General features: G+C 70.0%; 94 protein-coding genes, 1 tRNA gene and 3 pseudogenes (1 of these 98 running past the window's edge). 49 read left to right on the top strand and 49 right to left on the bottom strand.

What is annotated here, in order from left to right; translation table 11 throughout:
• A protein-coding gene (locus ACF1BE_RS17800; protein WP_392199957.1) for a CaiB/BaiF CoA transferase family protein crosses the window boundary here: on the bottom strand, positions 1-996 show its 5' portion. Its footprint begins 174 nt before the window's first position; only the first 996 of its 1,170 coding nucleotides appear in the window; it begins with the start codon at positions 994-996; the stop codon falls past the left edge of the window.
• A gap of 200 nt (positions 997-1,196) precedes the next feature.
• Between ACF1BE_RS17800 and ACF1BE_RS17795 the strand changes: the two genes are divergently transcribed.
• A complete protein-coding gene (locus ACF1BE_RS17795) occupies positions 1,197-2,831 on the top strand; it encodes an AMP-binding protein (protein ID WP_392199956.1) in 1,635 nt (544 codons plus the stop codon).
• A gap of 38 nt (positions 2,832-2,869) precedes the next feature.
• Entirely contained in the window at positions 2,870-3,919 is a 1,050-nt protein-coding gene (locus tag ACF1BE_RS17790; protein WP_392199955.1) for an LLM class F420-dependent oxidoreductase, read from the top strand.
• A 49-nt stretch (positions 3,920-3,968) separates the two neighbouring features.
• Here the strand turns inward: ACF1BE_RS17790 and ACF1BE_RS17785 are convergent, their stop codons facing one another.
• From ACF1BE_RS17785 to ACF1BE_RS17775, 3 genes are all read right to left on the bottom strand, one after another.
• Positions 3,969-6,011: a BTAD domain-containing putative transcriptional regulator gene (locus ACF1BE_RS17785; RefSeq protein ID WP_392199954.1), complete on the bottom strand. Its 2,043-nt coding sequence runs from the start codon at positions 6,009-6,011 to the stop codon at positions 3,969-3,971.
• Positions 6,012-6,117: 106 nt separating this feature from the next.
• Positions 6,118-6,309 carry a hypothetical protein gene (locus tag ACF1BE_RS17780; RefSeq protein WP_392199953.1) on the bottom strand — a complete coding sequence of 64 codons (192 nt, stop codon included), beginning with the start codon at positions 6,307-6,309 and terminating at the stop codon, positions 6,118-6,120.
• Between the two features lie 77 nt (positions 6,310-6,386).
• Entirely contained in the window at positions 6,387-6,803 is a 417-nt protein-coding gene (locus ACF1BE_RS17775; RefSeq protein ID WP_392199952.1) for a hypothetical protein, read from the bottom strand.
• Positions 6,804-6,977: 174 nt separating this feature from the next.
• Between ACF1BE_RS17775 and ACF1BE_RS17770 the strand changes: the two genes are divergently transcribed.
• Positions 6,978-7,979 carry a LuxR C-terminal-related transcriptional regulator gene (locus tag ACF1BE_RS17770; protein ID WP_392199951.1) on the top strand — a complete coding sequence of 334 codons (1,002 nt, stop codon included), beginning with the start codon at positions 6,978-6,980 and terminating at the stop codon, positions 7,977-7,979.
• A gap of 140 nt (positions 7,980-8,119) precedes the next feature.
• Here ACF1BE_RS17770 and ACF1BE_RS17765 read toward each other — a convergent pair whose 3' ends face one another.
• The 15 genes and pseudogenes from ACF1BE_RS17765 to ACF1BE_RS17695 all read right to left on the bottom strand — a co-directional run.
• On the bottom strand, positions 8,120-9,412 hold the full coding sequence (locus ACF1BE_RS17765) for an MraY family glycosyltransferase (protein WP_392199950.1): 1,293 nt from the start codon (positions 9,410-9,412) through the stop codon (positions 8,120-8,122).
• A gap of 130 nt (positions 9,413-9,542) precedes the next feature.
• Positions 9,543-10,781 (bottom strand): serine hydroxymethyltransferase, encoded by a 1,239-nt coding sequence (gene glyA, locus ACF1BE_RS17760; RefSeq protein ID WP_392199949.1) that lies wholly within the window; start codon positions 10,779-10,781, stop codon positions 9,543-9,545.
• A gap of 183 nt (positions 10,782-10,964) precedes the next feature.
• Complete coding sequence (locus ACF1BE_RS17755) at positions 10,965-11,642, bottom strand: protein-tyrosine-phosphatase (protein ID WP_392199948.1); 678 nt, start codon at positions 11,640-11,642, stop codon at positions 10,965-10,967.
• On the bottom strand, positions 11,639-12,286 hold the full coding sequence (locus tag ACF1BE_RS17750; RefSeq protein ID WP_356820115.1) for an L-threonylcarbamoyladenylate synthase: 648 nt from the start codon (positions 12,284-12,286) through the stop codon (positions 11,639-11,641). The genes ACF1BE_RS17755 and ACF1BE_RS17750 overlap by 4 nt, the downstream gene beginning before the upstream one ends.
• Positions 12,287-12,338: 52 nt before the next feature.
• Positions 12,339-13,184 (bottom strand): peptide chain release factor N(5)-glutamine methyltransferase, encoded by an 846-nt coding sequence (gene prmC, locus ACF1BE_RS17745; RefSeq protein ID WP_392199947.1) that lies wholly within the window; start codon positions 13,182-13,184, stop codon positions 12,339-12,341.
• A 39-nt stretch (positions 13,185-13,223) separates the two neighbouring features.
• A complete protein-coding gene (gene prfA / locus ACF1BE_RS17740; protein WP_392199946.1) occupies positions 13,224-14,300 on the bottom strand; it encodes a peptide chain release factor 1 in 1,077 nt (358 codons plus the stop codon).
• Positions 14,301-14,406: 106 nt separating this feature from the next.
• Positions 14,407-14,631 (bottom strand): 50S ribosomal protein L31, encoded by a 225-nt coding sequence (gene rpmE, locus ACF1BE_RS17735; RefSeq protein WP_030339250.1) that lies wholly within the window; start codon positions 14,629-14,631, stop codon positions 14,407-14,409.
• Between the two features lie 220 nt (positions 14,632-14,851).
• Positions 14,852-15,985 carry an LCP family protein gene (locus tag ACF1BE_RS17730; protein ID WP_392199945.1) on the bottom strand — a complete coding sequence of 378 codons (1,134 nt, stop codon included), beginning with the start codon at positions 15,983-15,985 and terminating at the stop codon, positions 14,852-14,854.
• A gap of 351 nt (positions 15,986-16,336) precedes the next feature.
• The gene (gene rho, locus ACF1BE_RS17725; RefSeq protein ID WP_392199944.1) at positions 16,337-18,367 is read right to left on the bottom strand and encodes a transcription termination factor Rho; all 2,031 of its coding nucleotides are present in this window, start codon (positions 18,365-18,367) and stop codon (positions 16,337-16,339) included.
• A 421-nt stretch (positions 18,368-18,788) separates the two neighbouring features.
• Positions 18,789-19,706, bottom strand: coding sequence for a homoserine kinase (gene thrB, locus ACF1BE_RS17720; protein ID WP_392199943.1), 918 nt, complete (start codon positions 19,704-19,706; stop codon positions 18,789-18,791).
• Between the two features lie 366 nt (positions 19,707-20,072).
• Positions 20,073-21,131, bottom strand: a complete 1,059-nt coding sequence (gene thrC / locus ACF1BE_RS17715) for a threonine synthase (protein WP_392199942.1) — start codon at positions 21,129-21,131, stop codon at positions 20,073-20,075.
• A gap of 6 nt (positions 21,132-21,137) precedes the next feature.
• Positions 21,138-22,430 (bottom strand): homoserine dehydrogenase, encoded by a 1,293-nt coding sequence (locus ACF1BE_RS17710; RefSeq protein ID WP_392199941.1) that lies wholly within the window; start codon positions 22,428-22,430, stop codon positions 21,138-21,140.
• 153 nt (positions 22,431-22,583) lie between these two features.
• On the bottom strand, positions 22,584-23,975 hold the full coding sequence (lysA, locus tag ACF1BE_RS17705) for a diaminopimelate decarboxylase (RefSeq protein ID WP_392199940.1): 1,392 nt from the start codon (positions 23,973-23,975) through the stop codon (positions 22,584-22,586).
• A gap of 54 nt (positions 23,976-24,029) precedes the next feature.
• Positions 24,030-25,103, bottom strand: coding sequence for an ArgS-related anticodon-binding protein NrtL (gene nrtL, locus ACF1BE_RS17700; protein WP_392199939.1), 1,074 nt, complete (start codon positions 25,101-25,103; stop codon positions 24,030-24,032).
• A 407-nt stretch (positions 25,104-25,510) separates the two neighbouring features.
• A pseudogene (locus ACF1BE_RS17695) lies at positions 25,511-25,883 on the bottom strand (response regulator); the annotation flags it as partial.
• 166 nt (positions 25,884-26,049) lie between these two features.
• Here ACF1BE_RS17695 and ACF1BE_RS17690 point away from each other — a divergent pair.
• Positions 26,050-26,121 (top strand) — tRNA-Arg (locus ACF1BE_RS17690).
• Between the two features lie 711 nt (positions 26,122-26,832).
• Here the strand turns inward: ACF1BE_RS17690 and ACF1BE_RS17685 are convergent.
• From ACF1BE_RS17685 to ACF1BE_RS17675, 3 genes and pseudogenes are all read right to left on the bottom strand, one after another.
• On the bottom strand, positions 26,833-28,206 hold the full coding sequence (locus tag ACF1BE_RS17685) for a tyrosine-type recombinase/integrase (RefSeq protein WP_392199938.1): 1,374 nt from the start codon (positions 28,204-28,206) through the stop codon (positions 26,833-26,835).
• On the bottom strand, positions 28,203-28,397 hold the full coding sequence (locus ACF1BE_RS17680) for a helix-turn-helix transcriptional regulator (RefSeq protein WP_392199937.1): 195 nt from the start codon (positions 28,395-28,397) through the stop codon (positions 28,203-28,205). The genes ACF1BE_RS17685 and ACF1BE_RS17680 overlap by 4 nt, the downstream gene beginning before the upstream one ends.
• Positions 28,373-29,446: pseudogene (locus ACF1BE_RS17675) on the bottom strand (replication initiator); the annotation flags it as partial. The gene ACF1BE_RS17680 and the pseudogene ACF1BE_RS17675, both read right to left, overlap by 25 nt.
• 62 nt (positions 29,447-29,508) lie before the next feature.
• Here ACF1BE_RS17675 and ACF1BE_RS17670 point away from each other — a divergent pair.
• The 11 genes and pseudogenes from ACF1BE_RS17670 to dpdD all read left to right on the top strand — a co-directional run bounded on the left by ACF1BE_RS17670 (position 29,509) and on the right by dpdD (position 50,887).
• Complete coding sequence (locus tag ACF1BE_RS17670; protein WP_392200052.1) at positions 29,509-30,357, top strand: transposase family protein; 849 nt, start codon at positions 29,509-29,511, stop codon at positions 30,355-30,357.
• A 139-nt stretch (positions 30,358-30,496) separates the two neighbouring features.
• Positions 30,497-31,714: pseudogene (locus ACF1BE_RS17665) on the top strand (zinc-ribbon domain-containing protein); the annotation flags it as partial.
• Between the two features lie 15 nt (positions 31,715-31,729).
• Positions 31,730-32,485 (top strand): hypothetical protein, encoded by a 756-nt coding sequence (locus ACF1BE_RS17660; protein WP_392200057.1) that lies wholly within the window; start codon positions 31,730-31,732, stop codon positions 32,483-32,485.
• Positions 32,486-33,315: 830 nt separating this feature from the next.
• Positions 33,316-36,654, top strand: a complete 3,339-nt coding sequence (gene dpdE / locus ACF1BE_RS17655; protein WP_392199936.1) for a protein DpdE — start codon at positions 33,316-33,318, stop codon at positions 36,652-36,654.
• Positions 36,654-39,248 carry a protein DpdF gene (gene dpdF, locus ACF1BE_RS17650; RefSeq protein ID WP_392199935.1) on the top strand — a complete coding sequence of 865 codons (2,595 nt, stop codon included), beginning with the start codon at positions 36,654-36,656 and terminating at the stop codon, positions 39,246-39,248. Before dpdE ends, dpdF begins: the two co-directional genes overlap by 1 nt.
• Positions 39,248-40,114: a protein DpdG gene (gene dpdG / locus ACF1BE_RS17645; protein ID WP_392199934.1), complete on the top strand. Its 867-nt coding sequence runs from the start codon at positions 39,248-39,250 to the stop codon at positions 40,112-40,114. The genes dpdF and dpdG overlap by 1 nt, the downstream gene beginning before the upstream one ends.
• Positions 40,107-43,169, top strand: coding sequence for a protein DpdH (dpdH, locus tag ACF1BE_RS17640; RefSeq protein WP_392199933.1), 3,063 nt, complete (start codon positions 40,107-40,109; stop codon positions 43,167-43,169). Before dpdG ends, dpdH begins: the two co-directional genes overlap by 8 nt.
• Complete coding sequence (locus ACF1BE_RS17635; protein WP_392199932.1) at positions 43,166-43,849, top strand: hypothetical protein; 684 nt, start codon at positions 43,166-43,168, stop codon at positions 43,847-43,849. Before dpdH ends, ACF1BE_RS17635 begins: the two co-directional genes overlap by 4 nt.
• A 6-nt stretch (positions 43,850-43,855) precedes the next feature.
• Positions 43,856-48,337: a protein DpdJ gene (dpdJ, locus tag ACF1BE_RS17630; protein WP_392199931.1), complete on the top strand. Its 4,482-nt coding sequence runs from the start codon at positions 43,856-43,858 to the stop codon at positions 48,335-48,337.
• Positions 48,334-48,861, top strand: a complete 528-nt coding sequence (dpdK, locus tag ACF1BE_RS17625; protein WP_392199930.1) for a phospholipase D-like domain-containing protein DpdK — start codon at positions 48,334-48,336, stop codon at positions 48,859-48,861. The genes dpdJ and dpdK overlap by 4 nt, the downstream gene beginning before the upstream one ends.
• On the top strand, positions 48,851-50,887 hold the full coding sequence (dpdD, locus tag ACF1BE_RS17620; RefSeq protein ID WP_392199929.1) for a protein DpdD: 2,037 nt from the start codon (positions 48,851-48,853) through the stop codon (positions 50,885-50,887). The genes dpdK and dpdD overlap by 11 nt, the downstream gene beginning before the upstream one ends.
• A gap of 390 nt (positions 50,888-51,277) precedes the next feature.
• Here the strand turns inward: dpdD and dbpB (ACF1BE_RS17615) are convergent, their stop codons facing one another.
• Genes dbpB (ACF1BE_RS17615) through ACF1BE_RS17600 form a run of 4 tightly spaced genes read right to left on the bottom strand, consistent with a single transcriptional unit; the run spans position 51,278 to position 55,618 of the window.
• The gene (gene dbpB / locus ACF1BE_RS17615; protein WP_392199928.1) at positions 51,278-52,381 is read right to left on the bottom strand and encodes a DGQHR domain-containing protein DpdB; all 1,104 of its coding nucleotides are present in this window, start codon (positions 52,379-52,381) and stop codon (positions 51,278-51,280) included.
• A 47-nt stretch (positions 52,382-52,428) separates the two neighbouring features.
• A complete protein-coding gene (gene dpdA / locus ACF1BE_RS17610; protein ID WP_392199927.1) occupies positions 52,429-53,649 on the bottom strand; it encodes a tRNA-guanine transglycosylase DpdA in 1,221 nt (406 codons plus the stop codon).
• The gene (gene dbpB / locus ACF1BE_RS17605; protein ID WP_190013229.1) at positions 53,646-54,779 is read right to left on the bottom strand and encodes a DGQHR domain-containing protein DpdB; all 1,134 of its coding nucleotides are present in this window, start codon (positions 54,777-54,779) and stop codon (positions 53,646-53,648) included. Before dbpB (ACF1BE_RS17605) ends, dpdA begins: the two co-directional genes overlap by 4 nt.
• On the bottom strand, positions 54,776-55,618 hold the full coding sequence (locus ACF1BE_RS17600) for a hypothetical protein (RefSeq protein ID WP_392199926.1): 843 nt from the start codon (positions 55,616-55,618) through the stop codon (positions 54,776-54,778). Before ACF1BE_RS17600 ends, dbpB (ACF1BE_RS17605) begins: the two co-directional genes overlap by 4 nt.
• A gap of 177 nt (positions 55,619-55,795) precedes the next feature.
• Between ACF1BE_RS17600 and queC the strand changes: the two genes are divergently transcribed.
• From queC to ACF1BE_RS17575, 5 genes are all read left to right on the top strand, one after another.
• On the top strand, positions 55,796-56,491 hold the full coding sequence (queC, locus tag ACF1BE_RS17595) for a 7-cyano-7-deazaguanine synthase QueC (protein WP_392199925.1): 696 nt from the start codon (positions 55,796-55,798) through the stop codon (positions 56,489-56,491).
• A gap of 2 nt (positions 56,492-56,493) precedes the next feature.
• Positions 56,494-57,129: a 7-carboxy-7-deazaguanine synthase gene (gene queE / locus ACF1BE_RS17590; protein ID WP_392199924.1), complete on the top strand. Its 636-nt coding sequence runs from the start codon at positions 56,494-56,496 to the stop codon at positions 57,127-57,129.
• The gene (queD, locus tag ACF1BE_RS17585; RefSeq protein WP_190013225.1) at positions 57,129-57,485 is read left to right on the top strand and encodes a 6-carboxytetrahydropterin synthase QueD; all 357 of its coding nucleotides are present in this window, start codon (positions 57,129-57,131) and stop codon (positions 57,483-57,485) included. Before queE ends, queD begins: the two co-directional genes overlap by 1 nt.
• 4 nt (positions 57,486-57,489) lie before the next feature.
• Positions 57,490-58,263 carry a GTP cyclohydrolase I FolE2 gene (locus ACF1BE_RS17580; protein WP_392199923.1) on the top strand — a complete coding sequence of 258 codons (774 nt, stop codon included), beginning with the start codon at positions 57,490-57,492 and terminating at the stop codon, positions 58,261-58,263.
• Positions 58,264-58,664: 401 nt separating this feature from the next.
• Positions 58,665-59,180, top strand: coding sequence for a VUT family protein (locus tag ACF1BE_RS17575; RefSeq protein WP_392199922.1), 516 nt, complete (start codon positions 58,665-58,667; stop codon positions 59,178-59,180).
• Between the two features lie 658 nt (positions 59,181-59,838).
• Here ACF1BE_RS17575 and ACF1BE_RS17570 read toward each other — a convergent pair.
• Positions 59,839-60,891 (bottom strand): Ku protein, encoded by a 1,053-nt coding sequence (locus ACF1BE_RS17570; RefSeq protein WP_392199921.1) that lies wholly within the window; start codon positions 60,889-60,891, stop codon positions 59,839-59,841.
• A gap of 53 nt (positions 60,892-60,944) precedes the next feature.
• On the opposite strand from ACF1BE_RS17570, the gene ligD reads away from it, so the two are divergent.
• Entirely contained in the window at positions 60,945-61,832 is an 888-nt protein-coding gene (ligD, locus tag ACF1BE_RS17565) for a non-homologous end-joining DNA ligase (protein WP_392199920.1), read from the top strand.
• A 23-nt stretch (positions 61,833-61,855) separates the two neighbouring features.
• On the opposite strand, the gene ACF1BE_RS17560 is transcribed toward ligD, so the two are convergent.
• A complete protein-coding gene (locus ACF1BE_RS17560; protein WP_392199919.1) occupies positions 61,856-62,659 on the bottom strand; it encodes a nuclease-related domain-containing protein in 804 nt (267 codons plus the stop codon).
• Between the two features lie 99 nt (positions 62,660-62,758).
• Here ACF1BE_RS17560 and ACF1BE_RS17555 point away from each other — a divergent pair, with 99 nt between their 5' ends.
• The 7 genes from ACF1BE_RS17555 to ACF1BE_RS17525 all read left to right on the top strand — a co-directional run bounded on the left by ACF1BE_RS17555 (position 62,759) and on the right by ACF1BE_RS17525 (position 69,532).
• Positions 62,759-63,265 (top strand): protein phosphatase, encoded by a 507-nt coding sequence (locus tag ACF1BE_RS17555; RefSeq protein WP_392199918.1) that lies wholly within the window; start codon positions 62,759-62,761, stop codon positions 63,263-63,265.
• Positions 63,266-63,478: 213 nt separating this feature from the next.
• Positions 63,479-64,228 (top strand): hypothetical protein, encoded by a 750-nt coding sequence (locus ACF1BE_RS17550; protein WP_392199917.1) that lies wholly within the window; start codon positions 63,479-63,481, stop codon positions 64,226-64,228.
• Positions 64,225-65,469: an ATP-binding protein gene (locus tag ACF1BE_RS17545; RefSeq protein WP_392199916.1), complete on the top strand. Its 1,245-nt coding sequence runs from the start codon at positions 64,225-64,227 to the stop codon at positions 65,467-65,469. Before ACF1BE_RS17550 ends, ACF1BE_RS17545 begins: the two co-directional genes overlap by 4 nt.
• 188 nt (positions 65,470-65,657) lie before the next feature.
• A complete protein-coding gene (locus tag ACF1BE_RS17540; RefSeq protein ID WP_392199915.1) occupies positions 65,658-66,068 on the top strand; it encodes an SH3 domain-containing protein in 411 nt (136 codons plus the stop codon).
• A 52-nt stretch (positions 66,069-66,120) separates the two neighbouring features.
• Positions 66,121-67,482, top strand: a complete 1,362-nt coding sequence (locus ACF1BE_RS17535; protein ID WP_392199914.1) for an FtsW/RodA/SpoVE family cell cycle protein — start codon at positions 66,121-66,123, stop codon at positions 67,480-67,482.
• Between the two features lie 35 nt (positions 67,483-67,517).
• Positions 67,518-68,975, top strand: coding sequence for a penicillin-binding transpeptidase domain-containing protein (locus ACF1BE_RS17530; protein ID WP_392200051.1), 1,458 nt, complete (start codon positions 67,518-67,520; stop codon positions 68,973-68,975).
• Between the two features lie 44 nt (positions 68,976-69,019).
• The gene (locus ACF1BE_RS17525; protein WP_392199913.1) at positions 69,020-69,532 is read left to right on the top strand and encodes a DUF3291 domain-containing protein; all 513 of its coding nucleotides are present in this window, start codon (positions 69,020-69,022) and stop codon (positions 69,530-69,532) included.
• Here ACF1BE_RS17525 and ACF1BE_RS17520 read toward each other — a convergent pair.
• The gene (locus tag ACF1BE_RS17520; protein ID WP_392200050.1) at positions 69,516-70,319 is read right to left on the bottom strand and encodes a hypothetical protein; all 804 of its coding nucleotides are present in this window, start codon (positions 70,317-70,319) and stop codon (positions 69,516-69,518) included. The two genes, ACF1BE_RS17525 and ACF1BE_RS17520, sit on opposite strands and share 17 nt — an antisense overlap.
• 182 nt (positions 70,320-70,501) lie before the next feature.
• On the opposite strand from ACF1BE_RS17520, the gene ACF1BE_RS17515 reads away from it, so the two are divergent.
• From ACF1BE_RS17515 to ACF1BE_RS17500, 4 genes are all read left to right on the top strand, one after another.
• Positions 70,502-71,440 carry a diiron oxygenase gene (locus tag ACF1BE_RS17515; protein WP_392199912.1) on the top strand — a complete coding sequence of 313 codons (939 nt, stop codon included), beginning with the start codon at positions 70,502-70,504 and terminating at the stop codon, positions 71,438-71,440.
• 34 nt (positions 71,441-71,474) lie between these two features.
• Positions 71,475-72,131: a TetR/AcrR family transcriptional regulator gene (locus tag ACF1BE_RS17510; protein ID WP_392199911.1), complete on the top strand. Its 657-nt coding sequence runs from the start codon at positions 71,475-71,477 to the stop codon at positions 72,129-72,131.
• Between the two features lie 4 nt (positions 72,132-72,135).
• Complete coding sequence (locus ACF1BE_RS17505) at positions 72,136-72,438, top strand: hypothetical protein (protein WP_392199910.1); 303 nt, start codon at positions 72,136-72,138, stop codon at positions 72,436-72,438.
• 112 nt (positions 72,439-72,550) lie between these two features.
• Positions 72,551-73,591 (top strand): NlpC/P60 family protein, encoded by a 1,041-nt coding sequence (locus tag ACF1BE_RS17500; protein ID WP_392199909.1) that lies wholly within the window; start codon positions 72,551-72,553, stop codon positions 73,589-73,591.
• On the opposite strand, the gene ACF1BE_RS17495 is transcribed toward ACF1BE_RS17500, so the two are convergent.
• The 6 genes from ACF1BE_RS17495 to ACF1BE_RS17470 all read right to left on the bottom strand — a co-directional run bounded on the left by ACF1BE_RS17495 (position 73,588) and on the right by ACF1BE_RS17470 (position 79,949).
• Positions 73,588-74,094: a hypothetical protein gene (locus ACF1BE_RS17495; RefSeq protein WP_392199908.1), complete on the bottom strand. Its 507-nt coding sequence runs from the start codon at positions 74,092-74,094 to the stop codon at positions 73,588-73,590. The genes ACF1BE_RS17500 and ACF1BE_RS17495 overlap by 4 nt on opposite strands.
• A gap of 102 nt (positions 74,095-74,196) precedes the next feature.
• Complete coding sequence (locus ACF1BE_RS17490; RefSeq protein WP_392199907.1) at positions 74,197-75,450, bottom strand: styrene monooxygenase/indole monooxygenase family protein; 1,254 nt, start codon at positions 75,448-75,450, stop codon at positions 74,197-74,199.
• 24 nt (positions 75,451-75,474) lie between these two features.
• Positions 75,475-76,134 carry an ATP/GTP-binding protein gene (locus tag ACF1BE_RS17485; protein WP_392199906.1) on the bottom strand — a complete coding sequence of 220 codons (660 nt, stop codon included), beginning with the start codon at positions 76,132-76,134 and terminating at the stop codon, positions 75,475-75,477.
• Positions 76,115-76,522 (bottom strand): DUF742 domain-containing protein, encoded by a 408-nt coding sequence (locus ACF1BE_RS17480; RefSeq protein WP_392199905.1) that lies wholly within the window; start codon positions 76,520-76,522, stop codon positions 76,115-76,117. Before ACF1BE_RS17480 ends, ACF1BE_RS17485 begins: the two co-directional genes overlap by 20 nt.
• A complete protein-coding gene (locus ACF1BE_RS17475; RefSeq protein WP_392199904.1) occupies positions 76,519-77,016 on the bottom strand; it encodes a roadblock/LC7 domain-containing protein in 498 nt (165 codons plus the stop codon). The genes ACF1BE_RS17480 and ACF1BE_RS17475 overlap by 4 nt, the downstream gene beginning before the upstream one ends.
• Entirely contained in the window at positions 77,013-79,949 is a 2,937-nt protein-coding gene (locus ACF1BE_RS17470; RefSeq protein WP_392199903.1) for a nitrate- and nitrite sensing domain-containing protein, read from the bottom strand. The genes ACF1BE_RS17475 and ACF1BE_RS17470 overlap by 4 nt, the downstream gene beginning before the upstream one ends.
• Before the next feature lie 371 nt (positions 79,950-80,320).
• Here ACF1BE_RS17470 and ACF1BE_RS17465 point away from each other — a divergent pair, with 371 nt between their 5' ends.
• On the top strand, positions 80,321-81,109 hold the full coding sequence (locus tag ACF1BE_RS17465) for a protein phosphatase 2C domain-containing protein (protein WP_392199902.1): 789 nt from the start codon (positions 80,321-80,323) through the stop codon (positions 81,107-81,109).
• A gap of 184 nt (positions 81,110-81,293) precedes the next feature.
• Here ACF1BE_RS17465 and ACF1BE_RS17460 read toward each other — a convergent pair whose 3' ends face one another.
• Positions 81,294-81,785 carry a MarR family winged helix-turn-helix transcriptional regulator gene (locus ACF1BE_RS17460; protein WP_392199901.1) on the bottom strand — a complete coding sequence of 164 codons (492 nt, stop codon included), beginning with the start codon at positions 81,783-81,785 and terminating at the stop codon, positions 81,294-81,296.
• A gap of 227 nt (positions 81,786-82,012) precedes the next feature.
• Here ACF1BE_RS17460 and ACF1BE_RS17455 point away from each other — a divergent pair, with 227 nt between their 5' ends.
• Positions 82,013-82,846 carry a lysozyme gene (locus ACF1BE_RS17455; protein WP_392199900.1) on the top strand — a complete coding sequence of 278 codons (834 nt, stop codon included), beginning with the start codon at positions 82,013-82,015 and terminating at the stop codon, positions 82,844-82,846.
• A gap of 172 nt (positions 82,847-83,018) precedes the next feature.
• Positions 83,019-85,367 carry a SpoIIE family protein phosphatase gene (locus ACF1BE_RS17450; protein WP_392199899.1) on the top strand — a complete coding sequence of 783 codons (2,349 nt, stop codon included), beginning with the start codon at positions 83,019-83,021 and terminating at the stop codon, positions 85,365-85,367.
• An 82-nt stretch (positions 85,368-85,449) separates the two neighbouring features.
• On the opposite strand, the gene ACF1BE_RS17445 is transcribed toward ACF1BE_RS17450, so the two are convergent.
• From ACF1BE_RS17445 to ACF1BE_RS17430, 4 genes are all read right to left on the bottom strand, one after another.
• The gene (locus ACF1BE_RS17445) at positions 85,450-86,658 is read right to left on the bottom strand and encodes a hypothetical protein (protein WP_392199898.1); all 1,209 of its coding nucleotides are present in this window, start codon (positions 86,656-86,658) and stop codon (positions 85,450-85,452) included.
• Positions 86,659-86,846: 188 nt separating this feature from the next.
• The gene (locus ACF1BE_RS17440) at positions 86,847-87,950 is read right to left on the bottom strand and encodes a serine/threonine-protein kinase (protein WP_392200049.1); all 1,104 of its coding nucleotides are present in this window, start codon (positions 87,948-87,950) and stop codon (positions 86,847-86,849) included.
• 161 nt (positions 87,951-88,111) lie between these two features.
• The gene (gene lon / locus ACF1BE_RS17435) at positions 88,112-90,529 is read right to left on the bottom strand and encodes an endopeptidase La (RefSeq protein WP_392199897.1); all 2,418 of its coding nucleotides are present in this window, start codon (positions 90,527-90,529) and stop codon (positions 88,112-88,114) included.
• A gap of 89 nt (positions 90,530-90,618) precedes the next feature.
• Positions 90,619-91,443 carry a rhomboid-like protein gene (locus ACF1BE_RS17430; RefSeq protein ID WP_392199896.1) on the bottom strand — a complete coding sequence of 275 codons (825 nt, stop codon included), beginning with the start codon at positions 91,441-91,443 and terminating at the stop codon, positions 90,619-90,621.
• Positions 91,444-91,636: 193 nt separating this feature from the next.
• Between ACF1BE_RS17430 and ACF1BE_RS17425 the strand changes: the two genes are divergently transcribed.
• The 4 genes from ACF1BE_RS17425 to ACF1BE_RS17410 all read left to right on the top strand — a co-directional run bounded on the left by ACF1BE_RS17425 (position 91,637) and on the right by ACF1BE_RS17410 (position 98,415).
• Positions 91,637-92,314: a spermidine synthase gene (locus tag ACF1BE_RS17425; RefSeq protein WP_392199895.1), complete on the top strand. Its 678-nt coding sequence runs from the start codon at positions 91,637-91,639 to the stop codon at positions 92,312-92,314.
• Positions 92,315-92,426: 112 nt separating this feature from the next.
• On the top strand, positions 92,427-93,167 hold the full coding sequence (locus tag ACF1BE_RS17420; RefSeq protein WP_392199894.1) for a response regulator transcription factor: 741 nt from the start codon (positions 92,427-92,429) through the stop codon (positions 93,165-93,167).
• Entirely contained in the window at positions 93,164-94,288 is a 1,125-nt protein-coding gene (locus tag ACF1BE_RS17415) for an ATP-binding protein (RefSeq protein ID WP_392199893.1), read from the top strand. Before ACF1BE_RS17420 ends, ACF1BE_RS17415 begins: the two co-directional genes overlap by 4 nt.
• A 302-nt stretch (positions 94,289-94,590) precedes the next feature.
• The gene (locus ACF1BE_RS17410; protein ID WP_392199892.1) at positions 94,591-98,415 is read left to right on the top strand and encodes a multifunctional oxoglutarate decarboxylase/oxoglutarate dehydrogenase thiamine pyrophosphate-binding subunit/dihydrolipoyllysine-residue succinyltransferase subunit; all 3,825 of its coding nucleotides are present in this window, start codon (positions 94,591-94,593) and stop codon (positions 98,413-98,415) included.
• A gap of 261 nt (positions 98,416-98,676) precedes the next feature.
• Here the strand turns inward: ACF1BE_RS17410 and ACF1BE_RS17405 are convergent, their stop codons facing one another.
• Positions 98,677-98,856, bottom strand: coding sequence for a DUF6104 family protein (locus tag ACF1BE_RS17405; protein ID WP_003992906.1), 180 nt, complete (start codon positions 98,854-98,856; stop codon positions 98,677-98,679).
• Positions 98,857-99,036: 180 nt separating this feature from the next.
• Here ACF1BE_RS17405 and ACF1BE_RS17400 point away from each other — a divergent pair, with 180 nt between their 5' ends.
• Both ACF1BE_RS17400 and ACF1BE_RS17395 read left to right on the top strand, forming a co-directional pair.
• Positions 99,037-99,948, top strand: a complete 912-nt coding sequence (locus ACF1BE_RS17400; RefSeq protein ID WP_392199891.1) for a DUF4097 domain-containing protein — start codon at positions 99,037-99,039, stop codon at positions 99,946-99,948.
• 1 nt (position 99,949) lies between these two features.
• A complete protein-coding gene (locus ACF1BE_RS17395; protein ID WP_392199890.1) occupies positions 99,950-101,134 on the top strand; it encodes a PadR family transcriptional regulator in 1,185 nt (394 codons plus the stop codon).
• Between the two features lie 138 nt (positions 101,135-101,272).
• Here ACF1BE_RS17395 and ACF1BE_RS17390 read toward each other — a convergent pair whose 3' ends face one another.
• A complete protein-coding gene (locus ACF1BE_RS17390; protein ID WP_392199889.1) occupies positions 101,273-102,238 on the bottom strand; it encodes a zinc-binding dehydrogenase in 966 nt (321 codons plus the stop codon).
• A 230-nt stretch (positions 102,239-102,468) separates the two neighbouring features.
• Positions 102,469-103,692 carry an NADP-dependent malic enzyme gene (locus ACF1BE_RS17385; protein WP_392199888.1) on the bottom strand — a complete coding sequence of 408 codons (1,224 nt, stop codon included), beginning with the start codon at positions 103,690-103,692 and terminating at the stop codon, positions 102,469-102,471.
• A 581-nt stretch (positions 103,693-104,273) separates the two neighbouring features.
• On the opposite strand from ACF1BE_RS17385, the gene ACF1BE_RS17380 reads away from it, so the two are divergent.
• From ACF1BE_RS17380 to ACF1BE_RS17370, 3 genes are read left to right on the top strand one after another with little or no spacing between them, the layout of a single operon-like run.
• Entirely contained in the window at positions 104,274-105,233 is a 960-nt protein-coding gene (locus ACF1BE_RS17380; protein WP_392199887.1) for an ABC transporter substrate-binding protein, read from the top strand.
• Positions 105,234-105,271: 38 nt separating this feature from the next.
• Positions 105,272-106,207, top strand: a complete 936-nt coding sequence (locus ACF1BE_RS17375) for an amino acid ABC transporter permease (RefSeq protein ID WP_392199886.1) — start codon at positions 105,272-105,274, stop codon at positions 106,205-106,207.
• On the top strand, positions 106,204-107,010 hold the full coding sequence (locus ACF1BE_RS17370) for an amino acid ABC transporter ATP-binding protein (protein ID WP_392199885.1): 807 nt from the start codon (positions 106,204-106,206) through the stop codon (positions 107,008-107,010). Before ACF1BE_RS17375 ends, ACF1BE_RS17370 begins: the two co-directional genes overlap by 4 nt.
• A gap of 90 nt (positions 107,011-107,100) precedes the next feature.
• Here the strand turns inward: ACF1BE_RS17370 and ACF1BE_RS17365 are convergent, their stop codons facing one another.
• Positions 107,101-107,859: a class I SAM-dependent methyltransferase gene (locus ACF1BE_RS17365; RefSeq protein ID WP_392199884.1), complete on the bottom strand. Its 759-nt coding sequence runs from the start codon at positions 107,857-107,859 to the stop codon at positions 107,101-107,103.
• 100 nt (positions 107,860-107,959) lie between these two features.
• Between ACF1BE_RS17365 and ACF1BE_RS17360 the strand changes: the two genes are divergently transcribed.
• Positions 107,960-108,589 (top strand): CGNR zinc finger domain-containing protein, encoded by a 630-nt coding sequence (locus tag ACF1BE_RS17360; protein WP_392199883.1) that lies wholly within the window; start codon positions 107,960-107,962, stop codon positions 108,587-108,589.
• On the opposite strand, the gene sodX is transcribed toward ACF1BE_RS17360, so the two are convergent.
• Positions 108,493-108,927: a nickel-type superoxide dismutase maturation protease gene (gene sodX / locus ACF1BE_RS17355; RefSeq protein WP_392200048.1), complete on the bottom strand. Its 435-nt coding sequence runs from the start codon at positions 108,925-108,927 to the stop codon at positions 108,493-108,495. The genes ACF1BE_RS17360 and sodX overlap by 97 nt on opposite strands.
• Before the next feature lie 145 nt (positions 108,928-109,072).
• On the opposite strand from sodX, the gene sodN reads away from it, so the two are divergent.
• The 3 genes from sodN (at position 109,073) to ACF1BE_RS17340 (ending at position 110,481) form a co-directional block, all read left to right on the top strand.
• Positions 109,073-109,468 carry a superoxide dismutase, Ni gene (gene sodN, locus ACF1BE_RS17350; RefSeq protein WP_392199882.1) on the top strand — a complete coding sequence of 132 codons (396 nt, stop codon included), beginning with the start codon at positions 109,073-109,075 and terminating at the stop codon, positions 109,466-109,468.
• A 160-nt stretch (positions 109,469-109,628) separates the two neighbouring features.
• Positions 109,629-110,030 (top strand): helix-turn-helix transcriptional regulator, encoded by a 402-nt coding sequence (locus tag ACF1BE_RS17345; protein WP_121786983.1) that lies wholly within the window; start codon positions 109,629-109,631, stop codon positions 110,028-110,030.
• Between the two features lie 34 nt (positions 110,031-110,064).
• Positions 110,065-110,481 carry a VOC family protein gene (locus ACF1BE_RS17340; RefSeq protein WP_392199881.1) on the top strand — a complete coding sequence of 139 codons (417 nt, stop codon included), beginning with the start codon at positions 110,065-110,067 and terminating at the stop codon, positions 110,479-110,481.
• A gap of 181 nt (positions 110,482-110,662) precedes the next feature.
• Here ACF1BE_RS17340 and ACF1BE_RS17335 read toward each other — a convergent pair whose 3' ends face one another.
• From ACF1BE_RS17335 to ACF1BE_RS17320, 4 genes are all read right to left on the bottom strand, one after another.
• A complete protein-coding gene (locus tag ACF1BE_RS17335; protein WP_392199880.1) occupies positions 110,663-110,995 on the bottom strand; it encodes a DUF952 domain-containing protein in 333 nt (110 codons plus the stop codon).
• A gap of 36 nt (positions 110,996-111,031) precedes the next feature.
• Complete coding sequence (locus ACF1BE_RS17330; RefSeq protein WP_392199879.1) at positions 111,032-111,262, bottom strand: hypothetical protein; 231 nt, start codon at positions 111,260-111,262, stop codon at positions 111,032-111,034.
• Between the two features lie 354 nt (positions 111,263-111,616).
• Positions 111,617-112,762, bottom strand: a complete 1,146-nt coding sequence (locus ACF1BE_RS17325) for a family 2 encapsulin nanocompartment cargo protein polyprenyl transferase (RefSeq protein ID WP_392199878.1) — start codon at positions 112,760-112,762, stop codon at positions 111,617-111,619.
• A 112-nt stretch (positions 112,763-112,874) separates the two neighbouring features.
• On the bottom strand, positions 112,875-114,281 hold the full coding sequence (locus tag ACF1BE_RS17320) for a family 2B encapsulin nanocompartment shell protein (protein WP_392199877.1): 1,407 nt from the start codon (positions 114,279-114,281) through the stop codon (positions 112,875-112,877).
• Positions 114,282-114,586: 305 nt separating this feature from the next.
• On the opposite strand from ACF1BE_RS17320, the gene ACF1BE_RS17315 reads away from it, so the two are divergent.
• Positions 114,587-115,180: an N-acetylmuramoyl-L-alanine amidase gene (locus ACF1BE_RS17315; protein ID WP_392199876.1), complete on the top strand. Its 594-nt coding sequence runs from the start codon at positions 114,587-114,589 to the stop codon at positions 115,178-115,180.
• Positions 115,181-115,343 lie beyond the last annotated feature (163 nt).

Raw genomic sequence — 115,343 nt, 5'->3', positions numbered from 1 at the left:
TTCGTCCGCGTGCGGGTCCGCCAGCAGTTCCTCGGCGGACTCGTACACCGGCGCCCAGGGGATGTCCAGACCGGACAGGACCGAGGTCCACCAGGCGAAGTCGCGCTGGGCGAACACGTCGGCCAGCAGCTTCGCCACCTCGTGCTTGGCCCGGGTGCGGGCGGGGCGCCGGTCGTAGGAGTCGTCGTCCAGTGCGGGGAAGTGCGGTGCCAGGGACCGCCGGAAGGTCACCCAGAACTTGTCCTCGAAGGTGGCGAGGGCGATCCGACGCCCGTCCGCGACCGTGAAGACGTCGTTGTCCCCAGTGACCAGCGGGCTGTCCACCGGTTCCGCACGTTCCAGCAACGGCAACGCGAAGGGCCCGCACCAGGCTGCGGCCGCTTCGTGCAGGGAGACGTCGAGGTGTTGGCCCTCGCCCGTGTCCCGGGCCGCGAAAGCGGCGACGACGGTGGCGTATGCCGCGTACATGGCACCGGCCATGTCCGCCACCCGCACCCCCACCCGGTCCGCGCGGCCCTCCGTACGATGCGGTACGGCGAAGAAGCCCGACATCGCGAGGAAGTTGAGGTCGTGGCCGGGCCGCTGCGCGTACGGCCCGGTCTGGCCGTACCCGGTGATCGAGCAGAGCACGATCCGCGGGTTGGCGGCCCGCAGGCCGTCATACCCCAGCCCCGAGGCCGCCAGCACACCGGGCCGGTGGCTCTCCACGACGACGTCGCTGTCGCCGACCAGCCGCAGCAGGTCCGCACGGCCCTCCTCGGTGCGCAGGTCGAGCACGACCGACCGCTTGTTGCGGTTGAGCGCGGCGAAGGCGTCCGGGTCCACGAGCCGCCCGTAGTCCCCGGAATGCGGATCCTCGACCTTGACGACGTCGGCCCCCAGATCGGCCATCATCGACGTCGCGAATCCGCCGGGGAGCAGCCGTGACAGGTCCAGGACCCGCAGGCCCGACAATCCGGGCCAGCTCCCCGTCGGATTCCGCGTGTTCCACGTCATGCGAACCCCCAAGCGTGTTGCTGATGTCTATGGAAATCAATCGGCTGATGCACCGTAGACAGCGGGACAAATGTGGAACTGGAGAGAGCCTGGATGTTCTCCTGCCGCTTTCCGGTCGACGGCCCCCGGAACCGAATGTTTTCCGAGAACATGTGCCGTCACCGGCCGAATGCGCCGTCCTCGTCAGAAGGAGCCCGTTCATGTCCTTTGGACCCGCCGCGTCGTCCTGGCCCGCGGACCGCTCCGTCCCCCTCTTCGACCGGTCCGTCGGCGCACTGCTGCGCGAGGCGGCGGCATCCTGCCCGGACACCGTCGCCCTGGTGAGCGTGCCCGACGGCGGCAGGCCCCGGCAGCAGTGGACCTACCGGGAACTGCTCGCGGAGGCGGAGTCCGTCGCGGCCGGTCTGCTGCGGCGCGTGGACATCGGCGACAAGGTCGCCGTCTGGGCGCCGAACGTGGCCCGCTGGCCGGTGTTCGCCTACGCGGCGGCGCTGGCCGGCGTGACCCTGGTGACGCTGAACCCGGCGCTGCGCGCCGACGGTCTGGAGCATGCGCTGCGGGCCTCCGGCGCCTCGCTCCTGGTGCACGCCGAGCACGACCGGGACCACGACATGGCCGCGATCGTCCGCGAGGTCGCCCCGCGGCTGCCCGGCCTGCGCCACATCGTGCCCTTCGGGGCCTGGGACACGCTCCGGGCGAGCGGTCCGCTGCCGTCGGACGAGGAAGTCCGCGCGATCCCCGCCCAGTTGCAGTTCACCTCGGGCACCACGGGCACGCCCAAGGCGGTGTTGCTGTCCCATCGCGCGGTGGTCAACGTCGCCCGTCTCACCTTCGAGGGGCTCGGCGTCCCGCGCGGCGTCACCGTCGTGTGCCCGCTGCCCATGTTCCACACCGCGGGCTGCGTCATCTCCGCCCTCGGACCGCTGTGGAGCGGCGGCACGTTCGTCCTGCTGGAGCGCTTCCACCCGCTGGCCGTGCTGGATGTGCTGCGGGAGCGGCCCGGCGCCCTGCTCACCAGTGTGCCGACGGTGCTGACGTCCTTGTGCGAGGTGGCCGCCGGCCAGGACGCGCGGCCGGTCCTCTCCGCGGTGCTCACCGGCGCCGCCCCTGTGCGCGCCCAGCTCATCCGCGAGACGGAGGAGTTGTTCTCCACGACCGTCTTCAACCTGTACGGACAGACCGAGCTGGCCTCCGTGCTGACCCTGACCCGGCCGGAGGACTCCGCGGAGCTGAAGACCACCACGGTGGGCAGGCCGCTGCCGCACGCCGAGGTGCGGATCGCCGACCCCGCCACCGGGGTGGAGGTGCCGTTCGGCGTGCAGGGCGAGATCTGCGCCCGCGGGTACCAGCGGATGCTCGGTTACCACGGCGACGAGGAGGCCACCGCCCGCAAGGTCGACGCGGACGGCTGGCTGCACACCGGGGACCTCGGCTCGATGGACGCGGACGGCACCCTGCGCGTCACCGGACGCCTCGACGACCTGATCATCCGGGGCGGCGAGAACGTCTCGCCCGCAGCCATCGAGGAACTGCTGTGCACGGTGCCGGAGGTCCGGGACGCCGTCGTCGTCGGCGTCCCGGACGAGAAGTACGGCGAGACCGTGGCCGCCGTCCTGCAACCCGCCGCGGACGGGCCGGGCCCCGACGCCGGGCGGGTGCTCGCCGAATGCGCGCGACGTCTGCCGCCGCACATGGTGCCCGCCGCCCTGTATCTCGCCGAGGACCTTCCGCTCACCTCCTCGGGGAAGGTCCAGCGCTTCCGGGTCCGGGAACTGGTCGTGGCCGGCCTGCTGCCGCCCCTGGCAGCCCGCCCCGTCGCCGCGGCCCGCGGCTGACCACGGCCCCAGGACACCCGCGAGAACGTGAGGACAGCATGAAGATCTCGATGCAGCTGCGCTACGACGGCGACATCGTCCGGGCAGCCCGTGACGTCACCGAGCTGGAACGGGCCGGTCTCGACCTGATCTGGGTGCCCGAGGCCTACGGTTTCGACGCGCCCAGCTTCATGGGCGCAATCGCGGCCCGCACCAGCCGGGTGGAGATCGGTTCGGGGATCATGTCGGTCTACACCCGTACGCCCGCCCTGCTGGCGATGACGGCCGCCGGGGTCGACGCCCTTTCCGAGGGCCGCGCCCATCTCGGCCTGGGCGCCTCGGGTCCGCAGGTCGTGGAGGGGATGCACGGCGTGCCCTACCGGTCCCCGGTGGCCCGTACCCGGGAGACCATCGAGGTGGTGCGCGCCTTCTGGCGGCGCGCGGAACCGGTCGCGTTCGACGGCTCGACGGTCCGGCTCCCGCTGCCCGCCGGCGCCCCGGGCGCCACCGGGCTGGGTACGCCGATGCGGCTGCTCACGCCACCGGTGCGGCCGGAGGTGCCGGTGTGGGTGGCGGCCCTCGGCCCGCACAACGTGCGGATGACGGCCGAGACGGCCGACGGGTGGCTGCCCATGCTGTTCGTGCCGGAGTGGTGCGAGCGCGTCTGGGGCGCGGACCTCAGGGCCGGTGGCGCGGCCCGCGACCCCGGCCGGGCACCGCTGCTGGTCTCCGCGGGCGGGATCCTCGCCCTCGGCCGTGACGCGGCCCGGCACCGCGAGCGGGCACGGGACCGGCTGGCGCTGTTCATCGGCGGCATGGGGGCGCCCGGCCACAACTTCTACTACGACCTGGTGTGCCGCTACGGCTTCGCCCGCGAGGCCGCGGCGATCCAGTCGCTGTTCCTGCGCGGTGAGCGCAGGGCGGCCGCCGCGGCCGTGCCGGCGGCCCTGTTGGAGGCCACCACGCTCTGCGGTCCCGAGTCGTACGTGAAGGACCGCATCGCCGCCTACCGGGAGGCGGGGGTGACCCATCTGGAGGTCGCCCCGGTCGCCGACGAGGGGCGGACCGAGGCGGACCTGGTGGCCCGGGTGAAGGAGCTGTGCGGCTGAGCGGTGACGCCCCGCCTGGCGCGCGGGCGCCCGCCGCACTCCCCCGGTCTCACCCCCTGCGCCGGGCGGCCAGCCGGGTCAGGGGCAGGAAGGCGTACTCGCCGCCGGAGCGCGCCGGTCCCTCCAGGACCTGGCGGTCCACCAGGGCCTCCAGGAAGTCCTCCGCCTCCCGGGAGGAGCAGCCGAGCAGCGCGGCGGTGGCGGGGATGGTGAACGAGGCGGCGCTGCCCACCAGCCGGGACACCGCGTCCCCCAACGCGCTCCCGGTCTCCGGCAGGGCGCGGGTGATCCGCTCGGCCACGTCCAGGTCGCCCATGACCAGCTCCTCCAGCCGCTGCTCCGGGTCCTGCAGTCGCTCCGCCAGCCGGGAGAGCGGCCAGTGCGGACGCGCCGCCAGCCGCATGCCGGCGACCCGTACGGCCAGCGGCAGCCCACCGCACAGCTCATTGATGCGATCGGCCGCACCGCGCTCCGCGCGCACCCGGCTCTCCCCGGCGACGGACGTCAGCAGGGCGGCGGCCTGGTCGGCATCGAACGGGGTGATCCGGAAGTGCCGGGCACCCTCCAGGCCGGACAGCGGCTCCCGGCTGCACACGAGCAGCGCGCTGCTGACCCCGCCCGGCACGAACGGCCGGACGGCCCGCTCACCGGGCGCGTCGTCGAGGACGACGAGCAACTGCCGCTTGGCCAGCAGACTCCGGTAGAGCGCGGTGCGAGCGGGCAGCGACTCGGGGACGGACTCGGCCGGCACGCCGAGTGCGCTCAGGAAGCGTCCCAGCAGCAGCCGCACCTCCTCGGGCGACCCCGAGCCCGGTTCCCCGTGCAGCACGCCGTCGCGGAACGTGGGCCGCGACGAGGCCGCCACCCGGGCGGCCAGGATGGACTTGCCCACGCCGACCGGTCCGTACAGGGCGGCGATGGGCGCGGCGCCGAAGGCGACCTGCGGACCGCGTCCGGTCAGGTGGTGCAGGATCCGCTGCTGCTCCGGCCGGTCCACGTAGTCACGGATGCCGGGCGGCATCTGGAAGGGGCGCGCCGGCTCACCGGCCGGGCGGCGGGCCGCGGGGCGCGGCGCCGTCTCCTCGTCCGTGCGCAGGATGGCCGACTGGGCCCGGCGCAGTTCGTCTCCGGCGCCGATGCCGCTGTCGTTGCGCAGCCGCCGGTCGACCGCGGCGAACATCTCCAGCGCGGTGGCCCGCTGGCCCGAACCGGCCAGCGCGGTGACGAACCGTGCGTGCACCCCCTCGTGGAGGGGGTTGTCCCGGGCGATGGGTCCCAGATGGTCGATGACGTCCTCGTACCGCCCCCGCGGCAGCACGAGGTCGGCGAGCCGCAGCGCGGACGTGACGCGCTGGTGAAGGGCTTCCGCGGCGACCGGGTGGTCGGTGAGCCCGGCCCCCATGCCCTCCAGCACGGGTCCGCGCCACAGGGTGAGGGCCTCTTCGAGCAGAGCGGTCTCGCGTTCCGGCTGCCCCGACTCCCGGGCCTGTCCGGCGAGCCGGACACACCGCCGGAACCACGACAGGTCCAGGTGGTCCTCCTGCGGAACGATCAGTTCGTAGCCACTGGAACGGCGCTTGAGCAGCGCGGGTTCGGCCTCACCGCCCGCATGCGTCACCAGCAGCTGGCGTATCCGGTAGACGTACGTGTGGATCAGCTGCCCGAAGGAGTCGGGTATGTCGTCGCCCCACAGGACGTCGGTGATCTCGTCGCGGTCGACCGGTTGGTTGGCGCGCAGTGCCAGCAGACCCAGCAGGCTCTGCTGCTTCGGCGTACCCGTGGCCACCTCTGCCGGTCCCCGGTGCGCCGTGAGCCTGCCGAGGATCCGCAGCGCGAGCGGCTCGGGGCCGGCGTGCGCGGTCGGGCCGGACTCCGCGGGCCCGGGTCCGGGACACAGCACGGGCTCGTCGAGGACTTCGGCGAGCCGCTGCAGGGAACTGGCCCGGGGTGCGCGCACACGGCCTTGTTCGATCTCGCGGAGCGTGCGCAGGCTGAGCCCCGATCTCTCGGCGACCGCCCGCTGGCTGACTCCCCGCCGGACGCGCGCGGTACGAACGATGGTGGCTATATCTCGGTGAGCGATCGGCGCCATGCCCTTTCCGCGCCCCCTTTCTGTTTCGTTTCGTCGAGCAACTCGAGTGGGCCGGGTACCGCGTGGACCGACGTCCCGGACTGAGCGGAATGCATGATTCCCACCGTCAGTCCCACACCATGGAATCGCTCGGGTCGACCGGAAGGGTCGTTCCCGTGACCGCGGTGACCACGGCGGTCAGCGACACCTCCTCATCCGCGGAAGCGGTGGCGGCCCCGGCACCGAGAAGGCCGAAGAGCACGGCGAAAACGGTCACAACGCGGCGCATGGCGCGATTCATGAAATCCCCCTGATACAAGCTCCGGCTCTCTGCCGGATCACGTCTTGGCTGACGTGACTTCACTGTCGCGCGGCCCGCCGTGATACTTGAAGGCTTTACGGCTGGACGGAAGCGTCCCCGTCCGGTTCCGTCCAGCGGGTCACCGAATGCGTCTCTTCGCTCGCCGGGCGATCGACGGCGCTCTCGTACCGGGAGCGGTCCTCCCGGTACGGGTGGGCGTGGTCGCCGCCCCCGTCCAGGAACGCGTCGTGATACCGGGCGACGAGCACGCCACCGCAGGAGTGCACCCGGTAGCCGCGCAACGGCCCTGCCTGCACCATGTGCAGCGCGAGGCGCAGGGCGCTGCGCTCGGCGTCGCGCAGCCTGCCCACGGCGTGGAAGAAGCCCAGGGTGAGCCCCCCGCCGGGCAGGGCGTGGACGCTGACGTGCTCGAGGGCGTCGGCCGGCTGCGCGGCGGCCAGGAGCCAGTCGGTGAGACCGACGGGGATTCCCAGCGGACGAGAGGCGCGCATTTGAACGTGAATGAGATGCATGTCGCGACCATTTCGAGGGTCTGGCCACCTGAACAAGCCCATGGGCTCGCCTCTTCGGGCCATGGAACAAAGCGGCCATCAATTGGCTACCGCAACGCACCGCCATCGTGTCATGATCAGCGAACAGTCACGTCGCCCTGAGGAGATTCGTCAATGCTGGAGCTGCTGGGCCTGGACACCACGGCTGAAGCAGTGTATAGGTGCATGCTAGCCAATCCAGAGGCAGGAGTCGCCGCCCTCACCCGCCTGACCGGCCTGCCGGAGCGGGAAATCCGCGACAGCCTCGACTTGCTCAGCGAACTCGCGCTGATCCACCCGAAGAATGCGGAATCAGAAACTCCGCGCGTGGTGTCGCCTGACCTGGGACTGGAAATTCTCCTGGCGAGGCAGCAAGCGGAATTGGCGGTTCACCAGTCCAGGGTCGAGGCGTCCCGAGCGGCGGCGGCGGAACTCATGGCCCAGTACGCCGACATGCGTCTGCAGGCGACCGCCACCAACGGCAACATCCTGTCCGGCGTCGCGGCCGTGCGGGACCAGCTGGCGTCGATGACCCGGAAGGTCCGCGACGAGGTCCTGTGCTTCGCACCGAACGGCGCGCACTCGGAAGCGAGCCTGCGCGCGGCGCAGCCCCTGGACGAGCAACTGCTCGACCGCGGGGTGACGATGCGCACCGTGTACCTGGACAGTGTGCGCAACAGCCCCCACACCCAGGCGTACGCCGAGTGGCTGGCAGAACGCGGCGGAGAGGTGCGTACGGTCCCCTCCCTGCCGGTGCGGATGATCATCACCGACCGCGAGTGCGCCGTCATCTCGGCCAACGCCGAGAGTTCGGGCGACGGAGCCGTGGTCATCTCCGGCGAGGGGACACTGGCGGCGCTGTGCGCCCTCTTCGAGAGCATCTGGGCCACCGCGACGCCGCTGGGTGCCGTGCCGAGGCCCGACAAACGGGGGCTCACCCCTCAGGAGAGCCAGGCCCTGGAATTCCTCTACCAGGGTCACACCGACGAGACGATCGCGAAGCGGCTCGGCGTCTCGCCCCGCACCGCGCGACGGATCGCCAACACCCTGATGACCAGGCTGGGCGCCCGCAGCCGTTTCCAGGCCGGTGCGAAGGCCGTCCAGATCGGCTGGCTCCACGAGCAGCCGGACGCCTGAACGGGCGACGTCCCCCCGGACCCTCGCTGCTGTGGGCCCCGCGCCGTGCGGCCCGCACGCGGCAGGCCTCCCTCACCGGCCCTCTTCTCCGGTGCGCTGGTGTCCCTGCCCCGGCGAGCGGCCGGTCCGGAGCCGGCGGACTACTGCCGGTCCGCCGCCTGCCCACGGTCCGGCACCAGTTCCTGCGCGCGCAGCGCGGTGGCCCCGTGACACTCGCGCACCATGCCGCCCGCCACCACGCCGTCATCGGACACCTGGCGTACCGGCCGGCGGCGGTACCGCGGCGGCAGGAAGCCCTCGGCCCAGCGCGGGGCCCGCGGGGTGACGCGCGGGAGCAGCAGGAGCACCAGGCCCACCGCGCTGAGGAACACCACGCCCAGCACGATCCACATCGACGCCGAGTTCACCGAGTACGCCAGCGCGCCGAAGCCGATCAGAGCCGACCAGAAGTACATGATCAGCACGGCCCGGCTGTGCGAGTGGCCGATCTCCAGCAGCCGGTGGTGCAGATGGCCCCGGTCGGCGGCGAACGGGGACTGGCCCCGCCAGGTACGGCGGACGATCGCCAGCACCAGGTCGGCGGCCGGCACGGCGATGATCGTCAGCGGCAGCAGGAGCGGGATGTAGACCGGGACCGTCTGGTGGACCGCCGCCTTCTCCGACCCCGTGAAGAGCGCGAGCGCGTCCGGGTCCACCTGGCCGGTGATGGAGATCGCGCCCGCCGACAGCACCAGGCCGATCAGCATCGAGCCGGAGTCGCCCATGAAGATCCGCGCAGGGTGCATGTTGTGCGGCAGGAAGCCCAGGCACATGCCCATCAGGATCGCCGCGAAGAGGGTCGCCGGCGCCGCGGACTCGATGCCGTACGAGTACCAGATCCGGTAGGCGTACAGGAAGAACGCCGCCGCCGCGATGCACACCATGCCGGCCGCGAGACCGTCCAGGCCGTCCACGAAGTTCACCGCGTTGATCGTGATCACGACCAGCGCGACCGTCAGGAGCGTGCCCTGCCACTGGGTCAGGGCGACGTTGCCGACGCCCGGGATGGGCAGCCACAGGATCGTCAGACCCTGCATGACCATCACGCCCGCGGCGATCATCTGACCGCCCAGCTTGATCAGCGCGTCGATCTCGAACTTGTCGTCCAGGACGCCGATCAGCCAGATCAGGGCGGCACCGGAGAGCAGCGCCCGTGGCTCGTTCGACTTGGCGAAGACCTCGTTGAGGTTGGTCAGATGGTCCGCGACCAGCAGGCCCGCGCACAGGCCGAAGAACATGGCGATACCGCCGAGCCGCGGAGTGGGTTCCCGGTGCACGTCACGGGCCCGGATCTCCGGCATCGCCCCGGCCACGATCGCGAACTTCCGTACCGGCCCTGTCAGCAGGTACGTCACCGCGGCCGTGATGCAGAGCGTCAGCAGGTATTCACGCACAGGCTTCCCCACTTGTCTCACTGGCCATCTCAGCCTCACACCCTAGCGCCGCGGGCACATGGATGAGGACTGCCGGGTACCCGGCGATGGTTGCACGGGGGGCTGTGCGGACGGCTGCGTCTGCCCCTCCTCACCCGGGATACGGGGGGAACATCCCGGTGAGTTCACGCACGTCCGCGCGTGCCTGGGTCACATCGGTCCCGCCGCGCAGCACGGCCGCCAGCAGCGCCGCGATCCGCACCATCTCCGCCTCGCCCATGCCCTGCGTGGTCACGGCGGCCGTACCCAGGCGCAGTCCGCGGCCGTCGCCGTGCGGCAGCGCGCAGCAGTCCAGCACCAGCCCGGCCGCCTGCAGCCGGCCGCGTGCGGTGCGGCCGTCCACGCCGAGCGGGGCCGGGTCCGCGGTGATCAGGTGGGTGTCGGTGCCGCCGGTGATGACGGCCAGCCCCTCCGCGGCCAGGTGACCGGCGAGCACGCGCCCGTTGGCGACCACCTGGCGGGCGTACGCGGCGAACGCCGGTGTCGCCGCCTCACCGAACGCGACGGCCTTGGCGGCGATGGTGTGCATCTGGGCGCCGCCCTGGGTGAAGGGAAAGACGGCCCGGTCCACGCGCTGGGCCAGCTCGGCAGAGCACAGCAGCATCCCGCCGCGCGGGCCGCGCAGCACCTTGTGGGTGGTCGCGCACACGATGTCCGCGTACGGCACCGGGTTCGGCGCCGCACCACCGGCGACCAGCCCGATCGGATGCGCGGCGTCGGCGATCAGATAGGCCCCGACCTCGTCGGCCACCGCACGGAAGAAGGCGTAGTCGATGTGGCGGGGGTAGGCGATGGAGCCGCACACGATGGCCTTGGGGCGGTGGTTACGGGCCAGGTGGCGCACCTGGTCGTGGTCGATCAGGCCGGTCTCGGCGTCGACGCCGTAACCGACGAAGTCGAACCAGCGGCCGGAGAAGTTCGCCGGCGAGCCGTGGGTGAGGTGGCCGCCGTGGGGCAGGCCGAGGGCGAGAACCGTGTCGCCGGGGCGCAGCAGGGCCGCGTAGGCGGCCAGCACGGCCGAGGAGCCGGAGTGGGACTGCACGTTGGCGTGCTCGGCGCCGAACAGGGCCTTGGCCCGGTCCATGGCGGCACGCTCGGCGACGTCGACGATCTCGCAGCCGCCGTGGTGCCGGGCACCGGGATACCCCTCGGCGTACTTGTTGGCGAGCGCCGAGCCGAGGGCGGCCAGCACGGCCGGCGAGCAGTAGTTCTCGGCGGCGATCAGCTGGAGCGTCGTCGACTGCCGCTGGAGCTCCCCCAGCAGTATCTCGGCCATCGCCGGATCCTGCCGCCGCAGGGCATCGGTCTCATGGACGGTGGTGACCGACATGACGGGCTCCGGGCTGTCGACGGTGACGTATCCCCAATGTAGGCCCGCCCCCCGACGAACGCGCGACCGTCACGCCGCCGCTGTCCGCTTGCGTACGAGCGGGTACTCCCGTCGGCGCAGTCGGCGTGCGGCCGCGCGGCGCCGCCGCACGCACAACGCCCGCACCGCACCCTCCCGCACGCGTCAGGCGCGCGCCGGCACCCCCGTCAGGGCGGTGACGACCGGGTCCAGGGCGTCCCGTATCTCGTCGCCGATCGAGCGGAAGAACGTCAGGGGGGCGCCATAGGGGTCGTACACCTCGTCCGCCTCCGCCGTCGGAGCCAGCAACCAGCCCCGCAGCGCCGCCGCCGCCCGCACCAGCGCCCGCGCCCGCAACACCACGCCGTCCTCCAGCGGCGGCAGCGTGGCGGGATCTATGGCGCGGACCAGGCGGGTGAACTCCTTCAGGGTGAAGGTGCGCAGCCCGGCCGAATGGCCCATGGAGATGACCTGGGCGCGGTGGTCGCGGGTGGCGGTCAGGACCAGGTCGGCCCTGATCACGTGTTCGTCCAGCAGCTCCCGGCCGACGAAGCCGGAGGTGTCCGCACCGAACTCGGCCAGCACCGTCTCCGCGTGGGACTCCATGGAGGCGCCCTCGTGGCCCCAGGTGCCCGCGCTCTCCACGATCAGCCCGCCGCCCAGTACGCCGAGCCGCTCCGCGACGAAGTGGCGGGTCAGCCGCTCGGTGATGGGCGAGCGGCACACGTTGCCGGTGCTGACGTGGAGGATGCGGAAGGTGTCGCGCGGGAACCCGAACGTCGTCGTCTCCTCCGCGCTGTAGCCCCCGCCGCCTATGCCACGCCCCGCTTCAGGGGCCGTCAATTCGCCACCTCGAGGTCGGGTACCACCTTGCGCAGCTCGTCCGGGGAGATCGCGCCCTCGCGCAGCAGCAGCGGCACCTCACGGGAGACGTCCACGATGGACGACGGCACGATGCCCGGGGTGGGCCCGCCGTCGAGGTAGACGGAGACGGAGTCGCCGAGCATCTGCTGGGCGGCGTCGCAGTTCTCCGGCGCCGGGTGACCGGTGAGGTTGGCGGAGGACACGGCCATCGGACCGACCTCGGTGAGCAGCTCGATGGCGACCGGGTGCAGCGGCATGCGCACGGCGACCGTGCCGCGGGTGTCGCCGAGGTCCCACTGGAGGGACGGCTGGTGCCGGGCGACGAGCGTCAGGGCGCCCGGCCAGAACGCGTCGACCAGTTCCCAGGCCAGCTCGGAGAAGTCCGTGACGAGGCCGTGCAGGGTGTTCGGGGAGCCGATGAGGACGGGGGTGGGCATGTTGCGGCCCCGGCCCTTGGCGGCGAGCAGGTCGCTGACGGCCTCCGAGGAGAACGCGTCGGCGCCGATCCCGTACACCGTGTCGGTCGGCAGCACCACCAGCTCGCCCCGGCGGACGGCGGACGCTGCCTCGCGCAGACCCGTCACGCGGTCGGTCGCGTCGTTGGTGTCGTATCGCCGTGCCATGACTAACTGGCCTCCTCGTACACGTACTGCGGGGTGGGGGTCTGCGGGGTGCTCACGGCAGCGCCTTGCGGGCGGTGGCGAAGCGGGGGCGCTTGTTGAGGTCGGGGTGGTCGGCCGCGTCGGCCCAGCCCCGCTCCTCGGTGAAGATCCACGGCACCTGGCCGCCCTGGGTGTCGGCGTGCTCGATCACGACGACACCACCGGGGCGCAGCAGCCGGTGCGCGGTGCGTTCGATGCCCCGGATGAGGTCGAGCCCGTCCTCACCGGAGAACAGGGCCAGCTCCGGGTCGTAGTCGCGGGCCTCCGGGGCGACGTACTCCCACTCGGTGAGCGGGATGTACGGCGGGTTGGAGATGACCAGGTCGACCTGGCCGTCCAGGTCGGGGAAGGCCGTGAGGGCGTCACCCTGGCGCAGGTCGACCCGCGACCCGGACACGTTCTTGCGCGTCCACACCAGGGCGTCCTCGGACAGTTCCACGGCGTGGACGCGTGAGCGCGGCACCTCCTGGGCGAGGGCCAGCGCGATGGCGCCGGAGCCGGTGCACAGGTCGACGATGCACGGTTCCACGACGTCCATGGCGCGTACGGCGTCTATCGCCCAGCCGACCACGGACTCCGTCTCCGGCCGGGGCACGAACACCCCCGGCCCGATCTGGAGCTCCAGGTACCGGAAGTACGCCCGCCCGGTGATGTGCTGGAGCGGCTCGCGCTGCTCGCGCCGGGCGATGACCTCCCAGTACCGGGCGTCGAAGTCGGTGTCCTTCACGGAGTGGAGTTCGCCGCGCTTCACGCCGTGCACGAAGGCGGCCAGCTCCTCCGCGTCGTTGCGCGGCGAGGGCACGCCGGCGACGGCCAGCCGCTGGGTGGCCTGGGCCACCTCCGCGAGCAGCAGGTTCACGCGAGTCCTCCGTGTCGTACTCGTGCGGGCGTACGGGTCTTACGCGGCGGCGAGCTTCGCCGCCGAGTCCGCGTCGACGCAGGCCTGGATGACCGCGTCGAGGTCGCCGTCCAGGACCTGGTCCAGGTTGTACGCCTTGAAGCCGACGCGGTGGTCGGAGATGCGGTTCTCCGGGAAGTTGTAGGTGCGGATCTTCTCGGAGCGGTCGACGGTGCGGACCTGGCTGCGGCGGGCGTCGGCGGCCTCCCGCTCGGCCTCCTCCTGCGCCGCCGCGAGCAGCCTGGAACGCAGGATACGCAGCGCCTGCTCCTTGTTCTGGAGCTGGCTCTTCTCGTTCTGGCAGGAGGCGACGACTCCGGTCGGCAGGTGCGTGATCCGCACCGCGGAGTCGGTGGTGTTGACGGACTGGCCGCCCGGGCCGGAGGACCGGTAGACGTCGATGCGGAGGTCGTTGGGGTTGATCTCGACGTCGACCTCCTCGGCCTCCGGCGTGACCAGCACACCGGCGGCGGAGGTGTGGATACGGCCCTGCGACTCGGTGGCCGGCACCCGCTGCACGCGGTGCACCCCGCCCTCGTACTTCAGCCGGGCCCACACGCCCTGACCGGGCTCGGTCGCGCCCTGGCCGCCCTTGGTCTTCACGGCGACCTGGACGTCCTTGTAACCGCCCAGCTCGGACTCGGTGGCGTCGATGATCTCGGTCTTCCAGCCGACGCGCTCGGCGTAGCGCAGGTACATGCGCAGCAGGTCGCCGGCGAACAGGGCCGACTCGTCACCGCCGGCGCCCGCCTTGATCTCCAGAATGACGTCCTTGTCGTCACTCGGGTCGCGCGGGACGAGCAGCAGCCGCAGCTTCTCGGTCAGCGTCTCGCGCTGCTTCTCCAGCTCCTTGACCTCGACGGCGAACTCGGGCTCGGCGGCCGCGTACTCGCGCGCGGTCACCATGTCGTCGCCGGTCTGCTTCCAGGAACGGTACGTGGCGACGATCGGGGTCAGCTCGGCGTAGCGCTTGTTCAGCTTGCGCGCGTTCGCCTGATCGGCGTGGACCGACGGGTCGGCGAGCTTCTTCTCCAGGTCGGCGTGCTCGACGACGAGTTCCTCGACGGCCTCGAACATTCTGGGCTCCTGTACTGCGGTGAAGGAAAGGGCGGGCGACCAAAAACGCCGGTCCCGGGCACACCCCGCGAGCGGGCGTGACCGTGGACCGGCGAAATGGGGCTCGCTACTTCTTGGAGCCGGCGGCAGCCTTGCCGAAGCGGGCCTCGAAGCGGGCCACACGGCCACCGGTGTCGAGGATCTTCTGCTTGCCCGTGTAGAACGGGTGGCACTCGGAGCACACCTCAGCCCGGATGGCGCCGGACTCGATGGTGCTGCGGGTGGTGAACGACGCGCCACAGGTGCAGCTGACCTGCGTCTCGACGTACTCGGGGTGGATGTCGCGCTTCAAGGTGTCTCCTAGGTATCGGGAGGGCGCCGGGTCGCCGCCACGGGATGCGGGGGCGTGAACCGGAGCCGACGTACCAGTCTGCCAGGACTGGTGCCATCCACCCAAACCGGGGGTGCGGTTGTTCTATTCCTGCGGGCCCCGGGCGGGCCGGGGCCGGGCCGGCGGCCGGCGTTCGTGGCCGCGCGGTGGAGCCGGTGGGCGTCGCACAGCCGCGCGCGTCCTAGCCGGTCACGACGCCCGTGGCCTCGCCCGTGGCCGTGCCTGCCGTGGCCGCCGCGGGGATCGGCCGGTCGTTCTTCAGGGCGTTCCACACCAGCGAGGCCTTGTCCCGCTCCAGGAGGACCCGGTTGGGGTTGGCCGGGTCGTACCGCACGGGCAGCGTGACCATCTTCATGTGCGAGGAGCCGATGCCCTTGAGGCCGCCTGCGAAGTCCATCAGCGCGTTGACCGAGCCGAGGTCGGAGTCGGTGGTGACGGCCTTGGTGGCGGTGTCGGCGAGGTCGAACAGCTTCTTGGGGTTCGTGAGGACGCCGACGTGCTCGACCTGGTCGATCAATGCCTTGACGAAGGCCTGCTGGAGCTGGATGCGGCCGAGGTCGGAGCCGTCGCCCACGCCGTGCCGGGTGCGGACCAGGCCGAGGGCCCGCTCGCCGTCCAGGGTGTGCGCGCCGGCCTCGAGGTGCAGGTGGCTCTGCGGGTCGTCGATGGCCTTGGTGGTCTTCACCCGGACCCCGCCGAGGTCGTCGATGAGTCTCTGGAAGCCCTCGAAGTCGACCTCCAGGTAGTGGTCCATGCGGATGCCGCTGAGGGACTCGACGGTCTTCACCGCACAGGCCGCGCCCCCGGTGGAGTACGCCTCGTTGAACATCACGGCGGAGGCGGCGGGGTGCGCGGTGCCCTTGGTGTCGGTGCACCGGGGGCGGTCGACGAGGGTGTCCCGGGGGATGGAGACCACGCCGGCCCGCCGGTGGCCCTCGTACACGTGGACGATCATCGCCGTGTCGGAGCGGGCGCTGCCGTCGTCGGAGCCGCCGCCGAGCTTCCTGTTCTTGCCGGACCGGGTGTCCGAGCCGAGGACCAGGATGTTCTCGGATCCGTTGTCGATCTTCGTGGGCCGGTCGCTGCCGAGGGCCTGGTTGATGTCGACGCTGCGGATGTTGCCGTTGAGCTTGAAGTACACGAACCCGGCGCCGGCACCGCCCAGCACGACCACGCCCGCGGCCGTCCAGGCCGTCACGCGCAGGGCCTTGCGGCGCGAGCTGCGGGCCTTGCGGCGGTGGCCCTTGCCCCCGCGGCGGGGTCCGGTCGTGCCCGGCTCGGTTATGGCGGGATCGGGCGTGCTCTCGGCGGCCACAGCGCTCCTCGGTCTCGTCGGTCGGCTACCCCCTGCTGTCAGGGTCGGGCGCGGTTCTCACCGCTCCATCGTCGCTCCGCCGGGTCAGACGGAGAAACCGGGAAAAGGGTTGCACGACGCGGAGTGCCCACCGCGTCCGGAAAGGGCCGCATTGGGTGGTCGCCCTCTTCCGGCCGGCCCTGTTCACCTGCTGTTTCGCCGCCGGAGGCCGTACCTGAGGGCATCGGTGCCCGCCCGGATCCCTGTGGCAAAGATCTCGGGCCACGCGTCCTTTCCCCCCGGTGCGACGAGCCCGCCCCCCGTCCACAGGGACGGGGGGCGGGCTCGTGCGGCTCAGGGACGCGGAGACGTTCAGTCACCGTTTCCCGGCGTCGGCGTCGTCTTCTGGATCTGCATCAGGAACTCGCCGTTCGACTTGGTCTGCTTCATCTTGTCCAGCAGCAGCTCGATGGCCTGCTGCTGGTCCAGCGCGTGCAGCACACGGCGCAGCTTCCAGGTGACGGCCAGCTCGTCGCTGCCGAGCAGGATCTCTTCCTTACGGGTACCGGACGCGTCGACGTCCACCGCCGGGAAGATGCGCTTGTCGGCGAGCTTGCGGTCGAGCTTGAGCTCCGCGTTGCCGGTGCCCTTGAACTCCTCGAAGATCACCTCGTCCATACGGGACCCGGTGTCCACCAGCGCGGTGGCGAGGATGGTCAGCGAACCGCCGTCCTCGATGTTCCGCGCCGCACCGAAGAACCGCTTCGGCGGGTACAGCGCGGTCGAGTCGACACCACCGGACAGGATGCGGCCGGAGGCCGGGGCCGCCAGGTTGTAGGCACGGCCCAGACGCGTGATCGAGTCGAGCAGCACGACGACGTCGTGGCCCAGCTCCACCAGCCGCTTGGCACGCTCGATGGCCAGCTCGGCGACCGTGGTGTGGTCCTCGGCCGGGCGGTCGAAGGTCGAGGAGATGACCTCGCCCTTGACCGACCGCTGCATGTCGGTGACCTCTTCCGGACGCTCGTCGACGAGGACGACCATCAGGTGGCACTCGGGGTTGTTGTGCGTGATCGCGTTGGCGATCGCCTGCATGATCATGGTCTTGCCGGTCTTCGGCGGGGCCACGATCAGACCGCGCTGCCCCTTGCCGATCGGCGCGACGAGGTCGATGATCCGGGTCGTCAGCACGCCCGGGTCGGTCTCCAGGCGGAGGCGGTCCTGCGGGTAGAGCGGGGTCAGCTTGTTGAACTCCGGGCGGCCACGGCCGTGTTCGGGCGCCATGCCGTTGACGGAGTCGAGGCGGACCAGCGCGTTGAACTTCTCGCGGCGCTCACCCTCCTTGGGCTGGCGGACCGCGCCGGTGAGGTGGTCACCCTTGCGCAGGCCGTTCTTGCGGACCTGCGCGAGGGAGACGTACACGTCGTTCGGGCCGGGCAGGTAGCCGGACGTCCGGATGAACGCGTAGTTGTCCAGGATGTCCAGGATGCCCGCGACGGGGATCAGGACGTCGTCGTCGGTGACCTGCGGCTCGGCGATCTCGTCGCGGCCACGACGGCCACGGCGGTCGCGGTAGCGGCCCCGACGGCCACGGCGGCCGCCCTCGAAGTCGTCGTCGTCCTGCTGCTGGCGGTCGCGGTCGCGGTCCTGGCGGCCCCCGCCCTGCTGCTGGCCCTGCTGCTGACGGTCCTGACGGCCACCGCCCTGGCCCTGCTGCTCGTCGCCCTTGCCGCGGCGGTCACGGTCCCGGTCGCGGCCGCGCTCGCGGCGGTCACGGCGGCCACGGCCCTCGCCGTCACCGGCGTCGCCCTGCTGCTGAGACTGCTGCGCGGACGCCTCGGTCCTGGACTCGCTCTTGGCCTCGGCGACGACCGTGTCGGCGCCGCTGCCGGCCGGGCTGCCCGCATCCGCGGTGGCGCGGCGGCGACGGCGCTCGACGGGGGCGTCGTCCCCCCCACGCTCGGCCTCGCTCGCGCGGGCGGGGCCCCCGGCGGGCTGGCCGGGGATCTCGATCTGCTGCTGGGCCACGGCCTTGTCGGCGGGCGCCTCGGACCTGGCCTCGGTCTTCTTCTCCGCGCTCTCGGCGGAGTCGCCGGTGCGGGCCTTGGAGGTGGCCCGGCGCTTCGGCTTGGTCTCGGTGGCGGTCTCGGCCTTGGGGGCGGCGCCCCCGGAGGCCTGCGCCTCCTTGATGACCTCGATCAGCTGGCTCTTGCGCATCCGCGCGGTGCCCCTGATGCCGAGGCCCGAGGCGACCTGCTGGAGCTCGGCCAGCACCATGCCCTCGAGGCCGGTACCGCGGCGCCGCCGGGAGCCGGCACCGGTGGCAGGCGCGGAGGCGTCCGTGGAGGGCGCGGCAGCGGTCTCCTCGACACGTGCGCCCATCAGATCGGTGGTGTCGCTCACGAAGGGTCCTTCCCTGGAGCGGACGTCGGCCTGTCTGGCTCGGCGACCGGTTGTGCTGTCCGGCTACGGTCCTGTCTTCTGTGAACCGTGCCGGGGCGGTGGTCCGCCAAAACGGCGGAAGAAATGTGCGGTGATGGCGCTTCCACGAGCCGTGGCACCGAGTGTCACGTGGCGCGGTTGCACCTGTTCCGGAGCTCCCCCAGAGGGGATACCCCCACCGGCGGCCCGCTCAGCGCTCGCATACGACGTACTGCCCAGGTACGGCGCAAGGAACACGGAGTGGCGCGGGAGGCTCCCGGAAGAATGTCTGTCCCGGACGGGGACACGAGGCACCTCGCCATGGTGAGGTCGGGTGCAGACTTGAGATTAACACTACCGGATCCAACAAACATTCCCCCTCTCCAAATCCGGCAACCGCGTGTCAGGGCGCAAGCGGCAGCACGCTCGCTCCCTGTACGTCGAGGTCCAGCCGGTTGGCGGCCCACTCGGCGCCGGCCAGGGCTTCCACCTTGTCGGCGGTACCCGCGTCGGCGAGGGCCATGACGGTGGGTCCGGCGCCGGAGATGACGGCCGGGACGCCGTCGGCGCGCAGCCGCTCCACCAGCGCCGCGCTGTCCGGCATCGCCGGGGCGCGGTACTCCTGGTGGAGACGGTCCTCGGTGGCGGGCAGCAGCAGCTCGGGGCGCCTGGTCAGCGCCTCGACGAGCAGGGCGGCGCGGCCCGCGTTGGCGGCGGCGTCGACGTGCGGCACGGAGCGCGGGAGCAGGCCGCGCGCGGTCTCGGTGAGGACCGGCTTCCCGGGCACGAAAACCACCGGAACGATGGAACGGTGGGGCTCCATCCTGATGGCCCGGGCGGCGCCCGCCTCCATCCAGGACAGGGTGAAGCCGCCGAGCAGGCACGCGGCCACGTTGTCGGGGTGGCCCTCGATCTCGGTGGCCAGCTCCAGCAGTGCGACGTCGTCCAGGCGCGGCTCGCCGCCTATGGTCACCGCGCGTGCGGCGACGATGCCGGCGCAGATGGCGGCGGAGGAGGAGCCGAGACCCCGGCCGTGCGGGATGCGGTTGGCGCAGACGATCTCCAGGCCCCGGGGCTGGCCGCCCAGCAGGTCGAAGGCCGTGCGCAGGGAGCGGACGAGGAGGTGGCTCTCGTCGCGCGGGAGGGTCTGGCTGCCCTCGCCCGCGATGTCGACGTGCAGCCCGGAGTCGGCCACCCGGACGACCACGTCGTCGTAGAGCCCCAGCGCGAGACCCAGGGCGTCGAAGCCGGGGCCGAGGTTGGCGCTGGTGGCGGGGACGCGCACCCGGACGGCGGCGGCGCGGAACGCTGGACCGGCCATCGCTCGTTGACTCTCCTTGAGCTGCGTGACTGTCGAATGACGCTCGATGGATTCGATGGTCATTCGGTGGACTGCCGATGACTGACGTACGAAGACCCGTCGGGCCGCGGAGACGACGCGGCGCCGTGCCACACGCGGGGGCATATGCGGTGGGCGGGTTGGATACAGCCTATCGAAGGAAGGATGCCTGGCGACATAGGGCGCACAGGAGGCGCACGATGCGTGTCACAAGCCCCCTGTGCACCTGTCAGGGACGGCCCCGGATCAGGGGCGCCCGGACCGAGGCACGGGGCCCGAGCGCCCGGCCGGCGCCCGGCCCGGATGCCATGGCCCGGGCGCGCGGACGACGCACCCGGGCATTGACCGTCAGGCGAGGCCGAGGCGCTCGGCCGCGGTGGCCGCGTCGACCGGGACGGTGACCGGCTGCGGGGCACCGGCGACGGCCCAGTCGGGGTCCTTCAGGCCGTTGCCGGTGACGGTGCACACGATGCGCTGCCCCGGGTCGACCTTGCCCTGCTCGGCGGCCTTGAGCAGACCGGCCACGGAGGCGGCGGAGGCGGGCTCCACGAAGACGCCCTCCTGCGCGGCCAACAGCCGGTAGGCGCGCAGGATCTCACGGTCCGTCACCTCGTCGATGACACCGCCGGACTCGTCCCGCGCGGCCAGGGCGTACTGCCAGGAGGCGGGGTTGCCGATGCGGATGGCGGTGGCGATGGTCGACGGGTCCTTGACGACCTCGCCGCGCACGATCGGGGCGCTGCCGGAGGCCTGGAAACCCCACATCCGGGGAGTCCCGGCGGCGATGCCGTCGGCGGCGTACTCCCGGTAGCCCCGCCAGTAGGCGGTGATGTTGCCCGCGTTGCCGACCGGCAGGACATGGATGTCCGGCGCGTCGCCGAGCATGTCGACGATCTCGAAGGCGGCCGTCTTCTGCCCCTCGATGCGCACCGGGTTGACCGAATTCACCAGCGCCACGGGGTAGTTCTCGCTCAGTGCGCGCGCCAGGGTGAGGCAGTCGTCGAAGTTGCCGTCCACCTGGAGGATCTTCGCGCCGTGCACGAGGGCCTGGCCCATCTTGCCGAGCGCGATCTTGCCCTGCGGCACGAGGACCGCGGACACCATACCGGCGCGTACGGCGTACGCGGCGGCGGAGGCGGAGGTGTTGCCGGTGGAGGCGCAGATGACCGCCTTGGCCCCCTCCTCCTTCGCCTTGCTGATGGCCATGGTCATGCCGCGGTCCTTGAAGGACCCCGTGGGGTTCGCTCCCTCCACCTTCAGGTGGACCTCGCAGCCCGTGCGCTCGGAGAGCACCTGCGCGGGCACGAGGGGCGTGCCGCCCTCGCGGAGCGTCACGACCGGCGTGGTGTCGGAGACCGGAAGCCTGTCCCGGTACTCCTCGATGATTCCGCGCCACTGGTGGGTCATTGCTGGTTACTCTCCTTCAACCCGCATGATGCTGGCGACACCCCGCACGGTGTCGAGCTTGCGCAGTGCCTCGACGGTCCCGGTGAGGGAGGCGTCGGAGGCCCGGTGGGTGACGACGACGAGGGAGGCCTCGCCGTCCTTGCCCTGCTGCCGCACGGTGTCGATGGAGACGCCGTGTTCGGCGAAGACGGTGGCGACCTGGGCGAGCACGCCCGGTTTGTCGGCCACGTCGAGGCTGATGTGGTAGCGGGTGACGACCTCGCCCATCGACGAGACGGTCAGGTCGGCGTACGCCGACTCGCCGGGTCCGGTGGTGCCGTTGAGCCGGTTGCGGCAGACGGCGACCAGGTCGCCGAGGACCGCGGAGGCGGTCGGGGAACCGCCGGCGCCGGGGCCGTAGAACATCAGCTGCCCGGCCGCGTCGGACTCCACGAAGACGGCGTTGTACGCGCCGCGCACCGAGGCGAGCGGGTGGCTGAGCGGGATCATCGCCGGATGCACGCGCGCGGTGACCGACGCCCCGTCCTTGGCGCGCTCGCAGATGGCGAGCAGCTTGATGGTGCAGCCCATCTCCGCGGCCGAGCGGAAGTCGGCGGCGGTGACCTCGGACATGCCCTCGCGGTAGACGTCGTCCAGCCGCACGCGCGTGTGGAAGGCGATACCGGCCAGGATCGCGGCCTTGGCGGCGGCGTCGAAGCCCTCGACGTCGGCGGTCGGGTCGGCTTCCGCGTAGCCGAGGGCGGTGGCCTCGTCCAGGGCCTCCTGGTAGCCCGCCCCCGTGGAGTCCATCTTGTCGAGGATGAAGTTGGTGGTCCCGTTGACGATGCCGAGGACGCGGTTGACCTTGTCGCCGGCGAGGGACTCGCGCAGCGGCCGGATCAGCGGGATGGCACCGGCGACGGCGGCCTCGTAGTAGAGGTCCTTGCCGTGCTGCCCGGCGGCGGCGTGCAGCGCGGCCCCGTCCTGGGCGAGCAGCGCCTTGTTGGCCGAGACGACGGAGGCACCGTGCTCGAAGGCGGTCGTGATGAGGGTCCGCGCGGGCTCGATCCCGCCGATGACCTCGACGACCACGTCGATGTCGCCGCGTTTGACGAGGGCGGTGGCGTCGGTGGTGACGAGGGCCGGATCGATGCCCTCCCGGACCCTGGCGGGCCGCCGGACCGCGACACCCGCGAGTTCCACCGGGGCGCCGATCCGGGCGGCGAGGTCGTCGGCGTGCGTCGTCATGATGCGCGCCACCTCTGAGCCGACCACTCCGCAGCCCAGCAGCGCCACCTTCAGCGGACGCGTACGCATCATCCGACCTCGTTTCCTCATACCGTCTACGGTTGGACCAGTCTCACTCACCGGACGACAGTTTCTACCCTTCGTCCGGATCGTGAGACATCTATTTCATTTGTACGGGGGCACCGGACCGTAGATCTTTCGCCCCCGAAATCCCGTGGGCGCCGGTCACCCGACGTCGAGACGCAGGAGGTCCTCCTCCGTCTCGCGCCGGACGATCACCCGGGCCTCGCCGTCCCGCACCGCGACGACCGGCGGCCGGAGCACGTGGTTGTAGTTGCTGGCCATGGACCGGCAGTACGCGCCCGTCGCCGGTACGGCGATCAGGTCGCCCGGCGCCAGGTCGGCGGGCAGGAACGCGTCCTTGACCACGATGTCCCCGCTCTCGCAGTGCTTGCCGACGACGCGGGCGAGCACGGGCTCGGCGTCGGAGGCCCGCGACACCAGCGCGACGCTGTACTCGGCGTCGTACAGCGCGGTCCGGATGTTGTCGGACATGCCGCCGTCGACGGAGACGTACGTCCGCAGCCCCTCCAGCGGCTTCACCGTGCCGACCTCGTAGAGCGTGAAGGCCGTCGGCCCGACGATGGCCCGCCCCGGCTCGACGGAGATCCGCGGGGTCCGCAGCCCGGCGGCCTCGCACTCACGCGTGACGATCTCGGTGAGCGCCTTGGCGATCTCGTGCGGCTCACGGGGGTCGTCGTCGCTGGTGTAGGCGATACCGAGCCCGCCGCCCAGGTCGATCTCCGGCAGCTCGATCCCGTGCTCGTCCCGGACGTCCCGCAGCAGCCGGACGACGCGGTGGGCGGCGACCTCGAAGCCGGACATGTCGAAGATCTGCGACCCGATGTGGGAGTGGATCCCGATCAGCTCCAGCCCGTCCAGCTGCAGCGCCCGCCGTACGGCCTCCGCGGCCTGCCCCCCGGCGAGCGGGATCCCGAACTTCTGGTCCTCGTGGGCGGTGGCGATGAACTCGTGGGTGTGCGCCTCCACGCCCACGGTGATCCGGATCTGGACCGGCTGGCGCCTGCCGAGCGACTGCGCGATGTGCGCGACCCGCACGATCTCCTGGAAGGAGTCCAGGACGATGCGCCCGACCCCGGCCTCCACGGCCCGGGTGATCTCCGCGACGGACTTGTTGTTGCCGTGCAGGGCGATGCGCTCGGCGGGCATGCCGGCGCTCAGGGCCGTGGCCAGCTCCCCGCCCGAGCAGACGTCGAGATTCAGCCCCTCCTCGTGCAGCCACCGCACGACGGCCCGGGACAGGAAGGCCTTCCCGGCGTAGAACACGTCGGCGTCCGGACCGAACGCCGTACGCCAGGCACGGGCACGGGCCCGGAAGTCGGCCTCGTCGAGGATGTAGGCGGGGGTGCCGAACTCCTCGGCGAGCCGCGTGGCGGTGATCCCGCCGACGGTGAGGACACCGTCGACGTCACGGCCGACGGTCCGGGCCCACACCTTGGGGTCGAGGGTGTTGAGGTCGGCGGGCGGCGCGGAGTAGTGCCCCTCGGGCAGGACGTCGGCGTGGCGGGGCCCGGCGGGATGGGCGGAACGGCTCATGACGTGGCTCTCAGACTCTCTGTCTCTCTCCGGGACGCATGTGCTCTCGGCGCCTCAGAGATGTTCGGGTGCGTCGATGCCGAGCAGGGACAGGCCGCCGGCCAGCACCGTCCCGGCAGCTTCGGCGAGGGCCAGCCGGGCACGGTGGGCGGCCGAGGGTTTCTCCTCCCCGCGGGGAAGCACGCAGGGCAGAAAGGGCAGCACGGCATCGGCGACGGTCACGAGATGCCGGGCGACCCGGTCCGGGGCACGGTGGGTGGCGGCCGCGGCGAGAACACGGGGGTGGTCGGCGAGGGGGGTCAGCAGCGAACGGAGGGCGTTGCCGCCGTTCGGGAGAGGGGCGGGGCTCGCGGCGCCCGGGGTGCCGTGGCCGTGGTGGACGGCGGCGTCGGCCGTGAGGTCACCGTGGTGGGTGGCTCCGAGGGGCCCGGGTTCGGCGGTGAAGCCCAGGCGGGCGGCGTTACGGCTGAGGGACCGGATGCGGGCATGGGCGTACCGGACCCGGAAGAGGGGGTTGCTCTCCCGCTGCACCAAGTGGTCGGCGCTGATCCGGGGCCGGTCGTGCGCGGCCGGATGGAGCAGGGCCCACCGGGCGGCGTCGGGACCGAGCGGGGCGGGGTCCTCCGGCGCGGGCACGGGCCGCAGGTCCACGGGCTCACCGTGCCCGACGGTGGCCCGGCCGCCCTGCGCCCCCACGAGCCGTACGACCACGTCGGCGACGACCTCCGCCCGCACCTCGTACGGCACGCGCAGCGCGACGACCTGGCCGGCGAGGGAGTCACCATGCCCGTACCGGGCGCCCTTGTCCCGGATCTCTCGCACCAGCCCCATGACGGGATCGGCCTGCGCGGCAAGGGTGATGTTGAGGAATCCGGGCCCGGTGACGACGACGTCCCGGATGCCGGCGGCGGCGGCCAGACGGGGCCGCAGAATCTCGGCGACCCGCCGCGGGGGCTGCCCGGCCGGCCGGGCGAGCTGGAGCGCGATGGTGGTGGCGTAGTCCCCGCATCCGCCGGGCCCCGGCGCACCCACCACGGCCCGCTCGGGCACGGTCACGCTCAGCTCTCCCTCGTCGACAGCGCGACGCACCGCGCGCAGCACGGTGCGGGAGAGCTCGACGGGTGTCACGGGACAAGCGTAGGGGAGGAGGGGGCTGGGTATGCGAGGCGGTTGTCACCGCCGCCCTGTCGCCTACGGTTCGAGCGGCGGCCTGCGGTTCAACTCAACCGGCGGCCTGCGGTTCGAGTGGCCCTGCCCCACGCGGATCCCGCCGCCCTACCCTCCGCGGGCCATCCCGCCCGGGACACCGTCGGAGACGCCGTCGGCAGCCGGAGGGTCGTCACGGCCGGATCGGCCGCCACACCCGGAGCCACGACGCGGACCGGAAGCACCGCCTTCACCGGCCCCGGCACCACCGCCGCCCCCCAGCCCCCGGCCTCCCCCGCTGCCACCGCTCCCCCCGTCGCCGCCGCCTCCCCCGCCCCCGTCTCCGCCACCCCCGTGGGCCTCTCCCCCATGCCCCTCGTGCCCGGTGCGGCGCTCGATGAGGTCCTTGACGAGCTGCACCAGCTCGGCGGGCTCGAACGGCTTGGCGAGGAAGGCGTCCACGCCGACATCGAGACCGGTCTCGACCTCGTACTGCGTACACGCGCTGATGATGGCGAGGGGCAGGTGACGCGTACGGGGATCGGCACGGAGCCGGGCGGCGGTGCGCAGCCCGTCCAGCCGGGGCATGACAACGTCGAGCGTCACCACATCGGGCTGCACCTGATGCACCACGTCCAGACACTCGGCACCATCGGCCGCGGTCACGACCTCGAGCCCTTCCAGCTCGAGATTGACCCTGATCAGCTGCCGGATGACCTTGTTGTCGTCCACAACAAGCACCCGGCCGGGAGCGCCTGGCACACGTCGAGAGTAGGTCGGGACCAGCCACCGCGTCCGGGTTTTCCCCACTTCCACCCCCTACCGGGGACGCCCCCACCCCGCACCCCCGGAACGGGTTCCTGATCACCCCCGCGGACCTGCTAGTGTTCTACCCGTCGCCGCGAGCGAGAAGCTCAGCGCCCGACACGCCCCCGTAGCTCAGGGGATAGAGCAACGGCCTCCGGAGCCGTGTGCGCAGGTTCGAATCCTGCCGGGGGCACACTGTGTAAGTGTGCCCAAGACCCCGTCACCAGCGGAAACGCTGAGGCCGGGGTCTTCGCGTATGTGCAGGCGGGTGCAGCCCGAAGCGACCGTATGCCGGGGTCTGTGGACGAGGCGTGGACGGGATCTTGGGGCATCGTCGCAGGTGGACCCTGGAGACTGCGGGGACCTACCAGCGCATGCAGCCCTTTGCCCTGGCGGGTGCACAGGTCGCGGATGCCGTCGACGCGGGTAGTGCTGGAGGCCATAAGAAGGCCCCGGCGGTGACGAGGGAGAACCACAGGGGAGCGGGAGCGGGTGACGGACGAATGCGCGCGTAGCGACCAACTCACCTGTTTCGCATGGTAGTTCGAAACCCAGTGGCCACCTACCCGGAAAGGTGAAGGTCGGGAGCGTCAGCAGTCTGACAAAACGCCGAACTAGCAGATTCGCGGCGTTAGACTCCGTGCGAGGGCGGCGAGCCACAGAAAATGCGGAGGGGAAATGAGCACGAGCAGGACCCGCACTTGCTCTTGGTGTGGCACGGGAGGGCACGACAAGCGGTCATGCAGCGTCTCCCCTAACGCTGGGAAGTGCAGCGTGTGCAACTATCACGGACATGACAAACGTAACTGCCCGCGCAAGTGAGGAAGCATCACCGCAGGTAAGGCGCTCAACGAGGAAGGCCCCAGACGATACGCCTGGGGCCTCAGTGTTGGGGCGAAACGTCTCACTCGTACTCGCGAAGCAGGTCCTCGATGCGCCGGTTGGCGACGTCCTGCCGACCGTCGAGGCACTTCGCGTAGCGGGTCAGCAGGGCCTCGACACTGTTGCCGGCGCGCTCGGCCACCTCGGTCGGGTCGACACCGGCGTTGAGCCACATCGACAGCGCCGAGTGACGGAGGTCGTACGGACGGTTCGCGAGCGGTGAGGCCGCGACGGCCGGCGGAAGCGCCAGGAGCCGGGCCTCCTGCCACACGCGGTAGTAGGTCGAGGACGGGACGACCGAGCCCTTCTCGCTGAAGAAGAGCCGCCCGTCTTCCGCCGTGCCGAAGGTGGTCAGGTGACCGCGGAGCATGGCGACGAGGTGGGGCGGGATGGACACCCGCCTGACCTCCTCGACCGGCCGGTTCTTCAGGCCGCGGTCGTCGTGGGTCTCCCCTGAGTCGGTCCACTGCTTGCCGACCGACGGACGGGTCCGGTGGAGCAGCGCCGAGCCCCAGCCTTGCTCGGGAAGGTTCAGGTCCGTCTCGGCGAGGCCGACCGCTTCCGCCGGCCGGAGCCCGCCGAAGTACATGGCGGCGAACAGACCCACGAGGCGACGACCACGAGCACGCCGGTACCCGCCCACGTAGGAGACCGCCGCCAGGAGATTACGGGCCTGCTCCGGGTTGGCGACAACCCGCGGGTCGACCTGGTTGGACACCTTCGGCTTCTGCCAGCGGACCGCGGTGATGGGGTTCTCACGCAGCTCCCCCAGGTCGACGGCGTAATTCGCGGCGTTGACGAGCGTCCGACGCTTACGCCGCACGGTTTCCGCCGCTGCCGCCGTGCCGTCGAGCTTGAGCTTCAGCGAGTCAAGGACCGCGCGGGCCGTGGCGGCTTCAGCGAGATCGGCGAGCGGCCGGGACGCCTTGGACACCCAGTGGAGAACGTTCCGCACATCGTCCGGCACTTCCCGATCATCGGGCCCCGGCAGCACAAAGGCCCAGTTGCGCAGTGCTTTGCGGATCGCCTCATCGGACGGCCGTCCGGCGCGCTCGTCGAGGAGTTCTACCGTCACGCTGGTGAGAGATTCGTTGATGCCGTCCCGTGTGTTGGGGGCGGCATGGGGCCACTTCATGGCGAGGTACCTGAGAGCGAAGGCATACCACGACACGGCCGATTTCTTCACTTCCATCGAGGCCGGGAGGCCCGACTCCGTGTCGAACTCCTCGCCGTCGCGCATCGCCCGCATCAGCTTCGTGCGGTAGTGATCGGCGAGCGCTTTGGTGCGGAAGGACTCCGAGAAGACATTGCCCGCCACAGACCAGCGGACTCCGTATGAGGGTGTCTTGGTGTCACGCTTACGGACACCCCAAACCTTAACGTCGAGAGACTTCACGCCGCCGCCTCCAGCTGCCGCAGCCACGTGGCGAAGTCGCTTCGCCAAACTCGGAGCTCTCCATTGGGAAGCTTGAATGCGGCAGGTCCCTGACCGAGTTCACGCCAGCGATAGAAGGTGCGACGAGAGACTCCGCCCAATTCGGCGAGAATCTGCGGGACGGTCATCAGTTCGTCTCGTCGGGGGTCCATGCCGGGTCTCCTTCCGTGTCAGGGACAGGTCGTCGTGAGGTGGCGAGCCAGGATTCGGCGGCGGTCAACCCGGTGCCGGCAAACCGCCAGTGCGAGAGAACAAGGACGGTGTCCGGGTCGGGCAGCGGGTGGCCCGCCTCGGCCGCGCGTTCGCGGGCAAGGGCTTCGTTGTGGTCGGCGCGTTCCTGGCGGAGGGCGCCGAGGGTGACGGAGTAGGCGCGGGACTTGGTGGAGAAGTGGCCGCGGAAGCCGAGCATGTGGGCCCACTTGCGCAGGCGCAGGTCTTCGAGTTCGGGGAGTGCGCCGAGGTGCCAGCAGGTGAGGATCATCCGCCGGGCGTGGTCGGTGACGCCGGAGCCGATGAGGTCGGTGATCGGGTTGCGGATGGGGCGGTCCAGGGTGCCGGCGGTCTCGGCGCCCTTGGTGGCGTACTTGGCGATGTACGCGGCCACGGCGCGGCTGGACAACTCCGAGGTGCCCGTGAAGTCGGCGGAGCGGATGGGGCGGATGTCCATCTGCTCGCCGAAGCGGAAGGTGTACGGGCAGCCGTCGAGGACAGGTCCGGGCGTCTCGGCGAGGCGGGCCGCCGAGCGAATCGCGTCGGTGAGGAGTTCGGTCGTGGCCCAGGCCGGTGGGGTGTCCTCGGCGCCGTCCGGGCCGTCGAGGCGGATGACGGCATGGAAGTGGACGGCGCCTCGCCGCTGGTACTCGGCGACCTTGGCGTACGAGACCGCAAGGCAGTCGCGCAGCGCGGAGCGGCCGATGCCCGCGCGGGAGGCGAGCTGTTGGCGCAGGTAGGTGGTGAACCGACCCCAGAGGGCACCGGCATGCGCGTTCCACAGGACGGCCGCGCGGTAGTCGTACCGCTCCGGGTCGAGCGGTGTGCCCAGGGCAGAGTCGTTGTCCGGATGGGAGCGCCCGCAGCGGCACCGGCCGCCGGCGGGGCGGTTGTGCACGGGGCCGAAGGAAGGGGCGGTGAAGGTGGCAAAGACGCGCGGGTGTTGGGCCACGGCCGGACCGATGCCCTTGCCGCCGCTGAGACCCGCCGTAGTCGTTCGTCGCGATGTCCTCGATGCTGACGAGCGTGGTGAAGTGATCTTCCGGCTCACGTCTGGTCGAGGAGTTGGCGGTGCCGTGGCAAGCCGGGGTCGAGGGTCGTCGCCATGCTGCACGAGGTGGGGCCAGGAAGCGGGCCGCGGGAGCCGGCGCCCGCCACCAGCTGGTCTTCGTCGACCGGCTGGTGGCCACGCTGATCCATCTACGGCACGACCTGCCGCACTCGGTACTGGGGCTGCTGTTCGGTGTCGACCGCTCGACCGTCACCCGGGCGATCGCAGAGATACGTACGCTCCTGGCCGAGCGGGGGTGCGCGGTCCCCGACCGCCCCGGCCTGCGGTTACGGACTATGGCCGACGTGTTCGCCTATGCCCAGGCCGAAGGCATCGAGCTGCGGCTGGATGCCACCGAGATCCAGGTCCGCCGACCACCGGCCGGCCGCGGCGGACGGCGGGCGTTCGTTTCCGGGAAGAAGAAACAGAACACCATGAAGGCCACCGTCATCGCTGACTGGCAGGGCCGCACGTTATGGACCGACACCCTGCGGCCTGGTCGTATGCACGATGCCACGGCCGCCCGCAACGAGGGCATCGCCGTCTGCTTCCAGCACTTCCCCGACGTCGAGGTCCTCCTGGACGAAGGCTACCTCGGCCTGAGCCGCGACCACCGCGGGCAAGCGATCACACCACCCAGAAAACCCCGGCCCGGAGCACTGCCCGGCAGAGTCCAGCAGTGGGAACGCGACCGCCACGGGCACTCCTCCGACCGCATCACCGTCGAACACGCCCTCGCCGACCACAAACGCTGGAAACAACTGATGCGCTGGACCCACCGCCGCGGCCGCCTGCCCGACACCTACCGCGCCGTCGCCAGCCTCGTCTCCGACCGCACCATCAACGCCTGAGAGCACGTCACGACCAGGCCAAACACGCCTCACCCGCTATCACGCACCAACTCGTAAGGTCACCGGTACAACACTCCGCCCTTTTCACACCGTTGCCTGTCGCCTCCCTTCATCAGGCACAGGATCGACCACGGAGCTCATGGTCTCAAGCATCGTCGTTCAGTACACCGATCTCCTGCGGACCAGCGACTATGACCTGTGGAGCCGGTTGCGGGAGTTCCTGAGGTTAGGGACTCGATCCGGACCGAACGATCGTCGCCAGTGCACGAAACGAGATGGACCACAACGAGGAGGTGCGGTGCGGCGGCCCGCTGTGAGTGAGCACACAGAACTGATGAAGGAGTGGGTGTGGGAGTTGAACAACGCTCTCGGCCTCGATCCCGCGCGTGTGCGCCAAGGTAGTGACAAGAAGGCATTCTGGGACTTCCCGTGTGGGCATCGAGGTCAGGCGCGGATCAACCAACGCGTGGCTGGGCACGGCTGCAAGCTCTGCGGGCACATGAAGTCTGGCCGCGCTCGTCGTGTCCCCAAGCCGGGTGGCTCCCTTGCTGACATGGCTCCGGCGTTGGCGGCCGAGTGGGACACAAAGCGCAATGAGGTCGGCCCCCACGAGATCGCAGCCCAGTCCAACATTCCCCGCCACTGGATCTGCCCCAAGGGTCACTCCTACGACATGGCACCGAGCGCCCGTTATCAAGGCCGTAACTGCCCCTACTGCCGCGGGCTGCGTGTAGGCCAGGGCAACGACCTAGCCACCAACAGACCTGACCTTGCCCGCGAATGGGATGCTGAGCGCAACGGCGGACTGTCGGCTAACCAGGTCACGCCGGCCTCCCATAGGAAGTGCCACTGGGTGTGCGCCACGAACCCCTCTCACCGTTGGACAGCGACCCCCTCGAACCGACGGACACGCGGTTGCCCCTACTGCGCCAACAGGTTCATTGACTACACCAATAATCTGTCCGTGACCCATCCAAGCCTCGCTCTGGAATGGGACGTCGCGCGAAATCGCCCCAGGATCCCAGCCCAGTTCGTGCGGGGCAGCAGTGACCTCGCGTGGTGGACGTGTCGGTCCTGTGGCCATACCTGGCGTGCCTCCATCGCGAGCAGGGCTTGCGGTGGCCAGGGGTGCCCGCCCTGCGGAAGATTGCGGACCCGAGCGGCTCTGATCCGCCCGGCCCCGGATAAGTCCATCGCGACTGCGGCCCCCGACCTCGCGGCGGAGTGGCACCCATCGAGAAACGAACTGACACCACACGACCTGGGCCCAGGGAGCGGCATCGAAGTGTGGTGGCAGTGCTCTCGCGGCCACTCCTGGCGAACCGCTCCCGACATTCGGACACGCATGCGGAGTGGTTGCGAGAAGTGCCAGATGGGCAGCACTTCTACCCTGGAAATACGCAATTATGCCGAGCTGTCGTACGTCTTGAAAGACTGTGATTTTGTACCCGAACATGAGGTTCGCATCCCGCACCTTCCCCGCCGCACCGGGGCAGTGGACATGCTCTTCCGAGACCGGGACGGAAGTCAGCCGGGCATTGTCGTCGAGTTTGATGGGGCGTGGTGGCATGACAACGAGAAGAACAGGTCCGACATCCGAAAAACCTATGCCCTCATCGATGCCGGCTTCGGAGTTATCAGAATCCGGGAGTCTCCGCTCCTGCCCATTATCGCAGCTGACGTCTCAGTTTCGAAGAACCAGGATGCTCACCTGACTTCAGCCGCTGTTCTGGCCAGGATGCTGGAGCTCGACTGGATCCCGCGCGGCCGAAGGGACCGCATCATCCAGTACTGCGATCTCGGGACCGCGCAGGCCGTGGCCGAGGCATCAATCATGATCCACCGCAGGGGTGGCTACGACCTCGCCACATCCGCGGCAGAGATCCGGTCCCGCCAGGGATCGAGCTCCTGGAACGGTGTACGCCTCCGGAAGCGAGCCCCACTCCACGAGGGGACGCTGGGCCTAGAGCGCCAGCGGGTGGTTAGAGATCAGCCGCAAAGAACCGCAGCTTCCCAAGCTGATGCTCAGGGATTCGCTTCGGACCGGCAGTCGCAACTTCTCCGGTCGACGATACCGACAGCGTGGCTGAGGCCGGTGGGGGGTGCGGCAAGGCACACGCGTGCGTAGTCGGTCGGCGCTCCCGCCGTCGTGGCTGGTCGTCGGCTGAGGCTCGACGGTCAGGTAACCGTGAGCCTTCCTCTCCTTGCCTCGATGCCTGGCGTCCAACGGAGGTCGGCATAACGCGACGGGGAGGGAAGCCGGTTGGTGCTCGGGCTCCCCTCCCCGCGTGAGATGGAGGGACGACGTCAGTAGACGCTGCTTGCGGCCGCCGCTTCAGGAATGGTGCGGTTCGCTCACGGACAGGAGGTGACCGCGGCTGGTCGAGACGCGGAGCACGTCCCGCAGAGCTCTGGTCAGTTCCTAGGCCAACCGTCGCAGGTCCTGCGGGCTCGCGTCCTGGTCGTCGAGGGTGTCAGTAGCCTGCTCCAGCAACTCGGTCGCGGTGTCAGGTTCCCGGATGACTCGCTCGGCAGGTGCGGCAGGGCAATCTAGCGGCAACCGCTGGGCCGTCCGAGGTCATCCGACGACGACAGATGACGACAGTCGGCGACGCTTCTGCCCCTGTTCAGCGATGCCGAGGACGAACTACTTGGGCGCAGAGCGAGCGCAGTCAGGGATGACCGCCGGGAGTGCAGGCAGGCTGCCCCACCTGGCCAGTGGAGGGGAGTGCCCACTTTGGCATCCGACCTGCGGAAACGATGACGAGAGGCATCGCCGCCCCCTATCATCCGTTGCACGTTACATCTGTGGGGTGGTACAGCATCCCAGACGACACATCCTCAAGGGTTCAACAACCCGGAGAGCTTGTGATCAAATGGTGAAGGATATGCAGCTACGGCGTCGGGGGGCGCCACGCCCTGGGGAGGGCAACCTGCACAACAGGTGGGGGCAAGATCGTGAAACAGGGCCACGTGAGCAGCGCAAGACAACTCGGTACCTTTGTGCGTATACCGGGGGGTCCGGGGATCGGCAAAGTCGGGGAGGTAGACGCGGGGCGTATCCGCGTTGACTACTTCGAGTCGCCGGCCGCAACGATCGCACAGTCGCAATGGGTGGCGGACCACCTGGGCCAACGGGTCCTCCTGGAGCGCGAGGAGCGAATCTGGTGGCGGAGCCCGGACGGCCTATGGAACGCGGGTCGAGTGATACAGGCAGAGCCCGCACAACGCTCCTACATCGTGCGGTTCCCCAATGTGGACTACGACCTACCTGTTCGTGAGGAACATCTCTACGTGCGTTGGGATCGCCCTGTGTTGGACCCCGCAGCGGATCTGACAGTCCGCGGCGGCAGTACGACGCCGTACAGGGACGCAAGGCTCCCGATCCTTAAGAACCTCGTCCGGCAGCGTGGCGCCTGCGCTGACATGAGCACGTTTCTCTCGTCAACGGTGGAGATCTTTCCGCACCAGGTGAACGCCGCGCTCACGGTCCTCTCCGACCCGGTACAGCGGTACCTCCTGGCCGATGAGGTTGGCCTCGGGAAGACGATCGAGGCCGGGTACGTCGTGCGCCAGATTCTCATCGACAATCCCGGTGCCTGTGTGGTGGTCGTCTCGCCGGCCGCTCTTCACCGACAGTGGCTGTCCGAACTCAAGGACAAGTTCCACATCGGGGACTTCCCGGATGCGACGGTCGTCGTCACCAGCCACGAGACCCCCGAAGATTGGGCTGGATACAGGCTGGCCGACCTCGTCGTGGTGGACGAGGCCCACGCACTGGTGCAGGCAGGTCCGGATGAGACGCCTTACAAGGAGTTGTGCGAACTCGCGCACTCGGCCAAGCGGCTGCTGCTGCTGTCGGCCACCCCCGTGACGTCCGGATACCTGACGAACCTCGGTCTGCTTCACCTGCTCGACAAAGAGCTTTACTCGTGGGAGCGGCGCCAGGACTTCGAGGACCGCTACCGCATGCGCGAGGAACTGGCCAACTCGGTCTACTCCCTGGACCCGGAGTACACGTATGTCATCCGGGATTCCATCAGGGAGATCCGAGCACAGGTTCCCTCCAGTGATGTCCGTCTGGCTCAGCTCGCCGATGAGGTCCTCGGCATGCTTGACGAGGAGGACGAGCTGATCAACCCTGAAGCGCAGGGTGAGTTCGCCCGTCGGGTCATTGAGCTGCGAGCTCACATCAGTGAGACGTACCGGATCCACCGCCGAGTGATTCGCAACCGGCGTGAAGCGGTGCTGCAGGAGGGCAGCGGCCCGGACGCCGAGGCACTCCCCTATGAGGTGCGCGGCCGTCAGCGCCCCGGACTCATCCACTCGCCCTCGACGGTCGTAGAGGCCGGGGGTGCATTCGTGATGCGCTGGTGGAGCACGGTGCGCGAGCACCTGGAGAACGAGGGGATGAGTGATCAGCTTTCCCAGTTTGCCATGCCCTTGGCGATTCTCACCTCGCGGGCACTCGCGCTTCCGTACGACGCCATCGATGCGCTCCGGTGGCGGGTGATGGGCGACACCGGTGCTGGCGAACGTGCCGGGCTCTCACCGCGGGAGAGGGAACTGCTCACCAGCGTGCCGGTGGCTGCTTGTGAGAAGACCGTGCTGGCCGAGGCCGAGGAAGACTGGCCTGCGGGGGCCGAGCCGAGCGAGGAGAACTTGAAGCACGTCATCCGGGCGCTTCTTCCCGTGATACGCAAGGCAAAGCGCACCGTCGTCTTCTGTGGACCCGGCCGGCTGGCTGACGCACTCGCAGGCAGATTGCGCCGTGACTTTCCGAAGGTAGTGACCGCCCAGCACACGCGTACGCTGGGCGCGACCAAGGCGGCGACCGAGATCTCTCGGTGGGCCGATCGCCTGCCCCAGCATGCGGTGCTCCTGGCCGACGACACGGCCGAAGACGGTCTAAACCTGCAGGCAGCCGACTGCGTCGTGCATATGAGGCTTCCCTGGTCGCCCAACCAACTGGAACAGCGTCTGGGCCGCGCCGACCGCTACCCGGGCTCGACTTTGCCCGGAGCCACTGGTTCCGCGCCCCAGTTCCGACTGGCCGAGGACAATGGCCCCGACGGCTCCTTTACCGAGGCATGGGCCACCCTGCTCGGGGATGCTTACAAGGTCTTCGACGGTTCCGTCTCCACCCTCCAGGACGCCATAGCCCAGACAGTCAAGACTGTATGGACCGCGGCGGTTGAGGACGGACCGGAAGGGCTTGTGGCGCAGCAGCAGGACGTGCTTGCCCGGCTCGGCAAGGTGCGCGACGAGATCCGCAAAATGGACCTTTTGGAAAGCATCCACGTGTCGTCGCAGCGTCTGCGTAGCGTCCCGGCTGCACTGACTGAAGTCGAGCGTGACTGGTCCGACATGGAAGGGGCGCTCCTGGCTTACACGGACGCCGCTGGAGGAGGGATCAAGCTGTCTTCCCTCGATCGTTCCCTCGAGGGATCCCCGGCTCGGCGCTTCCTGATCAACAACGGTTCGAGCCGTCCGCTTCTTGCTCCCCGTCACTGGGAGCGAATCAAGAATCGTATCCCAGACGATGAGATCGCTCATGCGATGTTCAACCGGTCCCGTGCGCTGCGCAGTCGGGACGCACGGCTGTTCCGCGTCGGCAATCCCTTGGTAGACATGCTGTCCGATGCTGTCCTCAATGACAGTCTCGGGCAGAGTGCCGCCTTCCGGCGGATCGACCGGGGGATGCCACCGGGGCACGACCCGCAGCCGTACTTCGGTTTCGATTTTCTCATCGAGGCGGACACCTCTGTCGCGCTGGAGCACGTCCAAGAGAGCACGGACGCGGCAAGGGCTCTACGCCGCCAGGCCGATCGGATCTTGCCTCCTATCATCAGGCGCGTCTGGATCGAGTCGGGCACGAACCAGCCCGTGACCGTGGACGGCCAGTTGGCCTTTCTGAATCGTCGCTACGACAAGAGCAAGGGTGACCGCAACTACAACAGCCAGCGCGTCTCGGAGTTGTTTGAACTGTTCGGAGGCCAGGAGCACGCGGCTACGTACGTCCGTGATGCACAGCAGGCAGCGCTGAGGTTCCTGCACCAGCACACAGATCTCGCAACGGTTTGCCAGGACGCCCAGCAGAAGGCGCTCGAGGTTTCCGCGGTGTTGCACTCGCAGGCCCAGGCCCGGCAGGCCGCTGGCCGACTACTGCGCGACACCGAAAGCCTGGTCACCGACGCGAAGGTACTGACTTCGCTCGCCGAGGGGCTGTCGCAACCGGCTGTCCGCGTCGTGGCGGCTGCTTGCCTGGTGCGCCGAGGACTGGAACTGGCCTACTGATGTCTGAAGACGCATGGGTGAGCGCTCAACACCTTCTCAATGAGTGGCCGGAGGTGAAGCCGAACGTACTGGCCAAGGGTGTTCTGCGCCGTTTGGGAGATGCCCTGGCCGGGCTCCGGAACGGCGCTGCCGGCTGGCTGGACATCGTCTCGCTGACTCGGCAACTGCTGCTACACCACCAGGCGCTGGGCCGGACAGGCCGGTTGTCGGTGCCGTTGCGAGCGGGCCTGCCCACTGTTGATCAGTGGCGGCAGGGCGATTGTGACGTGGTGGTCGACGGGAGCCGTGTGCTTGTACGAGGCCAGGAATGGGCTCCGCAGGAGGGTGCCGGAGCGGCGCAAGAAGCAGGGCTTACTCAGGTCCGTGAGGCAGTCCTGGGCAAGGACTCCATCCTGCGCCGAGTCCTGGAAGCTGCGCCAGCCGACCCCTTTTGGAAGGACGTCCTCTCCTACGACCACTACCTTTCCCAGGGCCAGCGCCAAGCGGCTCGCTCGCTCGTTCTGATGCCGCCAGGTGAGACACTCCTGATCTGCCTGCCCACCGGCCATGGCAAAACGCCGGTGGCACTGGCAGGCGCCATGCTGGCCGGCCAGAGCAGTGGCGTGTCGTTGATGGTCGTGCCCACTGTCGTTCTAGCGATGGACATGGAGCGACGTGTCCGCGAGTTGCTGAGCAAGCGTGATCCTGACGCTCTGCACAAGCGGTACGCCTACTTCGGCGAGTTGGACCAGGCCGACAAGGAGCGGATGCGATCGGACATTGCAACCGGGCGGCAGGCACTGGTCATCGCTTCTCCGGAGGCTGTTGTCGCTGGGCTGAGCAAAGCCCTTCGCGATGCTGCTCAGGACGGGCACCTGAACTACGTCATCCTGGACGAGGCACACCTCGTCGAACAGTGGGGCAACGAGTTCCGCTCGGAGTTCCAAAGCCTTGCTGCCCCCCACCGGGCTTGGCGAGAGATCGCGCCCAAGGGGTGTGCGCCCAGGACAGTCGCGATGAGTGCCACGCTCACCGAGCAGCAGGTCACGACACTCAGGGACCTGTTCGGTTCCGGTGAACACACCAAAGTGCTCTGGGCCTCTGAACTGCGCAGCGAGCCTGCCTACTTCGTGGACGCCTTCGACTCGGAAGGGGAGCGGTCCCAGGCTGTTCTTCGGGCTGTTGCGCGCCTACCGAAACCGATGGTGCTGTATACGACCGAGAAGAAGCACGCCAACATGTGGGCCGAGACGCTGCACGCGGCAGGGATGCAACGGGTCGCCGTCGTCCACGGGGACGTCAATGACGTTGGGCGCCGTCGTGCGCTCGAGGGTTGGTCGGGCCGCACGAGTCATGGTGCTATCACGACCCAGTACGACCTCGTCGTCGGCACCTCTGCTTTCGGGCTGGGTGTCGACCTCGACGATGTACGCAGTGTCGTGCACGCTTGTGTGCCCGAAACCGTGGACCGTTATTACCAGGAGGTCGGCCGCGGCGGCCGCGACGGCAGTCCCTCGATTGCCTACCTGGCATCGGCACCTGGGGACCAACGCACAGCCCAGTCGCTGAACGAGCAGAAGATCCTCCTGGCTGACACCGCCTGGGGACGGTGGCGAGCGATGTTCACCAAGGGGCAGCACCTGCGCAAAAACCGGTACTTGCTCGACTTGACCGTGCGGCCGCCCCGGATGTCCGTGGGCTACGCCACGCACAGGGACTGGAATGTTCGCCTGCTCAACCTGATGGATCGCATCGGGATGATCAAGGCGTTCCCTCCCACGCCTCCAGTACGTCAGTCCGACGAAGACCTCTCGGACTGGGACGAGCGGATGACGGCGTTCTATGAAACTGTCCAGGACCGGATCGAGATCGAATTGGTGGAAGGGCAGACCAACGATGCGGAGTACTTCCGCGTCGCCTACGACCGCATCCGCTCGGGCATCAAGGTTGCCCAGCGCAACTCTCTGCACGCGATGTTGACCGTCCTGCGTCAGGAGCGGTGCGCTGCGGACACCTTGGCCGAGTACTACTCAATTACGGGAGCCAACGGTGGGCGTCACTACACGATGGCAGCCTGCCGCGGATGTCCTGTGTGCCGGCGGCAGGAGCTTCCGCTCGAGGGGGCAACGTCCCACTACCGCAAGCCGCTCTCACCGAATCCGGCCGCTGTTGAGTGGCCGCCGTCCGACAGCCCGCTGGCCCATCTGCACCCGCAGACCTCGCACTTCAGCATCTACTGGCAGGACCCTGCGGAACGTAAGGAGCACTTGCTCCCCGTGCTGGTGAAACTGGCGCGGTCGGGTGTATCCCACTTCGCCGGCCCTGGCGTTGGCGCGGAGATGGCCCAGCAGATACAGGAACAGGCGCCAGGTCACCCGGTGCTCGTCGATCACGACGGAAGCCTGGTGGACAGTGGCACCGCAGCCACGATCGCCTGGGTCGCTGAGGACACAGCATTGCCTCTCGACGAAGACCTCCGGTACCGGCTCGAGGACGGAGAGCCTCTGTATCTCCTGCTTCCGCGACAAGTTGAGGACCCGACCAGGCCTGGTGTGTCCTTCGTGACGACCCATCCGTCCTTGCACATCCAGCAAGTGAGAAGCGAGTTCAGGTAATGGCATTGCTCAATACGCCCGTGCCGCATCCCGGCGAGATCTGGGTCGTCGTACGCTTCCTCGCCTCGCAGTCCGGGCCTGTCGCGTACGACACCCTCCGTCGCTTCCTCGAGCCGCACAGCCGCGACCCGAAGAAACTCGCCACCGTCCATTACGCACTCGCGACGCTGCGGTCCCTGGGGCTCGCCGAAGAAAGCGGCGATGATCAAGAATGGATTCTGGCGGGTGCCCTTGCCGACCTACGATCGGACAACTATGCCGCCTTTCAAGGCGCGCTGCGTTCCGCCGTGCTGGGCCTTCGAGGGCACCAGCCGGCCGAGATCGCCGATGACCTGCGGCGGGCTCTCGTGTGGAGCCTGAACCGGGATCCGTTCTCGGAGTCCTTCACTTGGAGCATCGTTGAGGTTCATCACCAGACGGACGCTCCAGACGGAGAGTTGGTCTTTCTGAACCGCACACGATGGTCACCCTTCACAGCCTGGGCGACAACTCTCGGCTTGGGTGCCTCTGCTCCGCACATCGCCCAACGCTATATTCCCGACTGCACTCGCGCCGTTCAACAGGTTCTGCAAGAACACTTGCCCGCAGACGTTCCTGCGGACGCTCTGGATGTCCTGCGTCTGCTGCGTGAACACCTTCCCATCCTCCCTGGTGGGGACATCTCGGAGAGTTCAGGCTATGAATCGCCGGACGACCGGACCGCCGGCACGGCACTGTCCTTCGCTCTGATGAGAGGCGAGCACGAAAAGTGGCTCGTCATGAGCACCGATTCAGACGCGAAGCAACCGATCAAGTTGCAGGACCCCGAGCGCCTGTCCATGCGCCTTTGTTCCTCCATCATGCGGCAGGAGATCGCTAATGTCTGATTTCAAGCGATACGTCTGCTGGGACGTGGAAAACGTGATTTCCACGATCCAGACGGAGGCGGTCGTCGCCTCGCCCGCCGTCTTCCTCTCCACGCACACTCCGCTGAGCATCCAGCGTTCTCGAATCAATGGCCGGTCGTTCAGCCCCACCGGGGACAGCGTCACGGAGAAGGAAATCCTCGACGACTTCCTGAACCGGCGCACGAACACCAGAACACTGCTCCTGCCGGTGGTCGGTGAGTCGGGGTCCGGCAAGTCCCATCTGGTCCGCTGGATCCGGGAGAACATCCAGCCCTCCGACCAGCGGAAGATCATCTACCTCGAAAAGTCCAAGACGAGTTTGCGGCACGTCATCGACTCCCTCCTCGACGGTGTGGAGGACGAAGAGATCGAGCAGATCCGCAAGGACATCCGCCATACCACCGGGGCCTTCACCGCTGCCTCACTAGCGCGCCGTCTCATCACCCAGTTGAGCGTCGCCCTGGCAGACCTCGGCAGAGATTCAGTCTCGGGAAAGAAGCGTCAACTTGTCGGCCCGCGAGGCATCTCACTTCTTCTGCAAGATCCGCTTCTGCAGGATCAGATGCTTGCGACCGGCAAGTTCATTCCCCAGTTCGCCCAGCACTTCTTGAGCGATCGAGAGACTGGTGAGGAGCGCCCTCCCCGCTTCTCTCTGGAAGACCTCCCCTTGAGCCCGGATGCCATTGCCGGCGACATGGCAGCACCTACCCGGCAGATCTTCGGCTTCCTTATGTCCAGGCCTGAACTGCAGTCACTAGCCGTGGAGTTGCTCAACGAGCACTGGGACAGGGCCGTTCGGGAACTGTCGTCGCTCGGAGGCGGTCGCCTCCTGGGAGCGATGCAGAAGGTACGGGAGATCTACGCCCGCCAGGGCAAGGAGATCATCCTTCTGGTGGAGGACTTTGCACTGATCCAAGGTGTACAGAGTGACTTGCTCGACGCAATCACCGAGACGTCGCAGCGGGAAGGGCAGACGGTCCTCGCGCCCATGCGAACCCTCATGGCGATCACGAGCGGCTATTTCCACGATCTCCCGGAAACCGCAGCCACCCGGATCGGGGCTTCCACCGGAGGATTCGTCTACAACCTGGACATTGTCCTGGGAGATGGCAAGACCGGCACAGAGGACATCGCATCCTTCGTCGCGAGGTACCTCAACGCCGCCCGAGTGGGGCGTGGTGCACTCGAGAGCGCGGGCAGCGGTGCAGTCCCGAACAAGTGCGATGAGTGCCCCGTAAAGAGCCTTTGCCATGATTCTTTCGGTGCATCCGTCGAGGGGTTCGGTCTTTATCCGTTCAATCGTCCGGCTCTGACTCGTATCGTTCACGGTTTGGCCGAGAACCCGTACGCCTTCGTACCCCGCGATGTCCTCGGCAGCGGAGTCATCCCGATCCTGACCGACGCATACGGCGCGATCAGAAAGGGCGAGTTCCCGAGCGTCTTCTTCCAGGAAAACTACAAGACCGTCAGCAGCGTCGACCGGGCGTTGCCCAACAGCGTCAGCGACGATATCGAGACTCACGACCCTCTGAACGCCAAGCGTCGGCGGGCAGCGCTGGAGTTCTGGGCCGATGCTCCGCCTCAGTTGATGAATCTTCATCAGGGCATCGGTGAGGCATTCTCCCTGCCTGACATGACCCTTGACGACCTGGCCGACAAGCCGCTCCCCCCGGTGGACTCCGGTCAGGCCATCCCGCAGAAGGACCATAGCACTCCGCCGCCGCCACCCAAAGCGCTCCCCGCTCTGCAGCGCAAGATTCAGGTGGTGGAAAACTGGGCCGCCACAGGTTCTCGCCTCACCGCGGACGAGGCAAACATCGTTCGCACCATCATTTCAAGATCGGTTCTGTACAGGGAGGAATGGCTCACTCCTCCGGTAAAGCCGGTGGGCCTCACCGAAGCCGGCCAGTCTGGCTGGTATCTGAAGAACGTCAAATCGAACCAGGTCTCCATCGAGGATGCAAGCTCAGAGGGACTGAGTGCAGGAGCGCCCATCGTTCTCAAGCGCAACCCTGCGACTGGCGAGTTCTTTAAGAGCCTCATCCGACTTTCCGCGGATGCGGCAGACGGGGTACGCGGTAAGGACATCGTTCGCCTCGCCAGCATCGCTGACGAGGCCAGGCCTGCCATGCGAGAGCGCGTCGCACGGTACCTGGAACGCACCGACAAGGACTTGGTCGTCGGGTTGCGCGTTTCTTTGCTCGGCGCGGCACTGGCCGGACGTGTCGTTCCCGGGATGCCGATCGACGCCTTGTACGCCGCAGCATTCGACGCAGGACAAGAGTGGGCGCGGCCGGATGCGTCTTCGCGCACTGAGGCATGGATGAAGCGATTCGATGCGCACATGGAGCATCGCAGCAGGCTCGTGGACACGCTGCTGAATTCCCTTGGAATTGGCCAGGGTGCCACAGGAGCGGTCCACGTCATTGACGCTGCCCGCGCCCTTCCACTTATGAAGGAGGCGGCGACGAAGTGGGACTTGTCGGACACAGAACTTCCGGCATGGGTCAAGGGTGCCGCCGCCCCCGTGCGCGCAGGATGGGAAACCATAGTACGCGGTCAACTTCAGGAACTGCGCAGACTTCTCAGTGAGATCCGAGAGCGCTTCCCCAAGGGCAGCGGACCTGGCACCCGAGTCGTCCAACAGGTGTCCGCTGCCTTGCAGATGGCCAATGCCCAGGCTATTACAGGGCCTCAGGGGCCCGAACTGGAGATGAAGGCTGCGGCCGTCGCGGACGCCGACTGGAGCACTTTGCCCGAGACGGAGAAGGAACTGTCTCGCGTCGCCGACAACCTCCAGGACGAGTCGGTCGAAAGCCTCCTTGCTGTGGCAGCCCCGCTGCGATCACCACATCTGCGAGAGATGCGCGACTACCTCAAGGTGGCTGACTCCTCGCTGGACACGGCCCTGGCTGCGGCACGCATGCAGAGCCAGAACGCGGTCAGCGACGCCGCGGAGCAGTTGGAAGGCCTCCTCGCCGAATGGAAGCAGGCCGTAGATGGCGCCAGTATCCACGGGGAGGCAGACAAGTGAGCAGCGTGACGGTTCCGGAGAAGGCTCAGGAGTTGCAGAACATTGTTCGCAGCATCTCTGAGAGCGAGAAGGAGCGGGACGACCAGGAGCGGGTGCTCCGGCGTATCGATGAGGTGCGTACAGCGTTGCAGGCTGCGACGGTCCAGCGACAGACCGCAGTGTTGCTGCGCGAGCGCACCGGCCAGGCTCTGGATGTGTCCGGGTTCGAGGCTGCACGGGCCAAGCTCGGATCGAAGTCGCGGGGCGGTCTGCCCATCGACCAGGTTTTCCTCGACGCCAAGCGCGCCTTGGAGGGGTTCGCCAGCGAGCTGAGTGCATCTCTTAGGCAGATCTGGACGGCGTGGGCCACTGCACGGATCCAAGAGGTATCCCCTGCTCGGTTTGTCACTCTCGGCCCCGATGAGCGGCTGGAGGCGACGGAGCTCTATGAGTCGATGAAGGTCAAGGCCAACCGCCCCAAGGTCGACAGCGCCAGCATCCTGACGTTCTGCAGCGCTCGCGACACGCTCTCGGCGCTCCTTCAGCATGCGCCGGCCGATGCACCGCAGGGGCTCGTCGAACTCATCAACCGGCTGGATGCCGGTGGGGTCACTCTTGGCGAACTCACGGACGCTGACATCGCGCTGCTGCGAGAGTATGACCAGGACAGCTGGTACACCGTCACTCGGAAGGCGAACTGACAACCTGTGGCATCAACGACACTGCGCCGCGCCGTTTTGGGGAAAGCACTCACTGCCCTGGAGGAGCAGGAGTTGCCCCTTCTTGAATGGGGCGTCACCGACGGCGCCCTCTCCGGGGAAGAGGTGGAGGATGCTCTGTGGTCGGTACTCGACAAGGACGAGGACGCGGCGTCACTGTTCTCTGACGCCGACCAGTTGAAGTCGGCGCTGATCAATCAGCAGCTTCTCTTCTACGTCCCCTTCGGCGGAGCCGAGCGGTATCGGACACGGTTCGCCGAAGGGGTTCGGCTGACTGCCTCTCTGCGGCAGATCTTCGGCCCCTGGCCTGGTCGTCCGCTGCCGGATGACTGGTGGGAGAGAGGCAAGCCTCTGGTCGCCGACTACCGCCTGCACGTCTCCGAGCGCCACTATCCCAAGCGTGAGGTCTCGGCCGCACAGGCGATCATCGAGATGGAGGCGACGACAGGGTGGACTGCGATGCATTCCACGGTCGCCGGGGTTCTGATCGGCTCGTATGCCCTCTCACGTTTCCAGGTCGACGCCACCAAAGCCGTCACCAACTCCCTGGCGAGCGGGGATTCGCGTGGCGTCGTGGTCGGTGCCGGCACGGGTAGCGGCAAGACCCTCGCGTTCTACCTTCCGGCCTTCGCGGCGATGGCCAACCACAAGGGCACGGGGGTGCACACCCTCGCGCTGTATCCGCGCATCGAACTGCTGCGTGACCAGTTGCGTGAAGCAATCAGGAACACCCTTGAACTGCGGCAGCGAGACCTGCCCAGTCCCACCATCGGCGTGCTCTACGGGCGTACACCGCCCAACAGCGACGACGTGACGCATGGAACCTATGAGTGGGCCGAACAGGGAGGGGCGCGCGTCTGTCCCTATCTGACGTGTCCGACCGGGGACGGCGGCGCCATGCTCTGGTCCGACCAGGACAGAGTCCGCAATATTGAGGCGCTGCGGTGCTCCGAGTGCAAGGAGGGGGAGATACCTGACGGGGTCATGGCCCTCACCCGGGAGTCGATCAACAGGGTTCTGCCCAAGCTGCTCTTCACCACGACGGAGATGCTCAACCGCAACAGCGCTGGGTCGAAGTTGAGCAGGACTCTCGGCTGGACGGGGTACGGCCCCCGTGTCGTCCTGCTCGACGAAGTGCACACCTACTCCGATTCCACGGGTGCCCAAACAGCCCTGCTGCTGCGGCGCTGGCGTCACGCACGCCGCGGCGCCGTCACCTTCGTCGGGCTGAGCGCCACCCTGCGTCAGGCTGACCGCTTCATGGCAGAACTCGTCGGGCTCCCTGCGCAAAGCGTCACGCTCATCGAGCCGCACAGCAGGGACATGGAGTCGGAGGGCCGCGAGTATCACCTCGCGCTGCGCGGCGACCCTTTGTCGGGTACAAGCCTTTTGTCCACCACTATCCAGACGGCAATGCTCCACGGACGCCTGCTCGACAGGAATCGGCCGGCCGGCACGACGCTGCACGGGACCAAGGGATTCCTGTTCACCGACGACCTGGATGTCACCAACCGCCTCTATGACGACCTTCGGGACGCAGAGGGCGGGCAGTACGGAAGAAACCGGCGACGGTGGGACGCTCCAGTCCTGGCGGCTCTGCGCTCCATGGACCTGCCGGCCGAAGAGGAGCGTTACCTCGCGGGCCAGTCCTGGAACCTTCCGGAGTTGATCGGGCACAGCCTCAGTGCCGACCTGAGCCAGCGTCCGTTGAGGATCGGCCGGACATCCTCCCAGGATGCGGGCGTCGACACGGATGCCGATCTTGTCGTCGCGACAGCCTCGCTCGAAGTCGGTTTCAACGATCCCGACGTCGGACTAGTGGTCCAGCACAAGGCGCCTCGCGATCCGGCATCCTTCCTGCAGCGCCGGGGCCGGGCCGGACGTGAGAGGGGCACACGCCCACTCACGATCGTCGCCCTGTCCGACTTCGGCCGAGACCGGTTGGCCTACCAGGACTACGTGTCCCTGTTCGCTCCCGAGGTAACCCCTCGCACCCTGCCAGTGCACAACCGCCACATCATCAAAATCCAAGGCGCTCAGGCCTTCATCGACTGGCTCGGCAACCGACTGCGTCACCGCAGCCTGTGGGTCAGCGCCCGAACACTAGCGACAGGAAACACCTGCCCCGACTCCAAAAATAAGCAGTTGCCCGCCGCCCGGAGGGCGATCACCGAGGATTTGGAGAGACTCCTCGGCGGGGACGACACCCTCCTACGCTCCCTGGCCAACCATCTGCGAGGCGCGCTGCGCCTGAGCCCCGACGAAGTGCAGGCCCTGCTGTGGGAGCAGCCCCGGTCCTTGCTGCTGGCAGTCGCTCCGACTCTCCTGCGACGTCTTACGGTCGGCGCGTCGCCGATCCATCAGGATCCTGGCGCAGTCGACCGGAAGGCTTTTCTGCCCGAGTTCGTCACGGCCTCGCTGTTTGCTCCGCTGAATCTTCCGGAGGTGAGCTTTGATCTCCCCTTCGCCACATCCGAGGACGAAGACAGGTTGCCCGTAGGCCGCGCGCTGCGGGAAGCGGTGCCCGGCCGTGTCAGCCGCCGCTTCGGGTATCGCGACGACCGTCACCGCACGTGGCTGGAAGTTCCCACCGACGTCGATGATGCGGTGATCGATCTGGGGAGCATTCTCGACGCGTCGGAGCGGCAGGGCCGTTGGAACACGGGCCGCACGGATGTGCAGACGGTCGAGGTCACTCGCCCGCGGCGGATCAGACTTGCGCAGCCGGACAAGGAGATTGGGACCTCCTCGCAAGGCATCCCGTTGTGGGCCACCCAATTCGTGGACAACCCTGCGGGTCCGCCGGTTGCAGCGGACGTACCGAAAGTGCCCGAATGGCGGGATCAGGTGCTGTCCATCGGGTTCGCCACTCACGCCTCCAGCAACCCCACCGAGGTGCGCCGGATGACCTATGGCGCTGTGGCTGAAGTGATCAATGGCAAGCCGGGCAAGCGGCACAAGGTGCAGGTCAGCTACGTCCTCGAGGGGGCGAGGGCAGCCATGGGCTTCACCTCGTCCGTCGACGCCGTCCACATACGGATCAAGCCCCTGGATCTCTCCGTGCCGGGCGTGGTGGAGCATTTGAACTCTCCCCAGTGGCGTTCGAAGGCGTTTGTGAACACCGTCCTGGAGGACCAGCGGATCGCTGCGACCACCAACTCGTTCCAGCGTGGATGGTTGACCCTGGTCTACCTCTCCGCGTTCGCGCTCGAGGGGTTGGAGGGCGCCAAGCCCGAGGCGATTCACGCGGGACTGTCGCAGGGCGCCTGGCGGGACAGCATCACGAAGGTCATCCCGCTGTTGTACAGGCAGGATCCCTCTGCCTCGCCTGCGGACCTCGGCAGTCCTGCCGACCGTGTCATCAGCGATCTGCAGGAACTCAGCCAAAACCCCGATGTCGTGACCGTGCTGGACGACGCCGGCGCACTGCTGTTCGGCGAGATCCTCCATATCCGCACAGCTGACCTGGCCCGCCGCGCCTACCGAGACACCTTGGCCGCCGCGATCCTGGAGGCTGTGACCCGAGCCTGTCCCGACGCACGCGACCAGGACCTCACGCTCGACGTGGTGCCGGGTACCGGTGCGGCACCGGATCACATCTGGATCAGCGAGACGTCCGAGGGCGGACTCGGCGTGGTGGAAAAGTTGGCGGAGACCTACGGGCGTGATCCTGCCCGCTTCTGGAGCCTAGTGAGCTCGGCTCTGCGTCCCAACAACTTCGAGCAGACAGATGTACGGCTGACGAATCTGCTCCGTCATGTGGTGGAAGGGGAACCCCATGGCGAGTTGGCCCAGGCGATGAGCGAGATGCGCACCGCAGCGTCGGCTCAGGACAGCAAGAACGCACTGCAGCGCATCCGGTCCGCCTGGAGCGAACTGGATGGTGCGCCGCGGCACGGTGATGTCGCCTCGCTTGCGATGCGCTTGCTTCGCCGCGGCTCCGACAGCCTGACCGACGCGACGGCCCTTGCCCTGGTGCAGGCATGGGATCAGTTGGAAGAAGCAACCGGGATCGAGGTCGACTCCCGGGTCATCGCCTACGCCGTAGGCGCGTCCAAGATCCAGTTGCCTCACAAGATCAGCCCGGACCAGGCCTTCAGCATCCTGTGGCCCCGGGGTGACCAGGCACGGAACTACCATCTGGACTCCTACCAGCCCTACCGTGCGGTGGACAACCCGCAGATCCTGGACCGGCTTCTGGCAGCTGCCGTGCACGCGCAAGCATGGCCGCGCTTGGATGCCACATCGCCGGATTGGCCCACCCGGTATGCCCAGGTGCTCACATCGCATCCTGCCGCCGAAGTGGTCGTTCCCCTGGACCGGCCCGAACTGCTGCGCCGTGTACTGCTGAACATCCCTGCCCTGCGCGTGGACCGTGGAAGTCTCAAGCTGTACGGCGAGGTGACCCAGGTGTACCGGGACAGCCGCGAGGTCGTCGTGAAGGCCGTCATCAAGGAGTCCGAGCAGTGACAGTCCCTCCTCGTACACTGCGCACCAATGCGCGCAGCGCCCTACGCGCGGACTCACTGATCCGGACGGCGCTGCTGGCTCAACTGTCCGCGCCCGGCGGTGAGGTCTGGCTGGTGTCTGCCTGGGTCAGTGATGTGGACCTGGTCGACAACGCTGACGGCTCCTTCGACTACCTTCTGGGCGAAAATCCCCCACTGCAGTGCCGGCTGTCCGACCTGCTGCTAATGCTGGCGAACAGCGGTACCGCCGTGCGCGTAGTAACCCAGGACGCTCCTGCGAACGCACTTTTCCTCGAGCGCCTCGACTTGGGCTGTGACGAGAGTACGGATCTGGCGGTCTTCCGGGACGAGGTGATTCACGAGAAGAGCCTGGTGGGCCCGGGCTGGATGTTCGAAGGCTCCATGAACTTCACGCGCAACGGCCTTGCCCGAAACAAGGAAAAGATCACCTACTCGCTGGACGAACCGGCTGCGGCGCAGGCAATAGTGGACTACCAGCATGAATGGACGGCACGTGGCGTCTGAGGAAGAAGCAGCAGAACAGGCGACCGGTACACAGCAGTTCGTGGACCACTTCCTTCATCGGGACCGCAACGATGCTGGTAAGTACCCGCGCGGCATCACGCTGCTTCGGGATGCGGCCGTCAAGTACCGCAAGTCGCCGATGGTGCTGCCGTGGCTGAACGAGAAGACGCAGCGCATGGCCTACTACGTGATTCCTCGCCGGCGCGAGGAACTCACCGCTGTTCGCGACCTCCTGGTGGCGTTCGTCGGCCCCTCGTTTGCGAAGTACGGCTACGACGCCCCTGCCGCGCTCGACAAGCCGCATGAGGCTGCGCTCCTTCAGCGCTACGGGGCAGGGAGCACCTTCGTCGTCCAGGCGACCGCCGACACGGACGAGAGGAAGCGCCTGAGGACTGCGCTGGAACGCATGGTAGAGGTGGTGGAGCGGGCCCCCGCGCGGTCTTGGTCCGCACCCAAGCCGCTGGGGCGTCTGCTGGCAGATTTCGAAGCAGCCCTTCTCAGCGGTGCACCACAGACGGCCCAGGCTCTCCTCCAGCAGATCGACCGCCAGGGCGGCCTCTCGCCGGCCAACGTCAAACATCTGGAGATCAGGCTGTGGGCCGCGCAGGGAAGGGCGCGCGAGATCCTGGCACTGCGCGGACTGCGCGAAGTACTGCTTCAGGACCCGCCAGTCTTGGTCAAGGACATGGTGCTGTCGGCTCTGTTCACAGCGCACATCGAACCCGCGCTCGCTGAAGGGGACCTGGCCCGTGCCGTAGACGCATTGAAGGCGCCGGACAGCCATCTCTCGCTGCTCGCGGATACAGACCTGCTGGCCCTGAGCGAGCAGGCCGTCACGGTGCTGCTGGTTGGCATGCACGCGCGAAGTGAAGAGGAGGAACTCTCGCGCAGCATCGCTCTGCTCGATGCCGAAGGCCGTGGCGACGCCGTGCCCGAGGCACTCGCGTTCTACCGCCGTCAAGCCCCTGCATTCGGCACCAAGGAACCGGACTGGGCGCAGCCGGATGTGGCACCTGCGGCAGAGCCCGAGGGTGAAGAGATGCCGGCGCAGACGGTCCTGAGCACGTGGTCAGAGGTGGTCGCGGCTGTCGCCCAGAGCGACAAGGCTGCCTTCGACCTCTGTCGCAGGATGGACATCCAGCGAGGCGGCACCTCGGTGCCTCCTGATTCGGTATCCGACGGTGAGATGGCCGAGGTGTTCGGCAGTCTCACCGATGCCGAGTACGAGGTCGTATGGCAGTACGCGCTCGGGCCGTTGCTGCAAGAACTCACCCGCTCAGACCTCACGTTCCCGCACACGCTGACCACGATCATGCGGAGCATCGTCAACCAGCGCTGCGACCCGGCGAACCTCGCAGTCCTCGACCTGCTCCTGGAACTGTTCCTTCGCTCCGCCCCACAGGCAGCGGAGTACGAAGAGTTCCTGGAACAGCTGAGCCTGCGGTTCGACGAATGGGTCGCACCCGAGACGGCCGGGCAGGCCCTCGACTTTGTCGACCGCCTGGTGGCATGGGCCGCGCCGGCACCCGCAGCCCGCGTACAGACAGCCCAACTCCTGTTCGCCCCGTTGCATCTCCACATGCGCCGACTCGACGGGGCATACCTGTCAACGGCGCGGTCGCTCAGTGATGAGCTAGAGCTCGGGTTGGACTGGCCTGAGCAAACCCCCTCGCAGACCGAGGAGAGCGAGCCGGTTGTCGAAACCGCGCAGATCCTCGTCTACGGCCTGGACGAGGGCGTGCTCCAGCGTGTCCACGACCGCGTCACCCGCCAGTTCCCCCGTGTAAAGGTGGTGCTCTCGGCAGAAAAGGTCGCATCGAAGCATCTGAAGGAGACGGCCCGCAACTCGGATTTCAGTGTGGTCATCACGCAGTGCGCTGCGCATGCGGCGACCAACTGCATCGGTCAGTACGCCAAGGAAGTCATCTACCCCCGAGGAGCCGGCTCGGCCTCCGTCACACACGCAGCCATCACCGCCTTGTACGAGCATGCCGCCAGGCAGGACCCGTCTGCTCAACTGCGGTGATACGCCGTGTGCCGCGCCCATCGGGCGCGGCACGAAGCTGCCCGCCCTCCGGTGCGCACCGTACAGGTGAAGGGGGCTACCCGACTGGTCCCCCACAATCTGACGGGCGGTTGGGGCGCTGTATCCATACCCATGCATCCCCTTGCCCGCTTGAACGCCGCGTGGCGCCGGCATGTCGTCGCTGCCCTCGTGCCTACGGCCCGGCCGAGAAGACCCGCGCCCATTGACGGTGGATGGGGAGCACGACGGAAGACGCCCTCCCCGAGGGGACACCTCGCATGCTGTCACAAACATCGTGAACCAGCATGCGCACGCGGCAGTGCACCGAAGCGGCCCGCATCGGTGTCGGTGGTGCGTTACCTCGTAGATGTGGTGCACACAACCGTTGGGTCAGCCCCGTACGGTGCGGCTCAGTAGATCGGTGAGCAGGCGGATGTCGTTGGGGGTGTTCTGCAGGCCATTCCAGCGGCGCTGTTCGCCGTCGGGAAAGCGCCACATGCCCGAGGTCCAGGCGGTGACCGGCATAAGAGACAGGACCGCCTTGCGCACCGCGTCGCAGTCGACCTCTTCGGCAGACATGCCGTCGGTGAGGCTATCCATGACGAAACCCATGGCCTGGATGCCAGCACCGTGAGTGAGGCGGGACTGGCGTGGCGGGAGTTTCCAAGCGTCGCTGAACGTCTCCTTGACAATGGCCCAGAAGGAGCGCAGATGCAGCAGCATGCGGTCGACGTCACCGGAGCCGTCTTCGGGGTTGCGGTACTGGTAGAGGGCGCCCTCGAAGAGGCTGTGCTCCAGCATGCGGAGAACGGCAGTGTCTTTGATGTTGCCGTCGGGTGAGGTGGGGCTGGCGATGCGGCCGTAGAAGGGGCCCTGGCCGTCGGTGTTGAGGCGGGTCATCAACTGGGCCGGCAGGCGCTTGCGCGCGTAGGTAGGCGGGAGATGACCGCTGGTCTCGGGCAGGAGCTCGTGGATGAGGCCCTTGGGCAGCGGCTTAGTGGAATTGACCAGAATGAACTGCGAGCGCTGGTCTTGCTGGTCGTCGGCGATAAAGCCAACGGCGGCGACGGGGAATTCGGCAAGGTTGGCGTCGCGGATCGCAGCGCTGCGCTGCTGGCCGTCGACGATCAAGGCGGGCTTGTCCTCGTCGGGCAGGGACTCATCGACGGGGATGACCAACTCGCCGGGGACGGAGTAGTCGACGCTGTCCTTGCGTCGTGCTCCGCTCTCGAAACGGACGGAACCGTCGAAGGCCAGGACCAGGGCATTGGGGAGCATGGCCTTGTCGGACTCGAGGTAGCGGCGGATGCCGCGGATGTGACTGAGGACCTCGGGGCGCTGGTAGCCCTGGAGGGCGCTGTCGTCGTCGCGGCGGACGCGGGAGACGGCAGCAAAACTGTGGATCTTCTTACCGTCGACAGCGAAGCAGTAGATTTTTCGGTCTCCTTGGCGCACCTCGAGTGCAGGGAGCCTGAGTTCGTAGCGGTCAGCCATCGCATCTCCTGACTGGTTCAAAACGTTAAAAGGATTAGGGCCGCATGTTACCCGAAGGTGAGCGATCGCATTTTCGCCTCGAGTACGGTCAGATTATGGAATCCGCGACGCTTGTTGCGTTCACTCCCGCGGAATATAGCAATCTCAATGCCGTGTTTCTTGCACAGAGCGCAGAGGCAGGCGCGCCATGGAGCGTCGCTCAGCGTGCGCTCATAGAATTCGAGATAGCTTTTCTTTTTCGGTCCCAGCACCAGGGACTCGTACGTCTGAAGCGCGGTCAGCACGCCCTCAAGGGAGTTTTCCCCGCAGTCGAATTCCCGCAGCGCGCGCAGGCAGGCCCGTTCTGCGCTGATGGCCTGGGCCTGGGAGACGCTTCCGGAAAGGATGAGGCGTTTGAGTGCGGGATTGCCGTCGACTTGGGGGACCCTGATGGCCGTGTAAGCGCCGGTGGCGGTGTGGTAGTTGTTGCGGTCATCCATGAAGGCCTGGCGGAAGGCGGAGGTGCTGTCGAAGCTGGTCACGCCGTGGCGGGCGAACTGCTCCATGCTGTCGACACGGTTAATGCCGAGAAGGTGTAGTTCGGTGTCATGCTTGCGCACTTCGTCGATGGCTCGCAAGCAGGCCAGGATCTCGTGGGACTTGAGGGGGACCATGCCGCCGAGGGCGATACGCCGATATCCCATTTTCTGCAGTTGCGCGACGGAGTGGGCGTAACTGTCGGGTCCCCACCCCTGGGCGGCGCCGACGGGTTCGAAGCGGGCGCCGTGCTTTTTGGTCGCGGCGAGAAAGTTCTCAGCGAGTTCCAGGGAGATCTGCTGGCGTTCCACCCACGCCGCTTCTGGTTCCGTGTCGGATTCTTGAGGGATGTAGCCGAAGATGATGTGGTCGATGCTGATGCCGGCGTCGAATCCGCATCGACCGTAGAAGTCAAGGACTTCATCGACTTCGTAGGGTGGGCGCTCTTCGTCGATATAGTTGAAGGCGCCGCAGTCTCCGATGGTGGAGCATTCGTCGGGAAGACGGAAGAAGTTCCTCACGCCCAGGCGGTAGAAGCGCTCGCGCTGGGGTGCAGAGTATTTACCTGCACCCTTCATGGATCCGTCGACAACCGCCTTGCTGACAAGGATCCCGTCGTAGGGGATCGGTGTCACGGCCTGGTGGGCGTAGACGTCATCACGCTGACGGACTCGGTAGGGCGAGTACTCATCGTTGATGAAGTCGTACGTGGGGCTCACCAGGTCCTGGCTGTCAGGGAAATAGAATTTCACGCGGCCTTTGCCTTTTCCTGCACATAGATACGGAGGAGGTAGTTCGACAGGGTGCTGATGTGGCGGGGGTTGTTCTGGAGTTCGTTCCAGGGGGTGTTCAGGTCGGGCCAGCGTCCCTGGGTCCAGCGGCAGTGCGGCGCGATCAAGGCGAGTTCGTCCCGCGCCAACTCCACGGCATGGGGTGAGGCGGGGTCGATGGCCATCATGACGCGATCCATCAAGCGTCCCATGGAGCGGATGCCGACGCCGTGCATGAGCCGACTCTTGGTCGCCGGCAGCCCCCACGCGTCGGGGAAGGTGTCGCGCACCGCGGTCCAGTAGACGACGAGGATCTGGCGGATGGTGGCCGTGTCGACCGTGCCATTGGACAGATTTTTGTAGGGAAAGAAGGCGCCTGACGGGGAGTTGAGGGACTCCTGGATGGCCGTGGTGAGGCTGTTGTCCGTGACGACGGCGTCCGTCTTCTGCTCGGCCGTTGTGGACGGGCGGCGCACCAGGCCTCGAAAGGGTGAGTCCTTGTCGTGGTTGAGGGCCTCGACCAGCACGGCCGGGAGTTTGCGGGCGGAGAGTTTGGTCGGCAGCAGGGTGCCGACTTCCGGGAGGAGTTCGGTCACGAGATTGGTGGGCAGCGGGGACACCGTGTTCACGCGCAAGAACTGGTCGCGCTGGGTTTCCAGGTCTTCGGCAACGAAGCCGGCGATGGTCACAGCCAGGCGGGTGTTGCGGGTGCGAGCCAGGGCGAGGCTGCGCTGCTGACCGTCGACGATCCAGGCGGGCCGGGGAGCGTCGGGGGCATCGGGCAGGGTGATCTCCAGCGTGCCCGAGGTGCACAGGCCGTCGCTGCTGCCCGGGCCCGGGCTGGACTTGAACCGCACACTGGAGGGCAGCGCCATGATCAGCCCGTTGGGAAACAGGACCTCCTCGCCGTCGAGGTACTCGAGAATCTGCTTCACGTGCTGCTTTTTCTCGGGGCGTTGGTAGCCGATCAGTTTGCCCGCTTCGTCTCGGGAGATGCGGGCAACGTCGGCGACCTGGTGGACCTCTTCCGCCGCCAAGGTGAACACATACAGCGGGATCGTGGGGTGCTGATCGATCCGCAGAGCCCGACGCTTAAGCACAGTGGAGGTCATCGTTGGCCAATCGTTGACGAGTACAGGCCTGCGAAGCGCTTCTGTTCGCAGGCCATCCCCTTGTCTCTCAGTAGGCGTAGCAGGCGCGTACGGGACGCGTCTGGGTAGTGGCTTTTCATGTCCTTGATGAAGTCGATCACTGCAGCGTCCGACATCGGGGTGCGTGCATAGCGTTCCGGGCGGGCCGCCTGGTCGACCCAGGTCGTCCAACGTTCTGTGGCTGCAGGGGTAATGAGGCGGCCGGGAGTGCAGTGCTGCAGCCAGGCTGCCGCCATGCGGGCGTTGAGGCTGGTGAGGGTGCCGCCCAGGGCGTTACGCAGGGCGGCGTTGGCTGGAATGCGCAGCACGCCGTCCAGGTCGCAGGCGCCTCCGATGAGCACCGTGTCCGCTCCGCTGGCCGCCAGGGCGAGCAGCTCGCGGTGCATGGCTTGGGCGTACGTCTCGGACAGCACCACAAGAATTCGCCCGGAAGAAGCCGCAATCTTGGACAAGTTGTGACTTTCGTCCATGCGCTGCAGACGATCCCACCAGTCGGCCGCCTGGGACGTGGAGGAAGCCACGGAATCTGCGTGTCGAGACATGAAAGTGGCCGCGTAGGAGGGGGCGAGACTGGAGACTGATCGCAGACCCAGTCCGGCCGAGGCCACATACAAGCGGGGCGCGAACCCGGCATGGGCAGCAACGGCAGCCAGGGCTTGAGCACGCCGCCACTGGTCTCCTTGGTAGAGATGCGCCAACTCCACCCGCCCCTCGGAGGCGGTTCGAAGGCGGCGTTCCCACTCCGCGGCCCTCTCGGGCAGATCCGCAGCGGGCAGATCGCGGGCCCGCAGGGCGGTCACGGGTGGTGAAGCCTTCCGGTCCGTGCACGTGACCACGATGGGCAACTCGTTCACTGCGGATCGACCTCTGGCTTCTCTAACTCGTCTGTTGTCGTGATTACTGTAGCCGGTAGTTACCGGGGTAGGCTTCGCCTGCCTCAACTGAGGCAACTGGACATCAGACAAGGGAGTGACAGCATGGATCGTCCCGCGATCGTGTTGCTGAGTGGCGGCCTGGACTCGACCACGGTGCTGGCCATCGCCAAGGACCAGGGATTCACTCCCTACGCGCTCAGCTTCCGCTACGGTCAGCGCCACTCCATCGAACTGGAGGCAGCCCAGCGCGTCGCCCAGGCCCAGGGGGTGGCCCGGCACGTCATCGCCGACATCGATCTGCGGGTCTTCGGCGGCTCTGCCCTGACCGCCGACATTGAGGTGCCCAAGCACGAGTCGCTCCAGGACACGCCCCAGTCCGGGGTACCGATCACGTACGTGCCGGCCCGCAACACGATCTTCCTGTCGTTCGCACTGGCCTTCGCCGAGACCGTCGGCGCCAGCGACATCTTCACCGGGGTCACGGCCGTGGACTACAGCGGCTACCCCGACTGCCGCCCCGAGTACATGGAGGCCTTCGCCACGATGGCCAACCTGGCCACCCGAGCCGGCGTCGAGGGCACCTCCAAGATCACACTGCACTCCCCTCTGATCGCACTGTCCAAGGCCGACATCGTCCGCGAGGGCCTGCGCCTGGGCGTGGACTACTCCCTGACCTCCTCCTGCTACGACCCCGACGAACAGGGACAGGCCTGCGGCAAGTGCGAGACGTGCCTGCTGCGCCTGAAAGGCTTCGCCGAGGCCGGCGTGAAGGACCCGGTCCAGTACCAGAGCGCCTGAGCATGACGTACCTGATCAAGGAAATCTTCTACACCCTTCAAGGGGAAGGCAGTCACGCAGGACGCCCTGCAGTTTTCTGCCGCTTCTCTCGCTGCAACCTGTGGACCGGCCGGGAACGTGACCGCGCCCGCGCCATCTGCCAGTTCTGCGACACCGATTTTGTCGGCACTGACGGCGAAGGCGGCGGCCGCTTCACCACCGCCGACGACCTGGCCGCCGCCGTGGAGGCTGCCTGGCCCACTGCCGATCGCGCACACCGGTTCGTGGTGTGTACCGGAGGAGAACCCCTGCTGCAGTTGGACGAGAAGGCCATCAACGCCCTCCACGACCGCGGCTTCGAAGTCGCAGTAGAAACCAACGGCACCCGCCCGGCACCCCGGGGTATCGACTGGCTGTGCGTGAGCCCCAAGATCGGCTCCACACTGGTCCTCACTCACGGCGACGAACTCAAACTGGTCTATCCCCAGGCCGGCGGCGACCCCGCCCAGTTCGAAGACCTCAACTTCCGCCACTTCAGACTGCAACCCCTGGACGGCGCTCATCGCGAGACCCACACTCGCGCCGCCGTCGAGTACTGCATGAAGAACCCGCGCTGGACACTTTCCCTCCAGACGCACAAGTATCTGGGAATTCGGTAATGGAAATCTTTCGCGAGTTCACCTTCGAAGCAGCCCACCGCCTGCCACGTGTCCCCGAAGGACACAAGTGCGCCCGCCTCCATGGCCACTCCTACAAGATCACCGTGCACGTCGAAGCGCCAGTGGATGCGGAAGCAGGCTGGGTAATGGACTTCGGCGACGTCAAGCGCGCATTCCAGCCCATCGACGCACAGCTAGACCATTACTACCTGAACGACATCGAAGGCTTGGAAAACCCTACCAGCGAGAACCTGGCCCGCTGGATCTGGGACCGGATGATCGCCGAACTCCCCGCCCTGTCAGCGATCACCGTGCGCGAGACCTGCACCTCCGGTTGCACCTACCGAGGCGAGTAGCAGCATGCACGACATCCAAAACGAGGCCGACCACCGCGGCATCGCCATCGACGAAGTAGGAATCAGCGGCCTGCGCTACCCCGTCACGTTCGATGACGGCCACACGCGCCAGAACGGCATCGCCGACATCAGCGTCACCGTCGGCCTTCAGGCGGACCGGCGCGGCACCCACATGAGCCGCATGATCGCCCTGGTGCACGAGGAAGTGGCCACCCTCGCCCCGCAGGAGTTGCCCATCGCCCTCAAACGAGGGCTCGAGCTGCTCGAAGCCCCCACCCTGGCACTGACGCTGTCCCTGCCCATCGCCACGACCGTGACCGCACCCGCCAGTAAGCGACAGTCGTGGCAAACGCACGACGTCACCATTACCGGCCGCATCACCGCCGACACCTGCACCGTCGCCACCACGGTGACCACCGACGTCACCAGCCTGTGCCCGTGCTCCAAGGCCATCTCCGACTACGGCGCCCACAACCAGCGCAGCGAGATCACCCTCACGGTCACCGGGACCACCGACGCGCCCTACCCCCTGGCGATCCACGAAATCGTCGACCTGCTGCGCAACGTCGGCTCCGCCCCTGTCTTCCCCCTCATCAAGCGGCCCGACGAGCGCGTCGTCACCATGCAGGCCTACGACCATCCCGTCTTCGTGGAAGACATCATTCGCGGCATAAGCCTCGTATGTCGCGAAAAGGGTCTGAATCATGCGATCCGGGCGAAGAACCTGGAAAGTATTCACAGCCACGACGCCATCGCCAGCCTGACCTACACCGGCTGAACCCACGTCCTCGCCGGCGCCACAGGCCGGAAGGGGGGTGCCATCCCCTTCCTCACGCCGTGCCTGCCGCGGCGAGGCGCATGGTTCCGCCCGACTCCGCGGGAGGCGTCCGCTGGCGGCTATGCACGCGCCCCGCGCCCCGTAAAGTGGGCCGGCACCCGCGACGCTGTCTGGCGCGCCAGCCGTCGACAGACCCACCCGAGTCCCTCAGCGCGACATCGCCGCCTGATCCACGCGTTCCTTACGCACCTCGGAACCAGGCACTTACCCCAGCACTGCAGCACGGACCGACGCCTTAACGATGTCAGTGCCGTGCGCTGTACTGTCTGCACGTTCGCCCCACCGCCCGTCCGCCGCTGGAGCCGAGCGCAGCATCCCACCGCCTAGACAGAAAGTAGATCGTGAAGGCCCCCGCTCCTGCCGGTATCGCCACACTCATCGCCTACATCGCCACCATCCCGGCCGCCAACATGGCTGTCACCCACTTCGGCGCGGTACCCGTCGGCCTCGGTTACGTCGCACCTGCCGGCGTCTACCTCGTCGGCCTGGCGCTCGTCCTGCGCGACCTTGCACGCGAGGCGACCGGCCGTGGCGCCATCCTCGCCGCCATAGCCATCGGCACCGTCCTCTCCTACCTCCTCGCCGACCCCAGCCTCGCCACTGCCTCAGCGGTCGCCTTCGCCGTCGCTGAAACCATGGACTTCGTCGTCTACGAACCCCTGCGCAAGCGAGGACTACTCGTCGCGATACTCGCCTCGAACACCGTCGGACTTCTCGCCGACAGTCTCCTGTTCCTCCACCTTGCCTTCGGCTCCAGCAATTACCTGCCTGGACAAATCCTCGGCAAAACGTGGATGACTCTCGCGGCCGTCATAGTCCTGGGGCTACTGCGCCGCCGTGACCGCGTTATCGCCTGAAGGTCTCAGCCTGCCATCCACGTATGGCACGAAACCTCACCGCAATAGCCTTCGCTCAAGCCCTCCACACGACAGGCCCTGTCGCTCAAGCGGCCGCCCGCAGGTGAACGCCTCAGGGCTCCTGATCGGAGGCGAGCTACCGCACCCTGGCCACCCGCGGAATCCTCGCGCTGCTGGATCCCAGTCTGGTGGCCTCGCAAGCGTGCCTTCTGGCGTCTGCTTGCGCCGACGAACAACGGTGGGAAACCGCGGACGTCTGCGGACCCCCAGTCCCGGCGAAGAACACGTCGCCCCCAGGCGCCTCGCCCGCGTGTGCGGGTGTCTGCCCCCACTGTTCCTCGGACGGTGGTCCGCCCGGTGCCCGCGTCACAGTCCCTCGGGGCCAGTCGGCCAGTGCCCGCCTCGCCGCCGCGATGAGCTGTCTGCCGGCCCTGCCTTCCCGGCCTCGATCCGGGACGACCTGTCCGGGATTTCGGGGGTGGTCCCCACCCGGTCCCGCCGGTCGAGGCCGTCCGCCGGTTCGGCAGCGGGGCCGACCTGCCGCCGTCCGCGGGGGACGGAGCCGGCTCGTGGCGGTGGCCGACCCAGCGGTTCGCGCGGAGGGCCGCGGTCCGCTCCGGCGCCGGTGGCACACCCCGCAGGCGCCCGGAGGGCCCGGTCAGGCGGACCGCTTCCGGGACGGTGTCTTCTTCGGGGCGGGCTTCTTCGCCGTGTCCTTCGCCGTCGCCGTCGTCTTCTTCGAGGTCGCCGTCGTCTTCTTCGCCGTGCTCTTCGCGGGCGCCGCCGTCTTCTTGGTGCCCTCGTCCGCCCTGGACGTCGACTTCCGTGCCGTGGCCGTCTTGCCTGGGGTGGCCTTCGTCGTCTTCTTGCCCCCGGTCTCCTTGGGCGCGGCCCGTCCCCGCAGTGGTCTGACCTCGGCCTCGCCGGTGGGGGTCCCGCGGGACTCGCGTGCCGCCCGGACGCTGTTCTCCAGCGCGGCCATCAGGTCGAGCACCTTGCCGTCGGCGGCGGGGGCCGGGGTCTCGGGCGGGACCTCGCCGGCGGCCTTGGCCGCGATGACCTCCTCCAGCGCCTCGCGGTACTCGTCGTGCAGGTCCTTCAGGTCGACCTCGCCGAGGGTGTCCATGAGGGCGTCCGCGAGGTCGAGTTCCTTGTCGCGGATGGTCACGTCGGTGTCGGGGGCGATGCCCTCGGGGGTCCGTACCTCGTCGGGCCACAGCAGGCCGTGCATGACGATGGCGTCCCCTACGACCCGAAGCATGCCGAGGCGTTCCCGGCCGCGCAGCGCGTACTTGGCAATGGCGACCTTGTCGCTGCGTTTGAGGGCCTCGCGCAGGAGGGTGTACGGCTTGGCGGCGGGCGTTCCACCGGCGGCGAGGTAGTACGCCGCGCCCATCTGGAGGGGGTCGATCCGGTCGGCCGGCACGAAGGCCACGATCTCGATGGTGCGGGCGGTCGGGATGGGCAGGTGGGAGAGGTCCTCGTCGGTGATCGGGATGATCGAGCCGTCGGCGTCCTCGTAGGCCTTGCCGATCTCGTCCTGGCCGACCTCGCGGTCCTCCAGTTCGCAGACCTTGCGGTAGCGGATGCGGCCGCTGTCCTCGGTGTGGATCTGGCGGAAGGAGATGGCGTGGTTCTCCGTGGCGTTCACCAGTTTGATCGGGATGGTGACGAGACCGAAGGAGATGGCGCCGTTCCAGATCGATCGCACGTACCGCACCCTGCCTTTCCCGTTTTTCCCGGTTCGTCTGGGATTGTCATCTTATGACGCCTATCACAGAGGTGGAGGGGCGCCGGGTCGCGCTGAGCAACCTGGAGAAGGTGCTGTATCCGGAGACCGGCTTCACCAAAGGGGAGCTGCTGCACTACTACGCGACCACCGCCGGGGCCCTGCTGCCGCATCTGCGGGACCGGGCGGTGTCCTTCCTGCGCTATCCGGACGGCCCCGACGGACAGCTGTTCTTCGCCAAGAACGTGCCGCCGGGTACGCCCGAGTGGGTCACGACCGCGAAGGTGCCGCGCTCGTCGGCGGACAGTCCGGCCCGGATGGTGGTGGTGCAGGACCTGCCCAGCCTGGTCTGGGCGGCGAACCTGGTCACCGAGTTCCACACCCATCAGTGGCTGGTGCAGACGCCCGACGAGGCCGACCGGCTGGTCTTCGACCTGGATCCCGGTGCGCCCGCGCACGTCGTGCACTGCTGCGAGGTCGCTCTGTGGCTGCGTGAGCGGCTCGCCGCCGACGGGATCGAGGCGTACCCGAAGACGGCCGGGTCGAAGGGGCTGCACCTGCTGGCGGCGGTGCGCGGGAGTTCCTCCGAGCGGACGTCCGAGTACGCGAAGGCGCTGGCGGTGGAGGCGGAGCGGGTGATGCCCGGGCTGGTGGTGCACCGGATGAACAAGAGCCTGCGGCCGGGGAAGGTGTTCGTCGACTGGAGCCAGAACGCGGCCCGCAAGACCACGGCCACCCCGTACACCGTGCGCGCCCGCCGGGCCCCGCTGGTGTCCGCGCCGGTGACCTGGGAGGAGGTCGCCGGCTGCGACAGCCCCGGACAGCTGGAGTTCCGGGCCGGGGACATCGCCGCGCGGCTCCAGGACCTCGGTGACCTCATGGCCCCGCTGACGGACCCGGCGAGGGCCGCGCCCCTGCCCTGACCGGGCTGGAGCGGGCGGTCCGGCTACACCCTTCCCCAGGTGTTCCGGTCCCGGGCCGTCCCGTGCAGGGCCTCCACGTCCGCCGGTTTGAGGACTCCGCCCAGCCGGGCCAGGTCCGCCAGCTCGGTGTCGCGCAGGATGCGTACCCGGCGTGTCTCCGCGGTCACGGTCACGTCGGCCGGGGCGGTGAGGACCAGCACCGGGCGGACCTCGGCGGTCAGGGCGTACGAGGCGCGGTCGGCGTCGGCGCGCAGGCGGCGCAGCAGCGGCTCGGCCGTGTGGCGGCCGAGGGTGACCATGGGGTCGTCGACCAGGACGCGTGTCCTGCGGGCGTACAGGGCGTGGACGGCGAACAGGCCGCCGGGGCCGATCACCAGGTGGTGGATGCGGCCGCCGCCGGGCAGCGGGACGGAGTGCAGGGTGCGCCAGCCGGCGTCCTCCAGCCCGTCCAGTGCCTCGCCGGCGCTCTGCTCGGCGGCCAGGGCGCGCCGGCGGGGGTCGGGGCGCAGCCGGTGGGCGGGGCCGGGGTCGCGGTCGAGGGCGACGAGCAGGGCCTCTCCGGGGCGGTTGGGGGCCAGGTCGTCGTCCGGGTGCAGGGTCAGCCGGGCGAGTTCCGCGGGGGTCGGGACCGGGGGCGGGCCCACGGTGACCGGGCCGGTGAGGAAGGGGCGCAGGGCGTGCAGCACGGCGTCCCCGCTGTCCTCGCGGAGCAGGTTGACCCGGCCTGTCTCACGGTCGTACCAGGCGACGTTGCTTCCGTCCGCGCGGCAGACGTAAAGCCGTTCCCTGCCGTGCCGGCCGGCCGGCACCACGCGCAGTCCGCTCATGTGCCATCACCCCTCGACCATGGGAACAGGCGGGGTGCTCCCGGGGCAAGAGCGGTTACCGTGGAGGACGGCCCCGCGAGGGGAGTTGGGGAGGCGCCGGTGCGGTCCCGCGGAGAGCAGCCCGACGTACCGGCTCCGGAGAGCCCGTGGAACGAGATCGTGCCCGGCCTGTGGATGGGCGGGCACGAGTTCCGGGGCCGTTCCGGACGCCTGGAGTCCGCCGTCGTACGCGACGAGTTCGACGTGGTGCAGACCCTGCTGCGGCTGCCGGGGTACGGGCCCGATCCGGGCGTGGAGCACCATGTGTGGCCGATTCCGGACGGGCCGCTGGACGGGACGCAGCTCGCCGGGGTGATGCGGCTGGCGCGGGCGGCGGACGAGGCGCTGGACGCCGGCCGCCGGGTGCTGGTGCGCTGCTGTCACGGGTACAACCGGTCGGGGCTGGTCGTCGGGCACGCCCTGGTACGGCGGGGTGAGCGGGCCGACGAGGCGATCCGGCTGATCCGGGCCCGGCGCTCGGCGTGGGCGCTCCACAACGAGCTGTTCGTGGCGTACCTGCGGGTGGGCCTGGCGACCGTGCGGCTGCTGGAGGAGCTGGCCGAGTAGCGCCCCCGGCGGTACCGCCCCGAGCACCCCCGCACTGCACCCCCGGCGGTACCGCCCCGCCCATCCCCGCACCGCTCCGCCGACGCGCCGTGCGCCCCTCCCCCGGCGCCCCGTGCCGTGCGCGGAACGGGCGGTCGGCACAGGCTGGGCACATGTCCCCGCACACCCACGAATTAAGGTGGACGGGGATCGGACCCGACGCCCAGGAGCACCGTGCCAGCCCGCCGTCCCGCGCGCACCGCCCTCGCGGTGACCGCCGTCGCCCTGCTCACGGCGACGGCGGCGGCCTGCGGGGACACCGGCGGGCTGCGGGGCGCCGGGTCGACCCCGGCTGCCGTCGGACCCGTGAAGCTCTGGCCCGGGCTGCGTCCGGCGGCCAGCCCCGCCTTCCCGTACGACGTGGCGGTCAGGGAGAGGGTGAAGGGCGTGGCCGTGCCCGGGGACGACATCCGGAAGGTGGATCCGGTGGACGTCGTCGAGGCGGAGCTGGAAGCGCATCCGGACGACTACGGGCCGAAGGGCGCCTACCACGCCACCGTGGACCGGATGCAGGAGTGCCGTCCGGGGGGTGACCGCTCCCGCTGTCCGCTGCTGGAGCCGTACTACCGGGACCTCACCGGGGACGGCCGGCCGGACCTGACGCTGGGCTTCCGGTTGTATCCGACGAACCAGACGGGGGTGCGGGTCTACACCGTCGAGAAGCACGGGCTGGTGCAGGTGCTGGCCGACAACGACGCGATCACCGGGGTGGAGCTGGCCGGCCGGGCGCTGATCGAACGCTCGCCGGCCGACATCTCGGGCTACGAGTACCGCACCACCTGGGTGTGGGACCCGGGCCAGCGCTCGATGGTGTTCTCCCGCGACGAGTACCTGCACGTCGGTGACGGCCGGCACGGCAGGACGCCGTCCGCGTCCGCCTCCCCCTCGTCCCCGTCTGTGTCCCCTTCCACGAGCCGGCGATGAGGCTCGCGCTGCCCCACTGGGCCGGGACGCTCGCCGCCAAGGCCGCCGCGTTCATCACGGGGATGTGCTGTGCGCTGGCCGCGCTGCTCGGTGTGCTGGTCCACGTCTCGGTGACCGACCAGACCGTCGGGCAGGCCCGTGACCTGGCGCTGTCGCGGCTGACCGACGCCACCCGGGCGTACGAGGCGGGGGACACCCTGCTGCCGGGCGCCGCGGTGGATCCCGCGGGGCTGCCCGCGCCGCTGCGGACGCTGGCGGTGACCGGGGAGCGCGGCACGATGGTCTCGACGTACCGGGGGCGCCCGACCATGTGGGCGGCGGGGCCGGTGGCCGGGCGCCGGGCGTTGGCCGTGGAGGTCGACTACTCGCAGCAGTCCCGCACCATCGCCGCCCTCGACCAGTCGATCCTGTGGTCGTCGGGGCTCGCCATCGGGGCGACCGTGCTGGTCGGCGCGTTCGCGGTGACCCGGGTGACCAGGCGGCTGCACGACACCGCGCGGGTGGCCCGGCGGATCAGCGCGGGCGACCTGGACGCCCGGGTGGAGGACCCGCGGACGAAGGATCCGACCCGCCCGCAGGACGAGGTGGCCGCGGTGGCCGCGGCCCTGGACTCCATGGCCTCGTCGTTGCAGGGCAAGCTGCTGAGCGAGCAGCGGTTCACCGCGGACGTGGCGCACGAGTTGCGCACCCCGCTCACCGGGCTGCACGCGGCGGCGGAGCTGCTGCCGCCGGGCCGGCCGACGGAGCTGGTGCGGGACCGGGTGGCGGCGCTGCGCACGCTCACCGAGGACCTGCTGGAGATCTCCCGGCTGGACACCGGGCGGGAGCGGCTGGAGGCCGACACGGAGGAGCTGGGCGCTCTGGCCGGGCGGGTGGTGCGGGCGTCGGGTACGGAGACGGAGGTGCGGGTCCTGCGGGACGCGCGGGTGGAGACGGACCGGCGGCGGCTGGAGCGGGTGCTGGGGAACCTGGTGTCCAACGCGCACCGGCACGGCCGGCCTCCGGTGGTCCTGACGGTGGACGGGCCCGTGGTGGTGGTGCGGGATCACGGCGGCGGCTTCCCGGAGTACCTGGTGGCGCACGGCCCGCAGCGGTTCCGTACGGAGGGCGGGGCCAGGGGCCACGGGCTCGGGCTGACCATCGCCTCGGGGCAGGCGGAGGTGCTGGGGGCGCGGCTCTCGTTCGCCAACGCGGTGGACGGGGGCGCGGTCGCCACGCTGACGTTGCCCGGCGGCGGGTAGCGCTCGGGGCGCCGGTGCCTGGTGAGGCGCGGGGCGTGGGCGGGTCGCTCGCGCGGTATTGCCCCGCCGTGTCCGGGGCGTCGGCCCGTGCGCCGTCCCGTTGGGCCCAGCAAAAGAGGGCGGCCCTCCGGGAGGCCTTCTAATGTGGCGATTGGTCAGGTTCCGCCTTTTTCCCGGAGGTAACCCCCATGCGTCTGCGCCGCTCCCTCACCCGGTGTCTCGCCGTGGCCGTCGCCGGCGGGGCGCCGGCCGACGGCGCCGCGGTCGCGCCGGCGGTGGCCGATGACGGCCGGGGGCCTGCCGGTCCGGGGTCCGCACTGCGCGACGACGACCCCGGGCCCTGTCAGGGTGCCGTCACCGCCCGGGGCGGCCTGTGGCCGCGCGACTGGCCGGACCGGGGCAGCAGGCGGGTGCGGCTCGTGCGGGAGGGGGAGACCGTGTCGGTCTTCCGCAAGACGGGCGGCGAGCCCGTGCGCGGCAACCCGCTCTGGTACCTGCTCACGGACGGCACCTGCGCCTGGGGCCCGGCCGCAGGCACCTGGGCCTGGGGCCCGGCCGCCTGCATCCGGAACGTCGGCCCCGCGCGACGCTGGTGCTGACGCGGCCGCCGGACAGCACCCACAAGTCGTCCCGTTTCGGTAGGTTCCGGGCATGACGAAGGCCGGAACCACCGTGGCGGCGGCCCCCGCTCTCGTACGCGCCCCCCGACTCCCCCGGCGCCGGGGCATCGAACTCGCCCTGATCGTGCTGGCCGTCCTGCTGTCCGTGTACGGCTACTGCGCGGTGGGGCTGGCGCGCACCGGCTCCGTCCCCCCGGGTGCCGTCGGCTACGGCGCCGGGCTCGGCGTGCTCGCCCTGTTCGCGCATCTCGCGGTGCGGATCCGGGCGCCGTACGCCGATCCGCTGCCGCTGCCCATCGGGGTGCTGCTCAACGGGCTCGGGCTGGTGCTGATCTACCGGCTGGACCTGGAGACGCCCGGCGACCGGGCGGCCCCCACCCAGCTGGTGTGGTCCACGTTCGGGATCGGGCTGTTCATCGGTGTCGTCCTGGTGCTGCGCGACCACCGGATGCTCCAGCGGTACGCGTACGTGTGCGTGGTGGCCGCCCTGGTCCTGCTGGCGCTGCCGATCCTGTTCCCCGCGGTCAACGGCGCCCGGATCTGGATCCGGGTCGCCGGGTTCTCCATCCAGCCGGGCGAGTTCGCGAAGGTGCTGCTGGCGGTGTTCTTCGCCGCCTACCTGGCCGCCAACCGCAGCGCGCTCGCGTTCACCGGCCGCCGGCTGTGGCGGATGCAGTTCCCGACCGGCCGGGTGCTCGGGCCGATCGTGACGATCTGGGTGGTGAGCGTGGGGGTGCTGGTGCTGGAGCGGGACCTCGGGACCTCGCTGCTGTTCTTCGGGCTGTTCGTGGTCCTGCTGTACGTGGCCACCGGGCGGAGCGGCTGGATCGCGGTCGGGCTGCTGCTGGCGGTGGTCGGCGCCGTCGCCGTGGGGCGGCTGGAGCCGCATGTCAACGGGCGGATCGAGGACTGGCTGCACCCGTTCGCCACGATCGAGGCCGGGCAGGGGCCCAACCAGCTCGCCCAGTCCCTGTTCGCCTTCGCCGCCGGCGGGGTCCTCGGCACCGGGCTGGGGCTCGGGCACTCCGTCCTGATCGGCTTCGCCACCAAGTCGGACTTCATCCTGGCGACCGCCGGTGAGGAGCTGGGCCTCGCGGGTCTCGCGGCGATCGTGCTGCTGTACGCCCTGCTGGTGGAGCGCGGCTACCGGGCGGCCCTGGCGCTGCGCGAGCCCTTCGGCCGGCTCCTCGCGGTCGGGCTGGCCTCGATCGTGGCGCTGCAGGTGTTCGTGATCGCGGGCGGGGTCACCGGGCTGATCCCGCTGACCGGGATGGCGATGCCCTTCCTCGCCCAGGGCGGCTCCTCGGTGGTCACCAACTGGGCGATCGTGGCGCTGCTGATCCGGGTGAGCGACTCGGCGCGCAGTCAGTACGACGGCCGGGAGGCGCCGTGACCGAGTACGGGGGGCTGCCCGAGAACGGGCGCCCGATGGCGAAGTACATCCGGCACGCCTGCGCGTTCTGCGCCCTGCTGCTGGCCGCCCTGCTGGTCAACGCGACCCGCGTGCAGGTCGTGCAGTCCGGGCAGTACACGGGCAGTCCGGCCAACCGCCGCGCGACGATCGCCCGTTACCAGCAGCCGCGCGGCAACATCCTGGTGGGCGGCGAGCCGGTCACCGGCTCCGTGGACACCGGCGAGCAGCTGCGGTTCGAGCGCGGCTACGTGGACGGCCCGTTGTACGCGCCGGTCACCGGCTTCGCCTCGCAGACGTACGGCACCACGTTCCTGGAGCACGCCGAGGACGGGGTGCTCGCCGGCACCGATCCGATGCTGTCGCCGCTGCCGCTGTGGAACGACGTGACGCGCGCGCCGAAGCGTGGCGGGGACGTCGTGACGACCCTGGACCGCCGGGCCCAGGAGGCCGCGTACCGGGGACTGGCCGGCCGCAAGGGCGCGGTGGCCGCGCTGGACCCGGCCACCGGCCGCGTCCTGGCACTGGTGACCAGCCCGTCGTACGACCCCGCCGAGTTGTCCGGCAACAACGAGGCGGTGGCGTCGGCGTGGTCCCGGCTCAACAGTGACCCGGAGAAGCCGATGCTCAACCGGGCGGTACGGCAGACCTATCCGCCGGGGTCGACGTTCAAGGTGGTCACCGCGGCGGCGGCGCTGGACGCGGGCGTCGTCACGGACCTGGACGCGCCCACCGACTCCCCCGACCCCTACCGGCTGCCCGGCACCACGACCCGGCTGACCAACGAGGGCGAGGGCTGCCTGGACACCTCGGTGCGGGACGCCTTCGAGTGGTCCTGCAACACGGTGTTCGCCAAGCTGGGCGTGGACGTGGGCGTGCGGGACATGGCGGCCACGGCGCAGGCGTTCGGGTTCAACGACCCCGATCTGCGCATCCCGTTCTCCGTGGCGCCCAGCACCTTCGACAGCCGGGTGGACCGGGCGCAGCTGGCGCTGTCCTCGATCGGGCAGTACAACACGCGGGCCACGCCCCTCCAGATGGCGATGGTCGCGGCGGCGGTCGCCGACGGCGGCCGGCTGCGTCCGCCGTACCTGGTGGAGCGCACCACCCGGCACGGGGGCGAGACGGTCACCGGCAGCGCGGCCCGTCCGGGGCGGCAGGTGATGCGGCCGTCCACGGCGGCCCGGCTGAGGGAGCTGATGGCCGGCGTGGTCGAGGAGGGCACCGGCAGCCGGGCGGCCATTCCCGGCGCGATCGTCGGCGGCAAGACCGGCACCGCCCAGCACGGGGTGGGCAACACGGGGGTGCCGTACGCCTGGTTCGTCTCCTGGGCGCAGGCCGAGGACGCGCCGGAACCGCAGGTGGCGGTGGCGGTGGTGGTGGAGGACGCCTCGGCGGACCGGGGCGAGATCAGCGGGGGCGGGGACGCGGCGCCGATCGCGAAGGAGGTGATGCGGGCGGTTCTCGGAGGCTGAGACGGGGGGTACCGGTGGCGCGGGGGCCGACCTACCGTGCGCCCATGACGGAATCAGTGATCGCGTACGAACTCGCCCAGGTCAACATCGCCCGCCTCAAGTACCCGCTGGACTCTCCCGAGTTGAAGGACTTCGTGGACGCCCTCGACCCCGTGAACGCGGTGGCGGACACGGCGGACGGCTTCGTGTGGCGGCTCCAGGGCGAGGACGGGAACGCCACCGGCGTCCCCGTCCTCGGCGACGAGTGGCTGATCGTCAACATGTCGGTGTGGCGGGACACGGACGCGTTGACGGCGTTCATGTACCAGGGCCGGCACCGGGAGTTGCTCGCCCGGCGGCGGGAGTGGTTCGAGCGGCCCGAGGAGGCGATGACGACGCTGTGGTGGGTGCCGGCCGGCCACCGCCCGGCGGTCGCCGAGGCGGAGGACCGGCTGCTGCACCTGCGGGCGCACGGCCCGACGCCGTACGCCTTCTCGCTGCGGACGGCCTTCCCGCCGCAGGCGGCCGGGGAGGCGGTGGCGGCCGGGGAGGCGGTGGCCGTCAGCCGACCGGCTTGAGCATCTCGGCGCGGATTCTGAGGGCGTCGCGGGCGGCGGCGTCCAGGTCGATGTCGGCGGGGTCCTTCTTCTTCATGCCCACCGCTCCGACGATGGCCGCCGTGTTGCCGTCCGCCCAGGCGCAGACCGGGTAGGTGAGCGTCACGAGGGCGTTCTTCTGGATCAGCACCTCGCAGCTGACGGGCGTTTCCGCGCCGGACGGGGTGACGTCCCTCGCGGGCTCCCCGACCGTGACGCCGTCGGCCTCGGTGGCGCCCTTGAGCATCTTCCGCCGGACCGAGGCCTCGTTCTTGAACCGGCCGTACATCCCGGACACCAACAGCGAACCCTTGGTGTCGTCGCCGTCCGGGCTGTAGCGGGCGGTGACGGCGTGGATGTCCTTGGCGTCCCAGGCACCGTCGGCCTCCCGCTCGACCTTCTTGCCCTCGGTGCCGGAGTAGTCCTGGGCGAAGACGTACGTGCCGTCCAGCAGCGTGTGGGGCAGCGTGAGTTTGTTCTTCGCCTCGGGGAAGCCGCTCTCGGCCACCACCCCGAGCAGGACGAGCCCCACGACGCCCAGCGTGACGACACCGCCCACGATCCCGAGCACCAGACCCACCCGGCGCTTCTTCGGGGGCGGCCCCATGGGCGGCGCACCGCCCCAGCCGGGGTACGGCTGGGGCGGGTAGGGCTGCTGCGGGTAGGGCTGCTGCGCCGGGTACGGCTGCTGCTGCGGGTACGGCGAGCCGTACGGGCCCGGGGCCGGAGGGGGCTGCTGGCCGTACGGGTACTGCGACTGCGGAGGCATGGACACGCCAGCACGCTACTGCATCCGGGTGAGCGCACCGGCGCCGCGTCCGCGCCGCGGGATCAGGCGGTCACCGGCGCACCCCGGCCGGACAAGTCGTGCACGGGGGATTGACGAGCTTGCTGACACGCAGTCTCATAAGGGGCGAGACCACTACCCCCGGGTAACGAGGAGAGGGAGCCATGACGACCCTGACGGAAGAGGACGCACTGGACGGGCTGCGCGACGCGCTCGGCCTGCTGAAGGACCGGGAACAGGTGGCCGAACGCCTGCTCGTCTCTTCCGCCAAGCACTCCTTCGACCCGGACAAGGAACTGGACTGGGACGCGCCCCTCGAGGAGGGCAAGTGGTTCTGGCCCCCCGAGCTGGTGTCGTTGTACGGCACCCCGATGTGGCAGCGGATGGGCGAGGAGCAGCGGCTCCTGCTCTCCCGGCACGAGGCGGCGGCGCTGGCCTCGCTCGGCATCTGGTTCGAGCTGATCCTGATGCAGCTGCTGGTCCGGCACGTCTACGACAAGGCGGCGACGAGCGCGCACGTGCGCTACGCGCTCACCGAGATCGAGGACGAGTGCCGGCACTCGAAGATGTTCGCCCGGCTGATCACGCACGGCGGCACACCGTGGTACCCGGTGAGCCGGGCCCACCAGAACCTCGGCCGCCTGTTCAAGACGGTCTCCACGACTCCCGGCTCCTTCACCGCCACGCTGCTCGGCGAGGAGGTCCTGGACTGGATGCAGCGCCTGACGTTCCCCGACGAGCGGGTCCAGCCGCTGGTCCGGGGCGTCACGCGGATCCACGTGGTGGAGGAGGCACGGCACGTGCGGTACGCCCGTGAGGAGCTGCGGCGCCAGATGGTGACCGCGCCGAAGTGGTCGCAGGAGTTCACCCGGGTCACCTCCGGGGAGTTCGCCCGGGTGTTCTCGGTGGCGTTCGTGAACCCGGAGGTGTACACCAACGTCGGCCTCGACAAGCGGGAGGCCATGGCGCAGGTGAAGGCGAGCGGGCACCGGCGGGAGGTCATGCAGACGGGCGCGAAGCGGCTGACCGACTTCCTGGACGACATCGGGGTGCTGCGGGGCGTCGGCCGGCGGCTGTGGCGGTCGTCGGGGCTGCTGGCCTGACGCCCTCGTCCGCACGGCGATTAGGCTGCGGGGCATGACCCCGTCCGCCACTCCCGCCTACCGCCGGCTCAGCGTCGAGGAGCGGCGGCGGCAGCTCCTCGACGCCGCGCTCTCCCTCTTCGCGCACCGCGCCCCCGAGGACGTGTCCCTGGACGACGTGGCGGAGGCGGCCGGAGTCTCGCGTCCGCTGGTGTACCGGTACTTCCCGGGCGGCAAGCAGCAGCTGTACGAGGCGGCGCTGGGGTCGGCCGCGGAGGAACTGCGGCAGTGCTTCGACGAGCCGCGCGAGGGCCCGCTGCTGCCCCGCCTGTCCCGCGCCCTGGACCGCTATCTGGCGTTCGTGGACGAACACGACACCGGCTTCAGCGCGCTGCTCCAGGGCGGCAGCGTGGTGGAGACCTCCCGTACGACCGCCCTCGTGGACGGGGTGCGCCGGTCCGCCGCCCAGCACATCTGCCGGCACCTCGGCGTCCTCGACCCCGGCCCCCGGCTGCGGATGACCGTCCGCATGTGGATCACAGCCGTGGAGGCGGCGTCCCTGATCTGGCTCGACGAGGGCAAGCAGCCGCCGGCCGGGGAGCTGCGCGACTGGCTGGTGGAGCAGTTCGTGGCCGTGCTCACGGTCACCGCGGGCCGGGACCCGCAGACCGCCGCACTCATCGGCGCGCTCGCCGGGGATGGCCGAGACTGAACCCGTGAAGAGCCAGGACACCCCGTTCGAGGGCGGGCCCATGGACGGCCGCGTGCTGCCCGTGCTGCTCGGCCCCACCGGGCACCCCCCGAAGACGTACCGCATCCCCGTGCCGGACCCGGACGGCGGTCCGCCCACGGTGGTCGTCTACCACCGCGTGCCGCGCGGGCACAGCCGGAGGCTGGGACTGATCCAGGGATGGAAGTACCGGTACGCCCCCGAGGACCGGTCCGGGGGCCGGCCGAGGTGGCCCTGGTCCAGGCCGGACGTCACGCCGTCCGGCAAGCCGGACGACCCGAACGGGTGACAGGGCTGCGCCGAACCGCGCACGTGCGGGGCGCGCCCCGCACGCACACCCGCCCTGCTCGCGGTGCGATAAGCGGAAGTAATTTCTTCCGATGCGCACCCGAGGTGATGATGTGTCAGGAATGCTCCCGCGCCTGGCCTGCGCGGCCGCGGTGGCGGCCCAAGCTGTCCTCGTGCCCGTCCCCGCCGCCGCGACGCCGGTCCCACAGCCGTCCGTGGCACGTCTGCTGAGTGATCTCCAGCAGCTGTACCGGCAGACCGAACAGGCCACCGAGACCTACAACGCCACCACGGAACAGCTCGAACGGCAGCGCGCCGAGGTCGCCCGCCTGGACGGTGAACTGACCCGCGCCCGGCTCGCCCTGCAGGGCAGCCGGACCGATGCCGGGCTCCTGGCCCGGCAGCAGTACCAGAACAGCGGCGGCCTCGGTCCCTACGTCCGCGTCCTGTTCGCCCGCGACCCGCAGCACGCGCTGGACGAGGGCCACGTCATCGGCGAACTCGCCCGCGAACACGCCCGGACGGTGTCCCGGCTGGCCACCACGGAGAAACGGAAGGACACGCTGGCCCGCGAGGCCCGCAAGGCCCTCGACGCCCAGCAGACCCTCGCCGGCCGGCAGCGGAGCCAGCGCGACGACGTCCGGGCGCGACTGGCCGACGTGGAGCGCATGCTGGCCGGTCTCACCCCGGAGCAGCTCACCGCCGTGGCCCGGCTGGAGCAGCAGGGGGTCAGCGAGGCCCAGCGCAAGCTCACCACCGCGGGCGCCCTGCCCACCGGCCGCCCCGCCTCACCGGCGGGCCTCCGCGCGGTCGACTACGCCCTGAGCCAGCTCGGCAAGCCCTACCGGTGGGGCGCCCAGGGCCCGGACGCGTACGACTGCTCGGGCCTGACGTCCCGGGCGTGGTCCCTCGCGGGAACACCGCTCCCGCGTACCAGCCAGGAGCAGTGGGACCGGCTGCCGAAGGTCCCGCTGGACCAACTGCGCCCGGGCGACCTGGTGGTGTACTTCCCCGAGGCGACGCACGTGGCGATGTACGTGGGCGACGGCAAGGTCGTCGAGGCGCCGAGACCAGGCGAGAAGGTCACCGTCTCACCGATCGCCAGATACCCGATCGTGGGCGCCGTACGTCCTGATACGGGCGCGCGGGGCTAGTCGTTGCAGAACTGCTTCGCTGCGGCGGCCGCGCCCTTGTCGAACCCCGCTTCCCAGTTGGGATCCGGAGCGACATCCTGTTGCGGCATGTTCTTCTTGCAGTCCTTTCTCATGTCGGCAAAGCCCTGCCTGTAGCCCTGGCTGAACTGGTCCTGGGCGTTCTTCTTCTCCTGCTCCGCCACCGAGCCGCACTGCGCCTCGGTGCCGCCGACCTGCTGAGCGCTTACTGCACCCTCGGCACCGGTGATCGTCAGGGAGAAGTTTCCACTGGCGTCCGCTTTCGCGCTGCCGTCCGCGCCGTCGGATGAAGCGACGACTACGGTTCTGTTGGCTTTGAAATCCTTGCCGCTGACCTGGACGGTATTCGCAGCGGTCGCCCTCGCCACACTACAACTGGGCGTTGCCGCCACCGCTGTCGAGGCGGAGAACGTCATCGATCCCAGCGCCAGTGACGACACCGCCAGTGGTGCCAGCACAGCCAGACGCACACGTCGACCGTTCATGGGAACACTCCTACGTGGTTCGTCCCCCCTCCGGCCCCTGCCTTCCAGCGTCTCTCCGCGGGTGCGGGGTGTCAAAAGGGGGACGGACCCGCCGGAGCGCGGTCAGGCCCCGGCGACCGACGCCAGGTAGGCGGCCACCTTGTCCGGCTCGTAGAAGAAGTTCTCGAAGTCGGCCGGATCGTTGAACGCGTTGGCGAACCGGTCCGCCACCGGCTGGAGTTGGCCGGCCGCACCGATGAGGTCGAGCACGTGCTCGGGCGGCGGCGCCAGCATGGCGTTCGTCCACTTGGTGACGTGCTGGGCGGTGGCCCAGTACCGGTCGAAGGTGGCCCGCATCCACTCCTCGTCGAACGGTTCGTCACCCCGTTCCAGGATCGACGCGAGGTACGCGGCGGCGCACTTGGACGCCGAGTTGGAGCCCTGGCCGGTGATCGGGTCGTTCGCGACGACCACGTCGGCGACGCCGAGGACCAGGCCGCCGGAGGGCAGCCGGCCGATGGGGTTGCGGACGGTCGGGGCATACCGGCCGGCCAGCGTGCCGCCGGCGTCGGTCAGTTCGACCTTGGTGGCCCGCGCGTACTCCCACGGAGTGAACTTCTCCATGAGCTCCAGGGTCAGGGAGAGGTGCTCCGCCGGGTCCTTGACGCCCTTGAAGACGTCGAGCGGGCCGCCGGGTATGCCCTCCCAGAACAGGATGTCGGCACGGCCCGAGGTGGTCAGGGTGGGCATGACGAACAGCTCACCGACGCCGGGGACCAGGTTGCAGCGGACCGCGTCGAAGTCCGGGTGCTCGGGACGCGGGCCGAGCCCGTGGACGTACGCCACCGCCAGCGCGCGCTGCGGCTCGCTGTACGGGGAGCGCTCGGGGTCGCGGGCGAACATCGACACCAGTTCGCCCTTGCCGGCCGCGACGAGGACGAGGTCGTAGGCGCGGGAGAAGTAGTCGAGGTCGCCGACCGCCGCGCCGTGGATGACCAGCTGGCCGCCGCGCTGGGCGAAGGTCTCCATCCAGCCGGCCATCTTCACCCGCTGGTCCACCGACTGCGCGTACCCGTCGAGCCGGCCCACCCAGTCGATGGCCCGCTGCGTGGGGCCCGGGTCGTGCGAGCCGGGGGCCGCGACCGAGACGCCGAGGCCCTCGATCTTCGGGGCCTGGGACTCCCAGAAGTTCACCTGGAGATCGCGCTCGTGCCCCAGTGCCGTGTCGAACATGCACTGCGTCGACATGACCCGGCCGGAGCGGATCTCGTCCGCGGTCCGGTTCGACATCAGGGTGACCTCGTAGCCGTGCGACTGGAGGCCGAGGGCGAGCTGGAGTCCGGACTGCCCGGCTCCGACGACGAGTATCTTCCGCATGCGGGTGGTGGCTCCTTACAGGGACTACTCGGGTGTTTCGGCCAGCGCGTGGCCCACCAGGGCCAGGAGGGTCTCGATCACCGAGATCCGGCGCCGTGCGTCCATGATCATGACAGGGACGTGCGCGGGGATCGTCAGCGCCTCCCGCACGTCCTCCGGCTCGAACCGCTCACTGCCGTCGAAGTGGTTGACCGCGACGACGTACGGCAGTGCGCAGCTCTCGAAGTAGTCCAGCGCCGGGAAGCAGTCCTTCAGACGGCGGGTGTCCGCCAGGACCACGGCGCCTATCGCGCCGCGCACCAGGTCGTCCCACATGAACCAGAACCGCTGCTGGCCCGGCGTACCGAACAGGTAGAGCACCAGGTCGTCGTCGAGCGTGATGCGGCCGAAGTCCATGGCCACGGTGGTGGTCAGCTTGCCCGGGGTGGCGGACAGGTCGTCGGTGCCCTCGCTGGCCTCGGTCATCAGCGCCTCGGTCTGGAGGGGCGTGATCTCCGAGACGGAGGTGACCAGGGTGGTCTTGCCGACGCCGAAGCCCCCCGCCACCACGATCTTCGTGGCGACGGGGGCCCGGGTGCGGTCCGTCTGCCAGGACTTCAGGTCCTCGTCGGGCTCGGCGAAGCCGGCGACGAGGGGGATGCCTCCGACGGCGGAGGCGGCGGCGTCAGAGACGGCGGAGTCCACTCAGCACCCTTTCCAGCAGCGCGCGGTCCGGGCGGCCGGTGCCGTGCCCGGTCCCGGTGCCGTACACACGGATCTTTCCCTGGTCCGCGAGGTCGCTCAGGAGTACGCGGACCACGCCGAGCGGCATTCTCAGCAGCGCGGCGATCTCGGCCACCGTGCGCATACGGCGGCACAGTTCGACGATGGCCCGCATCTCCGGCATGACCCGGGTCGTGAGCGAGCCGTTCGTCAGTTCCCTGCGCTCCTCGGGGGCCTCCAGCGCGGCCACGAAGGTCTCCACGAGGAGGACGTGGCCGAAGCGGGTACGGCCGCCGGTCAGCGAGTAGGGGCGGACGCGGGCGGGTTTGCGGTCGCCGCCGCGGACGGGGAGTTTCGCAGTGCCGCTCATCGGGCGCTCCCGGTCGACTGGGACTCGAGTGACTGCCGTAGCTCCGAGCGGAGTTCCGGGGTGAGGACATGGCCGGCGCGGCCGACGAACAGTGCCATGTGGTAGGCCACCACGCTCATGTCGCACTCGGCGGAGCCGTGCACGCCGAGCAGCGAGCCGTCGCTGATCGACATCACGAACAGGCTGCCCTCCGCCATGGCGACCATCGTGTGTCTGACCCCGCCGAAGTCCATCAGCTTGGCGGCTCCGACGGTGAGGCTGCCGATGCCGGAGACGATGGTGGCGAGGTCGGCGGCGGACCCGCGGGGGCCCTTCGCCGGGCTCGCCCGGCGGGACTGCTCGGTGTGTCCGGGATCGGACGAGAGCAGCAGCAGGCCGTCCGAGGAGACCACGGCGACGGACTGGATGCCGGGTACTTCCTCGACCAGGTTGGTCAGCAGCCAGTGCAGGTTGCGGGCTTCGCTGCTCAGCCCGTAGGTAGTGGGCGCGGTCAACTGCTTGCCTCCTCGGCTGTGCCCCCCGTGGCTTCTGTGGTGTGCGCGGCGATCTCCGCCTCCACGTCGCGGTAGCCGGCCTCGGCTCCCCGGCGGAACCCGCCGAGCCTGCGGCGCAGGGCGTCGGCGTCGACGCTTTCGGTGCGCTGGCGGGGCGGTGCCGCGGGCGCGGTGATCCTGGGCGTGCGCTTGGGCAGGCCCTTGCTGGTGACCACCTCGGCTTCGTCCTCGGTGGGGTCGTTCGTGCCCGCGCCGGTGGTGCGGGTGTCGTCGCCGGGCCCGTGCGGCCCCTGCGGGCCGTCCCGGTCGTCCCGGCCACCGGCCCCCGAAGGCGCCCCTGGCTCGGCTTCCGGCCGCCCGGAGTCGTGCTGGGGGACTTCCGGCCGCGCGGGCCGCGGGCCTGCGGTTCCCGGTGCGGCGGTGCCGTGCTCGGTGGTGGCCGGCCCGGCGGTGCCGTGCTCGGCCTGCGACAGCTCCGGGAGCAGCAGCTCCATCGTGGTCTCGGCGGGGGTCTCCGCCGGCGCCTTCGGCCGCGTCGGCGCATCCGCCGCGCGCCGCTGCCCGGGGGTCTCCGCCCGGGTGTGCGTCTCGGTGTCCTCGCGCTCCGGCTCCGGCCCGGTCTCCCGCGCCTCCCCGGTCTTCTCCTCGGTCTTCTCCCCGGACTTCTCCGCCGTACCGCCGGAGGCCCGGGCCGCCTTCTCCGCCAGCGCGACCAGCGGGTCGGTGTCGGTGGCGCGGCCGTGCAGGACGTTGGAGTTGGCCTCGGCGTCGGCGCCCGGCAGGGAGTAGGTGCCGGTGCCGCTCATGGATGCGGACTGCGGCGGCAGCGCGGCCGACGGGGCCTCGGTGAGGAGGGAGGCCGGGAGCACCACGACCGCGGCGATGCCGCCCTGCTTCTGCTCGCGCAGCCGGACGCGGACGCCGTGGCGCTGGGCGAGGCGGGCGACGACGTAGAGGCCGAGCCCCAGGTTCTCGCCGGCCTCCTGGTCGTAGGGCGAGCCGGGGTCGAAGTCGGTGAGGCGGGCGTTGAGGCGGGCGAGGCGCTCCTCGGTCATGCCGATGCCCTCGTCCTGGACGGACAGCATGACCTCGCCGGATTCCAGGAGCCAGCCCGAGACCTCCACGGGCAGGTCCGGCGGCGAGAACGACGTGGCGTTCTCCATCAGCTCGGCGAGCAGGTGGGAGAGGTCGTCCGCGGCGAATCCCACGAGGTGCGTGTGCGGGGGCAGCGCCGCGATGCGGACGCGTTCGTAACGCTCGATCTCGCTGACCGCCGCCCGGACCACGTCGACCAGCGGGACCGGGCCGGGGTGCTGCTGGACGTGCTCGGTGCCGGCGAGGACCAGGAGGTTCTCGCTGTGCCGGCGCATGACCGTGGCGAAGTGGTCGAGTTTGAAGAGCGTGGCGAGGCGGTCGGGATCCTGTTCGCGGTCCTCCAGGCCCTCGATGACCGCCAGCTGGCGCTCGACCAGGCCCAGGGTGCGCAGGGCCAGGTTGACGAAGGTGGAGCCGATGCTGGTGCGCAGGCGTTCCAGCTGGGCGGTGGACTCGGTGAGTTCGGAGCGCAGTTCCTCGCGGGCGTCGGCCATCTTCTGCCGCTGGCCCACCAGGTGCTTGCGGTCCGTCTCCAGGGTCCCGACCCGCTCGTGCAGGGTCACGGCGTGCGCGTGCAGGGCGTTGACCGAGCGGACCACCTGGGCGAACTCGTCGTTGCGGCCGGTGAAGGCGATCGGCTCCTGGGCCGCCGGGTCCTCGGCCCCGGCGAGGCGGGCGGAGCCGCGGCGCAGGACCGAGAGCGGGCGGGTGAGGGTGCGGGCCATGGCCGCGGCCACACCGATCGCGACCAGCATCAGGGCGCCGAGGACCGCGACGCGGATCTCCAGGGCGGTGACGTCGTCGTCCCGGAGCCTGGCGAGGTCCTTGGTGCGGTGGTCGTAGAGCGCGGACTCGGCGCCGCGCATCAGGTCGACGCGGGCGGACAGGGCCGTGTCCAGCTTCTTGGTGCTGGTGGTCAGCTCGCTGTCGGCGAGGGTGGGCTGGTCGGTCAGCGTGGCCAGGTACTTCTCCGCGGAGTTGACCTCCGGGCCGGTGACCGTGGAGTCGTAGGAGTCCACGGCCGCCTTGGGCGCGGTCCCGCGGAAGCCGGCGAGGGCGGCGTCGGCGCGCAGCCGGGCCTGCTGGGCGGCGACGGTGAGCGCGTCCCGCTGCCTGCCCTCCGCGTCGGTGGTGGTGGCGGCCGTGGCCGGCAGGCCGGTGGCGGGGTCGATCGCCGTCCCGGAGTGGGACGGGACGTTCAGCGCGGCCAGCAGCAGGCCGCGGGCGGCGGCGGACTGCTGGACGGCGGAGTCCAGCTGGGCGAGGGCGTGGGCCCCCGAGCCGGCCCGCGGGGGCGTCCGCTCGGCCAGCTGTTCGGCGAGCCGGTGCAGCGCGGTGATCGTCTCCGAGTACGCCTGGTGCGCCTGGAGGGCGGTGGTCTTGCCGGTGAGGGCCGCGCGCCGGACGGCGTCGATGCCGCCGAGGCCGGTGCGCAGGTCCGCCGGGGTGTCGGTGTCGGCGCGCAGTTCCCCGACCTGCCGGTCCACGCGGGCGCTGCGGTCCTCGGCGGGCGCCTTGGACCGGGGCCGGCCGGCCGCGATGTAGGAGGTGACCTCGTCACGCTCGTCCGCGAGGGAGTGGGCGAGCGTGAGCGCGTCCTGGGTGCGGGCGGCGAGGGTCACCAGGTCCTGGGAGTCGCTGACGTCCTGGGAGGCGGTGAGCACGGCGGGCGCGCCCGCGCCGGCCACGGCGGCTGCCACCACCGCGACGGCGACGATCAGCCGGTTGCGCACATGAGTGGGGCGGCCGGTGCCCACGGGTGTCTGCGGGGCGGTCCCCGCGGGGGCCGTCTGACTGCCTGTGCGCCGAGGCCGTTTCATCTGCACCGGTGCTCGCATTCCTGAACTCGTCTACCCAGGGCCCGGGTGGCACCCCGTCATCTCGGTGCCAGGTGGTGCGTACACCCGGTTCGTACGGTTCCCGACCCTCCCAGCGCCGGTGGGCAGTGGTCGCGCATCACCTGACCCGCCACCCGAAGGAGTGAACATCGGAGGGGAGTTGACGGGCAAGTTCCTCTGGCCAGTGCGGGGGTCTTGTGCGGTGGGCCGGTTGGACGCGCGCGGCAGGCTTTGGCAGTATTCGCCACCACGCCTTCCCGGAGTGGATCATTCCCCCCCAAATCAGGCGTCTGACCTGCGGGGTCATCGGAAATCACCACCGCTTGCCAGCCTTTGGCGGAGCGTGTGAAGGGGTCGTGCAGACTGGCCGGATGCGCACTGATCTCGTTTCCGAACCCGGCGACGCGACCCGCCCCAACGAGGACTTCGCCGGTGTCGGGCTACCCGCCTGCGGACAGGGAGGTTGCGTCATCGTCCTGGACGGAGTGACTCCGCCCGGCGGCGGGACGGGCTGTCTGCATTCCGTCCCGTGGTTCACCGCGCGGCTGGGTGGCGCATTGACCGAACTGACCCTTTCCGGCCGAGATCTGACGCTGCCGGAGATACTCGCGGCGGCGATCCGGCGCACCGCGGGTGCCCACGCGGCCACCTGTGACCTTTCTCACCCACGCACGCCTCAGGCAACCGTCGCCCTGGCCCGCTGGTCCGCCGCCACGGTGGAGTACCTGGTGCTGTCCGACTCCGCCCTGCTGCTAGGGGGCCCCGACGGCACGGTCACGCCGGTCCTGGACGACCGGCTCGCCCGGCTGCCCCGTGCCGCGCTCGCCACGGAGGCCCTGGTCGACGCGCGCCTGCGCAACCGGGAGGGCGGCTTCTTCACTGCCGCAGCCGACCCTGCCGTGACCGCCCGGGCGGTCACCGGCACCCTGCCCCGAAGCGAGGTCCGGGCGCTGGCCGCGCTGACGGACGGCGCGACCCGCTGGACGGAGACGTTCCGCGAGGGCGACTGGGCGGCCCTGTTCGACGTGGTCGCGAAGGAGGGCGCGCGGTCGCTGGTCGACCGGGTGCGGGCGCTGGAGGACGCGGACCGGGTGGAGCGGGCGTTCCTGGGGCGCGGCAAGACGCACGACGACGCGACGGTGGTGTACGCGGAGCTGTGACGGGGCGTCGCGGTGGTGCGGTGCGGGGGCCCTGCCGGTGTCACGGCGGTGGGGCGCGCCGGCCGCGCCCGGCGTCGCGGCGGCGGCGTTGCGCGGACCGCGCCGGGGTCTGTGCGCGGGGCCCTGCGGGGACCGGTGGGCGCCACTCCGCCATGGCCGCTCGTCCATGGCCGCTCCCCCATGGCTACTTCTCCATGCCGCCGTTCAGCTCGTGGAGCAGCCGGGCCAGTTCGGCGACCTCGCGACGGTCCCAGTGGGCGAGCTGGCGGACGTAGCGGGCGCGGCGGGCCTCGCGGACCGTGCCGACGCGGCGGCGGCCCTCGTCGGTGAGGGTGACGAGCCAGGCGCGGCCGTCGGCGGGGTCGGGCTCGCGGGCGATCAGGCCGAGTTCCTCCAGGGCGCGCAGCTGGCGGGACATGGTGGCCTTGCCGACGCCGATGTAGGCGGCGAGTGCCGTGGCCCGCTGCCCGCCTAGTTCGTCCAGCCGGATGAGCAGGCCGTAGGCGGAGGACTCCAGGTCGGGGTGGACCGCGCGGGCCATCTCCCCCTGGCTGGCCCGGGCACGCCGGAGCAGCACGGTCAACTCGCGTTCCAGTGCCAGGAACTCCTGGTCCGCGCCACCGGGTGTCGCCTGGCCGACGGCGCGACGCGCGCCACCGTTTCCGTCGTCGTGCACGTCAGCACCCCTGATCGGTTTCGCTGTCCTGAAAGTTTCTGCCGTACGTCGTCATCACCGCAGCTCCGTCAGTATTTCGCAGGCGTAGACCAACGGCGTCCTCCGGACCCCCTTCCCACCCCTTATCTACGTGCGTAGCTTTTTTACGAGGCAACCAATGGCATGCCCACGCCATCGGACCGGTGGTCCGCGCCTCGTCCCCCACTTCACTCCCCCGGAGGCACGTCATGGCCGTGCTCAGACCCGGTTCCATCCGCTCCCCCCGCCCGCGCCCCCTCGCCGGCCTCCTCACGACCCTGCTCGCGGCACTCTCCCTCACGCTCCCGCTCACCCCCGCGCACGCCGCGACCACGCCCACCCGCGGCTCCGCCCACCTCGGCATCGGCGTCCTCGCCCACGACGGCCGGGACGGCACTCCCACCACCGGTGACGCCACGCAGACGGAGGGTGTGGACGTCTCCGCCCACCAGGGCAACGTCGCCTGGTCGACCCTGTGGAACAGCGGGGTGCGCTGGGCGTACACCAAGGGCACGGAGGGGACGTACTACACGAACCCGTACTTCGCCCAGCAGTACAACGGCGCGTACAACGTGGGCATGATCCGGGGCGCCTACCACTTCGCCACCCCGGACACCACCAGCGGCGCCACCCAGGCCAACTACTTCGTCGACCACGGCGGCGGCTGGTCCCGCGACGGCAGAACCCTGCCCGGCGTGCTCGACATCGAGTGGAACCCCTACGGGGCCGCCTGCTACGGCAGGACCGCGAGCCAGATGGTCAGCTGGATCGCCGACTTCGTCAACACCTACAAGGCGCGCACCAGCCGATACCCCGTCATCTACACGGCCGCCAGCTGGTGGACCCAGTGCACCGGCGACTACAGCGGCTTCGCCGCGAACGATCCGCTGTGGATCGCCCGCTACGCCGCGGACCCGGGGACGCTGCCCGCCGGATGGCCGTACTACACGATGTGGCAGTACACCTCCTCCGGGCCGACCGTCGGCGACCACGACAAGTTCAACGGGGCGCTGGACCGGGTCCAGGCCCTGGCCAACGGGTAGCGGTCACCCGACCGGCCGCGGGACGGCGCCACCGGGACGCCGGGTCCAGGTCGCCACCAGGACCCGGTTCTCCCCCGACCCGTTCCGTGTCCCGTCCCTGCGTTGGTGCTCCGCGCCGCCCGGGATCATGCTGGTCAGGAGAGCCTGCCGAGCAAGGGCGAGATGAGCGGCGATGGAGCGACAGTCGACGTACACGGCCACGGCCACCATCGATGACCGGGGCATCCTGACCGGCTGGAGCGAGGGCGCGCGGCGGCTGCTCGGCTACGACTCCCCGGCGGTCGTCGGCCGCCCCGCCACCGCGCTGCTCGCCGCCGACGCCGCGGCCGTCCGGCGGGCCCTGGCCGGCCGCACCCGCTGGAACGGCACCGTCCCGCTGCGCCACCAGGACGGCCGGCTCCTCGAACTGGGCGTCCTCGCCCATCGCCGTACCTCCGCCGAGGGCGTCACCGAGTGGCTCGCGGTGAGCGCCGTGACACCCCGGACCCAGCCGCCGCGCGGCGAACCCCTGGAGGAGTGGACGTTCCTCCAGTCCCCCTTTCCGCTGGCGGTCTTCGACACCGACCTGCGCCTGGTGCGCGCCAACCGCCGGATGGAGCACGCCCTCGCCCTGCCCGAGGCGGCGATGCGCGGGCTGGGTCTCACCCACATCGTGCCGGACACCGCCGGCGAGGAGGCCGACCGGTCGATGCGGCTGGCGCTGGAGTCCGGCCGGCCGCAGGAGGCGCGCGGCTGTCTCGCCCCGGACCTCGGCCGGACCACCGTCCTGACCCCGCTGAAGGACGCCGGCGGCCGGGTCCGGGCCGTCTGCCTGTCCGTGCAGCAGCCCGGCCAGGACTCCACCACCCGGCAGCGCGTCCCGGCGGACTCCGGCTCGCGCGTCGGAACGGCGGCGGACCAGGCCCGCGCCGCACAGGAACTCGGCGAGGTCACGGTCCCCCGGCTCGCCGACGTCATGGCGGTCGACCTGCTGGACACCCCGCGCACCGGTGAGGAGGCGGGCGGGCCCGCCGATCCGGTCGTGCTGCGCCGGGCCGCCCTGCGCGCGCTGCCGGACGGCACCGGCACTTCCGCCGGCATCGGCATCGGTGAGACCGTCGTCTGCCCGGCGGACTCACCGCCCGCCCAGTGCCTGGCGGCGGCCCGTCCGCTGCTGTACGACACCGCCGACCCGGCCGTGGCCGGGTGGGCCGCACTGGATCCGGGTGCCGCCTGGCTGCAGAAGTCCGGGGCGCGCGCCCTGCTGGCGGTGCCGCTCCTCGCCCAGGGCAGCACACTCGGCGTGGCCCTGTTCGCCCGCAACCCCCGGCGGGGCGCCTTCGGGCCCGAGGACCTGCGCCTCGCGGAGGAGTTCACCGCCAAGGCCGCCGCGGGCATCCAGCAGGCCCGGACCTACTCCAAGTCCCGTACGACCACGATGGCCCTCCAGCGCAGCCTTCTCCCGCACACGTTGCCCGACCAGGCCGCACTGGAGATCGCCACCCGCTATCTGCCGGCCGCCACCCGGGCCGGCGTGGGCGGGGACTGGTTCGACGTGATTCCGCTGTCCGGGGCGCGGGTGGCACTGGTCGTGGGTGACGTGGTGGGGCACGGCATGCGCGCCTCCGCCACCATGGGCCGGCTGCGCACGGCGGTACGCACCCTGGCCGACGTCGACCTGCCGGCCGACGAGCTGCTCACCCACCTCGACGACCTGGTGCTCAGACTGGCCGCCGACGAGGGCAGCGCGGATCCGTCCGGCGACACCGCGGGCGGCATCGGCACCACCTGTCTGTACGCCGTCTACGACCCGGTCTCGCGCCGGTGCTCCATGGCCCGGGCGGGCCATCCGCCGCCGGCCGTGGTCACCCCGGACGGCACCGTCCGCTTCCTCGACGTGCCCGCGGGCCCGCCGCTGGGGCTCGGCGGGCTGCCGTTCGAGGCGGTGGAGACCGAACTGCCCGAGGGCAGCATGCTCGCCCTCTACACCGACGGGCTGCTGGAGGCCCGCGACCACGACATCGACGAGGCGCTGGACAAGATGTTCCACGCGCTCGGCCGCCCGGCGAAGTCGCTGGAATCGGTGTGCGACCGGGTGCTCACCGAGCTGCTCAGCCACCGCCCCGACGACGACATCGCCCTGCTGGTGGCCCGCACCCGGGTGCTGCACGCCGACCGGGTCGCCTCCTGGGAACTCGACAACGAGCCCACCGTCGTCTCCGTGGCCCGCCGGTACGCCACCGAGCAGCTGACCGCCTGGGGCCTGGACGAGGCCGCGTTCCCGACGGAGCTGATGGTCAGCGAGCTGGTCACCAACGCGATCCGCTACGGCCGCCCGCCCATCCAGCTCCGGCTGATCCACCAGGACAGCAAGCTCATCTGCGAGGTGTACGACTCCAGCGGCACCACCCCGCACATGCGGCGCGCCCGGATCTTCGACGAGGGCGGCCGGGGCCTGCTGCTGGTCGCCCAGCTGGCCGAGCGCTGGGGCACCCGGCACGACCGGGTCGGCAAGACGGTGTGGGCGGAACAGTCGCTCTGACGCCCCCGGCAGCTGACACGGGTCCGCCCCGCCGCGGGAAGCGGCGGGGCGGAGACTTGCCGCTGTCGCGGCGGGGCGGACCTTACTCGCCCATCGTGTTGGACTGGTCGGTGCTGTTGTCGTTGGACTGGTCACCGGTACCGCTGTCGGCCTGGTCGTTCGACTGGTCGGTGGAGTTGTCGTTGGACTGGTCACCGGTACCGCTGTCGGCCTGGTCGTTCGACTGGTCGGTGGAGTTGTCGTTCGACTGGTCACCGGTACCGGTCTCGGAGGTGTTGGACTGGTCCGTCGTGTTCTCGTTGGACTGGGCGCCGGTACCGGTCTCGGAGGTGTTGGACTGGTCCGTCGTGTTCTCGTTGGACTGGGCGCCGGTGCCCTTCTCCGACGCGTTGGACTGATCCGTCGTGTTCTTGTTCGACTGGTCGCCGCCTTCCTTGCCTGTCGTGTCGTTCTTCTGCGTGGTGTCGTTCTTGTTCGACTGGTCGCCGGTACCGGAGCCCTTGTTGGACTGGTCGGTCTTGTTCTCGTTCGACTGAGTACCGGTGCCGGTCCCGGAGTTGGACTGGTCGGTCTTGTTCTCGTTCGACTGCTTGCCGGCGCCCCTGCCTGTCTTGTCGTTCTTCTGCGTGGTGTCGTTCTTGTTCGACTGGCCGCCGTCGCCCTTACCGGTCTTGTCGTTCTTCTGCGTGGTGTCGTTCTTGTTCGACTGACCGCCGCCTTCCTTGCCTGTCTTGTCGTTCTTCTGCGTGGTGTCGTTCTTGTTCGACTGGTCGCCGTCGCCCTTACCGGTCTTGTCGTTGGACTGCTTCGTGCTGTTCTTGTTCGACTGGTCGCTCCCGCCCTTGTTGGACTGGTCGGTCTTGTTCTCGTTCGACTGCTTGCCGTTGCCGGTGGACTGGTTCTGCTGAACGGTCACGTTGGTGTTGTTCTGCACGGTGGTGTTGGAGGCGTGGGTGCCGCCACCGTGGCCGGAGCCACCTCCGTGGCCGGAGCTGCTGCCGTGCCCGGAGCCGCTCCCGTGACCGCTGCCGTGCCCGGAAGAACCGTGCGTGTGCTTCTTGCACCACTTCTTGTGGTTGTGCTTGTTCTTCGACTTGCAGGTATGACCGCGATGGTCCTGGGAGTGCTCGGCGGCACCCACCGCCGCCGGTGTGTGCAGAGGAGCCGCGACCGCCGCGGTCGCCGGAAGAGCGAGTCCCCCGCCGATCACGGCCGAGGCGATCAGTGTCGCGAGGCGGACGCCCCGACGCTTGGGACGGTGGGCGTCGCGGGTCTCAACAGTACGGTTCATGGTTTTTCCTCATTCTGTGAAGGGCTTTTTGCCGGGGTCCGGCAATTGAGGGAAGGAATTCCTGGACCGGATTTCCGTTTCCTGCGGTTCGTTTTCCTGGCCGCACTTCAAGTAGGCCAAAACGGGCAGCCCGGGTCACGCTCCGACAACTCGGGACTTGTCAGTGCGAAATTCGTCTGGTAGTGGGGCTAGACCGCACCCACGCGTGATGCCGGGCCGCCGGGCGACCCCGGAAAGACGGGACCGGCCCACGCCGGAGGTCCGGGCACCGCCATCCGGTCCGCGCCGGGCTCCGTGCCGGGGCCGGGGCGGGGTTCCGTGCCGGGGTCGGGGCGGGGTTCCGTGCCGGGGTCGGGGCAGGCGGCGCCCACGCGCTTGTCCACCAGCGTCGGGGTGCGGCCGCGCGGGCCGACCTCGCCGACGGCCGTGCGCAGGGCCGCCACGAACTCCATACAGGTGTCGTGGCGGTCGTCCGGGACCTTGGCCAGGGCCCGGAGCAGTACCTCGTCGGCGTCGGCCGGGATGTCCGGCCGCTTCTCGCTGAGCGCGGGAGGCGTGTCGCACTGGTGGGCCCAGAGCAGCTCGATGTGGTCCTCCCGCTGGAAGGGCGGCGCGCCCGTCAGGGTCTCCTGGACGACACAGGCGAGGCTGTACAGGTCGGACCTGCCGTCGACCGGACGGCCGGTGAACCGCTCGGGCGCCACGTAGTCCAGCGTGCCGACGAACTCCCCCACGTTGGTGAACCCGGTCAGTGACAGGGATTTCTTGGCCAGTCCGAAGTCGGCGAGATAGACGTGCTCGGGGTGGTCGCTGTCGATGCCCTCGGCGACCAGGACGTTGCCGGGCTTGACATCCCGGTGGACCAGGTCGCGCGCGTGGGCCGCGTCGAGCGCGGAGGCGAGCTGGGCGGCGATGCGCAGCGCCATCGGCACCGGCAGCGGGCCCTCGCGGTCGATCAGGGCGCGCAGGTCGAGGCCGGCGACGAAGCACATGGCGATGTAGAGGATGCCGTCGGCCTCGCCGGCCTCGAAGACGGGCACGATGTTCGGGTGGTCGATGGCGGCGGCCACCCGGGACTCCTGGGCGAAGCGGCTGCGGAAGGCCTCGTTGCGGGTGTACTCCGGGGCGAGGAGTTTGAGGGCGACCGTACGGCCGAGGCGCAGGTCCTTGGCGCAGTAGACGACGGCCATGCCACCGCGGCCGAGTTCCCGCTCCACCCGGTAGCCCGCGATCTCGGCCCCGATCAGGCCGGAGGGGGTTCTGGGCGGCCAACTGGCCTGCCTGGGTGTCATGTTCATCGAGACACCACCCTCACCCCGGTCGGCTGCGGAGGGCTGGCTCCTGTCTGCATCCTACCGAGTGCTCCCGGTATGCGCCCAGCCGCGGACCGGGCAGGGCGAAGGCCCGGACCTCCCTCTCGGAGGTCCGGGCCCCGCCCCTGCCGGGGCGTCCGTCACGCCGCCACGGGCACCTCCGGCGTCGCCCCGTCCACGGCGGGCGCGAGCGCCAGCTCCAGGACCTGGCGGACGTCGGTCACAGGGTGGACGTCCAGCTTGTCCAGCACCTCGGCCGGGACGTCGTCCAGGTCGGGCTCGTTGCGCTTGGGGATGATCACGGTGGTCACCCCGGCGCGGTGGGCGGCCAGCAGCTTCTGCTTCACCCCGCCGATGGGCAGCACCCGGCCGGTCAGCGAGACCTCGCCGGTCATGGCGACGTCGGTGCGGACCAGGCGGCCGGAGAGCAGCGAGGCGAGTGCCGTGGTCATCGTGATGCCCGCGCTCGGGCCGTCCTTCGGGACCGCGCCCGCCGGGAAGTGGATGTGCACGCCCCGGTCCTTGAGGTCGGCCACCGGCAGTTCCAGTTCGGCGCCGTGGCTGCGCAGGAAGCTCAGTGCGATCTGCGCCGACTCCTTCATCACGTCACCGAGCTGTCCGGTGAGGGTCAGGCCCGCGCCGCCGGTCTCCGGGTCGGCGAGGGATGCCTCCACGAAGAGCACGTCGCCGCCGGCGCCGGTGACCGCGAGACCGGTCGCCACGCCGGGCACGGCCGTACGGCGCTCGGCCGGGTCCTGGGCGGACTCGGGCACGTGGTGCGGCCGGCCGATCAGGCCGCGCAGGTCGCCGTCCGTCACGGTGAACGGCAGTTCCCGCTCGCCCAGTTCGTGCTGGGCGGCGATCTTGCGCAGCAGCCGGGCGATGGACCGCTCCAGGGTCCGCACGCCCGCCTCGCGGGTGTACTCGCCGGCGAGCCTGCGCAGCGCGCCCTCGTCGAGCGTGACCTCGTCCCCGCGCAGGCCGGCCCGTTCCAGCTGGCGCGGGAGCAGGTGGTCGCGGGCGATGACGACCTTCTCGTCCTCGGTGTAGCCGTCCAGCCGGACGATCTCCATGCGGTCGGCGAGCGCCTCCGGGATGGCCTCCAGCACGTTGGCGGTGGCGAGGAAGACCACGTCCGAGAGGTCCAGTTCGACCTCCAGGTAGTGGTCCCGGAAGGTGTGGTTCTGCGCCGGGTCCAGCACCTCCAGCAGGGCCGCGGCCGGGTCGCCGCGGAAGTCCGAGCCCACCTTGTCGATCTCGTCGAGCAGGACGACCGGGTTCATGGATCCGGCCTCCTTGATGGCGCGCACGATCCGGCCGGGCAGCGCGCCGACGTACGTGCGGCGGTGGCCGCGGATCTCGGCCTCGTCGCGGACGCCGCCGAGGGCGACGCGGACGAACGTGCGTCCCATGGCGTGGGCGACCGACTGGCCGAGCGAGGTCTTGCCGACCCCGGGCGGCCCGACGAGCGCGAGCACGGCACCGCCGCGCCGCCCGCCGATCACGCCGAGTCCCCGGTCACCGCGCCGCTTGCGCACGGCCAGGTACTCGGTGATGCGCTCCTTCACGTCCTCCAGGCCGGCGTGCTCGGCGTCGAGCACGGCCTTGGCGCCCCGGATGTCGTAGGCGTCCTCGGTCCGCTCGTTCCACGGCATCTCCAGGACGGTGTCCAGCCAGGTGCGGATCCATGAGCCCTCGGGCGACTGGTCGGAGGCGCGCTCCAGCTTGTCGACCTCCTTCAGGGCGGCCTCGCGGACCTTCTCCGGCAGGTCGGCGGCCTCCACGCGGGCGCGGTAGTCGTCGGACTCCTCACCCTCCTTCTCGCCGTTCAGCTCGCGCAGCTCCTTGCGGACCGCCTCCAGCTGACGGCGCAGCAGGAACTCGCGCTGCTGCTTGTCGACGCCCTCCTGGACGTCCTTGGCGATGGTCTCGGCCACGTCCTGCTCGGCGAGGTGGTCGCGGAGCTGCTGGGTGGCGAGCCTGAGCCGGGCCACCGGGTCGGCGGTCTCCAGCAGGGCGACCTTCTGGTCGGTCGTCAGGAAGGGCGAGTAGCCGGAGTTGTCGGCCAGCGCGGACACGTCGTCGATGGCCTGGACGCGGTCCACGACCTGCCAGGCGCCGCGCTTCTTCAGCCACGTGGTGGCGAGCGCCTTGTACTCCTTGACCAGTTCGGTGACGTGGCCCGGCAGCGGCTCGGGCACACTCTCCTCGATCCGGGCGCCCTCGACCCACAGCGCCGCGCCCGGGCCGGTGGTGCCGGCGCCGATGCGCACCCGGCTCCGGCCGCGGATCAGGGCCCCGGGGTCACCGTCGGCCAGCCGGCCGACCTGCTCGACCGTGCCGAGGACACCGGTGCCGGCGTACGTGCCGTCGATGCGCGGGACCAGCAGCACCGTGGGCTTGGCGGGTTCCGACGCGGCGGCCTGGGCGGCCTCCACCGCGGCCCGTACCTCGGCGTCACTCAGGTCCAGCGGAACGACCATGCCGGGCAGCACGACCTCGTCGTCGAGCGGCAGCAGCGGCAGGTTGAGCGTGAACACCGGTGACTCAGCAGCCATGATCTCCCCTTCGGCAGTCAACTTGAGCTATGCCGACTCAATGTTCTGGCTGCCCCTGTTGTTCCCGACCACGTGTTCGCCGTGAGCGATCACGGGATCGGTGCAGGTGAGGTCGCTGCCGGCCGGTGCGGGCGCCGGAGCAGCGGCCAGGCGGCGACGCCGGTCGCCAGGGCGATGAGGTGCCCCCAGTTGGTCAGGGGGTCCGCGTAGGCATACAGGTCGCTCAGCAGCGCGCCGGCCACCGGCACCAGCAGGGGCCAGCGCAGCCAGGGGCCGAGCAGTCCGGCCAGCGCGCCGATGCTGGCGGCGACGCCGAAGCTGATGCCGTAGTCGAGGCGGTGCAGGGAGGTCGGCGGCAGGCGGCCGGCCAGGACGGCGAGACCGACCGGGCCCTCGGTGGCGAGGGTCGCCAGGACGTGGCCGGCCAGGAAGACACAGGCGGCCCGCACCCCGCCCGTCCGCCGTTCCAGCGCGGTGAGCACCAGCACGAACGCGGCGGCGTACGGCGAGACGATCCCGCCCGCGATCCACAGCGCGCTCGCCGTCAGCACCGGCACGGGCGTGCGTATCAGGTGGGCGACGTCCGTGCTGGAGCCCTGGTGGAGGGCGTGCACCAGGGCGGGGTCGGCCACGGCCGCGACCACGGAGGTGACGGCCAGGACGGTCGCGTAGGCGAAGGTGAACGGGGTGCCGGCCGGGGTGGGCAGCAGTCGCCAGGGCCGTACCGCCGGCCGTGGCGGACGCGCGGGGACCGGGGCCGCGGCGCACACCGCCGGGGCACCGCGCTGACGGGGCACGCCGTCCAGCAGGCCGGTGACCGGCGGGGGCGGGACGGCGGCGGGGCCACCGGGAAGGGGCGGGCCCGGCAGCGGCGGGGACGTGGCCGTCGCGGGACCTTTCGTGATCCGTTCCACGGTGCGGCGCTCCTTCCGTCACGCTCCACCCTTGGGGTCCGGCGTGCCGCTGTCTATGACCGACGCCACGCGGGAGCGGATTCACAGCAACCTCTCACCCCCCGGCGCCATCCGTACGCCGTCTTCCCGGAGCGGCCGTCGCGTCGTCCGCAATTCCCGTGAAGGTGGAGCCGTGTTCGGCCAGGATGGGGGCATGACTGTCCCGTACGACTCCCCCGTGGTCCTGGACCGGCGCGACGGCCCGTACGGAGAGGTGGTGCTGCGCAGACACGGCCCCCTGCTCCAGATCATCGCCAACGGCTGCTTCCTGATGGACACTTCCGACGGCCGCTCGGAGCGGTTGCTGGTCGACGCCGCCCGGGCCGCGCTGGACGGGCGGCCGGAGCCGGATGTGCTGATCGGGGGGCTGGGCGTGGGGTTCTCGCTCGCACACGCGGCGGCCGGTCCCGGGTGGGGGCGGATCACCGTGGTGGAGCGGGAGCCCGCCGTCATCGGCTGGCACCGGCGGGGGCCGCTGGCGGAGGTGTCCGGCGGCGCGCTCACCGACCCGCGGACGACGATCGTGGAAGCGGATCTGGTGGCGTACGTCAATGAGACATCGGACACGTTCGACGCGCTGTGTCTCGACATCGACAACGGGCCCGGCTGGACTGTCACGGAGGACAACGACAGCCTCTACTCGCCGGCCGGACTCGCCGCGTGCGCAAGGGTGTTGCGACCCGGCGGGGTGCTCGCCGTGTGGTCCGCGCAACCCTCTCCGGAATTTGAAGGAAGCTTGCGGAATGCCGGGTTCCGGCAGGTGCGTACCGAAGAGGTGCCCGTTGCCCGGGGCGTTCCGGACGCTGTGCATCTCGCCGTCCGACCTGGATAGCGACAGCCCGGCGGCTCCCCGTAATGTGCTGCCCTGACGCGGATCATTCAAGCGTCAAACGCAGACATGGGATCACCCCACGGATTCCGGAAAGCAACAACAGGGGCGGGCGATGGAGCAGACACACACCTCCCAGAGCGGCGCGGCGACGACCACCCAGGGCGCACAGCGCCGGGTGCTGGTCGTCGAGGACGACCTCACGATCGTCGACGCCATCGCGGCCCGGCTCCGTGCCGAGGGATTCCTGGTGCAGACGGCGGCCGACGGTCCCGCCGCCGTGGACACGGCCGAGGCATGGCAGCCCGACCTGCTGATCCTCGACATCATGCTGCCCGGCTTCGACGGGCTGGAGGTCTGCCGGCGCGTGCAGGCCCAGCGCCCGGTGCCGGTGCTGATGCTCACCGCGCGGGACGACGAGACCGACATGCTGGTCGGGCTCGGCGTCGGCGCCGACGACTACATGACCAAGCCGTTCTCGATGCGGGAACTGGCGGCACGCGTGCACGTGCTGCTGCGCCGGGTGGAGCGGGCGACGATCGCCGCCGCCACCCCGCGCTCCGGCATCCTGCGGCTCGGCGAACTGGAGATCGACCACGCGCAGCGCCGGGTGCGGGTGAAGGCGGAGGACGTCCATCTGACGCCGACCGAGTTCGACCTGCTGGTGTGCCTGGCGAACACCCCGCGCGCGGTGCTCTCCCGGGAACAGCTGCTGGCGGAGGTGTGGGACTGGGCGGACGCCTCCGGCACCCGCACGGTCGACAGCCACATCAAGGCGCTGCGCCGGAAGATCGGCGCCGAGCGGATCCGTACCGTGCACGGTGTGGGCTACGCGCTGGAGACGCCGGCCCCATGAGCGGTGACGGGCGCCAGGCCGCGCGGAGGAGCCGCCGGCTGCCCGGTGGGGAACCCTGGGGCGGCGTGCGCCCGTTCTCGATCAAGACCAAGCTGGGCGCGCTGGTCGTCATCGCGGTGCTGATCACCACCGGACTGTCGATCGTCGCCGTGCACACCAAGACGGAGCTGCGCTTCATCACGGTGTTCTCGATGATCGCCACCCTGCTCATCACCCAGTTCGTGGCGCACTCGCTCACCATGCCGCTGGACGAGATGAACACGGTGGCCCGCTCCATCTCGCACGGCGACTACACGCGCCGCGTGAAGGAGAACCGCCGGGACGAACTCGGCGACCTGGCCCAGACGATCAACGTCATGGCCGACGAGCTGGAGGCTCAGGACAGCCAGCGCAAGGAGCTCGTGGCGAACGTCTCGCACGAGCTGCGCACCCCGATCGCGGGCCTGCGCGCGGTGCTGGAGAACATCGTCGACGGGGTCACCGAGCCCGACCAGGAGACGATGCGGACGGCCCTGAAGCAGACCGAGCGGCTGGGGCGCCTGGTGGAGACCCTGCTGGACCTCTCCCGGCTCGACAACGGCGTCGTACCCCTGAAGCTGCGGCGGTTCGAGGTGTGGCCGTACCTCTCGGGCGTGCTCAAGGAGGCCAACATGGTCGCCTCCGCGCGCGCGGGCATCGCCTCCGGCTCCGGCAACCACACGCGCACGGACGTCCATCTGCACCTCGACGTCTCGCCGCCGGAGCTGACCGCGCACGCGGACCCCGAGCGCCTGCACCAGGTCGTCGCCAACCTCATCGACAACGCGGTCAAGCACAGCCCGGCGCACGGCCGGGTGACCGTGAAGGCGCGGCGCGGTCCGCAGCCGGAGTCGCTGGAGCTGGAGATCCTGGACGAGGGTCCCGGCATCCCCCGGTCGGAGTGGCACCGGGTGTTCGAACGATTCAACCGCGGGGCGGTGACCCGGCCGCACGGGCCGGGCAGCGACGGTGGTACCGGGCTGGGGCTGGCGATCGCCCGGTGGGCCGTGGATCTGCACGGCGGCCGGATCGGTGTGGCCGAATCCGAGCGGGGCTGCCGGATCATCGTCACTCTTCCGGGCCTGACTTCCGCCCCGAGTTGACGTAGGGTCCGAACCGGAAGCACAAGATCCACGACGGCCGTCGCCGCTCGGCGCGGCTGGAGCCGTGTGATCGGGTGCGAGCCTGCGCCACCCGTCGAACGAAGACGCGCAGGGCTCCGTCCGGCGCACCCTCCCACATGCGGAACCACGGTTGTTTCCCGCCATTTCAAGCCCCGAAACAAGATTTCCGATGTGACTTACGCGACGATGAACGGGCCCGACCTGACCTTCACGGTCAGGGAGGCGTAGCCTTTATTCCCGCTGTCCATCACCTTGTGAAGCGGAAGAGGGCGGTTGCCGCCGTGTCGCCACAGTCCCCCAGTAACTCGAGCATCTCAACCGATGACCAAGCCGGGAAGAACCCCGCAGCCGCGTTCGGTCCGAACGAGTGGCTCGTCGACGAGATCTATCAGCAGTACCTCCAGGACCCGAATTCGGTAGACCGCGCCTGGTGGGACTTCTTCGCCGACTACAAGCCGGGCGCTCCTGCCACCCCGGCTCCGGCGGGTGCTGCGGCCGCGGGGGCCGCAGAGACCCCCACCACGGCCCCGCAGGCCCAGCCCGCGGCCCCGGCCCCCCAGGCCGCCGCCCCGGCCGCCCCCGCGGCCCCGAAGCCCGCGGCCGCCCCGGCCCAGGCACCCGCCGCCGCTCCCGCGGCGAAGGCCGCCCCGGCCAAGCCGGCGCAGCCCGCACAGGCGCCCGCACAGCCGAAGGGCGGGTCCGGTGCGAGCACCGGCTCCACCGCAGCGGCCGGCGCCGAGGGCCCGGAGCTGATCACGCTGCGCGGTCCGGCCGCCGCCGTGGTGAAGAACATGAACGCCTCGCTGGAGCTGCCGACCGCCACCTCGGTCCGCGCGGTACCGGTGAAGCTGCTGTTCGACAACCGCATCGTCATCAACAACCACCTCAAGCGCGCCCGCGGCGGGAAGATCTCCTTCACGCACATCATCGGGTACGCGATGGTGCAGGCCATCAAGGCCATGCCGTCGATGAACTGGTCGTTCGGCGAGAAGGACGGCAAGCCGACCCTGGTCAAGCCGCCGCACGTCAACCTCGGCCTCGCCATCGACCTGGTGAAGCCGAACGGTGACCGCCAGCTGGTCGTCGCGGCGATCAAGAAGGCCGAGACGCTGAACTTCTTCGAGTTCTGGCAGGCCTACGAGGACATCGTCCGCCGCGCCCGCGACGGCAAGCTGACGATGGACGACTTCACCGGCGTGACGGTCTCCCTGACCAACCCCGGCGGCCTCGGCACCGTGCACTCCGTGCCGCGCCTGATGCCCGGCCAGTCCGTGATCATGGGCGTCGGCTCCATGGACTACCCGGCGGAGTTCCAGGGCACGAGCCAGGACACCCTGAACAAGCTCGGCATCTCCAAGGTCATGACGCTCACGTCGACCTACGACCACCGGGTCATCCAGGGCGCCGCCTCCGGCGAGTTCCTGCGCGTCGTCGCGAACCTGCTGCTCGGCGAGAACGGCTTCTACGACGACGTCTTCGAGGCGCTGCGGATCCCGTACGAGCCGGTCCGCTGGCTCAAGGACATCGACGCCTCCCACGACGACGACGTCACCAAGGCCGCCCGCGTCTTCGAGCTGATCCACTCCTACCGGGTCCGCGGCCACGTCATGGCCGACACCGACCCGCTGGAGTACCGCCAGCGCAAGCACCCCGACCTGGACATCGTCGAGCACGGCCTCACCCTGTGGGACCTGGAGCGCGAGTTCGCCGTCGGCGGTTTCGCCGGCAAGTCGATGATGAAGCTGCGCGACATCCTGGGCGTGCTCCGCGACTCGTACTGCCGCACCACCGGCATCGAGTTCATGCACATCCAGGACCCCAAGCAGCGCAAGTGGATCCAGGACCGCGTGGAGCGCGGCCACTCCAAGCCGGAGCGCGAGGAGCAGCTGCGCATCCTGCGCCGGCTGAACGCGGCGGAGGCCTTCGAGACCTTCCTCCAGACCAAGTACGTCGGCCAGAAGCGCTTCTCGCTGGAGGGCGGCGAGTCCGTCATCCCGCTGCTGGACGCGGTCATCGACTCGGCGGCCGAGTCCCGCCTGGACGAGGTCGTCATCGGCATGGCCCACCGTGGCCGGCTGAACGTCCTCGCCAACATCGTCGGCAAGTCGTACGCGCAGATCTTCCGCGAGTTCGAGGGCAACCTCGACCCGAAGTCGATGCACGGCTCCGGCGACGTGAAGTACCACCTGGGCGCCGAGGGCACCTTCACCGGCCTGGACGGCGAGCAGATCAAGGTCTCCCTGGTCGCCAACCCCTCCCACCTGGAGGCCGTCGACCCGGTCCTGGAGGGTGTCTCCCGCGCCAAGCAGGACATCATCAACAAGGGCGGCACGGACTTCACCGTCCTGCCGGTGGCGATCCACGGCGACGCGGCCTTCGCGGGCCAGGGCGTCGTGGCCGAGACCCTGAACATGTCGCAGCTGCGGGGCTACCGCACCGGCGGCACCGTCCACATCGTCATCAACAACCAGGTCGGCTTCACCGCGGCCCCCGAGTCCTCGCGTTCCTCCATGTACGCCACGGACGTCGCCCGCATGATCGAGGCCCCGATCTTCCACGTGAACGGCGACGACCCCGAGGCCGTCGTCCGTGTCGCCCGGCTGGCCTTCGAGTTCCGCCAGGCGTTCAACAAGGACGTGGTCATCGACCTGATCTGCTACCGCCGCCGCGGTCACAACGAGTCGGACAACCCGGCCTTCACCCAGCCGCTGATGTACGACCTGATCGACAAGAAGCGCTCGGTGCGCAAGCTGTACACCGAGTCCCTGATCGGTCGCGGCGACATCACCCTGGAAGAGGCCGAGCAGGCCCTCCAGGACTACCAGGGCCAGCTGGAGAAGGTCTTCACGGAGGTCCGCGAGGCCACCTCCCAGCCGGCCGCCGGCGACACCCAGGCGCCCCAGGACGGCTTCCCGGTCGCCGTGCCGACCGCCGTCTCCGCGGAGGTGGTCAAGCGGATCGCCGAATCCCAGGTCAACGTCCCCGACCACATCACGGTGCACCCGCGGCTCCAGCCGCAGCTCCAGCGCCGCGCGTCGATGGTCGAGGACGGCACCATCGACTGGGGCATGGGCGAGACCCTGGCCATCGGCTCCCTGCTGCTGGAGGGCACCCCGGTCCGCCTCGCGGGCCAGGACTCCCAGCGCGGCACCTTCGGCCAGCGCCACGCGGTGCTGATCGACCGGGAGACCGGCGAGGAGTACACCCCGCTCCAGTACCTCTCCGAGGACCAGGCCCGCCTGAACGTCTACAACTCGCTGCTCTCCGAGTACGCGGCGATGGGCTTCGAGTACGGCTACTCGCTGGCCCGTCCCGACGCGCTCGTCATGTGGGAGGCGCAGTTCGGCGACTTCGTCAACGGCGCGCAGACGGTCGTGGACGAGTTCATCTCCTCGGCCGAGCAGAAGTGGAACCAGACCTCCGGCGTCGTCCTGCTGCTGCCGCACGGCTACGAGGGCCAGGGCCCGGACCACTCCTCGGCCCGCCCGGAGCGCTTCCTCCAGCTGTGCGCGCAGAACAACATGACGGTCGCGATGCCCACGTCCCCGTCGAACTACTTCCACCTCCTGCGGTGGCAGGTGCACAACCCGCACCACAAGCCGCTGGTCGTCTTCACCCCGAAGTCGATGCTGCGCCTGAAGGCGGCGGCGTCGAAGGCGGAGGAGTTCACGAGCGGCGAGTTCCGCCCGGTCATCGGTGACGGCTCGGTCGACCCGGCCGCCGTGCGCAAGGTCGTCTTCTGCGCCGGCAAGGTCTACTACGACCTGGAGGCCGAGCGGCAGAAGCGCGGTGTCACGGACACGGCCATCATCCGCATCGAGCGGCTGTACCCGCTGCCGGGTGCCGAGCTCCAGGCGGAGATCAAGAAGTACCCGAACGCCGAGAAGTACCTGTGGGCGCAGGAGGAGCCGGCGAACCAGGGTGCCTGGCCGTTCATCGCGCTCAACCTGATCGACCACCTGGACCTGGCGGTCGGCGCGGACGTCCCGCACGGCGAGCGGCTGCGGCGCATCTCGCGCCCGCACGGCTCGTCCCCGGCGGTGGGTTCGGCCAAGCGTCACCAGTCCGAGCAGGAGCAGCTGGTGCGTGAGGTGTTCGAGGCGTAGGCCTCCGGCGGTACGCCGTCAGAAGGGCCCGGCGCCGAGTATCCACTCGGTGCCGGGCCCTTCGTCCGTGCGGGAGCCCACGCGGTTCCGCGGGTTCGTACGCGGTTCGCGGGTCGGGTACGCGGTTCGCGGGTCCGTACGCGCCCGCGGGTGCGTCATGGGCGGTCGTGCGGTTCCCCGTCCCCCTGGTGAACCGCGCGGTTCGTCGGCTGCGTGGTGCCGCCGCCGCGGCGCCCACGTCGGGCCGTGTGCGCGGGGGACCTACTCGTCGTCCTCGTCGTCGAGGCGCGCGAGCCAGGTGGCCAGCCGCTCCACGGGCACCTCGAAGTCCGGGTTCAGATCCACGAAGGTGCGCAGCTGTTCGGCGAGCCACTCGAAGGTGACCTCCTCCTCGCCACGCCGCTTCTCCAGCTCCTCGATACCGCGGTCGGTGAAATACATGGGGCCGTGTCTCCTGCGCATCCATCCAGGCCGTTACTGACTGGGGCCCAGCCTATGCGCCGGACCCGTCGGCCCCCTCACCGGAAAGGGTGTCTTGACTTCCCGAAGGCGCGATATATCGTGTTTCCGAGAGGACGCGATATGACGTGTCCCGTCCCGCCGCCCCGCCGAGGAGGCCCCATGCCCGAGTGGTCCGTCACCGAGCCCCGGAAGCTGACCTTCGACAGCCCCGTGCGCGACCTCCACGTCCGGCTCGTCAACGGCACGGTCAACGTCGTGAGCACGGACGAGCCCTCCGCCCGCCTGGAGGTCTCGGAGGTCGAGGGCCCACCCCTGGTGGTCACCCAGCAGGACGGCATCCTCACCGTGGCCTACGAGGACCTGCACTGGAAGGGCTTCCTCAAGTGGCTCGACCAGGCGGGCCGGCGGCGCAGCGCCGTCGTCTCCCTCGCCGTTCCCGCCGGCACCCGGGTGGAGGTGGGCGTCGTCGGCGCGGGTGCCGTCGTCTCCGGCATCCGCGGCCCCGTGGGTGTCAAGGGAGTGACCGGCGACACCACCCTGGTCGGCGTCTCGGGCCCGGTCCGCGCGGACACCGTGTCGGGGAACCTGGAGGCCCAGGCGGTCACGGGCGACCTGCGGTTCCACTCGGTCTCCGGCGACCTGACCGTGGTCGACGGCTCCGGCCCCTCCGTCCGCGCGGAGACCGTCACCGGCTCCATGATCGTCGACCTGGACCCGGACGGCCCCACGGAGGTCGGCCTGAGCAGCGTCTCCGGCGAGATCGCCATCCGCCTGCCGCACCCGGCGGACGCCACGGTCGAGGCGAACACCGCGAGCGGCACGATCTCCAACGCCTTCGACGGACTGCGGGTGCACGGCCAGTGGGGCGCGCACAAGGTCTCCGGGCGTCTCGGCGCGGGCACCGGACGACTGCGCGCCACCACGGTCTCCGGCTCGATCGCCCTGCTGCGCCGCCCGCCCCGGGACGAGGAGGAACCCGCCTCCTGGGAGACGGAGCCGGATTCCCCACGGCCCGCCGGCACGCCCGACGCCCCGGCCGACGGTACGACGACCGACAAGAAGGTGCTCTGACATGCCCCCCGTCTTCGCCCACGGCCGCCTCCGGCTGTACCTGCTCAAGCTGCTCGACGAGGCCCCGCGCCACGGATACGAGGTGATCAGGCTCCTCGAGGAACGCTTCCAGGGCCTGTACGCCCCCTCGGCGGGCACGGTCTACCCCCGCCTGGCCAAGCTGGAGGCGGAGGGTCTGGTCCGGCACACCACCGAGGGCGGCCGGAAGGTGTACGCGATCACCGACGCGGGCCGGGCCGAACTGGCCGACCGCAGCGGCGAGCTGGCCGACCTGGAGCTGGAGATCCGAGAATCGGTGGCGGAACTGGCCGCCGAGATAAGGGCCGACGTGCGCGGCGCGGCCGGTGACCTGCGCCGCGAGATGCGCGCGGCGGCCTCGGAGGCCCGCCGGGGAACCCGGGCGGGCGGCACCGGGGCGGGCCCCTTCGGAGACCTGGGGTACCACGACAGTCAGGGGGAACAGGGGGATGCCGGGGAGCACGACGGCCTGAGCGACAAGGAGGCATGGAAGGCCGCCAAGGAGGAGATGCGCCGGGTCAAGCAGGAATGGAAGGAACAGGCTCGGCGGGCCAAGGACGAGAGCCGACGGGCCCGTGAGGAGGCCCAGCGCGCCCGCCACAAGGCCCAGGAGGCGCAGGCGCGGGCGCGGGCCCAGGCGCAGGAGGAGGTACAGCGCATGGCCCGACGGGTCCAGGACCGGGTACTGGACCACTTCGCCCGGGGGGACTGGCCGACCGGCGTCCGCGACGGCCTGACCGAACTGGCCAAGGAGTTCGGCGAGTTCGGGAAGGACTTCGGGAAGGAGTTCGGGAAGGACTTCGGCCGGGACCGGACTGTCGGCCGCACCGCCGGAGAGACCTCCGCCCCCGCCCCGTCCCCCGCTCAGGGGCCGCACTACACCTCCGCCCCGGAGGACTTCCCCGCGGCGTACGAACCGTCCTGGTCGCACGAGGACTTCACCGGTGACCCGGCCCGTGACCTGGACCGTCTCCTGGACCGCTTCCGCGACGACATCCGTGACGCGGCCCGCGACCACGGCGTCACCGCGGAGCAGCTCGGCGAGGCACGCCACCACCTCTCGACGGCGGCAGCCCGCATCGCGGCGCTCATGCACACCCGCGATCCCCGCACCCCCTCCCGGCCCACCGGGACGGGCGGGCCGACGGAGAACCCGGGCCCGGGGTGAGCCCGGCAGGCCACGCTCCGGCCGGCGGACGAGACAGGCCCCGCCGCCCGGCCCTCACAGGAGGCGGGCCTGCTCCGGCCGACGGAAGAGGCGAGCCCGGTGACCGGACCCGCCTCTCGGCCGGGCAGCCCCGCCGGCTCAGGAGTTGGTCAGCACGATCTTCCCGAACTGCTCCCCGGACGCGAGCCGCTCGAAGCCCTCGCGGGCCCGGTCCAGCGGCAGCTCCTCGTCGATGACGGGCCGTACACCGGTCGCGGCGCAGAAGGAGAGCAGATCCTCCAGCTCGTCCTTGGTGCCCATGGTCGAGCCGACGACCTTCAGCTCCAGGAAGAAGATGCGGGTCAGTTCGGCATGCGAGGGCCGGTCCCCGCTGGTGGCACCGGAGATGACGAGCGTGCCGCCGGGCCGCAGGGACTTCACCGAGTGGGACCAGGTGGCGGCGCCGACGGTCTCGATGACGGCGTCCACCCGCTGCGGCAGCCGGGCCCCGGGCTCGACGGCCTCCACGGCCCCGAGTTCCAGAGCACGCTTCCGCTTCGCCTCGTCCCGGCTGGTCGCGAAGACCCGCAGCCCGGCCGCCTTGCCGAGGATGATCGCGGCCGTGGCCACACCGCCGCCCGCGCCCTGCACGAGGACCGAGTCACCGGGCCGTACCCCGGCGTTGGTGAACAGCATCCGGTACGCGGTCAGCCAGGCGGTCGGCAGACAGGCGGCCTCGGCGAAGGACAGCTCCCTGGGCTTCGGCAAGACGTTCCAGGCCGGCACGGCGACCTGCTCGGCGAAGGTGCCCTGGTAGCGCTCGGTGAGGATGGAACGCGGCTCGTCCGGGCCGACGCCGTGGCCGGTCTGGCCGATGACGGAGTGCAGGACGACCTCGTTGCCGTCCTCGTCGATCCCGGCGGCGTCACAGCCGAGGATCATCGGCAGCCGGCCCTCCGGCAGGCCGACGCCCCGCAGGGACCAGAGGTCATGGTGGTTGAGGGAAGCGGCCCGTACGGTGATGGTGCTCCAGCCGGGACGGGCCTCGGGAGCCGGACGCTCCCCCAACTCGAGGCCGGTGAGCGGCTGGTCGCGGTCGATTCGGGCGGCGTAGACAGCGAACATGCTGCCGACGATAGGTGCCCGGTGCAGCCGGCGGAACCAGGGCCGCCTGTGACACATGCCCTCTTGCGCGACGGCACCCGTGCGGCGCAGGGCGCGGCACGGGCCCGACAGCGCCGCGCCGTCACCCGTCCGGGCGCGCAGTCGGGCGCGCAGTCGGGCGGAGGAACGGGCAGGAGAACGGGGCAGAGAGAACGGCCCCGCCCGGACAGGCGGGGCCGTTCAGCGCGACGTCACCCGCGGGCGACACCCTCGGCGCGCGCGGCAGCCGCGACCGCCGCGGTCACGGCCGGAGCGACCCGCTCGTCGAACGGGGACGGGATCACGTAGTCGGGGGCGAGGTCGTCCCCCACCACGGCGGCCAGCGCCTCGGCGGCGGCGATCTTCATCCCCTCGGTGATCCGCGTGGCCCGCACCTGGAGCGCGCCCGCGAAGATCCCGGGGAAGGCCAGCACGTTGTTGATCTGGTTCGGGAAGTCCGAGCGTCCGGTGGCGACGACCGCCGCGTACTTGTGCGCCACGTCCGGGTGCACCTCGGGGTTGGGGTTGGCCATCGCGAAGACGAAGGCGCCCTGCGCCATGGAGGCGACGGCTTCCTCCGCGACCGTGCCGCCGGAGACGCCGACGAAGACGTCCGCGCCCGCGAGGGCGTCCTCGAGCGAGCCGGTGAGGCCGGCCTTGTTCGTGAAGGAGGCCAGCTCGCGCTTGACCGGGGTCAGGTCCGCCCGGTCGGCCGACACGACGCCCTTGCGGTCCGCCACGGCCACGTCCCCGATGCCGGCCTCGACCAGCATCCGGGCGATGGCGACACCGGCCGCGCCGGCGCCCGAGATGACGACCCGCAGCTGTCCGATCTCGCGTCGGCTGAGCCGGGCCGCGTTGCGCAGCGCGGCGAGCGTCACGACGGCCGTACCGTGCTGGTCGTCGTGGAAGACCGGGATGTCCAGTCGCTCCTGGAGCCGGCGCTCGATCTCGAAGCACCGGGGCGCCGAGATGTCCTCCAGGTTCACTCCGCCGAAGGACGGGGCGAGCCGGACGACGGTCTCGACGATGTCGTCCACGTCGGTGCAGTCGAGCGCGATCGGCACCGCGTCGACGCCGCCGAACTGCTTGAACAGGATCGCCTTGCCCTCCATCACGGGGAGGGAGGCCTGGGGACCGATGTCCCCGAGCCCGAGCACGGCGGTGCCGTCGGTGACGACGGCGACCACGCTGGACTTCCATGTGTAGTCGTTGACCAGCTCCGGCTGTTCCGCGATCGCGGTGCACACGCGAGCGACTCCGGGCGTGTACGCGAGGGAAAGGTCGTCCTTGTCGCGGATCGGCACGGTGGCCTGCACGGCCATCTTGCCACCGCGGTGCAGGGCGAACACCGGATCGAACGAATCGAGGGGCTCCGCCCCTGAGTCCTGGCCCGTACCGCTGTCGCTGCGAGGATTGACGATCTCCGCTGCCACTTTGTTTTACCCCTTAGCTATGCATGGTTTGAGGGTCGACCACTCCTGGTGAGGGGTGGGCGGGCACCGCGCACGGCTCGATTGCGGATACGTACGAGCACATACGCGACGGGCGCGCCGCACACGCGCCCTGAGCCCCGGATGAGGGGTGTAAAGAACCTTCTTACCGGACGGACGGCGCCCCCGACGAGTCCATTAGGTGCAAGGTCACATCCCGGAACCGCAAAGCGGCGGGAAGGTGACGGGCGGCCGACCGCACGGGGACGGCGCGGGAGCGCCACCGGCGCGACGGGCCGGGCCGGGCGGAGAGGCGGCCGCAGGGGTGATCACATGGTGAGACACGCCGAAGATTTTCCGGCCGGAACGCCGGATTCCCGCAGATGATCCGGCGGTGATGGACCGGGGTTGTACCGACCTGATGTGGTTCGGGGGTCACCCGTTATCCGATTTTGACATAGCGACGCCCCTGAATGGCGTAGTCCGAATGGCAAGATGCCGTAAACCCACGAGGTCGCGACACCCGAAGGTGTGTGTTTCCGTCGACCCATCGGCAACTCTTCCCATCCGCCGGAGGAACCACGATGACCGCAAGCTCCACCCGTCGTACAAGCGCCGCGCGCTCACGTCTGGCCGCGGCCGGTGCGATCGCGGTCGCAGGCGCCCTGCTGCTCACCGGCTGCGGTGACCAGACCAAGGACAAGAACAAGGACTCCGGCGGTGCGTCCACCAGCACGGCTCCGCTCGCCGACAAGCTCCCGCAGTCCATCCGCAGCGCCGGCAAGATCAGGGTCGGTTCGGACATCGCCTACGCCCCGGTGGAGTTCAAGGACTCCTCCGGCAAGGTCGTCGGCCTGGACCCGGACCTGGCGGCGGCCATGGGCAAGCAGCTCGGCGTGACGTTCGAGTTCGAGAACGGTACCTTCGACGCCCTGCTCACCGGTCTGCGCTCGGGCCGCAACGACATCGCGATGTCGGCGATGACGGACAACAAGAACCGTCAGGAGGGCGTCGACCCGGACACGGGCAAGAAGGTCGGCGAGGGCGTCGACTTCGTCGACTACCTGTCCGCCGGCGTCTCGATCTACACCCGCAAGGGCGACACCAACGGCATCACCAAGTGGTCGGACCTGTGCGGCAAGAAGCTGGCCGTCGAGCGGGGCACCATCTCGGAGGACCTGGCCAAGCAGGAGGCCAAGAAGTGTCCCGCCGGCAAAAAGCTCGACGTCGAGGCCTTCGACGACGACCAGCAGTCCCAGACCCGGCTGCGCTCGGGCGGTGTGGACGCGGCCTCCTCCGACTTCCCGGTCGCCGCGTGGGCGGTCAAGAACTCGGGCGGCGGCAAGGACTTCCAGCTCGTCGGCGACCAGGTCGAGGCGGCCCCGTACGGCATCGCGGTCTCCAAGAAGGAGACCCAGCTGCGCGACGCCCTCAAGGCCGCGATGGACGCGATCATCAAGAACGGCGAGTACAAGACGATTCTCGAGAAGTGGGGCGCCGAGGACGGCGCCGTCAAGGAGTCCGCGATCAACGGCGGCAAGTGACCCGCGTCAGCGCAAGCGGCCACTGAGAGGCAATACCCGTGACTGACATCGACAAGACGGCGGACCCGAAGGGCACGCCCCCGGCCGGGGCGGAGGCCATCAAGGCCATTCCGGTCCGGCACTACGGGCGGTACGTCTCCGCCGTCATCGCGATCGCGATCCTCGTCGCGATCATCTACGCCTTCGGCCAGGGCAGGATCAACTGGCACGCGGTACCGGACTACTTCTTCGACGACCGGATCATGACCGGCGTCGGCAAGACCCTCCTGCTGACGGTCCTGTCCATGGTGATCGGCATCGTCGGCGGCATCGTCCTGGCGGTGATGCGGCTGTCCAAGAACCCGGTGACCTCGTCGATCGCCTGGTTCTACATCTGGTTCTTCCGCGGCACCCCGGTCCTGGTCCAGCTCTTCCTCTGGTTCAACCTGGGCCTGGTCTTCGAGTACATCAACCTGATGCCGTTCTACAAGGACTACTGGTCGAACTTCATGACGCCGTTGCTGACGGCGCTGCTCGGCCTGGGTCTGAACGAGGCGGCGTACATGGCCGAGATCTGCCGGGCCGGTCTGCTCGCGGTGGACGAGGGCCAGACCGAGGCGGCCCACGCCCTCGGCATGAGCCACAGCAAGACGCTGCGCCGGGTGGTCATCCCGCAGGCGATGCGCGTGATCGTGCCGCCGACGGGCAACGAAGTGATCAACATGCTGAAGACGACCTCGCTCGTGGCGGCCGTCCAGTATCCCGAACTGTTCCGTTACGCCCAGGACATCGGCCAGAACTCCGGCGCCCCGGTCGAGATGTACTTCCTCGCCGCGGCCTGGTACCTGATCATGACCTCGGTCCTGAGCGTCGGCCAGTACTACGTCGAGCGTTACTACGCCCGCGGCTCCAGCCGCCAGCTGCCGCCGACGCCGTGGCAGAAGATCAGGACGAACATGCTCTCCCTGGGCCGGCCGAAGGGTGGCATGGCATGACCGACAAGCTGAGCAAGACGCAGGACACCCCCGCCGAGGGCACCGTCCCGATGGTCAGGGCGGAGGGCGTCCACAAGTCCTTCGGCCACGTGGAGGTGCTCAAGGGCATCGACCTGGAGGTGAAGCCGGGTGAGGTGTTCTGCCTCATCGGCCCCTCCGGCTCCGGCAAGTCGACCTTCCTGCGGTGCATCAACCACCTGGAGAAGATCAACGCCGGGCGGCTGTACGTCGACGGCGAGCTGGTCGGCTACCGCCAGCAGGGCGAGAAGCTCTACGAGCTGCGCGACCGCGAGGTCGCCATGAAGCGCCGGGACATCGGCATGGTCTTCCAGCGCTTCAACCTGTTCCCGCACATGACGGCGCTTGACAACGTCATGGAGGCGCCGGTGCAGGTGCGGGGCGCCGGCAGGACGCAGGCCCGGGAGCGGGCCGTGCAGCTGCTGGAGCGCGTGGGCCTGGCCGACCGGGCCGGGCACTACCCCTCACAGCTCTCCGGCGGCCAGCAGCAGCGCGTGGCGATCGCCCGGGCGCTGGCGATGGACCCGAAGCTGATGCTGTTCGACGAGCCGACCTCGGCCCTGGACCCGGAGCTGGTCGGTGACGTCCTGGACGTCATGCGGGACCTCGCCGAGTCCGGCATGACGATGGTGGTCGTCACCCACGAGATGGGCTTCGCCCGCGAGGTGGGCGACAGCCTGGTGTTCATGGACGACGGTGTGGTGGTGGAGTCCGGCCATCCGCGGGAGGTCCTGACGAACCCGCAGCACGAGCGGACGCAGTCCTTCCTGTCCAAGGTGCTGTAGACACAGGGGAGAGGGGCGGTACGGCCATGGCCGTACCGCCCCTCTCCCCTGTACGGCCACGGCAGCGCCCGTGCCGTCACCGGCCGGCTGTCACTTCAGGGCCAGCAGCAGGGTGTCCGACGGTGAGCACCACACCGCGCGGGCCTCCGCGAACCCCTTCTCGCGCAGCACGCGCGCGTGCCAGGCGGCCGACGGCGTGTCCCCGTCCGCGTGCTCGCCGTAGATCTCGAAGCGGCGGGCGGTCGGCTCGGCGAGAACCGGGTCCGCGGCCGCCAGCCGCCACCACTCGGCCCAGTCCGGGGCCCCGCTCCGCCTGGCCTGATCCATGCGGGCGTGGCGCTGGGCGCGCTCGGCCGCGTTGATCCGGGGCGTACTGTCGTCGATCATGTGGTCGGCGTTCATGAGGACGCCGCCGTCGCGGACCAGCTCCGCGACCTGACCGTAGAGGGCCGCGAGAGGTTCGCTGTGCAGCCAGTGCAGGGCCGTCGCGGTCAGAACGGCGTCGTAGGAGTCGTACGGCAGCCGCGCCGGCCAGTCGGGATCCTTCAGGTCGGCGGTGACGAGGGAGACGCGCTCGTCGCCCGCGAACGTGCCGTGCGCGATCGCGAGCAGCGCCGGGTCGAGGTCGACGCCGGTGCTGGTGGCCCGTGGGAACCGCTGGAGCAGCCGGGCGGTGATGCTGCCGGTGCCGCACGCGAGGTCCAGCACGCGCGGGGCCGTGCCGACCAGTGCCTCGACCATGTCGAGCATGATCCGGAAGCGTTCCTCCCGGTCGGGCATGTAGCTCTCCTGCTGCCGGTCCCAGCTCTCCTGCCAGGCGGCCCAGTCCGTGCCGGTACCCGTGGTCATGGAAACCCGACTCCCCTCGGTTCGCGTAATACCCTGGAAGCACGATCGGCTGTTACCCGACCGCAGACCCGACGATAAAGCGCGCCCGTAAGGACTACAAGTGGAACTGGCCTATTACTCGGATTACGCCGTACGCCTGGTCAACACCGAGGAGCCGGCCCGGGGCAGGGACTGCCTGACCTCGGTCGAGGCCGTCCGCGACCTCTTCGGCGCCAACGCGTCGGCGGCCCGTCGCGCCACCGACGCCGACGTCACCCGCTTCCGCTCGGTCCGGGGCCGCCTGCGCTCGGTCTTCGAGGCCGCCGACACCGGCGACGAGACGCTGGCCGTGGACCTGCTGAACTCACTGCTGCTGGAGTTCCCGGTCAGCCCCCAGATCTCCGGACACGACCACCGCGACGAGGACGACCGCCCCCTGTGGCACATGCACCTGGCCGACCACCCCTCCAACGCCACCGCCGGGTACGCGGCGATCGCGGCGATGGGCCTGGCCTTCCACCTCACCGAGTACGGCGTGGACCGCCTCGGCCTGTGCCAGGCGGCCCCGTGCCGCAACGCCTACCTCGACACCTCCACCAACCGCTCCCGGCGCTACTGCTCCGACCGCTGCGCGACCCGCGCCAACGTGGCCGCCTACCGGGCCCGCAAGCGCCTGGAGGCCGACCGGTCGGGCAGCAGGGGCCGCGCCGCCGAGAGCGCCCAGCGCAGCAGCGTCAGCGGCGAGCGCTGACCGGTCCGCAGCGGCCGGAACCGCAGCAAGGCCCTCCCCAGCACCAGGTCCTCCGGTACGACCCCGTAGTCGGTGCTGTCCCCGCCCGCGTACGGGTTGTCCCCGAGCACCCACCAGCCGCCCTCGCGCCGTTCCACGGCCCGCTTGACGACCAGCAGGTCCTGCTGGAAGGGATGCCGCAGGATCACGACGTCACCCGGCCTGACCGCGGCCCCGTACCGCACCAGCAGCCGATCCCCGTGGCGCAGCGTGGGCACCATGGACGGGCCGGTCACCTCGGCCAGCCCGAAGGGCGCCACGGTCCTCCCCCGCTCGGTCTCCCCCGACAGCTCCGGCATCCCCGGCACCTCCCCGGTCCGTTCCTCCACCGGTCCCAGTCTCACCCTGGACTTTCGTCCTAAGCCCTAGGGGGCACTCACGAAAACCGGTTCCTCAGGGAGTAATGTCGCACCTGAGAAGACGATCACGAGGAAGGAATGCTCCATGCTTTCCCGCCTGTTTGCCCCCAAGGTCAAGGTCAGCGCCCACTGCGACCTGCCCTGCGGCGTGTACGACCCGGCCCAGGCCCGCATCGAGGCGGAGTCGGTGAAGGCCGTCCAGGAGAAGATGGCCGGTAACGACGACCCTCACTTCCAGGCGCGTGCCACCCTCATCAAGGAGCAGCGCGCAGAGCTGGCGAAGCACCACGTCTCCGTGCTCTGGAGCGACTACTTCAAGGCCCCGCACTTCGAGAAGTACCCGGAGCTGCACCAGCTGGTCAACGACACCCTGAAGGCCCTCTCGGCCGCCAAGGCGTCCACCGACCCGGCGACGGGTCAGAAGGCGCTCGACTACATCGCGCAGATCGACAAGATCTTCTGGGAGACCAAGAAGGCCTGATCCACGGTCACGCCGACCGGCCGGGGAGTTCTCCCGTCGCCCGGTCCTCCCGTCCGCACCCGGTCCGCAGCGCGCCGCACACGGCGTCCGCGACGGACCGGGTGCGGTCTTTTTCTCCGCCCCTCGGAGGGCGGCGGCGGTGCTGTGGGAGGCTGAGGGGATGACCGCCCTGGAGGACCTCAGACGGCTGCGCCGGGTGCGTGACCGGATGGACCGTGAGTACGCCGAGCCGCTCGACATGACCGGTCTGGCCCGCGACGCCCTGATGTCCCCGGGCCACTTCCAGCGCAGCTTCCGCAAGGCGTTCGGGGAGACGCCGTACAGCTATCTGATGACCCGACGCATCGAGCGGGCCAAGACACTGCTGCGCCGGGGCGATCTCACCGTGACCGAGGTGTGCCTCGCCGTCGGCTGCACCTCGCTCGGCTCCTTCAGTTCCCGGTTCACCGAGCTGGTCGGCGAGACGCCGAGCGCCTACCGGGCCCGCGACCACCAGGAGAGCGCGGTCATCCCGTCCTGTGTGGCCCGCCGGCTGACCCGGCCGCGACGCCGCCTGTACTGAGGCACGGCGCAGCCGGCGGTTCTAGGGTGAGCCCATGGACGTGAAACTCGCGCAGTGCTTCATCGCCGTGGACGACCACGACAAGGCCATCGCCTTCTACCGCGACGTGCTCGGCATGGAGATCCGCAACGACGTGGGCTTCGAGGGGATGCGCTGGGTGACCCTGGGCTCCCCGCTCCAGCCTGATGTGGAGATCGTCCTGGAGCCGCCGGACGCCAGCCCCGACGCCTCCCCCGCCGACAAGCAGGCGCTGAACGAACTCCTCGCCAAGGGCCTGCTGCGCGGGGTCATCTTCACCACCCCCGACTGCGACGCCCTGTACGAGCGGGTACGGGAGTCCGGCGCCGACGTTCTCCAGGAGCCCATGGACCAGCCGTACGGTGTCCGCGACTGCGCGTTCCGCGACCCGGCCGGCAACCAGCTCCGCTTCCTCGAGCGGCCGACGCGCTGAACTCCCGCGCGGGTCGGGTCCCGCCGGGGCGGGGAACCGTCCGCGTTCTCCCAGCCGTACGGGCCCTTCGGCCGGGCCTCCTCCCGGAGTCGGGCGTCAGCCGCCCCCGACGGCCACGGCCACCGCCCACGCCGTCACCTCCCACCGCCATGACCGGCGGCGGCGCACACGCCCTGCCGTCTCACCCCCAGGGCTCCACGTCCACCACGGCCGCGACCGGTACCGGCCCGTACACGTGCGGGAACTCCTCCCCGCCCGGTTCGACGGCCTCGTACCGCACGGGCGCCCCGACCCGGGCGGGGTCCACGACCAGGACGACCAGTTCGTCCGGGCCGTCGTAGTCGCCGTAGAGGAAGCCGGCGATGCGCGGGAGCTGGACCCGGGTGGAGAAGTGGATGAAGCCCTCCTCCTGGAGGGTGCGGCCGCGGGTCGACATCTCGTAGGTGCCGCTCTCGCGCGCCGCCTCCCACAGGGAGCGCTCGGTGACGTGCAGGATGTGCGGAAGTTTCGGCATGCGCCCACGCTACGGCGCCCCCGGGCCGCCTCGTGCTCAGACGGCGCTGTTCCCCGTTCCGGCCGCCGACGGGCCCTTGCGGCCGCTGCCCCTCGGCCGGGCCGTGGCGCCGGTTGGCCGGGCGGAGTCGGGGCGGGACGCGCAGTCAGGGTTGTGGCACGGGCCGGGGGACCATACCGGCACCCAGGCGCCCAGGGTCTTGTGCCGCCTGACGACCGTGTCGACGGGCTGTCCGCAGACGGGACAGACGGGTTGTTCGCTGTCCATGCCCTCAGGGTAGGCCGGTGGCGGCCCCAGCGCTTCCTGCCGTACGTCCGCACGAGCGCGCCGTTGCCGGAGCCGGTCTCGCCCAGCGGCGCTCCGGCCGGCTGCGAACCTCGCGCAGGTGGGCCCTAGGAGCTGGTGAGGCCCGCCCGGAAGGCCACCGCGTAGCCGGCCCGGCCCGGGATGACGGTGCCGAAACCGCTTGTTCGCCAGGTAGGCGTTTCGCGGCAAGGCGGCGGGCCCCGCGCACTGTGGGGTGTGCGGGGCCCGCCTGGCCGGAGGCCCGACGACCGTGCGGGGTCAGGAGCCGCACGGGTCCGGGGGCTCCGGATTCCGCGGAACTGCCGGACGGCAGCCTCAGTTGTTCCGCCGGGTCACGAACTCGGCGAGCGCCAGCAGACCGCCCGCCGCCTCGGGAACGGGGACCGCGCGGGCCAGTTCCTGCATCGCGCGAGCCATCCGGTCGGCCGCCTCGGCCTGCGCCCAGTCCCGGCCGCCGGCCCGTTCCACCGCCAGCGCCGTCCGCGCGATCTCCCCGGCCTCGGCCTCCGCGTCGAGGTACGGCTTCGCGTACAGCGCGGCGAGTTCGGCCGCCGCGGTGGTACCGGAGGTGAGCGCCGCCACCACCGGCAGGGACTTCTTGCGGGCCGCGAGATCGGCACCGGCCGGCTTGCCGGTGCGCCGCGGGTCTCCCCATATGCCGATGACGTCGTCGATGAGCTGGAACGCGAGCCCGGCCTGACGGCCGAAACCGTCCAGCGCGGCCACCTCGTCCTCGCCGCCACCCGCGTACAGCGCGCCGAGCGCGCAGGCGCAGCCCAGCAGGGCACCGGTCTTGGCCTCAGCCATGACGAGGACCTCGTCCAGGGTGACCGCGTCCGGGGCGCGGCGTTCCAGTTCGGTGTCGGTGTGCTGGCCGGCGCACAGTTCCACGACACAGCTCGCGAGCCGGGCCACGGCCGGGACGGCGGCCGGGTGCGGATCCTCGGCGAGCAGCCGCAGCGCCAGCGCCTGGATCGCGTCCCCGGCGAGGATGGCGTCGGCGTCGCCGAACACGGTCCAGGCGGTGGGCCGGTGCCGCCGGGAGGTGTCCCGGTCCATGACGTCGTCGTGCAACAGGGTGAAGTTGTGCACGAGTTCGACCGCCACCGCCGCGCGGACGGCCGCCGCCCGGGCCGCCGGTCCACCGAGCGCGGCTGCGGCCGCGAGGACGAGCGCGGGCCGCATCGCCTTGCCCGCGTTGCCCGCCGCCGGCGTGCCGTCCGCCTGCTGCCACCCGAAGTGGTAGAGCGCGATGCGGCGCATGGAGCCGGGGAGTGACTCGACGGCCGCGCGCAGCTCGGGGTCGACGAGCGCGCGGGTGCGCTCCAGCAGTGCCGTCGCCTCGTGCCCGTCGGGCGGACCGGCGGCGGCCTCCCCTGTCCTCACCGGCGACTCCCTCTGTGTGCCGGGACGCGGCACACCGGGGACACGCTGTCCGGTCTCCGTCATGAACTCGGCCATGGATCCCCCTCGCCAGGTCCGCGCGGGGCGGTGTCACCGGCCCGGCTGGACGCGTACCCCCGGGGCCTACCCGTCCGCGCCGACGGGGACACGGCCGCGACGTGCGCAGACGTCACCCCCACCGGCCGATCTCGACGTTCTCCAGCACACCGAGCGCGTCGGGCACCAGGACGGCGGCCGAGTAGTACGCCGTCACCAGGTACTTGATGACGGCCTGCTCGTTGATGCCCATGAACCGCACGGACATGCTCGGTTCGATCTCGTCCGGGATACCGGACTGCCGCAGGCCGATGACGCCCTGGTCGGCCTCGCCCGTACGCATCGCGAGGATGGAGGTCGTACGGGCCTCGCTGATCGGGATCTTGTTGCACGGGTAGATCGGCACCCCGCGCCAGGTGGGGATGCGGTTGCCGCCGATGTCGATGGTCTCCGGGACCAGACCGCGCCTGTTCAGCTCGCGCCCGAACGCGGCGATGGCGCGCGGATGGGCGAGAAACAGTTTGGTGCTGCGGCGGCGGCTGAGCAGCTCGTCCATGTCGTCCGGGGTCGGCCCGCCGTCGTGCGGCTGGATCCGCTGGTCGTACTCGCAGTTGCTGAGCAGACCGAACTCCGGGTTGTTGATCAGCTCGTGCTCCTGGCGCTCCTTGAGCGCCTCGACCGTGAGCCGCAGCTGCTGCTCGGTCTGGTTCATCGGCTGGTTGTACAGGTCGGCCACACGCGAGTGGATACGCAGCACGGTCTGGGCGATGCTCAGCTCGTACTCGCGGGGCCTGGGTTCGTAGTTGACGAAGGTGTGCGGGATGTCGGGCTCGCCGGAGTGGCCGGCCGCGAGTTCGACCTCCTTCTCGCCGTACTTGTTGGTCCGCTGCCGCGGGAGCGCACGCACCTGGTCGAGGTGTTCGCGCAGGGTGTCCGAGCGCTCGGCGACCTGCTCGAAATCCTGGCGGCTGAGGATCAGCACCGTGGTCGCGGTGTCGGCGCGGGCCGTGTACTCCCAGATGGAGTCCGGGTCGACCAGCGCCTGGTCGCCGAAGTAGGCGCCGTCGGCGAGGACACCGAGGACGGCCTCGTCGCCGTACGGACCCGTGCCGACCTTCGACACCCTGCCGTGGGCGAGCAGGTAGACCTCTTCCGTCCGGTTCCCGAAGTCGGTGATCACCTCGCCCGGCGCGAAGTCCCGCCGGCGGCAGCGCCTGGCCAGCTCGGTGAGCACCTCCTCGTCCTCGTACGACCGCAGGGCCGGCAGTTCCCCCAGCTCGGCCGGGATGACCTCCACCTGGTCACCGGTCTTCACGAAGGTGACGCGGCCGTCGCCGACGGCGTAGGTCAGCCGCCTGTTCACGCGGTACGTACCGCCCTGGACGTCCACCCAGGGAAGCGTGCGCAGCACCCAGCGGGAGCTGATCTCCTGCATCTGCGGAACGGACTTGGTGGTGGTGGCCAGGTTCCGCGCTGCCGCCGTCCCGAGGGACTGCTGCGGCCTGCCCTGATCCGTGCGGACCTCTTCGCCTACCGACATAGAGAAATGCCCTCCCATGTATGCCCGGCGCCCTGTCGCACGGAGCACCGGTCTCGGGTCCGAGCCTCTCATCACTTTCCGTGGTCACACCATTACCCGAAAGAGGGGGAATGGATCATCGGACTACTGGGCACAAAGAGGGATCCGCCTCGCCCCTCCCCGGTGGCCCTCGATGCACCGCCTGTCCGGATCGGCTCGCACAGCGTACGAACGATGTGTCCCTGGACGTCCGGTTTCGGTAGAAGCAGGCAGAACGGATCGGCCGCGACCGGCGGCCGGACGGGCACGGCAGGAAGGAGTCGGTCATGGCCCCACCCATGTCGGCGAGCGGATTCCTGGACGCGCTGCGGGCGGGGGGCGTCCTCGTCGCCGAGGTCGGCGACTGGCAGCACCACAACCGCAACCACAAGGGACCCTGGGGTCCCGTGCACGGCGTGATGATCCACCACACCGTCACCCAGGGCAGCGCGCGCACGGTGGAGCTGTGCCGCGACGGCTACCCGGCGCTGCCGGGCCCCCTGTGCCACGGCGTGATCACCAAGGACGGCACGGTCCACCTGGTCGGCTACGGCCGCACCAACCACGCCGGGCTCGGCGACGACGAGGTGCTGCGCGCGGTGATCGCCGAGCGGGGGCTACCGCCGGACAACGAGGCGAACACCGACGGCAACCGGCACTTCTACGGCTTCGAGTGCGAGAACCTCGGTGACGGCGAGGACCCCTGGCCACAGGCGCAGCTGGACGCGATCGAACGGGCCGCCGCGGCGGTGTGCCGGCACCACGGGTGGACGGAACGGTCGGTCATCGGGCACCGGGAGTGGCAGCCGGGCAAGGTGGATCCCCGGGGGTTCACGATGGCATGGCTGAGGGAGCGGGTGCGGGAACGGCTGAAGGGCTAGGGTCTTTCGTTCGGATCGGGCCGGATCAGGGAGCGGGTTCTGGTGCCGTGCATCGCAAGGCGGAGGAGGGTTGCCATGGCGGAGCCATGGCAACCGACGACAACGCGGCGAGGCGCGGTGCCAGGGCCCGCGAGCCCGGCATGATCCGAACGAGAGGGCCTAG

The organism is Streptomyces sp. NPDC014991 (genome assembly GCF_043080665.1).
In the GTDB taxonomy this organism is placed as follows: Bacteria; Actinomycetota; Actinomycetes; order Streptomycetales; family Streptomycetaceae; genus Streptomyces.
This window is presented reverse-complemented; position numbering and strand designations above follow the sequence as displayed.

Bases quoted from the DNA above. Each gene is read 5' to 3' on its own strand.
- ACF1BE_RS17795 (WP_392199956.1), top strand. From the start codon at position 1,197: ATGTCCTTTGGACCCGCCGCGTCGTCCTGGCCCGCGGACCGCTCCGTC.
- ACF1BE_RS17790 (WP_392199955.1), top strand. From the start codon at position 2,870: ATGAAGATCTCGATGCAGCTGCGCTACGACGGCGACATCGTCCGGGCA.
- ACF1BE_RS17785 (WP_392199954.1), bottom strand. From the start codon at position 6,011: ATGGCGCCGATCGCTCACCGAGATATAGCCACCATCGTTCGTACCGCG.
- ACF1BE_RS17775 (WP_392199952.1), bottom strand. From the start codon at position 6,803: ATGCGCGCCTCTCGTCCGCTGGGAATCCCCGTCGGTCTCACCGACTGG.
- ACF1BE_RS17770 (WP_392199951.1), top strand. From the start codon at position 6,978: ATGCTGGAGCTGCTGGGCCTGGACACCACGGCTGAAGCAGTGTATAGG.
- glyA (WP_392199949.1), bottom strand. From the start codon at position 10,781: ATGTCGGTCACCACCGTCCATGAGACCGATGCCCTGCGGCGGCAGGAT.
- ACF1BE_RS17750 (WP_356820115.1), bottom strand. From the start codon at position 12,286: ATGGCACGGCGATACGACACCAACGACGCGACCGACCGCGTGACGGGT.
- prfA (WP_392199946.1), bottom strand. From the start codon at position 14,300: ATGTTCGAGGCCGTCGAGGAACTCGTCGTCGAGCACGCCGACCTGGAG.
- thrB (WP_392199943.1), bottom strand. From the start codon at position 19,706: ATGGCCGGTCCAGCGTTCCGCGCCGCCGCCGTCCGGGTGCGCGTCCCC.
- thrC (WP_392199942.1), bottom strand. From the start codon at position 21,131: ATGACCCACCAGTGGCGCGGAATCATCGAGGAGTACCGGGACAGGCTT.
- ACF1BE_RS17710 (WP_392199941.1), bottom strand. From the start codon at position 22,430: ATGATGCGTACGCGTCCGCTGAAGGTGGCGCTGCTGGGCTGCGGAGTG.
- lysA (WP_392199940.1), bottom strand. From the start codon at position 23,975: ATGAGCCGTTCCGCCCATCCCGCCGGGCCCCGCCACGCCGACGTCCTG.
- ACF1BE_RS17680 (WP_392199937.1), bottom strand. From the start codon at position 28,397: ATGGACCCCCGACGAGACGAACTGATGACCGTCCCGCAGATTCTCGCC.
- ACF1BE_RS17660 (WP_392200057.1), top strand. From the start codon at position 31,730: ATGGGCAGCACTTCTACCCTGGAAATACGCAATTATGCCGAGCTGTCG.
- dpdF (WP_392199935.1), top strand. From the start codon at position 36,654: ATGTCTGAAGACGCATGGGTGAGCGCTCAACACCTTCTCAATGAGTGG.
- dpdG (WP_392199934.1), top strand. From the start codon at position 39,248: ATGGCATTGCTCAATACGCCCGTGCCGCATCCCGGCGAGATCTGGGTC.
- dpdH (WP_392199933.1), top strand. From the start codon at position 40,107: ATGTCTGATTTCAAGCGATACGTCTGCTGGGACGTGGAAAACGTGATT.
- dbpB (WP_392199928.1), bottom strand. From the start codon at position 52,381: ATGGCTGACCGCTACGAACTCAGGCTCCCTGCACTCGAGGTGCGCCAA.
- dbpB (WP_190013229.1), bottom strand. From the start codon at position 54,779: ATGACCTCCACTGTGCTTAAGCGTCGGGCTCTGCGGATCGATCAGCAC.
- queC (WP_392199925.1), top strand. From the start codon at position 55,796: ATGGATCGTCCCGCGATCGTGTTGCTGAGTGGCGGCCTGGACTCGACC.
- queE (WP_392199924.1), top strand. From the start codon at position 56,494: ATGACGTACCTGATCAAGGAAATCTTCTACACCCTTCAAGGGGAAGGC.
- queD (WP_190013225.1), top strand. From the start codon at position 57,129: ATGGAAATCTTTCGCGAGTTCACCTTCGAAGCAGCCCACCGCCTGCCA.
- ACF1BE_RS17580 (WP_392199923.1), top strand. From the start codon at position 57,490: ATGCACGACATCCAAAACGAGGCCGACCACCGCGGCATCGCCATCGAC.
- ligD (WP_392199920.1), top strand. From the start codon at position 60,945: ATGACGCCTATCACAGAGGTGGAGGGGCGCCGGGTCGCGCTGAGCAAC.
- ACF1BE_RS17560 (WP_392199919.1), bottom strand. From the start codon at position 62,659: ATGAGCGGACTGCGCGTGGTGCCGGCCGGCCGGCACGGCAGGGAACGG.
- ACF1BE_RS17545 (WP_392199916.1), top strand. From the start codon at position 64,225: ATGAGGCTCGCGCTGCCCCACTGGGCCGGGACGCTCGCCGCCAAGGCC.
- ACF1BE_RS17540 (WP_392199915.1), top strand. From the start codon at position 65,658: ATGCGTCTGCGCCGCTCCCTCACCCGGTGTCTCGCCGTGGCCGTCGCC.
- ACF1BE_RS17535 (WP_392199914.1), top strand. From the start codon at position 66,121: ATGACGAAGGCCGGAACCACCGTGGCGGCGGCCCCCGCTCTCGTACGC.
- ACF1BE_RS17530 (WP_392200051.1), top strand. From the start codon at position 67,518: ATGGCGAAGTACATCCGGCACGCCTGCGCGTTCTGCGCCCTGCTGCTG.
- ACF1BE_RS17525 (WP_392199913.1), top strand. From the start codon at position 69,020: ATGACGGAATCAGTGATCGCGTACGAACTCGCCCAGGTCAACATCGCC.
- ACF1BE_RS17520 (WP_392200050.1), bottom strand. From the start codon at position 70,319: ATGCCTCCGCAGTCGCAGTACCCGTACGGCCAGCAGCCCCCTCCGGCC.
- ACF1BE_RS17515 (WP_392199912.1), top strand. From the start codon at position 70,502: ATGACGACCCTGACGGAAGAGGACGCACTGGACGGGCTGCGCGACGCG.
- ACF1BE_RS17510 (WP_392199911.1), top strand. From the start codon at position 71,475: ATGACCCCGTCCGCCACTCCCGCCTACCGCCGGCTCAGCGTCGAGGAG.
- ACF1BE_RS17495 (WP_392199908.1), bottom strand. From the start codon at position 74,094: ATGAACGGTCGACGTGTGCGTCTGGCTGTGCTGGCACCACTGGCGGTG.
- ACF1BE_RS17490 (WP_392199907.1), bottom strand. From the start codon at position 75,450: ATGCGGAAGATACTCGTCGTCGGAGCCGGGCAGTCCGGACTCCAGCTC.
- ACF1BE_RS17480 (WP_392199905.1), bottom strand. From the start codon at position 76,522: ATGAGCGGCACTGCGAAACTCCCCGTCCGCGGCGGCGACCGCAAACCC.
- ACF1BE_RS17470 (WP_392199903.1), bottom strand. From the start codon at position 79,949: ATGCGAGCACCGGTGCAGATGAAACGGCCTCGGCGCACAGGCAGTCAG.
- ACF1BE_RS17465 (WP_392199902.1), top strand. From the start codon at position 80,321: ATGCGCACTGATCTCGTTTCCGAACCCGGCGACGCGACCCGCCCCAAC.
- ACF1BE_RS17455 (WP_392199900.1), top strand. From the start codon at position 82,013: ATGGCCGTGCTCAGACCCGGTTCCATCCGCTCCCCCCGCCCGCGCCCC.
- ACF1BE_RS17450 (WP_392199899.1), top strand. From the start codon at position 83,019: ATGGAGCGACAGTCGACGTACACGGCCACGGCCACCATCGATGACCGG.
- ACF1BE_RS17445 (WP_392199898.1), bottom strand. From the start codon at position 86,658: ATGAACCGTACTGTTGAGACCCGCGACGCCCACCGTCCCAAGCGTCGG.
- ACF1BE_RS17440 (WP_392200049.1), bottom strand. From the start codon at position 87,950: ATGACACCCAGGCAGGCCAGTTGGCCGCCCAGAACCCCCTCCGGCCTG.
- lon (WP_392199897.1), bottom strand. From the start codon at position 90,529: ATGGCTGCTGAGTCACCGGTGTTCACGCTCAACCTGCCGCTGCTGCCG.
- ACF1BE_RS17425 (WP_392199895.1), top strand. From the start codon at position 91,637: ATGACTGTCCCGTACGACTCCCCCGTGGTCCTGGACCGGCGCGACGGC.
- ACF1BE_RS17420 (WP_392199894.1), top strand. From the start codon at position 92,427: ATGGAGCAGACACACACCTCCCAGAGCGGCGCGGCGACGACCACCCAG.
- ACF1BE_RS17415 (WP_392199893.1), top strand. From the start codon at position 93,164: ATGAGCGGTGACGGGCGCCAGGCCGCGCGGAGGAGCCGCCGGCTGCCC.
- ACF1BE_RS17405 (WP_003992906.1), bottom strand. From the start codon at position 98,856: ATGTATTTCACCGACCGCGGTATCGAGGAGCTGGAGAAGCGGCGTGGC.
- ACF1BE_RS17400 (WP_392199891.1), top strand. From the start codon at position 99,037: ATGCCCGAGTGGTCCGTCACCGAGCCCCGGAAGCTGACCTTCGACAGC.
- ACF1BE_RS17395 (WP_392199890.1), top strand. From the start codon at position 99,950: ATGCCCCCCGTCTTCGCCCACGGCCGCCTCCGGCTGTACCTGCTCAAG.
- ACF1BE_RS17390 (WP_392199889.1), bottom strand. From the start codon at position 102,238: ATGTTCGCTGTCTACGCCGCCCGAATCGACCGCGACCAGCCGCTCACC.
- ACF1BE_RS17380 (WP_392199887.1), top strand. From the start codon at position 104,274: ATGACCGCAAGCTCCACCCGTCGTACAAGCGCCGCGCGCTCACGTCTG.
- ACF1BE_RS17370 (WP_392199885.1), top strand. From the start codon at position 106,204: ATGACCGACAAGCTGAGCAAGACGCAGGACACCCCCGCCGAGGGCACC.
- ACF1BE_RS17365 (WP_392199884.1), bottom strand. From the start codon at position 107,859: ATGACCACGGGTACCGGCACGGACTGGGCCGCCTGGCAGGAGAGCTGG.
- sodX (WP_392200048.1), bottom strand. From the start codon at position 108,927: ATGCCGGAGCTGTCGGGGGAGACCGAGCGGGGGAGGACCGTGGCGCCC.
- sodN (WP_392199882.1), top strand. From the start codon at position 109,073: ATGCTTTCCCGCCTGTTTGCCCCCAAGGTCAAGGTCAGCGCCCACTGC.
- ACF1BE_RS17345 (WP_121786983.1), top strand. From the start codon at position 109,629: ATGACCGCCCTGGAGGACCTCAGACGGCTGCGCCGGGTGCGTGACCGG.
- ACF1BE_RS17340 (WP_392199881.1), top strand. From the start codon at position 110,065: ATGGACGTGAAACTCGCGCAGTGCTTCATCGCCGTGGACGACCACGAC.
- ACF1BE_RS17335 (WP_392199880.1), bottom strand. From the start codon at position 110,995: ATGCCGAAACTTCCGCACATCCTGCACGTCACCGAGCGCTCCCTGTGG.
- ACF1BE_RS17330 (WP_392199879.1), bottom strand. From the start codon at position 111,262: ATGGACAGCGAACAACCCGTCTGTCCCGTCTGCGGACAGCCCGTCGAC.
- ACF1BE_RS17325 (WP_392199878.1), bottom strand. From the start codon at position 112,762: ATGGCCGAGTTCATGACGGAGACCGGACAGCGTGTCCCCGGTGTGCCG.
- ACF1BE_RS17320 (WP_392199877.1), bottom strand. From the start codon at position 114,281: ATGTCGGTAGGCGAAGAGGTCCGCACGGATCAGGGCAGGCCGCAGCAG.
- ACF1BE_RS17315 (WP_392199876.1), top strand. From the start codon at position 114,587: ATGGCCCCACCCATGTCGGCGAGCGGATTCCTGGACGCGCTGCGGGCG.